Raw genomic sequence first — 110,249 nt, 5'->3', positions numbered from 1 at the left:
AAGCGGTGGCGGGGCTCGACCGAAGCCGTGCTTCCGCGCTGCCCCATGGCGTCGAACGCCGAGCGGCGGTATCACCCGCCGATGCGGCATGTCGTCCTTATCAGCGCTCCCTGGCGCGACCCGGTCTGGGCTGCGGCCCCGTGGCGCGACGAGCCCTTCGCCGGCGCGATGATCTCGGGCGGCCAGGGCGGGCGCTGGTCCTATCTGCTGCGCGATCCGGACGCCACGCTGGTGCTGGCGGGGGATGATCCGCGCGACCCGTTCACGGCCCTGGCCGAGCTGATCGGTCCGCCCCAGGCGGTGGAGCCCGACGGCCCGCCGTTCCAGGGCGGCGTTGTCGGCCTGGCCAGCTACGAACTGGGCGACCGGGTCGAGCCCCTGGGCTTGAAGCGCACCGGCTGGCCCGACCTGGCCTGCGCCCGCTATCCGGCCCTGCTGGCCTTCGACCACCTGCAGCGGCGGGTGCTGGCGATCGGCCGGGGCGGCTCGCACGGCTTCGCCCGCGCCAAGGCCGAGGCGGCCCTGGGCTGGCTTGAAGCGCCGACGCCGGCTGAGCACGACGGCCCGCTGTGCGAGGCCCTGATCGAGAGCGACGGCGCGGCCTATGAGACGGCGGTGGCCCAGGTGGTCGAGCGCATCCACGGCGGGGAAATCTTCCAGGCCAATATCGCCCGCGTCTGGACCGGGCGGCTGGCGACGGGCGCAAATCCCTATGACCTGTTCACCCAGCTGCGATCAGTCAGCCCCGCGCCGTTCTCGGCCTATCTGCGTTTGCCGGGCCGGGCCATGGTCTCCAACTCGCCGGAGCGTTTCCTGAAGGTGAACGCCAGGGACGGCGGCGGCGATCTGACCATCGAGACTCGGCCGATCAAGGGCACCCGGCCGCGCGGCGCCGACCAGGCCGAGGACGCGCGACTGATCGCCGAGCTGTCGGCCAGCGCCAAGGATCGGGCCGAGAACCTGATGATCGTCGACCTGATGCGCAACGACCTGGCGCGGGTCAGCCCGCCCGGCAGCGTCGCCGTGCCGGAGCTGTTCAAGGTCGAGACCTTCGCCAATGTCCACCACCTGGTCTCGACGGTGACCGGCAAGCTGGCGACCGGATTGACCGCCGCCGACCTGCTGCGCGCGGCCTTTCCGCCGGGTTCGATCACCGGCGCGCCCAAGGTCCAGGCCATGCGCGTTATTTCAGAGCTGGAGGCCCCCCGCGGCCCCTATTGCGGCTCGCTGTTCTGGGCGGGTGTCGATGGCGCCTTCGAGTCCAGCGTGCTGATCCGCACCGTCGGGCTGGAGCAGGACGCCCTTGGAGAAGGAGGTGAGGGCTGGAGCTTCGAGGCGCGCGCCGGGGCCGGCATCGTCGCCGACAGCGATCCCCACGCCGAACGCCTGGAGACCGAGGCCAAGTTCGCCGCCCTGCGTCGCGCCTTGCTGGAGGAGCCCCGTCGATGATCCCGCCTCCTCCTGTGCCTGGCGATGACCGTGGCCTGCTGCTGGGCGACGGTCTGTTCGAGACCCTGCTGTGGCTCGACGGCGAGCTGCGCTGCCTCGACGCCCACCTCGACCGCTTGGCCACCGGTTGCGAGACCCTGGGCTTGCCGCCGCTGGACCGCGACGAGGCCGCGCGCCTGTGCCGGGCCGCGCCGGGGCAAGCGGGCGTCGAGACCGGCCGGGCCGCCGTGCGCCTGACCCTGACCGCCGGTTCCGGCGGTCGCGGCCTGGACCGCCCGGACGCGCCGGAGATCCGCCTGGTCGCCCGCGCCGCCGCGACGCAGCCGGTCTCGACGCCGGCGGCGCTGATCCTGGCCAAGACCCGCCGCAACGAGGGCTCGCCCGCCTCGCGGCTGAAGACCCTGTCCTATCTCGACAACGTGCTGGCCCGGGCCGAGGCGCGGGCGGCGGGGGTCGACGAGGCGGTGATGCTCAACAATCGCGGCGACCTGGCCTGCGCCTCGGCCGCCAACCTGTTCTGGATCACCGGCGGCAAGCTATTCACCCCCGCCCTGAGCTGCGGCGTGCTGAACGGGATCACGCGGGCCCGCGTGCTGAACCAGGCCGCCGCCCTGGGCGTCGAGACGGCGGTGGTCGCCGCCAGCGCCGAGGTCCTGGAAGACGCCGAAGCGGCCTTCCTCACCAACAGCCTGATCGGCGTCCGGCCGGTCAGCCGCTTCGAGGGCCGTCTCTACGCCCCGCACGATCTGGTCACGCGGCTGCGGGCTGGGGTCTAGAGCATTTCCCGACCTGACTGCGTCATGCCGTGGGCTCTAATCTTCTGTTTTGACACGTTTTTCTTCACGCGAACCGGAACCACTTCGCTCGAAAAATGCTCTAGCTCTTGACGCGAACGACGCTCGCCGACAGCCTGGGCCGCAAATAGAAGGTCCGGCGGAAGGTGATGGTGTCGGGCGACACCAGCTTGATGGGCGAGTCGTAGTCGTAGCTGGACTTGCTCATGATGACGCTCTGATTGGCCGGCAGCACGCTGTCGGGAATATCGGTGAGCACCGTGCCCTTGGTCGGGCAGTTTACCGGGGCGTTGTAAGGCTCTGACCAGTCCACGGTGTCCTTGCCCTTGGTGTCGGACAGGACGCTGACCAGGCACATGCGCAGCGAGGTTGACGGAAACGGAGCTATCAGCACGCCGCCGACCTTGAAGACGTCGGTGCGCCGCGCGTCGGTCAGTTGGGTGTCGCGCGCCACGATGTCGCCGATCGACGATGCGACGAGGATGAGGCGACGCTGGGCCAGCATCGCCTCGGTCAGTTCGGCCATGCCGCAATAGAACAGCAGCAGCACGGGCGCGATGAAGGCGAACTCCACCGCCGAGGCGCCGCGACGGTCACGCCAGAAGGCGGTGAGGTTGGGGCGAGCGCGGGGCCGGGACGGGGGCTGGTTCACTACGGGCATTTGACGCTCGCGGCTGGGGTGTCCGAATAGGGCTCGTTGGTGAAGACCGCCGAATAGGTCACCATGCGATCGCCAGGATCGCCGGCTACGGCGTCTTGCAGCAGAGGGGTCATGATCGGCCATTTGTAATAGGCGCGCACCAGCACGATCGAGCCGGGGCCGCCCGGATCCCAGCAGGTCTTGGCCAGGTTGGGCGCCGTGGCGGCGCCCGTGGCGCCGAAGGACGGCAGGGCGCGAACATCCACGTGGAGCGCCGAGGCGCAGCCCGAGCCGAGCCACGACATCTGCTCGCAAACCTGCGCCTTGAAGGTCGCGGCGGTGCCGCCGGTGGACTGAAGTTCCCCGGTCCGGATCGTGCGGTCCATGTTGCTGAGGCCGGCTTCCAGGGTCAGGGACACCATGAAGGTGACGCCCAGTTCCAGGATGGCGAACACCAGCACCAGGAAAGGAATGGACACAAAGGCGAACTCGACCGCTGTCGCGCCGTCATGAGCCCGCGCGAAGCGGCGCAGCAGGCCCTTGGGGGCGCGCGGGGCAGGGCGGCTTTTTCGGTCGTGATCGGCCATGATGGCGTCCGCGTCAGCGCCTTCTCATCAAGAGAGGCGCGACACTCTAGGCTCGGCGTCCCTAATCACTGGTTTAGGGACCTGAAAAGGTTTCAAGCGCGCCCGCGCGTGTATCCTTACGGGTGAGCGGGGGCGGGGGCGGCGGCGGCGGCGCCCAACTTGGAGCAGCGGTCGCCGCAGGCATAGATCGACGCCACCACGCCGCGCTGGACGATGACGGCCTCGCTGGAGGCTTCGGTGACCATCACCTGGCGGTCGGCAAGGGTGTGGCCGCCGGCGTCGAAAGCCAGGAGGGTGGTCGCGCCCGGCTTCTTGCCCATCACCACCAAGGTGCGGTCGTTGACCAAGCTGACATCGGCCACCTGGGGATCGCCGACCACGATGTCGCGCACCGGACCCGACAGGGTGATGCGGACGGCCTCGCCGTCGCCGATCGACAAGGTTCGGGATTGTCCGGCCAGGGGCTGGGCGCTGGCGACGCCCGCCAGCAGGCTGAGACAGACGCAAAAGGCGAGGGGTAGGCGGCGCATGGTCATTCTTTCCAGGATGGTGCGATCTCTAAAATGGTCCGGAATGGTCAATAAAGACCTAAGAACAGTACTTCCGTAATCTTCCCGATATTCCAGAAACCGTTGCCGGATAAGGAGTTTTCGCCCTCGCGGATATCGTATAGTTAAGAGTTGATAATGGTAAACCTAAATAAACCATCAGAAATATCTGGGAAACTATCTGATGTTTACTGACTATTAAGCGGGGTGCGGCAAATTGATCGTGTTTTCAGGGGTTAGCAAGTCGACACGGCTTGGAGAGCCCAGATCCTTACTGACCAGGAGAGCCACCATGTCGAAGTTTGTCACCCGCTTTGTCGCCGATGAATCCGGCGCGACCGCCATCGAATACGGCCTGATCGTTGCTCTGATCGCCGTCGTCATCGCCAGCGTCGTCACCTCGCTCGGCGGCACCCTGAAGGCCACCTTCACCAAGATGAACACCACGGTGACCACGGCTAACGCCGCGAAGTAAGACGCGCCTCTCGAAAAAAGAGGGCCTCGGCGGAAACGCCGGGGCCCTTTTTTCATGTCCGCGACCCAGGTCGGCGGCCACCTCGCCCGACGAAAGCGTGGGGCGGAAACCATTGCTTCACGGGATCGGGGCAGATTGTCGTTTGATCGAGCGTTCCAGAACACCGGATGACACAGGCCGCCGCCATGCAAACCTTCCAGTTCGCCCTGTTGCTGATCTTTCCCGCCCTGGTCGTCGTGGCCGCGCTGAAGGATGCCACCAGCTTCACCATTCCCAACTGGATTTCGCTGGCCCTGATCGTGGCCTTCGCGCCGGCGGCGTTCGCCAGCGGCGCGTCCCTGGCGACTATCGGCCTGTGCGCGGCGGCGGGAGTCGCGGCGCTGGCGGCCGGCATGGGAATGTTCGCGGCCGGCTGGATCGGCGGCGGCGACGCCAAGCTGTTCGCGGCCGCCACCCTGTGGCTGGGCTGGCCTGCAGCGCTGCCCTTCATGCTGATCACCGGCATGGCCGGCGGGGTGCTGACCCTGGGCCTGCTGAGCCTGCGCTCGGGCTGGTTCGAACCGGTGCTGGCCGGCAGCCCGCCCTGGGTGCGCAAGCTGGGCGCGCAGGGCGGCGACATTCCCTATGGCGTGGCCATAGCGGTGGGCGCCCTGGTGACCTTCCCTCAGGGCGCGCTTGCCCAGGCCGTGGGCGCAGGATGATCCGACGGCCAGATCCGCCCCGCGTCAGCCTGTCGCGCCGCCCATCGGGCCTTTCGACCCTCCCCCTTTAGTCGCTGTTAACCATGGCCGCGCGAGCATGGAGCGTGGCCAGAAAGGCCGTTCGACGATTCGTGCGTGATCGCCTGAAGGCGGCTCGCCCCGACCTGTACCCCCGTCGCCAGAGCCGCCTCGCATGAATCCTCTTCGCGTCATGATCGTTCTGATCGCCGCCGTGTCGGCCATCGGCCTGGCTGTGGTCCTGCAGAAGGCGATGGGCGGCAAGAAGGACGTCGCGCCCGTGGCCCAGGCCGCGCCGACGCTGGACCGCGCCATGACCCAGGTGCTGGTGGCCAAGCGCGACCTGGCGATCGGTGACCGCCTGACCGCCGCCGACGTCACCTGGCAGGCCTGGCCGACCGGAGCCATCAACGCCGCCTTCATCACCAACGGCGCGGCCCCGCCGCCCGTGACCAAGGTTTCCGACAAGGCCGCCAAGGCCATGGACACCGTGGCCCAGGGCATGATCGGCGGCGTCACGCCCGAAAAGGCCATCGAGGGCGCGATCGTGCGCGACCCGATCCTGGCCGGCGAACCCATCACCCCCCGCAAGATCGTGCGCGGCGGCGAAGGCGGCTACCTCTCGGTGGTCCTGTCGCCCGGCAAGCGGGCCATGTCGGTGCCGATCACCTCCGAGACCGCGGTCGCCGGCTTTGTCCTGCCGGGCGACCGGGTGGACGTCCTGCAGATCCGCGACGCCCGCAGCACGGGCGAGGGCGGCGCCAGCGGCAAGCAGACGATCGCCGAAACCGTCCTCCAGAACGTCCGCGTGCTCGCCCTCGACCAGAGCACGACGGCCGAGAAGGACGCCAAGACCATCGTGGCCTCCACCGCCACCCTCGAGGTCGGCCCGTTCGACGCCGAGGCCCTGACCAAGGCCAAGGCCGCCGGTCCAGTCACCCTGGTCCTGCGCGCCTATACCGACCTGGGCGGTCCCTCCGGGATCGCCGCCCGCTCCGAAGAGTCGAACGTCGTCCGCATCAATCGCGGCGGCGAGACCTCCAACATCTCGGTCCGCCCATGATCCGCCGGTTCCTCTCCGCCTCCCTCGTCGCCGCCCTGGCCCTGGGGCCGGTGACCGGGGCCCTGGCCGACGGCCCGGTGGGCGGCACCCACACCTACCGGACTACCGCCCGCGCCGCGCCGTCGGCTCCGATCATGACGCCGCCCGCTGACCGGGTGCTGCGCATCGACCTCACCGCCGGACCAGGCAGCCAGAACCTGACCTTGCCCCGGGGCAAGTCGGCGATCGTCGAACTGCCGGTCGATGTGCGCGACATGCTGGTGACCAATCCGCTGGTGGCCGACGCCGTGCTGCGCAGCCCGCGCCGCATCTATGTGCTGGGCATGACCGAGGGCACGACCGACGCGGTATTCTTCGACGCCGCCGGCCGCCGGATCCTGGCGCTGAACATCACCATCAGCCAGGACGCCGGCGCGCTCGAAGCCACCTTGCGCCGCGTGCTGCCCGCCGCCGACATCCGCGTCGAGCCGATCCGCGACAGCGTGATCCTGACCGGCATGGTCGCCAACGCCAGCGAGGCGAGCATGGCCTCGCAGATCGCGACCCAGTTCGTGGCCAAGCCCGAAAACGTGCTGAACATGCTGACCATCGCCGGCAAGGACCAGGTGATGCTCAAGGTCCGCATCGTCGAGGTGCAGCGCAACATCATCAAGCAGCTGGGTTTCAACGCCAACGCCGTGCTGGGTCAGCTGGGCGAGGCGCAATACGGGTTCGGCTTCAGCCCGACCTATGGTGTCAACGGTTCGCTGCTTGGCGGGCTGACCGGCGGCTACAAGCTGGACACCACTAAACAGCCCTTGGCCTCGTCTCCAGCCGGTTGCGACAGCAGCATCGTGCGTGACCGCACCAACGCCGCCAACTGTGTCGGCATTGGTCGAGCCGGTAGCCCGGGCCTGAATTCGGGGACCGGCATGCTGCAGGCCTTCGAGCGTGTCGGCCTGGTGCGCACCCTGGCCGAGCCAAACCTGACCGTGGTGTCGGGCGAGGCCGGCAAGTTCCTGGTTGGCGGCGAGTTTCCGGTGCCGACCGGTCAGGACAGCTCGGGCAAGGTCTCCATCGAATTCAAGCCCTACGGCGTGGGCCTGGGCTACACGCCCATCGTGATGTCGAGCGGCCGCATCTCGCTGAAACTATCCACCGAGGTTTCGGAACTGAGCAGCCTGGGGGCTTTCACCCTGGCCTCTTCCACCGCCGGCGCGGCCCTGGTCGTACCGGGCCTGACCGTGCGCCGGGCCGAGACCACGGTCGAGCTGCCCTCGGGCGGTTCGCTGATGATCGCCGGACTGCTGCAGCAACAGACCAAGCAGAACATCGACGCCCTGCCCGGCATGACCAGCCTGCCGATCCTCGGCTCGTTGTTCCGGTCGCGCGACTATCTCGACGGCGAGACCGAGCTGGTGATCATCATCACCCCCTACATCGTCGACCCGACCAAGCCCCAGAACCTGCAGACCCCGGCCGACGGCCTGCAGACGGCGAGCGACATGAGCACGGTCCTGCTGGGCCGGCTCAACAAGGTGGTCAAGGCGCCGGCCGGCGCCAATGCGGGGCGCGCCTATCAGGGCCCCGTCGGCTATGTGATCGAGTGAGAACGCGGACATGACGCGACCCCATCTTCATCGGCTAACGCCTCCGACGCTCGGCAAGCTCGCCGCGACTGGCCTGGTCCTGGCGCTGCTGAGCGCCTGCGCCGCGCCGGGCGACAAGCCTGACCTGGCGCAGGCCCCGCGCACCGACACCGAGCAGTGGGCCAGCCGCGTGCAGGTCGATTCCCGGCCCGACGAGGTGCTGTTGGTCCCTCACGCCGACGGCCTGTCGCCCAACCAGGCCCTGGCCGTCGATGGACTGTTGGCCCGCTGGCGCGAGGCCGAGGGCCGCGAAATCGTGGTCAGCGCCCCGGTGGGCGGTCCAGACTCTGGCGTCGCCGGCAACATGGCCTTCGCCGCTCGCCAGCGGCTGGTGGCGATGGGCGCCCCCGCGACTGCGGTGCGTATCGTCGGCTACGACGCCGGCGCGACGCCAGGCGCGCCGCTGAAGGTCGGGTTCCTGCGCTATCACGCCTCGGTTCCGCAATGCGGCGAATGGAACAACGTCACCGCCACCAAGGACAACAAGCCCTACGAGAACTTCGGCTGCGCCGTGACAGCCAACATGGCGGCCCAGTTGGCCAATCCCGAGGACCTGCTGCGGCCGCGCGACAGCACGCCGGCCAGCGCCCAGCGCCGGGACGACGTGTTCGGCAAGTATCGCAAGGGCGAGGTCACCTCGTCGGCCAAGGACGACCAGGCCACCGGCGTCGTTTCGAAAGCGGTCAACTGATGACCTCGCGCGACGATCCTTTCGACCTGGGCTTCGAGGCCGACGACGAGTTCGCCGCGCCGGGCGCCGACCCCTGGCGCGTCGCGCCGGCCCCGCGTTCGACCAGCGACGACCCGTTCGCCGACTTCCCGCCAGCCCGCCCTGGCACAAGCGCGAGCGCGAGCGAGCCCGCGGCCTCGCCGTTCCTCGACCTGCCGCCGCCCGCCGCGCCCAACACGCCCGCCGCCCCGGCGGCGTCGCCCGTCGCCCTCGCCGAGCCGATCGCGGAGTCCAGCCCACCGCCGATCGCCCCCCCGGCCATGCCCACGCCCGCGCCGTCCCTGACCGCCCGCGATCTGGCCCACGAGGTCGTCGCCGTGACCGAGGCCGACATGGGCGAGGCGGCCGTGCCGCGCATCACCATCCACGCCTTCTGCGCCCGCCCCGAGACCGCCGCCCTGGTGGAGGCCGCCTCGGCCGACCGCCGCATGGCTCGCGCCTCGACCATCGCCCATCCCGGCGGACTGGAAGCGGCCGTCGACTATTATCAGAACCAGTCCACGCCCTCGCTGGTGCTGGTCGAGAGCCTGGACGCCGCGCCACGCATGCTGGCCCTGCTCGACGGCCTGGCCCAGGTTTGCGACCCGGGCACCAAGGTCGTGGTGATCGGCCAGACCAACGACATCGCTCTGTATCGCGAGCTGATGCGCCGCGGGGTAAGCGAATATCTGACCCAGCCGCAGGGGCCGCTGCAGATCATCCGGGCGGTGTCCAACCTGTATGCCGACCCGTCCGCGCCCTTCGTCGGCCGGCAGATCGCCTTCGTCGGCGCCAAGGGCGGCGTCGGGTCCTCGACCCTGGCCCACAATTTCGCCTGGTCGATGGCCGAGCGCATGCAGGCCGCCACGGTGCTGGTCGATCTGGACCTGCCGTTCGGCACCGCCGGGCTGGACTTCAACCAGGACCCGTTGCAGGGCGTCATCGACGCGCTGGGCCAGCCCGACCGCCTGGACGCCGTGCTGATGGACCGGATGATGGTTCGCTGCGGCGACCGTCTGTCGCTGTTCGCCGCGCCGGCCACCCTGGACCAGGACTACGAGATCAGCGCCGACGTCTTCGAGGAGGTCACCCAGAAGATCCGCAGCGCCGCGCCCTTCGTGGCGCTGGACCTGCCGCACAGCTGGTCGGCCTGGACCCGCCGGGTGCTGATCGCCAGCGACGACCTGGTGGTGGTGGCCACGCCTGACCTAGCCAGCCTGCGCAACGCCAAGAACATCATCGACCTGGTCCGCCAGGCCCGCCCCAATGACGCCCCGCCGCGCCTGGTGCTCAACCAGGTCGGCGTGCCAGGCCGTCCCGAAATCCCGGTCAAGGATTTCGGCGAGGCCCTGGGCCTAACGCCGTCGCTGGTTCTGCCCTTCGACCCCAAGTCGTTCGGCCTGGCCGCCAACAATGGCCAGATGGTGGGCGAGGTGGCCCCGAAGTCCAAGGCCGCCGAGGGCATCGATCATCTGGCGCGCCTCATCAGCCGCCGCGAGCCGCCGGTGGCCCAGAAGGCCTCCGTGCTCTCCGGCCTGTTCAAGAAGAAGTAGGGCATGTTCGGCAAGCGCGACCAGGCCGCCGTTCGGGAAGATCACGCGCCGCCGCCCGTCTCGGCGGACGGACCGGCCATCGCCACGCGCCCCCAGCGCGTCGAGCCGATCGTCATCGAGGAACGCGTCCACGCGCCGACGCCCGCGCCGGCCAAGGCCGCTGGCCCCAAGTCAACAAACGGCCTGGAACAGCTGCGCGCCGCCCAGGGCGCGCCGCCCACCACCCAGGTGGTCCGCGAGCAGAGCGACTATTACCACGCCACGAAGACCACGATCTTCAACGCCCTGCTCAACACCATCGACCTGAGCCAGCTGGCGCAGCTGGACCTGAAGGCGGCGGCCGAAGAGATCCGCGACATCGTCGCCGAGCTCGTGGCGATCAAGAATGTCTCGATGTCGGTCTCCGAGCAGGAGCACCTGGTCCAGGACATCATCAACGACGTCCTCGGCTATGGCCCGCTGGAGCCCCTGCTGGCCCGCGACGACATCGCCGACATCATGGTCAATGGCGCCCACCGGGTGTTCATCGAGGTCGGCGGCAAGGTCCAGCTGACCAATGTGCGCTTCCGCGACAACATGCAGCTGATGAACATCTGCCAGCGGATCGTCAGCCAGGTCGGCCGCCGGGTCGACGAGAGCAGCCCGATCTGCGACGCCCGCCTGCCCGACGGCAGCCGCGTCAACGTCATCGCGCCCCCGCTTGCGCTGGATGGTCCCACCCTGACCATCCGGAAGTTCAAGAAGGACAAGCTGACGATGAAGAACCTGGTCGACTACGCGTCGATCAGCCCGGAAGGGGCGCGGGTTCTGGGCGTCATCGGCGCCTGTCGCTGCAACATCGTCATCTCGGGCGGTACGGGCTCGGGCAAGACGACCCTGCTCAACACCCTGACCGCCTTCATCGACCCGACCGAGCGGGTGGTGACCTGCGAGGACGCCGCCGAGCTGCAGCTGCAGCAGCCGCACGTGGTGCGCCTGGAAACCCGGCCGCCCAACCTGGAAGGCTCGGGCGCGGTGACCATGCGCGATCTGGTCAAGAACTGTCTGCGGATGCGTCCCGAGCGGATCATCGTCGGCGAAGTCCGCGGACCGGAAGCGTTCGACCTGCTGCAGGCCATGAACACCGGCCACGACGGCTCGATGGGCACGCTGCACGCCAACAGCCCGCGCGAGGCGATCAGCCGGATCGAGAGCATGATCACCATGGGCGGCTACGGCCTGCCGTCGAAGACCATCAAGGAGATGATCGTCGGCTCGATCGACGTCATCGTCCAGGCCGCCCGCCTGCGCGACGGCTCGCGCCGCATCACCCACATCACCGAGGTGGTTGGTCTTGAAGGCGACGTGATCGTCACCCAGGACCTGTTCGTCTACGAGATCAGCGGCGAGGACGCCGACGGCAACGTCATCGGCAAGCACCGCTCCACAGGTATCGGCAGGCCCCGCTTCTGGGACCGCGCCCGCTATTACGGCCTGGAGCGCGAGCTGGCCGAAGCCCTCGACGCGGCGGAGTAGGGCCGATGCTGTTCATCCTGGCCGGCGTTCTGGGCTTCATCACCATCGCGGGCCTTGGCTTCGTGTTCGCCGGCGGCGACAACAGCTCAGCCAAGGCCGTCAAGCGCGCCCAGATCATCGCCGGTGGCGAGCGGCAGACGGCCGCAGCCCGCGCCAAGGTCATGGCCAACACGCCCGAGGCGCGCCGCAGGGCGATCCTCAAGACGCTGAAGGAACAGGACCAGCAAAAGAAGAAGGCGTCGCTGAGCATAGCGGCCCGTCTGCGCGCTGCGGGTCTGGGCGACAATCCGCGCAATTTCTACATCATCAGCGGCGTGGTTGGCCTGTTCGCCGGCCTGACCTTGATCCTGCTTCGCCAGATGCCCCTGATCGCCTTGGGCGCCGCCTTCGCCGCCGGCTTTGGCCTGCCGCGCTGGGTGCTCGGCACGATGGGCAAGATGCGGACCAAGAAGTTCACCGGGGCCTTTCCCGACGCCATCGACATCATCGTGCGCGGCATCAAGTCCGGCTTGCCCGTCCATGACTGCCTGAAGGTCATCGGCAAGGAATGCACCGAGCCCCTGGCCGGCGAGTTCCGCGCCCTGACCGAGAATGTCGGCATGGGCATGAGCATGGATCAGGCGCTGGAGCGCATGCACGAGCGCATGCCGACCAACGAGCTGCGGTTCTTCACCATCGTGCTGGCGATCCAGTCCAAGACCGGCGGCAACCTGGCCGAGGCCCTGGGCAATCTGTCGACCGTGCTGCGGGCGCGAAAGCTGATGGGCGAAAAGATCAAGGCCCTGTCGGCCGAAGCCGTGGCCTCGGCCGTGATCATCGGCTGCCTGCCGCCCGGTGTGGTGGCCCTGATCTCGATTACGGCGCCCAGCTACATGGCCCCGATGTTCACTGACCCGCGCGGGCATCTGATGCTGCTGGTGGCGGGCGTGGTGATGGCCATCGGCATCTTGGTGATGCGCAAGATGATCAATTTCAAGTTCTAGGGGAGGCCACCATGATCGAGATGCTGACCAACCCCTCGAATATCCTGAGCGCGTTCATCGCGATCGTGGTGTTCGCCACCGTCGTCACCCTGACTGCGCCGATGCTCAGCAACAACGGCCTCGAGAGCCGACTGAAGTCGGTGGCCAATCGCCGCGAGGAGCTGCGCCGCCGTTCGCGCGAGGCCCTGTCCCAGAAGGGCGGCGGCTCCACCCTGCGTCACACCGACGAGGGCATGTACAAGAACGTCGTCGACCGCCTGCAGCTGTCGCGGCTGCTGGAAGACCCCAAGGTTGTCGACAAGCTGGCCCAGGCCGGCTTTCGCGGCCCAAAGCCGGTCTCGACCTTCTACTTCTTCCGCTTCGTGATGCCGTTCGCCTTCGCGGTGGTGACGGCCTTCTATCTCTATGTGATCAACGATTTCGACCTGCTGCCGGTCCAGAAGATCGCCGCCTGTTTCGCCGCCCTGACGGCGGGTTACTACGCCCCCAACCTCTACATCCAGAACATCGCCCAGAAGCGCCGCGAATCGATCGTGGGGGCCTTTCCGGACGCGCTCGACCTGATGCTGATCTGCGTCGAAAGCGGGATGTCCATCGAGGCGGCCATCGCCAAGGTCGGCTCGGAGGTCGGCGGCGCCTCGATCGAGCTGGCCGAGGAACTGGGCCTGCTGACCGCCGAGCTCAGCTATCTGCCCGAACGGCGCCTGGCCTATGAGGGCCTGGCGCGGCGGACCAATCACCCGGGCATCCGCTCGGTGGTCACGGCGATGATCCAGGCCGAGCGCTACGGCACCCCGCTGGGCACCGCCCTGCGCGTTATGGCCAAGGAAAACCGCGATTTGCGGCTTTCGGCGGCCGAGAAGAAGGCCTCGGCCTTGCCGGCCAAGCTGACCGTGCCGATGATCCTGTTCTTCCTGCCCGTGCTGTTCATCGTGATCATGGGCCCCGCAGCGATGAACATCATGGACGCCATGGCCAAGAGCAAGGCCAGCTAGAGCATTTTTCGAGCGAAGTGGTTCCGGTTCGCGTGAAGAAAAATGTGTCAAAACAGAAGATTAGAGCTCACGGCATGACGCAGTCAGGTCGGGAAATGCTCTAGCCGAGCGGGCGTCCCTTCTCCCCTTGCGGGAGAAGCCGTCGGATGGGCAACGGTGTTCAGCTGACGTCTTGCGGGTCCCAGGTCTAGCCTGTTCGCAGCAAGGCGATGAGGATGCCGAGCATGCGGCGGGCGACGGCGATGATGGCGACCTTGGGGCTTTTTCCGGCGGCGACGGGTCAGCGGGTGATGGTGGTCGGGATCGACGGGTCGGTGCTGACGGTGCGGTGACGATGCGTGGGTTGCGGACCTGGACACTCGGGGCGCTGATGATGACTGGCCTTTGTATGCCGATGCTGACAAGGGCGGATAACAGTCAGTTAGATCCTCGTCTTCGGATCATCTCCGTCCGCGAGATCGATCCTGAAATGGGGTCGTTTATCACCACGCCTGGCGTCGACTGCACCAAGTCGGCGAACGCCAATATTCTAAACTCGCAGACTTCGTTGAACCGGTCGCGAGCGATGGAGCAGATTGCTGCATACCGCAGGCTGAACCGTTCGATGGTGCTACATCATCCCAAGGAATTTCTAGGGATTTGCGTTGCCACCAATGCATTGCAAGACGGCGCCTTGAAGTAGTCGGGCGCGGCTGGGGACACGCACATGTGCGTGTCCCCATTCGGTTTCCGGCCCCTTACGTCTTCAGCCGGTACCCCGTCTTGAACACCCACCACACCGCCGCCAGGCAGACGCCCATGAAGCACAGGGTCGCGCCGAAGCTGACGCCCACGCCGATGTCCGACACGCCGTAGAAGCTCCAGCGGAAGCCGCTGACCAGATAGACCACCGGGTTGAACAGGGTGATCTTCTGCCAGATCGGGGGCAGCATGCTGATCGAATAGAAGCTGCCGCCCAGGAAGGTCAGGGGGGTGACGACCAGGGCCGGAACGATCTGCAGCTTCTGGAAGTCGTCGGCCCAGACCCCGATCACAAAGCCGAACAGGCTGAAGGTGATGGCGGTCAGGATCAGGAATCCCAGCATCCAGAACGGGTGAAGGATCTCGTAGGGCACGAAGATCCGCGCCGTGGCCAGGATCAGCAAACCGAGGCACACCGACTTGGTCGCCGCCGCCCCGACATAGCCGGTGACGGTCTCGATCCACGACACCGGGGCCGACAGCAGCTCATAGATCGTGCCCGCCCATTTTGGCATGTAGATGCCGAACGAGGCGTTGGAGATGCTTTCGCCCAGCAGCGACAGCATGATCAGGCCGGGCACGATGAAGGCCGCGTAGCTGACCCCGTCGATGGCCTGCATCCGCGAGCCGATCGCCGAGCCGAACACCACGAAATACAGCGAGGTCGACAGCACCGGCGAGATCACGCTCTGGGCCAGGGTGCGGAACCAGCGGGCCATCTCGAAGCGGTAGATGGACTTGACGGCGTGAATGTTCATTGGCCGTCCCTCACCAGGCTGACGAAGATGTCTTCCAGCGAGCTCTGGCTGGTGTGCAGGTCCTTGAAGTCGACGCCCTCCTCGGAGAGGCGGCGCAGCAGGCCGGCGATGCCGGTCTCCTCGGCCTGGGCGTCGAAGGTGTAGATCAGCTCGTGGCCGTCGGCCGCCAGCTCCAGGGCGTAGTCCGACAGCTTGGCGGGGAGGGCTTCCAGCGGGCTTTGCAACTGAAGCGTCAGCTGCTTCTTGCCCAGCTTGCGCATCAGCACATTCTTGTCCTCGATTAGGATGATCTCGCCCTTGCTGATCACCCCGATCCGGTCGGCCATCTCCTCGGCCTCCTCGATATAATGAGTGGTCAGGATGATGGTGACGCCGCTCTCGCGCAGCTTTCTCACCATCACCCACATGTCGCGCCGCAGCTCGACATCGACCCCGGCGGTGGGCTCGTCGAGAAACAGGATGGTCGGCTCGTGGCTCAGGGCCTTGGCGATCATCACCCGCCGCTTCATGCCGCCGGACAGCGTCATGATCTTAGCGTCCTTCTTGTCCCACAGAGACAGGTCGCGCAGCACCTTCTCGATATGGGCGTCGTTGGGCGCCTTGCCGAACAGGCCCCGGCTGAACCGGGTGGTGGCCCAGACGGTCTCGAAGGCGTCGGTGTTCAACTCCTGCGGCACCAGGCCGATCTTGGCGCGGGCCGCGCGATAGTCCTTCACCACGTCGTGGCCGTCGGCCAGCACCGTACCGGTGCTGGGATTGACGATGCCGCAGATGATGCTGATCAGTGTGGTCTTGCCGGCCCCGTTGGGTCCGAGCAGGGCGAAGATCTCGCCCTGGCGAATCTCGAGATCGATGGTCTTCAGGGCCTGGTGCCCCGACTTGTAGGTCTTGGTCAGACCGGAAACGGATATGATTGGCATGAGGCCCCTGGGCTGCGGCCGTCCCGCCCTGGAACCTGGACCGCCCGAGCCAGATGGGGCAGGGCGGGCAGCTTGGCTAGGGCTCATGGGGGATATGAGCGGAAGTTTCTTCTCCCCCGCATGGCAAGGCGGTGGCTCTATCGGGCCGGCAAGGGCGGCAGGTCCAGCCTCCGCCGCTCGGCCATCTCGCCGTACAGCGCCACGATCGTCCGATGCCGCGCCAGGTCGCTGGCGTTCTCCACCGCCTCATGCAGGGCGATCAGGCCTCGGCGCAGCGCGGCGTTGGCGCGGTCGAGGGCTTCCAACGAAAGGTCGACGGGGCCGATCGCCGCGACTTCGGCACATTGGACGCCATAGACCTCACCGGCCTCGGCCAGCACCGCCGCGATGGCGTTATTTTCCCAGACCCTGGCCTGGGTTCCCCGCTCGACCTCCTGGGCGGCCAGCAGCGACAGCAAGGCGATCACCCCGACCCGGCCGGTCATGAACTCGCCCTGGGACTCGGGCGGCGCGGGGATCGCCAGGCACATGAAATTGCCGCGCAGGATGTCGGGGAGGGCGGGGGTCATCAGAAGCCCTCCAACGCGGCCAGCCGCTCGGCCAGGATCAGGTCATGGCGCCGGGCGGTGTACCAGCCGGAAATGGCCAGGATCGGATCGACGAAGCCGCCGTCGCTATACTCCTTGGCCGCCGAGGTCCAGATCGCCTGGCCCTTGACGGCGTTGAACAACGACCACCAGGCCAGGGCGGCGGGATCGACCGTCAGCCCGCTTCCCGCTTCCCACAGGGCGATCGCCTCGGCCTGCGAGATCAGCCCGCTGACCCGCGTCTCGTCGAAGTGGTTCCAAAGCGGGTCGAAGGCCCAGCCCAGATCCTCGATCGGGTCGCCTAGATGGGCCATCTCCCAGTCGAGGATCGCCAGGATCTGACCCGCCCCGTCGTGCATGAAGTTGCCGGTCCGGTAATCGCCATGGACGATGGTGATCCGCTGGGCCGGTGGCGGCGGATTGCGGCGCAGGTGGCGGATTGCGGCGCGGACGATTGGCTGCGGATGCTGCTCGTCGGCCTCGATGACGGTGGACCACTGGTCGAGCGCGATGCGCCAACAATCCTCGGACGCCGGCAGTTCGGCCGCCTCGCGGATCGGCGCGTTTTCGTGATCCAGCGCGGCCAGTTTGCCCAGGGTGGTGAAGAACTGCTCGCCCAGCCCCTTGGCGTGAGCGCCATAGGGATCTCCGGCGAAGGGCGAGGCGACGATGCCCCCGTCGATCCGCTCCATCAGGAAGAACGGCCGCTCCAACACGCCGCCATCCTCTTCCAGGACGATCGCCTCGGGAACGGGCACATGGCCGTGGACGGTGCGGTAGGCCAGGAACTCCAGCCGCCGGTCGGTGTCGATCAGGCTGCCGGTCGGATCGCGGCGCAGGATCAGGCCGCGCGTGGCGCCGCCCGTCTCCCCAGCAATTTGGGCGTCCAGCCGGTAGGTCTCGCGGCTGGCCCCGCCGGGGATGCGCGACAGGTTCGTCACCGTGGTCGGGGCGCCCCACAGGTCGGTGAGGTAGGTTTCCAACTGGTCAGCCAGGCTCATGGAGCCATGTCCAGGATGCTCTTGAACCCCGATGGCGCGTGCGGTCCCAGCACCAACTGTTCGAACACGCCGCGCCCGACCCGGGTGGCGCCATCGGCGCTGGTGTAGGTCACTTTCGAAAGGGCCTGGACGTGCAGGTGATAGGGCAGGGCGCGGTCCAGATCGGCCAGCACGAAGTCCTCGCGCTCGATCTTCAGCTTGCCGTGGTTCAGGCCGTGGCCCCAGACGGGATGGCCATAGCCCAGGCCCAGCATGAAGAACTCGGCCAGCGGCTCGATCGTGACTTCGCCGCCGCCCTCGAGTTTCAGCGTGCCACGCGCTGCATGTCGCGAGCCGGATCGCCAGTCGACATCGTAACCCACCGCGTGGAAGTCGAGCGCCTCGCCGCGTCCCGACCCCAGCGGCGCCCAGACCGCCCGGCGGTTCCAGGGGCGGCCGAGCTCGTCGTCATTGGTGTGGAAGAACAGGTCGCCGTCGGGAAAGACGCATGGCGTCCACAGCCAGAAGAACTGCGGTGGGGCGGCCGGGGCCAGCTCCTGCGGATCGCGGGCGCCGATCGGCCGCACGCCCCACGAGCGATCGCGAGTACCGACGAAGCCGTCCAGGTCATGCCGCTGGCCATCCACCTCGATCCAGCCGCTGTAGCGGCCGTTCTGGGTCAGGCGGGTATAGTCCAGCAGGGTGCGCGGCCCGATCCGGCGCGTGAAGCGCGGTTCCTCGATCGGGAACGAGCGACCCTCGAAGGTGAGTTCGGCCCGCACGCCCTGGTCCGGCGCCTCGACGCTGATCCGCAGGCGGCGCAGCGGTTCCAGCACCTGGATGGTGATCGGACCGACGTTGAGGTCCATCCGCTCCATCTCCAGCCAGCGGCTGGCGTGCAGGTTCACCTGCCGGCCGTCCTTCATCCAGCAGAAGGCGGCGTCGGCGATGTTGAGGTGCGGATAGACCCCGAAGGCGGCGGCGAAGAAGCTGTCGCCGTCGCCCCCCTCCCCACTATTGGCCGCCTCATAGCCGTTGAAGAAATACCGGTCGTAGAAATTGCGGTCCGTCCCCGCAAAGGCCACCGGCTCGGCCGTCTGGTGGATCGGGTAGTCGTCGCCCCGGGTCAGCATGACCCTAGGCCCGCCCGCCCGGCGTGAAGGCGACCTCCAGCTTGCTGATGGCGTGGACGAAGTTGTTGGGGGCGATGGTCATCTCGCCGGTGGCGTGGATGTCGGGGAAGCGGGCCAGGATCTGGCGGTAGGCCTCTTCCAGCTGGATCTGCGCCACCCGCTTGCCGATGCAGGTGTGGGGGCCGTAGCCGAAGGCGATGTGCTTGTCGGCGTTGGGCCGGGTGATGTCGAGCCGGTCAGGATCGGGGAACGCCGTCTCGTCGCGGTTGGCCGCGCCGTAGTACATCACCACCTTCTCGCCCTCGCGGATGGTTTGGCCGGCGATCTCGGCGTCCCGCGTCGCCGTGCGGCGCATGTAGATCACCGGGCTGACCATGCGGATAAATTCATTCACCGCCCCACCCATCAGCGACGGGTCGGCGATTAGCCGGGCCTTCTGATCCGGAAACTCGGTCAGCAGCTTCATCGCCCCCGACAGGGTGTTGCGGGTGGTGTCGTTGCCGGCGAAGACGATCAGCAGCCACGAGCCGTCCAGATACTCATCGCTCAGCAACTGGCCATCGACCTGAGCGCGGGCGATGGCGCTCATCAGGTCCTGCTGCGGATCCAGCCGGCGCTTGTGAAGCATGGTGCGGCCGTAGTCGAACATCTCCTCGACATTGATGTTGAAGTCCTGGACGAACTGCATCAGCTCCAAGGTCGGGGTGATCGGGGCGGTGGCCTGTTTCAGCGCCAGGTCTTGGGCCATCTCCAGATAGTGCATCCACTTGAGGAACTTGCCGCGGTCCTCAGCCGGCACACCGAGGATCTCGCACAGGGTGAACAGCGGCAGGTGCGACGAGAAGTTTTCAACCAGGTCGCAGCGACCCAAGGGCGCCATCTTGTCCAGCAGCCGGCCGACCTCGGCCCGCACCGCCTCGGTGACGCCTCGCAGATAGGAGGGGGTGAAATAGGGCATGTGCTCGCGGCGCAGCTGCAGGTGCTCTGGCGCGTCGAGATTGATCATGGTGTCCATCGAGGCGCGATAGAGCAGGGCGTGGCGCTTCTGCGGGTCGCCGTGCGCCATCAGTATGCCGCCCTTGCGCGACGAGAAGGTGGTCGGGTCGCCGTTGACCGCCATGACGTCGGCATGGCGGGTGATCGCCCAGAAACCGGGGCCGCCATAGGGCTCGGCGTGCCACATCACCGGGGCCTGGGCCCGCATCCGGGCGTAGTCGCCGTAAGGCTGGCCCTGGGTGAACTGGGCGATGTCCGACAGATCGACGCCGTCCAGAATGGGGAAGATCGTGGGCGCGCCGGGTCCGGCTATGCCGTCGGTCGCGGTCTCGCTGACAAGCTGCATGGCCTGCGTTCCTTCCCATCTGGACCCGCGAACTGCGCCGCGTGGCTAAGCGCGAAGTAGTTCAGACGACAGGTGTCGTGTCAATCGACTGGCGTTGTGAAGGAGGGCGTGGCACATCTGTTGGAGCAAACAGCGGAGAACCGATTTGGCGCGAACGGCGACGGAGCGGATGGGCGGCGGTCTGCGCGAAGCCCAACGCCTGCTGACTCGCGAGCGGCTAGTCGACGCCGCCGTCGCCCTGTTCGGGCAGCGTGGCTTCCGAGCCGTGACCATTGAGCAGATCGCCGTGGCGGCCGGCGCCAATCGCGCCACCTTCTATCTGCATTTCCGCAGCAAGGAGGACGTCGCCAACGCCATCGGCGAGCGTCTGGCGCCCAACATCCAGGTCACCTTCGCGGCCCTCGACGCCCTGGTCGATCCCAGTGTCTCGCAGGTCCGCGCTTGGCTGGCGGCCGGCATGACCGATCAGACCGAGGAGCGCCGCAACCTGCTGGCCGTCGCCACTGAGGCCAATGTCGCCGATCCCGACCTGGCCGATGACTATCTGCGTTTCATCAACCTGTTCATCGACAGCATGCCGAATTATCTGGCGCGGTTCTCCGACCTCGAACGCCCGGCGGCGCGGATGCGACTGCTGATGCAGATGGTCCAGCTGGAACGGTTGTCCTACGTGATGGTCGTGCAGCGCGCCTCGGCCCCGCTCGACCCGCTGCTCGACGTCATGGCCGAGAGCTGGTGGCGGTTGCTGCGCGGCATTTTTTAGGCGCTTCGCGGCAAGTCGACCACCACCGCCGGATCATAGGCCCGCCGGTAGCCCCAGTCCGTCGCGATCGTCGCCCCGTCCCGGGCGACGGAGTCCAGGATCGCCTTCATCAGCTTCATGTCCTGCAGCCCTTCCTCGCCCGGCGAGACCATGGGCGCCTTGCCGCGCACGACATCGGCCATCCAGTCCATCTCGCGCGCGAATTGGTCGTTCGGCGGCAGGCTCAGCGGCGGCTGGGCCTGGCCGCCCTGTACGACGGTCAGGCGATTGCCGCCGTAGAAGGCGGCCGGATCGGCTACCAGGCGACCGCGTTCGCAGATCACTTCATAGCCCATGGTCGGGGCGTAGTTGAACGAGGTCGAGCCGTTGGCGATCACCCCTGAAGGGAAGCGGAACTGCCAGTCGATCAGGTCCTCGGTCGTCTTGAAGCGCGGATCGGTCCTGTCGGTCTGGGCCCAGGCGCGGACCGACACCGGCTCTTCGTTCAGTAGATAGCGCGCGGCGTTGACGCCATAGATCCCCATGTCGGCCAAGGCCCCGCCGCCGGACATCAGCCCGTCCAGCCGCCACGCGTCGGACGGCTCGGCCAGGTCGGCCTGCCGGCCCATGGTGGTGTTCACCAGCCGGGTCTTGCCCAGCGACCCGTCGCGCAGGCGGCGCATGATGTCCAGGTTCAGCGGCTCATAGTGGCATCGATAGGCGATCATCAGCCGGCGCTTGGCGGCCTTGGCGGCGGCGATCATCGCCTCGGCGTCGCCGACGCTGGTGGCCATCGGCTTTTCGCAGAGCACGTGCTTGCCGGCCTTGAAGGCGCGGATCGTGTGGTCGGCGTGCAGGGCATTGGGCAGAACGATGTAGACGACCTGGATGCGCGGATCCTTGGCCATGCGGTCGTAGTCGTCATAGCCATAGACGGCGTCGGCCGGCAGACCGTTCTCGGCGGCGACGCGCCGGGCCTTGTCGGGATGACCGCTGACCACGGCCGCGAGCTTGGCGCCCTTCGCGACCTTGAGGCCCGGAATGATCTGGCCCAGGGACAGCTTGCCCAGACCGACAACGGCGAAGCCGACCTTGTCGGCGTCAGGCGTCGCGATCGCGGGGGCTTTCGCGGCCGCCAGCGCCGTCGAGGCGCCGACCACGCCGATCAGGCCGCGCCTGGAAATACGGTTCGACATCGGGGTCTCCTCGGGCTTCAAAACGGGGTCGGCTAATATTGCGGATCGGTCGCCGTGAACGGCGAGCAGCAAGGCTTGCCCACAGCGTGGAATTCCATCAACTCGGCGCGCGTGCCGTCCGGGTCGAGCAGGTTCAGCTGCCACTTGGCGTCGCGGCCAATCTTGGGCAGACCGTCCTGGCCCGCCAGCCGATCGCCGTTCCACAACAGGGTGTAGGCCAGGCGCGTGTCCTCCACGCCCAACGAGAAGTGGTCGAGCACGCCCTGGGTGGCCTGGCTCATGCCGGGCGGAGCGCCCCGGCCCTCGGGCGGGCTGACGATCATGTATTCCAGCCAGTCCGTACCATCCGGGACCTGCAGCGAGACCCAGCTCTGCGCATCGTCCGTCATACCGCCGAACCAGTAGGGCCGGAATCCCAGGATCTGGCGGTAGAAGGCGTCCTGGCGCGCGCGGTCGTGGATGATGAAGCCCACATGGATGATCCGGCTGGACAGCGGATTGACCAGTATGGCGGGCGGCGTAGCCGGAGGCTGGGTGAACTGAAGCTTCACGCCTTCGGGGTCGACGATGTCGAACCACCGACCGCCGTCATTGCCTGTTTCGACGCGCGCGGGAACGGCCACGCCGCGTGACGCCAGATAGGTTCGCAAGGCCTCGGCGTCGGGCGTGTTGAAGGCGGCGTGGTCCAACCGGTTGGTCGAGGGCGCGCCCGGTGGCAGGGGCAGCACCTCGATGAATTGCATCGGGCTGAAATAGTAGCGCGCGCCGTTCGGGTTCTCCGGGTTGGGCCCTTTCACGCCGCCAAGGTCGTGGACGTAGAACGCCTCGCTCTTGGCCGGGTCGGCCGCGTAGACCGCCAGGTGCGACACCGAGACGATCGGCGGGCGCGCGGGGGCTGCGGCGTGGGCGTGGCCGCAGCCGGCCAGCATCATCAAGGCGAAAGCCATTGCCCGTTTCATCGCGTCGCTCCCTACCCCGCTCTCGATCGGCGAGTTGTAGGGTGGCAGGATAGCGAGGACTGTTAGCGTTACCAGAACAATGTTCGTCGCGCGGGCAGAGTCCCGGAACGCGAACAGCGCCCGCGCCTGGGGGAGAGGCGCGGACGCTGCTTTACTGGACGCTGGGGCCGGCGGGGGGGGGGGCCGGGTTGTCCGCGTCGGAATATAAATTGGGGGGCGAACGGGGCTTTGCAACGGCGTGACCAAGGTCATTTCGCGGCGAGATCGTTACAGACGTGCGACCGTGTGTCCCGCGACGGTGGTGTTATCCGGCGAACCGCGCACGATAGGCCTGGGGCGTGGTCGCCAAGGACTTGCGAAAGTGGTGGCGCAAGGCCGCCGCGCCGAAGCCCACGGACTGGGCGATCTGTTCGACGCCGGCCGGGCTGGTCTCAAGCAGGTCGCGCGCCCGAGCCAGGCGCTCGGCCAGCAACCAGCGGGCTGGGGTCGTGCCGGTGGCGGCCTCGAAGCGACGCAGAAAGGTGCGAGGGCTCATGCCGGCCGCGTCGTACAGGGCCTTGACCGTGTGCTCGCCAGCCAGGTCGGCGCGCATCCGCTCCAGGGCGGGACCCAGGCGCGCGCCCTCGTGGACGATCGGCACCGGTCGCTGGATGAACTGTGCCTGGCCGCCATCACGGTGGGGCGGCACGACCAGCCGCCGCGCCACGGTGTTGGCCGCCTCGGGACCATGGTCTCGGCGGATCAGGTGCAGGCCGAGATCCAGGCCGGCGGCGCTGCCAGCCGAGGTCAACACGTCGCCAGCGTCGACATAGAGCACGTCGGGCTGCACATCGATGTCGGGATAGAGGGTCCGCAGCCGATCCACATAGCGCCAGTGGGTAGTGGCCCGCTTGCCGGCCAGCAATCCCGCCGCCGCCAGCACGAAGACACCCGAGCAGATCGACATCACCCGCGCGCCTCGCCGATGGGCGACCTGCAGCGCATCGATAAGATCCTGTGGGACCGGTGCGTCAGCCCCGCGCCAGCCAGGGGCGATGATCGTGCCGGCCTGCTCGACCAACTCCAGTCCGCCATCGGCGACCACCTGCACCCCACCCAGACCTCGCAGGGGACCGCCCTCGATGGCGGCGGTCGCGAACTGGTACCAGTCCGGCCCCATCTCCGGCCGGGGCAGGCCAAACAGCTCGACCGTCACCCCGAACTCGAAGGTGCACAGGCCGTCATAGGCCAAGGCGACGACCCGACGATTGGCGGGTCCGAGTCTCTGCAACGATTTTGGCATGATTTTTACGGACTATGGCAATCATGACATCTAACGCCCCGCGCCCTGGAGAGGCAAGTCTCCTGTCGCCAACAGAGGAGGCCGCCATGAGCTTTGTGTCCGACATCCCCGCCGCGCCGTCGCAAGAGGCCGTGACCCACTTTGCCCGCCGCCTGGCCCTGGAAACCGACTGCGCCGATGTCGACGCTTCGATGAAGGCTAGAGAGGTGGACTTCGTCCTGCTGCACGTGGTCGGAACGCCGCAGGCCTATGCCCTTCGTCATGTGCCCGGCGCCCTGCATCTGCGCCACGGCGAGATCAGCGCCGAGCGAATTGCGGCCTGGCCAGCCGACACCCTGTTCGTGGTCTATTGCGCCGGCCCCCATTGCAACGGCGCTGACCGCGCGGCGCTGAAGCTGGCCGCCCTGGGCCGTCCGGTGAAGCTGATGATCGGCGGGGTGACCGGTTGGGAGGATGAAGGCTTGGCTTTCGCGACAGGCCCTGAGCCGGGCGCGTTCGTCCCGGCCTGATGGCTTTGGGCCGTCCGGCCAGGCGCCGGTCTGGGAGTCGGGAGGCTGGTCAGCGCCACGGCGACCATCAAGGTCGGCAGGGCCAGCAGCTTGGCGGTGATGGAAGTTGGGTCGTGAAGCGTTATGGCCTAACGGACGCTTTGCTCGCCCAGGGTCTTCAGCATTCCGAGACGCGCCAGCACGTCAGCGCGCTCGTTGTGGACGTGGCCGGCATGGCCCTTGACCCAACGCCAGTCAACGTCGTGACGGGCCCGGGCGGCGTCGAGGCGTTGCCACAGATCGACGTTCTTGACCGGGCTCTTGTCGGCGGTCTTCCAGCCCTTGGCCTTCCAGCCGTGGATCCACTGGGTGACGCCCTTCATCACATACTGGCTATCGGTATGCAGCTCGGCCTTGGTGGGCTTGTTGAGCGCCTCCAGGGCCTGGATCGCGCCCATCAGCTCCATGCGGTTGTTGGTGGTCGCCAGGTCGCCGCCGCACAGCTCTTTTTTCTTGTCGCCGTACATGAGCAAGGCACCCCAGCCGCCCGGGCCGGGATTCCCGCGACAGGCGCCGTCGGTATAGATGATCAGCTTGGGCGTCATGCGCCGGCTCCGAACAGGCTGAGTCCCTCGCGGTGAACCGCCAGCTTGCGCTCGTATTCCAGCGGGTCCTTCGGCTTGACCAGCGCCCCGGCCGGGGTCGCGCCCCAGTCGGCCAAGCGGGTCAGGAAGAAACGCATGGCCGCGCCGCGCGCCAGGATCGGGATCGCCTCGCGCTCGGCCGGGCTCAGCGGACGCCGGCGCTCATAGCCGGCGATCAGGGCGCGGGCGGCGGTGATGTTGAAGCTGCCGTCGGCCTCGAAACACCAGGCGTTGAGCGTCACCGCCACGTCATAGGCGAAAGCGTCGTCGCAGGCGAAATAGAAGTCGATGGCGGCGGCGAACTTGCCGTCGGGTTTGAAGAACACGTTGTCGGGGAAATAGTCGGCATGGATCACCCCTGACGGCAGGCCGTGAGGCCAGGCCAAGGCCAGCTGAGCCAAATCCTGGTCGATGGTCTTGGCCAGGCCCGGCTTCAGGCCCTCGGCGTCCTGGCGGTGTTTGGCGAACAATGGCCCCCAGTGGGGCTGGCCCAGGTCATTGGCGCGGCGGGCCGGATAGCCCTCGCCGGCCAGATGCAGCCAGGCCAGGCCCTCGCCGGCCTCGCGGCAGTGGGCGATGGTCGGGCGGCGGGCCGACAGGCCCGGCAGGAACTCGACCAGGGCGGCGGGCTTGCCGCGGATGGACTTCAGGGTCGCGCCCGCGCGGTCGGCGATCGGCTTGGCGCTGGGATAGCCATGCTCGGCCAGCCAGGTCAGCAGGTCGAGGAAGTAGGGCAGGTCCTCAGGCTTGGCCCGCCGCTCATAGACCGTGAGAATGAACCGGCCGGTCGTGGTCTCAAGCAGGAAGTTGGAATTTTCCACCCCCTCGGCGATGCCCTTGAACGCCACGGCCTGCCCCAGGTCGTAGTCGCCCAGGAAGACGGCGAGTTCGTCGTCGGTAATGTCGGTGTAGACGGCCATGGCGCGGGGATGGGGGAGCGGGCGCTGGCGGTCAAGAGGGGCATGGGAATTGTGCTAGGATGGCGGTGGAAGGAGACGATCGATGACTGGTGAACCAGACGGCGATGAGCCGGTGGTCTCGAAGGATCAAGATCAGTTCGGGCGGACGCCCGGGGCGCTTGCCGATGAACGGTTCGCGCGCGGAGAAGCCTCTATAAGCCGCTACCAGACGACTTTCGAAGCGCCTGCGAAGCAGGACGGCGCAGCCGATTTGGAAATCACCCGCCAGATCGAGTTGGGCGGCGAGATCATGGATGAGTACGATGAAACGTTCAGCGCTCTGGCTAAGCCATCTTGGCCAGCCTGATGTTGGGCGGCTAACCATGGAACACGTGGATCAGGCCTTAGCTTTACCAGTCCCAGGGTCCTCCTGCGGGCGATGGCGGCCAGAAGATGTTGATCACTACCCAACCCGCTGCAAACAGCCCGGAGGTCATAGCCAATAGATAGAGCTTTCTAGAACCCCGACGTAAAGCCAGCAGGGCAAGAAGCCAGACTGGGAATGAAATAGTCGCCACCCACATAGCGATGGCAAAGGGTCGCTCGGCCCGAAACAGGAGCGAGGCGAACGTCAGGCCTCCTACCACCCGCCACAGGCGATCAAAACCGCTGGCGCCAACAAGACCATCAGGGATTTGCGAGTGAGGGACTCATGGTTCATGGGTCATTCTTTCGCGCAGATCGAACGTCGCCAGCGGCCTAGCTCGTCAGCAGCCTCGGCAGCTTGAAGATCACCGTCTCGCGGGCCTCGATCAGTTCCTCGATCGTCACGTCATAGCGCGTGGCGATGGCGTCGAGAACGCCTTGCACCAGGTCTTCCGGAGCCGAGGCGCCAGCGGTGACGCCGACCCGCTCCACGCCCTCGAACCAGCTCCAGTCGATGCCGCGCGCGTCATCGAGCAGCCGGGCGTCGCGGGCGCCGGCCCGCTTGCCGACCTCCATCAGCCGCACCGAGTTGGAAGAGTTCTTTGAGCCGACGACCAGGATCAGCTCGGAGACCTCGGCCAGCATCTTCACCGCCTCCTGGCGGTTGGTGGTGGCGTAGCAGATGTCTTCCTTGTGCGGCGCGGCGATGCCGGGGAAGCGTTCTTTCAGCAGATTGACCATCTCGGCGGTGTCATCGACCGACAGGGTGGTCTGGGTCAGGAAGGCCACGTTGCCGGCGTTCTTTGGGATCCAACTGCGGGCGCCGTCGATATCCTCGATCAGGGTGACCGTACCCTCCGGAAGTTGGCCCATGGTGCCAACGACCTCGGGGTGACCTGCGTGGCCAATCAGCACGATCTCGCGCCCAGCGTCGAAATGCTTCTGGGCCTCGACATGGACCTTGGAGACCAGCGGGCAGGTGGCGTCCAGATAGACCATCTCGCGCGCCTTGGCCGCGGCCGGCACGGTCTTGGGCACGCCGTGGGCCGAGAACACCACCGGGCGGTCCTCGGGAACCTCGTCCAGCTCCTCGACGAACACCGCGCCCAGGGCTTTCAGTCGGTCGACGACGTGACGGTTGTGGACGATCTCGTGGCGCACATAGACCGGCGCGCCGAACTTCTCGATCGTCCGCTCGACGATCTGGATCGCCCGATCAACCCCCGCGCAGAAGCCGCGCGGACTGGCCAGAACAACGCTGAGCGAGCGGCGGCCGAGGGGCGGAATGGGCGAATGGGCGTTCATGGCCGCGAACCTAAGGGTTCCACGTCGCGCGCGCCAGCGTCGCCGGCGCATTGCGACGTCACGCATATGCCTTTATCAGGCTCCATGACGCCGACGGGGAATTCCCGAACAGGCTCTTCATCTCGAACCGGACGTTTCATGCGCCCCACGCTCTCCGTCGCCCTCAGCGCCTTGATGGCCCTCTCGATCGCCGCCACCGCGACGAGCGTCCACGCGCAGCAACGTGGCGGCGGTCGCAACGCCGACGGCGGGTCCGGTGACGAAGAACAGGCCGGCAAGAAGAAGAAGCGTGACGACGAGTGGAACCAGCCCAAGGCGCCGCTCGCCCAGCTGCGTAACGCCGGCCCGTGCCCCTATGTGAAGGTGCTGTACGACGCCAGCCGCTATGTCGAGTTCAAGGACGCCAAGGAATCGGCGGCCCAAAGCTCCTATACGGGCGAGATCCAGGGCCTGTCCTCGGGCTGCGCCTACAAGAGCAATGACCCCATCAAGATGCAGGTCGAAATCCTGTTCGAGCTGGGGCGCGGCCCGCAGGCGACGGACACCCACAAGACCTATCGCTATTGGGTGGCGGTGACCGAGCGCAACAAGGACGTCCTGGCCAAGGAATATTTCGACCTGCCGGTAACCTTCCCGCAGGGCCAGGATCGCGTCTATGCCAGCGAGACCCTGAAGACCATCACCATTCCGCGCGCCGACGAAAAGGTCAGCGGCGGCAATTTTGAAGTGCTGATCGGCTTCGACGTGACCCCCGAAATGGCCGCCTTCAACCGTGACGGCAAGCGCTTCCGCGTCAATGCCGGCCAGACCCAGCAAGCCCTGACCCAGCCCGGAAACGTCGCCAAGCCATGAGTGATTTGAAGCGGTCCCTGAGCGAGGCGGCCGCGGCCGCCTTCCAGGCCGCCGGGCTGTCCCCCGACTTCGGTCGCGTCACCGCGTCCGATCGCCCCGACCTGGCCGATTTCCAGTGCAATGGCGCTCTCGCGGCGGCGAAAAGCGCTAAGCGCAATCCCCGCGAGATCGCCGTCCAGGTGGTCGATATCCTCAAGGCCGACCCGCGGCTGGCCTCCGTCGAGATCGCGGGCGTCGGCTTCATCAACATGCGGGTCAGCGCCGCCGCCCTGGCGACCCGCGCCAACGAGATCGCCGCCGATCCGCGCGCCGGGGCCGAGCCCGTGGCCAGCCCGCGCCGCGTGCTGATCGACTATGCCGGCCCCAATGTCGCCAAGCCGATGCATGTGGGCCACCTGCGCGCCTCGATCATCGGCGAGTCGGTCAAGCGCCTGTACCGCTTCCGCGGCGACGACGTGGTGGGCGACGCCCACTTCGGCGACTGGGGCTTCCAGATGGGCCTGCTGATCAGCGCCCTGAGGGAAGAGGACGCCTTCATCGGCGCCCTGCTCGAACGTCTGGTCGAGGCGCCGCGCGGCTTCTCGCCGGCCGACGAAGCCAAGCTGATGGCCGAGTTCGCCTCGCGCGTTTCGCTGGCCGATCTGGACCGAATTTATCCGGTAGCCGCCAACCGCGCCAAGGCCGAGAAGGACGGCAAGCCAAATCCCGCCTTCGACGCAGACTTCCTCGCCCGGGCCCGCAAGGCCACCGCCGAGCTGCAGGTTGGCCGTTTCGGCTATCGTCTGCTGTGGCAGCATTTCGTCCGCGTCAGCCGCGTGGCCTTGGAGCGCGAGTTCCATGCCCTGGGCGTCGACTTCGACCTTTGGAAGGGCGAGAGCGACGTTCAGGACCTGATCGCCCCGATGGTCAGCCAGCTGGAGGCCAAGGGCCTGCTGGTCGATGACCAAGGAGCCCGCATCATCCGAGTGGCCCAAGAGGGCGACAAACGCGAGCTGCCGCCGCTGCTGGTGGTGTCGTCCGAAGGCTCGGCCATGTACGGCACGACCGACCTGGCCACCATCCTGGACCGCCGCAAATCGTTCGACCCACACCTGATCCTCTACTGCGTCGACCAGCGCCAGGCCGACCACTTCGAGCAGGTGTTTCGCGCCTCGTACCTGGCCGGCTACGCCGAGCCGGGCGGGCTGGAGCACATCGGCTTTGGCACCATGAACGGGGCCGATGGCAAGCCGTTCAAGACCCGGGCAGGCGGCGTTCTGAAGCTGCACGACCTGATCGAGATGGCCCGCGAGAAGGCCCGCGAGCGCCTGCGGGAGGCCGGCCTCGGCGCCGAGCTGTCGGAAGAGGCCTTCGAGGAAACCGCCCACAAGGTGGGAATCGCGGCCCTGAAGTTCGCCGACCTGCAGAACTTCCGCGGCACCTCCTACGTCTTCGACCTCGACCGCTTCACCAGCTTCGAGGGCAAGACGGGGCCGTACCTGCTGTACCAGTCGGTGCGGATCAAGAGCATTTTGCGCAAGGCGGCCGAGCAGAACGTCGCGTCTGGTCCGATCACCGTGGCCGAGCCGGCCGAGCGTGACCTGACCCTGCTGCTGGACGGCTTCGAGGGCGCGCTGGGCGAAGCCTACGACAAGAAGGCTCCCAACTTCGTGGCCGAGCACGCCTACAAGCTGGCCCAGACCTTCTCGAAGTTCTACGCCGCCTGCCCGATCCTCGGCGCCGACGAGCCGGCGATCCGGGCCTCGCGCCTGGCCTTGGCCGAGACCACGCTGAAGCAACTGGAGCTGGCGCTGGACCTGCTGGGCATCGAAGCACCGGAGCGGATGTAGGCGCTAGGGACGCTCAAGATCCTTGAGCGTCCCTAGCAGGCCTTCTACCCCGCCGGTCTCTAGGTATTGCTGGGCGACCAGCACCAACCGAAGCTGCTTGGCCAGCAGGGCCAGCTGACGATGCTGGTTCTCGGTGCGCTTCTGGGCGGTCTCCAAGTTTGAAGACAAGATGGCAAAAATGCAATCTATGAGAGCTTTCTTGCCGGCTCTTTTCTTCGCCCGTTGACTCCGCTCGCCCCCTCGCTCAAACACGGTGCGACCCTCGCGGGAGACGTCGGGATTCTGGTCCCGAGGCCGAAGGCGCAACCGCCCCGGAAACGCTCAGGCAAACGGACCGCGCGGGTTTAGGAACGCTGGAAAGAGGCGGCGCGAAAGCGTTGCCCGCCGAAGGAGCAAGGGTCCCCCTTCCCAACTTGAGGGCTGGATCCGGAATCTCTCAGGTCAAAGGGACAGCGGGGGCGCTTATCGTCTGGTGAAAGCCGGGCTTGCAGCGCTGTCCCCGTTTGGAGCCCCCGCGTGTCCGACCCAGATCTCAAGAAGACCCCGCTCTACGATGCGCACGTCGCCGCCGGCGCCCGCATGGTTCCGTTCGCCGGCTACCACATGCCTGTGCAGTACAAAGACGGGGTGCTGAAGGAGCATCTTTGGACCCGCGAGCACGCAGGATTGTTCGACGTCTCGCACATGGGCCAGGCCCGGCTGCGCGGCGACAACCCGGCCAAGAGCTTCGAAAAGCTGGTTTCGGCCGACTACCAGGGCCTCAAGCCCGGCAAGCAGCGCTATGCCGTACTGCTCAATGCCGAGGGCGGGGTGATCGACGATCTGATGACGGCGCGGCCCGACGACGACGGCCTGTTCATCGTCGTCAACGGCGCCTGCAAGGACAATGACTACGCCATCATCGCCAAGGCGCTGGAAGGCGAGGCGACCGTCGAGCGCCTGGAAGACCGCGCCTTGTTGGCCTTGCAAGGCCCAAAGGCCGCCGCGGTGCTGGCCGCCCACGTGCCGCAAGCCGCCGGCATGGTGTTCATGGACACCGCCGCCCTGACCGCCTTCGGGATCGACGCGATCATCTCCCGCTCGGGTTATACCGGCGAGGACGGCTACGAAATCTCGGTCCCCGCGATCGAAGCCGCGCGCATCTGGAACACGCTGTTGGAAGACGAACGCGTCAAGGCCATCGGCCTGGGCGCCCGCGACAGCCTGCGCCTGGAGGCCGGCCTGCCGCTCTATGGCCATGACATGGACGAGACGATCTCGCCGATCGAGGCGGGCATGCCGTTTGCCGTGGGCAAGAGCCGCCGCGAGGCCGGCGACTATCTGGGCGCAGAGCGCATCGCCAAGGAACTGGCGGGTGACCTCAAGCGCGTCCGGGTCAATCTGAAAGTGCTGGAAGGCGCGCCGGCCCGTGAAGGCGCGCAGATCGCCGACGAGACCGGCGCCGTGGTCGGCGTGGTCACCAGCGGCGGCTTTGGTCCCAGCTACGGCGGCGCCATCGCCATTGGCTTCGCGCCCCCCGCCCTGTCAGCGATCGGGACCAAGCTGAAAGTCATCGTTCGCGGCAAGCCGCAGGCGGTCGAGGTTGTGGCCTCGCCGTTCGTCCCGACCCGCTACGTGCGCAAGATTTAGAAAAGGTCCCAGACCATGAAGTTCACCAAGGATCACGAGTGGGTTGAAGTCGAGGGCGACGTCGCCACCGTCGGCATCTCCGGCTACGCCGCTGAGCAACTGGGCGACGTGGTGTTCGTCGAGACGCCCGAAGTCGGCAAAGTCGTCAAACAGGGCGAAGGCCTGGCGGTGGTCGAAAGCGTCAAGGCCGCCTCCGACGTCTACGCCCCGGTGTCGGGCGAGGTGGTCGAGGCCAACGGCCAGCTGTCGGACGCCCCCGAGACCGTCAACGCCGTGCCCGAAGCCGGCGGCTGGTTCGCCAAGATCAAGCTAAGCAATCCGTCTGAGGTCGACGCCCTGATGGACCGCGTGGCCTACGAAGCGTTCCTCTCGACCCTCTAAGATCGGTGGGGGTGACCCCGCCGCCGCAAGCACCCCCATCCCCGACCCTTCCTCCTTCAAGGGGGAAGGGAGAAGGAACTCTCAATGCGCTACCTCCCCCTGACCCCTCAAGATCGCGCCGACATGCTCGGCGTCATCGGCGCGGAGACCATCGACGAGCTGTTCGTCGATGTGCCCGCCGTCGCCTATCGCAAGACGCCGGTGGACCTGCCATTCCACGCCGGCGAGCTGGAGGTCGAGCGCGAGATGCTGGCCCTGTCGCGCCGCAATCGCTCGGCCTCCGAGGGGCCGTTCTTCGTGGGGGCGGGGGCTTATCGCCACCATGTGCCGGCCACGGTGGACCACATCATCCAACGGTCGGAGTTCCTCACCAGCTACACGCCCTACCAGCCCGAGATCGCTCAGGGCACGCTGCAGGTGCTGTTCGAGTTCCAGACCCAGGTCGCCGCCCTGACGGGCATGGAAGTGGCCAACGCCTCGCTCTATGACGGCTCCACCGCCGCCGCCGAGGCGGTGATGATGGCCACCCGTGTCACCCGCCGGGGCAAGGCCGTGCTGTCGGGCGGCCTGCACCCGCACTATGTCGGCACGGTCGAGACCCTGGCCCACGCCGCCGGCGTCGCCACCGACCGCCTGGCCGCCGCGATCGACGCCGAGGACGCGGTGGTGGCGGCTATCGACGCCGACACCGCCTGCGTCGTCGTCCAGACCCCCAATGTGTTCGGCACCGCCACCGACGTGACCAAGATCGCCGCCGCCGCCCAGGCGGCCGGGGCCCTGCTGATCGTGGTGACCACGGAGGCCGTGTCCTTTGGCCTGCTGAAGTCGCCCGGCGAGATGGGCGCCGACATCGTGGTCGCCGAGGGCCAGTCGATCGGCAACGGCCTGAACTTCGGCGGCCCCTATGTCGGCCTGTTCGCCTGCAAGGAAAAATACGTCCGCCAGGCCCCCGGCCGGCTGTGCGGCGAGACCGTCGACGCCGACGGCCGTCGCGGCTTCGTCCTCACCCTGTCGACCCGCGAGCAGCACATCCGCCGCGACAAGGCCACCTCCAACATCTGCACCAACAGCGGCCTCTGCGCCCTGGCCTTCAGCATCCATATGAGCTTGCTGGGCGAGACGGGCCTGCGCCGGCTGGCCCTGATCAACCACCAGAAGGCCGTGGCTCTGCGCGACGCCCTGGCGGCCGTGCCGGGCGTCGAGATCCTGACCCCCCGGTTCTTCAACGAGTTCGCGGTGAAGCTGTCCCGCAACGCCGCCGAAGTGGTCGAGACCCTGGCCGCCAACGGCGTCATCGCCGGCGTGCCCTTCTCGCGCCTCGACCCGGCCGCCGGCCTCGACGACGTCCTGCTGGTCGCCATCACCGAGACAACGCCCGATAGCGATATCCTTCTCTTCTCCAAGGCCCTGACCAAGGTGCTGGCCCAATGAGCATGAACAACGTTGGACGGCCGACCCGTCCCGAAGCCTCGCCTGACGCCGTGAACGATTATCTTCACCCCACCCTGACCGGCGCTCGCGGGCTCCTTCAGGACGAGGCCCTGATCTTCGAACTGAACGCTTGGGACAAGACCGGCGTCGATCTGCCGGATGCTCCCCCGGCCGACGACCTTGGCGACCTGCTCCGCACCGCGCCGATCGGCCTGCCGGGCCTGTCCGAGCCCGAGGCCGTCCGCCACTATGTGCGCCTGTCCCAGAAGAACCACGCCATCGACCTGGCGCTGTATCCGCTGGGCTCGTGCACGATGAAGCACAATCCTCGCCTCAACGAGAAGATGGCCCGCCTGCCGGGCTTCTCCGACATCCATCCGTTGCAGCCGCAGTCGACGGTGCAGGGCGCGCTGGAACTGATGGACCGCCTGGCCCACTGGCTGAAGACGCTGACGGGGATGCCGGCGGTGGCGCTGAGCCCCAAGGCCGGCGCCCATGGCGAGATGTGCGGCATGCTGGCCATCCGCGCGGCCCACGAGGCCAATGGCCAGGGCCACCGCAAGACCGTGCTAGCCCCGACCAGCGCCCACGGCACCAACCCGGCCACGGCGGCTTTTGTTGGCTACACCGTGGTCGAGATCGCCCAGACCGACGACGGACGAGTCGATCTGGCCGACCTGGAGTCCAAGCTCGGCGATCACGTGGCCGCCATCATGGTCACCAACCCCAACACCTGCGGCCTGTTCGAGCGCGACGTGGTCGAGATCGCTCGGCTGACCCATGCGGCCGGGGCCTATTTCTACTGTGACGGGGCCAATTTCAACGCCATCGTCGGCCGGGTCCGCCCGGGCGACCTGGGCGTCGACGCCATGCACATCAACCTGCACAAGACCTTCTCCACTCCGCACGGTGGCGGCGGTCCGGGCGCGGGTCCGGTGGTGCTGAGCGCCGCCCTGGCGCCGTTCGCCCCCACCCCGTGGATCGTCAATCACGAACACCGCTTCACGCTTGTCGAGGAGGCGAGGGGCCCCGCCGCCCAGGCCTTTGGGCGGATGAGCGCCTTCCATGGCCAGATGGGCATGTTCGTGCGGGCCTATGCCTACATGCTCAGCCACGGGGCCGACGGCCTACGGCAGGTGGCCGAGGACGCGGTGCTGAACGCCAACTACATCAAGGCCCGCCTCAGCGACCTGATGAGCCCGGCCTTCCCGAATGGCCCCTGCATGCATGAGGCCCTGTTCGACGACACCTGGCTGGACGGCACCGGCGTCACCACCCTCGACTTCGCCAAGGCGATGATCGACGAGGGCTTCCACCCGATGACCATGTACTTCCCGCTGGTAGTTCACGGCGCCATGCTGATCGAGCCGACCGAGACCGAGAGCAAACAGGAGCTCGACCGCTTCATCTACGCCCTCCGCGCGCTCGCGGGGGCTGCGAAGGGGGGCGACGTGGAGCGCTTCAAGGGCGCGCCCTATCACGCGCCGCTCAAGCGCCTGGACGAGACTCTAGCGGCCCGAAAGCCACGCTTGAGGTGGAAACCTGTGGCCGCCGCGCCACTGGCTGCGGAATAGAGGCCACAGTCGGGTTAAGCGACAACGGGACGCCTTTACGGAGAGGCGCCCCAATCTCATATCGGGTCATGTGAGCCGAGAGGCCGGCCTGTCGCCGGGATCAAGCGGACCACGGAACCCGTTTCTTCCCGTCATGAACCTCGTCCTCGCCATGCCTTCCGTGCGTTTCTCCGCCGCCGACGAACTCGCCCGCGAGCTTCTCGGGCGGATTTCGCGCGTGGTCTTGGTGACGCTGGGCTTGATCCTGGTGGTGGCGGGCTTTCTGATCGCGCCTCTGCCCGGTCCGCTGGGCGTGCCGTTGACGGTCGGCGGGCTGATGCTGGTGCTGCGCAACTCGTTCCGGGCGCGCAAGCAGTTCGTGCGCTTCCAGCATGCCCATCCCAAGCTGCTGTTCCCGCTGCGCCGTCTGCTGCGCCGCGAGCCCGAGGTGCTGCCGGTGGCGTGGCAGCAGGTGCTGCGTATGGAGCGCCTGATCGTGCCGCATCGCTGGCGCGTGGCCAAGCGCTGGCGCCGGTCGCTCAAGCGCCGGTCTTCCGCGCACCTCGCGCACAAGCGGCGGCCGTGAGCGGCGCCGCCGAAACGCTCGCCAGGTTGCCTTCGAGGCTCTATCGCCGCCGTCGCCGTCTGGCCCTTGTCCTGCGTGAAACCGCGGGGCGCGTCGCCCGCTGGGCGGCGCTGGCCTTTGGCGTGCTCGTGCTGTTGGCCGGGGTGATCCTGACGCCACTACCGGGCCACCTGGGCCTGCCACTGCTGGTCGTCGGCCTGATGATCGTGCTGCGTAACTCGTTCCAGGCCAAGCGCCGCTTCCTGCGCTGGCAACGCCGGCACCCGAAGCTGATCTTCCCGATCCGCCGGCTGATGCGCCGTGAGCCGGAGATCATGCTGGTCGCCTGGCAGCAGTTGTTGCGGTCCGAGAAGCTGTTCCTGCGCAAGGCGTCCTGGCGGGTGCTGAAGCGTGGGCGCAAGCACATCAAGCGCCGGTGGCTGAAGAAGCAGCCGGTCTAGCGTCGGGACCCGAACTCCTCCCCCTGTGGGGGAGGTGTCGGCGACGCCGACGGAGGGGGAGTGATCGGGCAGCCAATCACAGCCCTGATCGACGACCCAAAAACTCCCCCCACCGATCGCTGCGCGATCGCCTCGTCCATAGGGGGAGGACAATACAAAAAGGGCGCGCCCCTTGCGGAGCGCGCCCTCGATGATTTCGCGAACCTGAAGCCGCTATTGCAGCTTCGTGCCGATCTGGCCGATGGCCGCGTCGACCAGGTTATCCGAGGTTCCCGCCGCCAGGCGGGCGACCAGGACCTGTTCGGCGATCTGGGCGGCGAGGTCGACGGCGGCGGCCTTGACCTCGGACTGGGCCTGGGTCTCGGCCTGGGCGATCTTGCGTTCGGCCATTTCGGCTCGGCGCTTGATCTGTTCCTCGAGCTTGGCCTTGGCTTCGATGGCCATCTGCTCGACGTCGGCCTTGGCGGCCGTCAGCATGGCGACGGCCTGGCGCTCGGACTCTTCGCGTTCGGCGCGGATGGTCGCCAGCATCGCTTCGGCTTCGGTGCGGATGCGAGCGGCCTCGTCGAGGTCGGATTGAATCTTGTTGGCGGTTTCGTCCAGCTTGCCGGCGATCATGCCCGGAGCCTTGGCCCAGATGACGATCGCCAGGAACAGGATCAGGCCGACCCCCACCCAGAATTCGGGATTGGCGATCTGCCAGAATTCGCCTTCGAAAAACGCGGGCATCAGGCGGCTCCTCCGCGCGCGGCCGAGGCGGCCTTCAGGTCGGCGTCCGAGGCGGACTTGCCGGTCAGCTTCTGGATGATGGCCATGGCCGTGTCGTTGGCCACGGCGCCGATCTGGGCCATGGCCGAGTCGCGCATGCCGGCGATCCGGGTTTCGGCTTCAGCCAGTTGCGCGGCCAGCTTTGCTTCTTCGATAGCCGAGCGTTCGGCGGCCTCGGCGGCGGCCTTGGCCCGGGCGTCGAAGGCCAGGGCTTGCGAGCGGGCGCGAGCTTCGGCCAGATCGGCGGCTGCGGCTCTGGATTGCTCCAGGGCCTCGGCCTGAACCTGACGCGCGGCCTCGAGCGCTCCGGCGATCGTGCTGGCCCGCTCGTCGATCACGCGCCGCATGCGGGGCGTGAAGACGCGGGCGATCAGCACATAGAGAATGGCGAACAGCACCAGCAAGTAGGCGATCTGCCCGCCCCAATGCTGGAACTCGAATTGCGGCAGACCGCCCGAGCCGTGCTCGGCGCCCGCCGCTTCATGGGTTGCGCCCGGCGCGGGGGAGGCCCCGGCGCCGTGGGTCGAGACCGCCGGAGCGGACTGTGTGGGATCAGCCATTACCTAAAATCGTCCGGTAGAGGGGTCGCGGGGGCGCCGGGAGCGGCGCCGCCGTCAATCAGGTCCGGCGTTAGGCCGAGTAGATCAGGATGCCCAGCACGAAGGCCAGGATGCCCAGGGCTTCGGCCAAGGCGGCGCCCACGAACAGGTTGCCGATCTGGCTGGCGGCGGCCGACGGATTGCGCAGGGCGCCCGTCAGGAAGCTGCCGAAGATGTTGCCCACGCCGATGCCGGCGCCGATCATTCCGAGGGTGGCGAGGCCGGCACCGATGAGCTTGGCGGCTGCTGCGTCCATTGTTGTCTTGTCCTAGTTGGTAAGAGGTTGGGTGGTGATGAAGAGCTTGGTCCGACCCTTAGTGGCCATGACCCAGATTGACCACATCATTGAGATAGATGCAGGTCAGAACGGCGAAGACGAAGGCCTGGAGGAAGGCCACCAGGAATTCCAGAGCGGTCAGGGCCGTGACCATGCCGATCGAGAGGGGGCCGACGAGAAGGCCGAGCAGGCCGATCTTGCCGATCACGGCCGCCGCCACGAAGCCAGCGAACACCTTGAGCGCCACGTGGCCGCCCATCATGTTGCCAAACAGACGCAGGGTGAGGGTGACGGGACGCAGCAGGAACGAGGCGAACTCGATCAGGATGATCACCGGTAGCAGCACCCACGGCACGCCCGACGGCACGAACAGCTTAAAGAAGCCCAGGCCGTGCTTGGCGAAACCGATGATCAGCACCAGGCCGATGGTCAGCACGCCAAAGGTCGCGGTGACCGCGATCTGCGAGGTGGCGGTGAAGGCCAGCATCAGACCCAGGAAGTTCATGCCCAGGATCAAAGTGAAGACCGTGAACACGAACGGGAACAGCTTGCGGCCCTCGTGGCCGATGATCGAGTCCGTCAGGTTGTCGATCAGGCCGAACACGCCCTCGCCGACCGTCTGAAGACGGCCCGGCACGACTTGCGCGTTGGAGGTCACTGCGGTCAGGAACAGGACGATCGCCGCGAAGGCGACGGTCATGGCGACGTGCGAGTTGGTGATCGCGAGATCGACCTGGCCCACCACCGGCAAGGTGATGTCCGGAAGATCGACGATCTTCTCGATCTTGAACTGATGCAACGGATCGGCCATTGGGCCTTTCGCTCCTAGTCTACTCTGGGCTTGGAGGCTTGCGATCGCGCAGCCTCTTCCGCCCTAGCCAGCGCCATCAGCCGATTGGCCGTGCGACGCGCCATGAACAACGACAAGGCAAAGCCCAGAAGGACTCCGCCGATCAAACCCCAGGGTCCGGTCTTGGCGAACCGATCGACGATCGCTCCCAGGGCCAGCCCGATGAGCACACCGCCCAGCAATTCAGCCAGGATCTTATAGGCCTGACTCGAGGCGGCCATCTCGCCGCTGTGCGATTCAGGTCGGACCGCGCTGGCCTTAAGCGCTTCTGCCCGCTCGTCGAGGCGGCGTAGCGCCTCTTCGCGCGGATCGTCAACCTTGGACATTGGGGTTGTAGGGTCCTGCGATGGCCGAGAGAGCCGTCCCCCAGACCCAGCTTGATCGCGGCGGAACCTATAGATCGCACCGCAGTGCGTCAAGTTGGAGAGAATATCCTTCAAGTGGCAGTTTTATAACGGCTTTTGGCGATATCCGCACCGACTGCGGCAAGTCGGTCCTCGAAGTCCGGATCGGCGCCGCAACGTCAACCGCGATTTCCCCGGATTTCAATGCTGGCGCTGGAATTGGCCCTGCCCTAACGCGGCGGAGCGGTCGATTGCAAGGCCTCAGGGCGTGTTTTGGGGCTTGAATTCATTTCCCTTAAGGGCGCGAAACTTGGGAGGCCGGAAGGCGGAAAATGACGGCGCTTCGAAAGTTTCGCTCGCAACGTTCGTCATACCATTCCAGTTGTTACCGCAACCATGATCGGCATGCGAAGCGCCGGCGCGAGTCCATTGAGGGAAGAACACGCCATGATCCGCCTTACCCGCACTCTGCTCGGCGCCGTGGCGCTGTGCGCGCTTGGCGCGCCCGTCCAGGCCCAGACGGTCAAGCCGCAGCCGCTGCCCGCCTACAAGAACTTCCACGCCGCGATCTACATCGCCGTCAACGACGCCAAGTCGCTGTCAGACCGAGCAACCTTCGACCGCGAGTTCGAGCGGGCCAGCCGCCAGCTGCACTTCGACAAGGTCTATCTGGAGGTCTACCGCAGCAACAACTTCTCCACAGACGAACAGATCGAGCGGGTCAAGGGCTGGTTCGAGGAACGTGGGATCAAGGTCGCCGGCGGGATCACCCTGGCGGCCGGCGGCGAGGGCGGGCAGTTCGGCACCTTCGACTACGAGAAGCCCGCCGACCGCGCCGAGTGCGAAAAGGCCGTGCGCCTGGCGGCCAAGCATTTCGACGAGGTGATCCTCGACGACTTCTTTTTCTACACTTCGAAAAGCCCCGCCGACATCGCCGCCAAGGGCGACCGGTCCTGGACCCAGTACCGGCTGGAGACCATGCGCAAGGTCAGCCAGGACCTGGTGCTCGGCCCCGCCAAGGCGGTCAATCCCAAGGTGCGGATGATCATCAAATACCCCAACTGGTACGAACACTTCCAGGGCACGGGCTACGACCTGGAAAAGCAGTCGCAGATGTTCGACGGCATCTATACCGGCACCGAGACCCGCGATCCGGTGGTCACTGATCAGTTGCTGCAACAGTACGAGAGCTATTCGATCATCCGCTATTTCGACAACATCCGCCCCGCCGGCTCTAACGGTGGCAAGGGCAATGGCGGCGGCTGGGTCGATACGTTCTCCACCCTCTATGTCGACCGCTGAGCCGAGCAGCTGTGGGACACCCTGCTGGCCAAGGCCCCTGAGATCACCCTGTTCAACTGGCGGCCGATGAACGAGGCCGAGGCCGTCGCGCCCGGCGCGCGTCCGTGGAAGGATAAGGCCACCAGCTTCGACTGGAAGGCCATGACGGCCAGCTACAAGAGCTCGGGCCAGGCCAATGATCCAGGTCCTGGCTGGGGCCGCGCGGCCGGCTATTCGCTGGAGAAGATCGACAAGGACCTGGGCCTGCTGGGCAAGCCGATTGGCATAGCAAGCTACAAGCCCTACCAATCGTCGGGCGAGGATTTCCTCCACAACTATCTGGGCAATGTCGGCATCCCGATTGAGCTGTCGCCCAACTTCCCGACCAATGCCGATGTCGCCCTGCTGACTCAGGCGGCGGCCAAGGACCCGAAGATCGTCGACAAGATCAAGGGTAACCTGCTGGCCGGCAAGACGGTGTTCATCACCTCGGGCCTGCTGGGCGCCCTGCAGGGCAAGGGGATCGAGGACATTCTCGAGGTGCGCGACACCGGCCGGAAGGTGGCCCTGCACGACTTCCTCAACGGCTATGGCGCGGGCAATGGCGAGAGCCTGAATGATCCCAAGCGCGAGACGCCGCCGGTGCTGTTTCCAGAGCTGGCCTTCTACACCAATGACAGCTGGGGGATCATTCGCGGGGTCGCCAACGCCAAGGGATTCCCGATCCTGCTGATGAACCGCTACGGCGGCGGGGTGCTCTATGTGCTGACCATGCCGGAGAACCCGGGCGACTTCTACAACCTGCCCCAGGGGGTGACGACCGAGATCAAGCGCTACCTTCAGCGTGACTTCCCGGTGCGGCTGGACGCCGCCGACCGTGTCAGCCTGTTCGCCTACGACAACGGGGCCTTCGTGGTGCAGTCGTTCCGCGACGACGATACGGCCGTGAACCTGTCGCTGCTGGGCGAGGGCGTGAAGCTGCGCGACATGACGACCGGCAAGCTGATCGAGGCCAAGCCCGCTGACGGCAGGGCCGACGCTTGGCGTCGTCAGGGCGTTCCGGTTCGCACCGAATTCGCTGCGGCCGTGGCCCCGCACAGCTACAGGGTCTACAAAATCGAGAAGTAGAGCTTCGAATGATCCCGGCGCGTCCATTTGCGCCGGGATCGTCATTGCTTTTCGCGGCGTTTTGGGGTCTTAGAAGCGCACTTTCCACCAACCAGAAGATTCATGTCGCAACTGAAAAACACCGGCTTCGCCGATCGCATCACCGCCGCCGCTGACGCCAAGAAGGCGATGCTGGCTAAGATGAAGCCGAAGCCCACCGTCACCGACCCCAACTTCGAGCAGCGTCACGTCGAGCGTGAAGCCGAGCTGGAAGCGGTCCGCGCCGCCCGCGCCGCCGTCAAGGAAGCCGCCCGCCAGGACGTTCTGGCGCGCGAGGAAGCCGCCTTGGCCGAGAAGCGCGCCGACCGTAAGGAGCGCAAGGCGCTGTCGGCCTCCGAGCAGAAGATCGCTCGCGACGCCAAGTACGCCGCCCGCAAGGCGCGCCAGAAATAATTGACTGAACGGGCCTGGTCGCGTGGTCCTGGCCCCGTCGCGGGCGGACCTCGCGGGGGCCTTAGCCATGCATGTCGATCTGGGTCTGCTGGCGACGATGTTCGCCGTGGCGGCGATCGCCGGCGCTTTCGACGCTATCGCCGGCGGCGGCGGCCTTCTGACCGTCCCGGCCTTGCTGCTGACCGGCATGAGCCCAGTCATGGCGCTGGGCACCAACAAGCTGCAGGGCGCCGTCAGCGCCATTTCCTCGACCAGCGCCTTCGCCCGGCGGGGCCTGATCGACTGGAAGACAGCCCTGCCGGTCGCCGCCTGCGCCGCTGTCGCCGGCCTGGCCGGGGCCCTGTGCGTCAGCCTGCTGTCGCCGCGCGCGTTGGCGGCTTTGGTCCCGATCCTGCTGATCGTTATCGCCCTCTATTTCGGCCTGTCGCGTGGCCTGAAGGGCGAGGACGCCCACCCGCGCCTCACCGTGCCGGTCTTCGCCTTCTGCGTGGCGCCGCTGATCGGCTTCTATGACGGGATTTTCGGACCTGGAGCGGGGGCCTTCTACATGGTGGCTATCGTCACCCTGCTGGGCTACGGCGCGCTGAAGGCCGCGGCCCACACCAAGCTGGCCAATGCAGCCTCGAACCTGGGCAGCCTGAGCCTGTTCATCTGGAAGGGCGCGGTGGTGTGGCCCATCGGCCTGACCATGGCGGTCGGGGCGTTCATCGGGGCGCAGATCGGCTCGCGGCTCGCCATGAGGTTCGGCGCCAAGCTTATCCGGCCGCTGCTGGTGGTGATGTCGTGCGCCATGGCGGTGAAGCTGCTGAGCGATCCGGGGAACCCGCTGCGGCATGCGGTGCTGGGGCTGCTTCACTAATATAAGGTCCTCCTCCTGTGGGGGAGGAATTGCCCCTACTGCGCCGCCACCAACTGCTCGGCCGTGCTCAAGTCCACGCTCACCAGCTGGCTCACCCCCCGCTCGGCCATGGTTACCCCGAACAGCCGGTCCATGCGGCTCATCGTCACCGGATTGTGCGTAATCGCGATGAACCGGGTCTTCGTCCGCCGCCGCATCTCGTCGAGCATGTTGCAATAGCGGTCGACATTGGCGTCATCCAGCGGCGCGTCGACCTCGTCGAGCACGCAGATCGGCGCCGGGTTGGCCAGGAAGACGCCGAAGATCAGGGCGCTGGCGGTCAGGGCCTGCTCGCCGCCGCTCATCAGGCTCATGCTGGCCATGCGCTTGCCGGGCGGGCAGGCGAAGATTTCCAGGCCGGCCTCCAGCGGATCGTCGTTCTCGACCAGCCGCAGCTCGGCCTGACCACCGCCGAACAGGGCCTGGAAGAGGGTCTGGAAGTGGCCGTTGATCACCTCGAAGGCGGCCAGCAGCCGCTCGCGGCCCTCGGCGTTCAGCTCTTCGATGCCGGCCCGCAGCTTGCTCACCGCGCCTGACAGGTCGGCGCGCTCGGTGCGCATGGTCTCTAGGCGGGCGGCATATTCGTTGGCTTCCTCCTCAGCCCGCAGATTGACGGGCCCGATGGCGTCGCGCTCGCGTTCAAGGGCGAAGAGATGGGCCTCGACCCCGGCGGCGTCCTTGGGCACAGCGATGGCCTCGCTCGACAGTTGACGGCCTAGCTCCTCGGGCTCCATGCGGGCCTGGTCGCGGATGTGGCCAGCGACCTCGGCGAAGCGCTCGCGGGCCCCGTCCAGGCGGGCGACCAGGGCGGCGCGCTTCTCGCGCGCGTCGCTGGCGGCCTGCTCAGCGGCGCGGGCCGCGCGGTCGGCGGTCAGTCGGTCGGTCTCGGCGGTCTCCAAGGCGTCGGAAGCCCTTGCCCGGCGATCTTCGGCGGCGGCGAACTGCTCGACGATCACCACCAGCTTCTCGGCGAGCACGGTCGGCGCCTCGCGGGCGGCCTCCAGCGCGACGGCGGCCTTCAGGCGGTCGGCGTCCAGGCTTTGCTCGCGCCGGCTCGAGGCCTCGCGGCGCTTGGTCCAGTCGCCGTGGTCGCGTTCCAGGGTCTCCAGGCGGCGCTGGCGGCCGGCGGTCTCGCGGGTCTCCTGGTCGCGGGCCGAGCGAGCGGCGGCGGCGGCCTCGCGGGCGGCGCTCGCGGCGTGGCGGGCGGCGGCGAGTTGCGGGGCCAGGTCGGCGACGCCCTCGGCGGCGGCGCTTTCGGCGCGGACGGCGGCCAGCGCGGTGTCGGCCTCGACGCGCTCGGCCTCGAAGCGGACGATGATGTCGTCCAGCGACAGGGCCCGGGCTTCGCGCTGGGCGGCCTCGCGTTCGTATCGGGTCACGATCTCGCGAGCGCCCGTCAACAGGCGCTCGGCGTCGGGCGGACCGCGGCGTTTATCGCGTAAAGCCTCTTCCACCGTGCGCAGGGCGTCGGCTGCGGTCTTCAAGACAGCGGTCGTGGCCTCGGCGCGCGGGGCGACCTGGTCGATCTCGGCCTCGACCTCGGCCAGGCGGGTGCGCTGCTCCAGGCGGACGGCGGCGGGCTTGGGCGCGTTGGCGCGGGCCACGAAACCGTCCCAGCGCCACAGGTCGCCGTCCTTGGACACCAGCCGCGCCCCGACCGGCAGGCCCTTGGCCAGGCGGTCGCCATCGGTCCGCGCCACCACCGCCACATATGACAGACGGGCGGCCAGTTCGGGCGGGGCCTTGATCAGTGGGGCCAGGGGCGTGGCGCGTTCGGGCCAGGCGACGGCGGAAGCTTCGCCGCCAGCCCAGAATGACGGCGCGCGGGAATCGAGGGCGGCTTCCAGGTCGTCGCCAAGCGCGGCCGCTAGGGCGGCGCCATAGCCCTTGTCGGGCGTCACGGCGTCCAAGGCTGGCGAGAAGCCGCTCTTGGCGCGGGGCGCGGTCAGTTGGGCCAGGCCTCGGGCCTCGGTGCGCAAGCGGCCCAGTTGGTCCTCGACCTTGCGCGCCAGATCGCGGGCCTGGGCCTCGGCGGCGGCGGTCTTTCCGCGGGCAGTCTCTGCCTCCTCCAGCGCAGCGCGGGCGGCGGCGAGACCCGCCTCTGCGTTGGCGAAGCGCTGACGGGCCTCGGCGGCGGCGGGATCGACCTCGGGACCGACAGCGGCGCGCTCGGCCTTGGCCTGGTCGAGGGCGCGAACCGTGCGGGCCAGCCGGCTCTCGGCCTCGGCCAGGCGCTGGGCGGCGGCGCGCGCGCGGGCGTCTTCGGCGGCGGCGCGGGCCGCTAGCTGCTCGACCTCGGCGTCAGCCTTGGCGCGAGCCTCTTCGGCGGCCTGGGCGGCGGCGGCCAGTTCGGGGCCTCGGGCGGGCGCGGCGGCGATCTCCTCCCGTAGTTGGGTCAGGTCAGCGTCGAGGCGCGCCAACGCCTGGACGGCGTCCTGCAGGCCCTGCGCCTCACGGGTCCGGTCGTCGTCGATGCGCGCCAGGTCGGCCGACAACCGCTCGAATTCGGCGGCGGCGGCCTGCGCCTCGCGCTCGGCCCGGTCCTTCTGGATCGCCAGTTGGCCGAGGATCGCCTGGGCGATCGAGGCTTCCTCGCGCAGCGGCGGCATGGCCGTCTCGGCGTTCAGGATCGCGGTCTGGGCCGTGGCGGCCGCGCGGGCGGTGTCTTCGACGCTGCGCGCGGCGTCGGTGGCGTCGCTCTGGGTGCGGTTGAGGTTGTCGCGCGCCTCGGTCCAGCGGGCATAGAGCACGGCGCCCTGCACGGCGCGAATCTCTGACGACAGGCGCTTGTACTTCTCGGCCTGCCTCGCTTCCCGACGAAGCCGGTTCAGGGCGACCTCCAACTCTCGCGCCACGTCATCGAGGCGCGTCAGATTGGTCTCGGCGGCGCGCAGCCGCAACTCCGCCTCATGCCGGCGGGTGTGCAGGCCCGAAACCCCGGCCGCCTCTTCCAGAATGCGGCGACGGTTCTGCGGCTTGGCGCCGATCAGTTCGCTGATCTGGCCCTGGCGGACCAAGGCCGGCGAATTGGCCCCGGTCGAGGCGTCGGCGAACAGCAGCTGGACGTCCCGCGCCCGCACCTCGCGGCCATTGATGCGGTAGGTCGAGCCCTCGCCGCGGTCGATGCGGCGCACCACTTCCAGGGTCGGATCATCATTGAACTGGGCCGGCGCGGTGCGGTCGCTGTTGTCGATGGTCAGGGTGACGTCGGCGTGGCTGCGGGCCGGGCGACCGCCGCTGCCGGCGAAAATCACGTCGTCCATGCCGCCCGCGCGCATGGCCTTGGCCGAATTGGCCCCCATCACCCAGCGCAGGGCTTCCAACAGGTTGGACTTGCCGCAGCCATTGGGTCCGACAACGCCCGTCAGACCCGGTTCGATCCGGAATTCGGTCGGTTCGACGAAGGACTTGAATCCCGAAAGGCGCAGGCGCTGGAACTGCACGGCCCGCGCCCTCCCCTCAGGCCTTGGCTGTCTTGCCGGCCGCCTTGTCGATGGCGGTCGCCAGGTCCTCGATCGATTGGCCGCCTTCGAAGCGCTGGCCATTGACGAAGAAGGTCGGGGTTACCTGCACCTGGTCGCGCTCGGCGGCTTTCTCGACCCGACCATTGATGGCGGCCAGCGCGGCCTTGTCCTGCAAGGCGGCGGTGAACTGGGCCTCGGTGAGGCCAAAGCTCTTGCCGATCTTCAGCAGTCCGCCCCACAGGTCTTCGCTCTTGTAGATGGCGTCCTGCTGGTGGAACACCGCGTCGAGAACCTGGAAATACCGGGCCGGACCCACGCGCCGGGCCAGCAGATAGCCGGCGGCGGCGAACTGGAAGGGCTCGGTCAGGAATTCCCGGAACACATAGCGCACCTTGCCCGTGTCGATGAACCGCGCCTTGAGGACCGGGAACACCTCGTTGTTCCAATGGGCGCAGTGGGTGCAGGACAGCGAGGCATATTCCACCACCTGCACCTTGGCCTTGGCGTCCCCGAGGGCCATGTCGCCGTCGGCCGGCGGCAAGGGCGCGGCGCGCGCGATCGTCGGAATGGCGATCACCGCCACGCCCGAGGCCGACCAGCCCAAGGCAGGCAGGCCCGTACCGATCAGCGCGCGCCGGTCGAGGATCATTTCGCGGCGGCCTCGGCGATGGCCGCGTCCAGTTCGACCAGCGAAGCCTCGCCGCCGTCGTCGCCATGGATCTTCTTGCCATTGACCACGAAGGTCGGGGTGCCGGTGATGTTGGCGTCCTTGCCGTATTTCTCGACGCGGGCGTTCAGGGCCTTCAGCGCCTTCTCGTCGTTGACGCAGGCGTTGAACTGCGCCTCGTTCATGCCCGACGACTGGGCGATGCGCAGCAGGCTGCCGCGATAGTCGCCCGTGGTGAACATCTCTTCCTGCGAGCGGTAGATCGAGTCCAGCACCTGGAAATACTTGTCCTTGCCGGCGCAGCGGGCCAGCAGGAAGCCGGCGGCGGCCAGTTGCGGCGGGTTGGTCAGGAACTCGCGATAGACATAGTTGATCTTGCCGGTGTCGATATATTTCGACTTGAAGGCCGGGAACACCTCGTTGTTCCAGCGACCGCAGTGGATGCACGAGGCCGAGGCATATTCCACGACCGTCACCTTGGCCTTCGGATTGCCCAGGGTCATGTCGTCGGCGTTGCTCGTCTCGGCCTTGTTGCCACAGCCCGAAAGCGCGACGGCCACGGAGGCGGAGAGGGCGACGACGGTCAGGAGCCGGCGGGTCAGCGGACGCATGGTCGATCTTCCTTGAACAGGCTGCAACAGCAGAGTTAAGCGCGATTCTTTAGGCGCGCGAAAAGGGCGCGGATAAGGCCTTGGCAGAAGCGCAATCAGGGCCGGGTTGTCAATCTCGGGATCGGTTCAGGCCTACTCACCAGGCGCCCATCGGCGTTCCGCGCGCCCGCCAAGCCTCGAGTTCATTGTCGGGCAGGGCAGTCACTGCCTTGATCCCATCATCGGTGTCGCTGAGGAGATAGACATGCTCCCAAGCCATGATCGTCTGGCCTTCCGCGTCCAGGATCTGGTCGGCGGTGCGGACACATGCCGTGCTCGGGGTTAGGGGCGTGAAGTCCAGCACGCGCTTGGTCGCCTTGGCCATCCCCTGATATTTGTAGAAGGCGCACAGGCCCGCGGTGTTGAGTCGGAACTGCTCGGCGTCGAGGGCCGCGCGCTTGCCGCGCCCGACGATGTGGGCCGGATAGGCCCAGAGGTCATTCACGGCATCAACGTCGAAGCGACTGAACGCGGCTGCATAGTCCTGAAAAAAGGTATTCACCTGAGCCGCCGTCATCCGAATTCCCCCTGCCTTGGTATCTGCGGGACAGGAGACATCCAGGTCACGGAAAAGGCAAACGACCCAGCTTAAGACGGCTCGTTGCGCAGCACGCCACGCCCCAGCTTCAGCAGGGCGTCCTTCAGCCCGCCTTCGGGCTGGCCGGCCAGGCTGTCGGCCAGGTCGCGCTCCTGGGCGGCGTCGAGCGGCGGCTTGCGGCGCGGACGTTGCGGGGCGGCGCTGGCCTGGACCTTCACCGGCCCCTGGACGATGCGCAGCCTGGTCACCGCGCCCTTGCCCAGCAGCAGGTCCAGCCTCTGGGTGATCTGCGGGGCCTGGTGCTGGATCAACGAGGCCACGGGGCCGTCGACCCGCAACTCCAGCGTGCCGCCTTCTCCCGGCGTGCGGCTCTTGATCACCCGCACGGGCTCGGTGCGCCGGGCCAGGGTCTCGCCGACGATCTCGCGCCAGCGGGTTTGCAGCAGGGCCGGCCCCTGGCCGAACTTGGCGTCGAGTTCCTTGATCAGTGGGGCCAGCGACTTGCCGGCCGGCGGGGGGCTGCGAAACTGCGGCCGCGTGCGGCGGCGCTTGAGGATCGCCAGGGCTTCTTCCGCAGTGGGCAGGGGACGGCGCATGGGGGAAGATAGCAGGCCCTCCCATTCCACCCAAGGATTTGCCATAGGAAACCATGCTCGACATCCCCGCCCTCCGCGCCGCCCTGCTGGCCTGGTACGACGCCCAGGCGCGGGACCTGCCTTGGCGCACAGGGCCGGCCGCCGGCAAGGCTGGACAGCGGTCCGACCCCTATCGCGTCTGGCTGTCGGAGGTGATGCTGCAGCAGACCACCGTGCCGCACGCCACGCCCTATTTCCTCGGCTTCATCCAGCGTTGGCCCACCGTGTCGGACTTGGCGGCGGTGGATGACGGCGACCTGATGGCCGCCTGGGCCGGGCTGGGTTACTACGCCCGGGCCCGCAACCTGCTGGCTTGCGCCCGCGCGGTCGCCAACGACCACGGCGGGGTGTTTCCTGATACCGAGGAGGCCCTGCGGGCCCTGCCAGGCGTCGGCGCCTATACCGCCGCAGCGGTGGCGGCGATCGCCTTCGATCGCGAGGCCAATGTGGTCGACGGCAATGTCGAGCGGGTGATGGCGCGGCTGTTGGCGGTCGAGACGCCCGTGCCCGACGCCAAGCCCGAACTCAAGCGCCTGGCCGGCGATCTGGTCACGGGCGAGCGCCCCGGCGACTGGGCCCAGGCCCTGATGGACCTGGGCGCGACGGTCTGCCGGCCCAAGAGCCCGCTCTGCGCGCTTTGCCCGGTATCGGCTTGGTGCGAGGGCTTGAAGACCGGCTTGCCGGAGACCTTCCCCCGCAAGCTGAAAAAGCCCGCGCGGCCGCATCGGCACGGCGTGGCCTATGTGCTGACGCGCGGCGACCAGACGGCCTTGGTCCGCCGGCCGCCCAAGGGCCTGCTCGGCGGTATGCTCGGCCTGCCGACCAGCGACTGGCGCTCGGAGCCCTGGCTGGACGAAGAAGCCGCCGCCGCCGCACCGGCCGCCGGCGCCTGGCGCGAGTTCGGCACGGTGGATCACGTCTTCACCCACTTCTCCCTGACCCTGCGGGTGCTGCGCGCCGAGACCAACGCCGACGGTGATTTCGTCTGGACCGAGCCGGCGGGGCTGAGCGGCTTGCCGAGCGTGTTCCTCAAAGCGGTGAAAGCGGGGCGCGAGCGGCTGGTCTGATTTCCTTCTCCCGCAGGGGGAGAAGGAAAAACTCAGTTCATCCCCGCCCGGACCTGCGAACGCAGCACGTCGATCGGCGCCAGGCCAGCGTCGGTCTTGAAGTGCCAGTAGGTCCAGCCGTTGCAGGCCGGGGCCGATTGCACCAGGGCGCCGACCTTGTGGATCGAGCCCGACAGGTCGCCCACGGTGATCGAGCCGTCGGCGCGGACCTTGGCGGCGTGCGAGCCCTTGGCGCAGTAGAGGGTGTCGCCCGGATTGAGCAGGCCAGCCTCGACGATATTGCCGAACGGCACGCGGGGCTCGGAGCGCTTGCTGCCCATGACGTCCAGGTCGCCGGGGGCGATCGGCACGACCTTGGCGATGCGGGTCCTGGCGTGTTCGATATAGTCGGTCTCGCGCTCGATGCCGATGAAGCGACGACCCAGGCGCTTGGCGGCCGCGCCGGTGGTGCCCATGCCGAAGAACGGATCCAGGATCACGTCGCCCGGCTTGGTGGTCGACAGGATCACCCGGTAGAGCAGGGCCTCGGGCTTCTGGGTCGGATGCGCTTTATGACCATCAGCCCCCTTGATCCGCTCCTCGCCGGTGCACAGCGGAAGGGTCCAGTCCGAGCGCATCTGCACCTCGTCATTGGCCATCTTCAGGGCGTCGTAATTGAAGGTGTAGCGCTTGGCGCCCTGGCTCTTGGAGGCCCAGATCAGGGTCTCGTGGGCGTTGGCGAAGCGGGTGCCCTTGAAGTTGGGCATCGGGTTGGACTTGCGCCAGATCACGTCGTTGAGGATCCAGAAGCCCAGGTCCTGCACGGCCACGCCGACCCGGAAGATGTTGTGATAACTGCCGATCACCCAGATCGCGCCGTCGTCCTTCAGCACCCGGCGGGCAGCCGTCAGCCAGTCGCGGGTGAACTTGTCATAGGCGGCGAAGCTTTCGAACTGGTCCCAGTGGTCGTCGACCGCGTCGACCTTGGAATTGTCGGGCCGCAGCAGGTCGCCTCCCAGCTGCAGATTATAGGGTGGATCGGCGAAGATCAGGTCCACGGACTTCTCGGGCAGGGCGTTCATCGCCTCGATGCAGTCGCCCTGGATGATGGTTTCGGGTCCGAAGGACATGGCCGCTTTCCGTCAAAAACACTGAGCGGAATCATGAGTCTTGATGGTTACGCGTCGATGAACGGGCATGGTTACCCGCCTGTTAACCCCGACTGAAACCTGTGAACGAGTCCAATTAGACTCAAAATCCATGGGTTCGACGGGCGAGCGCTTGATGTTCTTGTATTGTTCTGAAATGATTTCGGGGCACAGCGAGGATGCGATGGCGCTCATTCGAGGATATGTCGCCGCCAGCCTGGACGGCTTCGTGGCGGACGCGGCGGGCGATGTCGACTGGCTGGCGCCCTACGCGGCGGCGGACGGCGGTCATCGTGATTTCCTGGGACAGGTCGGCACGGTGGTGATGGGTCGGCGCACCCATGACCAGCTTTCGAGCCTCGGCGTCGGCTGGCCCTATCCCGACAAGCGCGGTCTTGTGGTGACGTCCGGGCGCGGGGCCAGCGTCCATCATGGCGTGCGGTTCTGGACCGCAGGGCTGCCAGCCTTGATCGCCTATCTACGGGCCCTCGACGACGGCGACGCCTGGGTGGTGGGCGGCGCCACGCTGTTGGCGGCGATGATCGAGGCGCGGGCTTTGGACCGGTTGGAACTGCTGGTCGCGCCGCTGTTGCTGGGTGAGGGTCTGCGGCTGTTCCCGGCGAAGGCGCCTGGGCTGAAGAACATGACACTGAACCGCGTCGAGGCCTTGGGCCGCGGCATGGTGCGACTGGACTATGGGTTGAACTACAAGCCGGTCCGGAAGCCCTTCGCTCGACCCCAACGTCCGCCCATCCCGGCTTTCGCGGAGAGCAGCGGAGTTCTGGGCTAAGTTTCCAGCCCGTCGTCGAAAGCCTCGTTGAACGGGACACCGCCGAAATCCAGTTCTCGCGCCAGGGCCAACTTGACCGGCGCCCAGGCCATGCGGTGGATCGGCGAGGGGCCCAGCCTGCGCAGGCCCTCGACATGGCAGGCGGCGTGATAGCCCTTGTGGCCGGCGAAGCCGTAGCCGGGGTGCAAGGCGTCCATCTCGATCATGATCTTGTCTCGAGCTTGTTTGGCCAGGATCGAGGCGGCGGCGATCGAGCAGGACAGGCTGTCGCCCTTGACCACGGTCTTGATCGGGCAGGGCAGCTTGAAACGGTAATTGCCGTCGACCAGGGCGATGTCGGGCTTGACCGCCATGCCCTCGATGGCCCGGCACATGGCCAGGCCGGCGGCGTGCAGGATGTTGAGCTCGGCGATCTCCTCGATGCTGGCCAGGCCCACGCACCAGGCGATGGCGACCTGCTTGATCTCGATCTCCAGCGTGGCGCGTTGCTTGGCGCTCAGCTTCTTGGAGTCGTTGAGGCCCTTGGGCACCCGCTTGGGATCGAGGATCACCGCCGCCGCGCTGACCGGACCGGCCCACGGACCACGCCCGGCCTCGTCCACACCGCACACCAGGCCGGGGCCGCAGGCGGCCTCCAGCATCATGTCGGGGCCTGTCAGGGCCTTGGCGGCGGACTTGGGCGGCTTGATCACGACGGCGGTCTTAGGGGGTTTCGCCGCGCGAGGGAATCCCGGAGCGACGAGTCTGAGCCCTATTGAACGGCCAGCAGCAAGATTGGCAAGACCGTGCCCAGCACCGCGAGCACCGCAGAAACCTTGCGCAGTCGGCCCTGGGTCAGGCCGATCCACAGTCCCAGCAGCGCCGCGAGCGTTAGCCCCAGCGCCGTGCCCAGGAAGAAGATCTGGACGGCCAGGGTCGAGGGCTCCTTCGCCTCCGCCTTCGGGGCGGCGCTGCTGGCCGCCGCCGCCGGGCCCGCCCCCTCGGGCGGCTTGGCCGCCGGCTCCGCGTTGGGACGGCCCGGCTTGAGCGCGTAGTGCTGATGGATGTGGACCTCGGAGAGTTTCGCGATCACCGACGGCGGCCGGTAGTCGGCGCCGTGCGCCTCGTGCAGGCCAAACAGCTGCAGCGCGCCGGTCAGGGCGAAGAACAGGATCGACGGCGCGAAGAACACCGCCAGATAGAGGTGCAGGTCGCGCAGGGTCCGGGGCGTTGGCCAAGGGCGCGCGGTCGCGCGGTCCGCTGGGGTCTTTGAGTCGCTCAAGGGAGTCTCCACCGCATGAAAGGTCGCGCCATGGCTAACGCGCCAACTTCCGACAGGCCTCGTGCCGGAAACACTTCGTCAGGTGGTCGTTGACCAGCCCCGTGGCCTGCAGGAAGGCGTAGACGATCACCGGGCCGCAGTATTTGTAACCCTTGGCTTTGAGCATCTTGGCCATGTCGACGGCCAGGGGCGTCTGTGTGGGAACGCCGGTGGCGGCGGTCCACTGGCCTTGGATCGGGGCGCCGCCGACCATGTCCCAGAGCAGGGTCCCCAGGTCCTCGCCGCGATCGCGCATGTCGCAATAGATCTTGGCGCCGGAGATCGCCGCGTCGATCTTGCCGTTCGAGCGGATGATGGCGGCGTCGCTCATCAGCCGAGCGCGGTCGGCGTCGCCGAAACGCGCCACCGTATCGGGGTCGAAGTTGGCGAAGGCGGCGCGGAAGGCCTCGCGCTTGCGCAGGATGGTGATCCACGACAGCCCAGCCTGGAAGCCGTCCAGCACCAGCTTCTCCCACAGGGCGCGGGAATCGTACTCCGGCACGCCCCATTCATCGTCGTGATAGGCCTCGTAGAACGGGTCGCCGTTCATGCCGCGCCAAGTGCAGCGTTGGATCTCGCTCATGGGCCGTAGCTTGGCCGAACTCACAGGCGATTTCCAGAACTTTTCAGGAACAGCCCCGCGAGCCGCGCGATCCAAACTGGACCTCATCCTGAACCTGTCGAAGAACGGGGCTTCGCGTTCCGTGCTGAAGTCTTTTAGAGGGCCGGCGTCGATCCCGGAACCCAATCTGGCCGATCCACCGCCACCGCTCGTCCCTCAACCGTCAGCGCGGCGCCCTCGATGCGGTCCAGGCGCAGCAGGGCCATGGCGCGGCCGTCGCGGCCCGACAGCACCTCGCCGGCCCGCAGGGTCCCGGACAGAACCTCAGTCCCGAAGGCGGGCGGCGGGCCGTCGAAGGTTATCGGCAGCATCCGGGTCTTGATCACCCCCCGCCGCTTCATGCGGCTGGTCGTCTCCTGGCCGACGAAACAGCCCTTCTTGAAGTCGATGCCGTTCAGCAGGTCGAAATCGGCCTCGATCGGGTAGGTCTTGTCGGTCGCCCAGTCGGCCGGGCCAGGGACGCCGAGGGCCAGGCGGTGGGCGTCGTAATCGTCCTCGGCGGCGGTGTGTGGAAGGTTGTTCGCATAAGACCTGGCGCCAAGCGACGGCAGGCGCGGGTCCTGGAACCAGCCCCCTGCCGCTCCTCCCGGCGAATGCCGGGACCCAGATTCATCCTTGGTCTCTTGCACCTCATGATCTGGACCCCGGCGTTCACCGGGCTGAGCGGAGAACTGTGCAAAGACCGAAAGCTCGCTCGCCGCCAGATCCACCTTGGCCCGCAGCCTGTACATCGTCAGCCGCGTCAAGATGGCGTCGCGATGCTCGGCGGCGACGTCCAGCAGCACCCCGTCCGCCGTCCCGGCCACGAACAGGTCGTACAGCAGGCGGCCCTGCGGCGTCAGCAGGCCAGTGAAGCGCAGTTCGCCCACGCCCAGGGTCTCGATCTCCTGGCTCAGCAGGCCGTTCAGGAAGCTTTTGGCGTCGATGCCCGAAACGGCGATCACGGCGCGGCTGGGGAGGGGGGCGATGACGGTCTGGCTCATGGCCCACATGTGGCCCGCCGGACGCGGTCGCGCCAGTCCCTGTCGGCGCGGAAAGCTGAGCCGTTATCGAGGGATGCGCCGACTCGCCTGTGGCCCTATACATGCACCGATGACACAGCGGGCCTTCCCGATTCTCTTCATCACCGCCACGCGGATCGGCGACGCCGTGCTTTCGTCTGGCCTGATCCGGATGCTGGCCGACCAGGTTCCCAACGCCCGCTTCACCATCGTCGCCGGGCCGCTCGCCGCCCCCCTGTTCGCCCATGTTCCCGGTCTGGACCGGGTGATCGTCATGGAAAAGAGCAAGGGCAAGGGCCACTGGTTCAAGCTGTGGAACCAGGTGCGCCACAAGAAGTGGGGCCTGATCGTCGACCTGCGCGGGTCCGGCACGGCGCTCTTCCTGCGCCGCGACAAGCGGGCGATCTGGAAGAAGTCGCTGGGCGAGCCGGTGCACAAGGTGATTGACGCCGCCCGGGTGCTGAAGCTGGAAGGCGATCCGCCGCCGCCGCACCTCTACATCACCCCCGAGGTCCAGGCCCTGGCCGATCAGATGCTCAGCCCGCGCGCCGGCGACCCGACGGGCCCGCTCCTGGCGGTCGGCCCGGCCGCCAATTGGGTGGGCAAGATCTGGCCGATCGAACGCTTCGCCCAGACCGCCCAGCAACTTCTGGGTCCGCAGGGGCCGCTGGCCGGCGGCCGGCTGCTGATCATGGGCGGCCCCGGCGACAGCCGCATGGTCGAGGAACTGCGCATGGCCTCGGCGCGCGGTCGCTATGTGGACCTGACGGGGAAGGTCGATTTGCTGACCGCCTATGCCGCCCTCAAGCGCGCCGACCTGTTCATCGGCAATGACAGCGGCCTGATGCACATCGCCGCCGCCGCCGGCATCCCCACCATCGGCCTGTTCGGCCCCTCCGACGAGCGCCGCTACGCCCCCTGGGGCGTCAACACCCGGGCGGTGCGCGGACCGCGCTCGCTGGACCAGTTCCTGGCGGTCGACCCAGACCTGTCCCAAGCCATCCGCCACATGAGCGACCTGCCGGTGGCCACGGTGGTGCGGGCCGCCAAGGCGCTGATGGCCCAGGTGAAGGCCGGGGCGCTGGCCGAGGCGCAAGCGGCGCTTGTTGAAGGCGACGCCGAGGAGTTGGCCGTAGAGGACGCGGCGGTGACGCCAGAGCTTTACCCGGTGGTCGAGGATGTCGCGCCGGAACTCGACACGGTTCTCGACGAGGCTTCCGCTCTCTCCGCTCATTCCGACGAAAGTCGGGACCCAAGCTGAGTTTCACGGTGGGCACCGCGCCCGCAACCGCCGACGCCGCTTGGGTCCCGGCTTTCGTCGGAATCAGCGGAATGAATATTGGTCTTGCGAGCCTGGGCCCCCGGACCTAGACCGCCTCAAACCCCCGCAGTAGCGCGCGCCATGACCCAGACCTTCGACCTGATCGTGCGCGGCGGCGAGGTGGTCAATCACGCGGGGCGGGGGTTCACCGATATCGGCGTCCGCAATGGCAAGATCGTCGCCATCGGCGATCTTGGCCAGGCCTCGGCGGGAGAGATCTTCGACGCGACCGGCCTGACGGTGCTGCCGGGCGTCATCGACAGCCAGGTCGACTTCCGCGAACCGGACCTGGAGTGGAAGGAAGACCTCGAGAGCGGTTCCGCGGCGCGGCCCTAGGCGGCGTGGTCGCGGTGTTCGAAATGCCCAACACCGAGCCGACCACCACCGACCCCGACGCCCTGGCCGACAAGCTGGCCCGCGCCAAGGGCCGCATGCACACCGACCACGCCTTCTATGTGGGGGCGACCACGAGAACGCGACCTTCCTAGGCGAGTTGGAGCGCCTGCCCGGCTGCTGCGGGATCAAGGTATTTATGGGCGCCTCGACCGGCTCGCTGCTGGTCCAGGACGACGAGGGCGTCGAGAACGTGCTGCGACACGTCAACCGCCGCGCCGCCTTCCACTGCGTGGACGAGTAGCGCCTGGCCGACCGCCGCCATCTGGCCCGGCCCGGCGACTGGACCAGCCACCCAGAGGTCCGCGACGCCCAGTCGGCCATGCAATCGACGGAGCGCCTGGTGCGGATCGCCAAGCGCCTGGGCAAGCGCATCCACGTGCTGCACGTGACGACGCACCAGGAGATCGACTGGCCAAGAACAAGCACGTCGCCAGCGTCGCGGTCACGCCCCAGCACCTGACCCTGGTCGCCCCGGAGGCCTGTGGGTGGCTGAAGGGTTTCGCCCAGATGAACCCGCCGATCCGCTCGGCCGAGCACGTGGCCGGCGTTTGGCGCGGCATCGAGACCGGTATCGCCGACGTCCTGGGCAGCGACCACGCGCTCCACACCCGCGAGGAGAAGGCCCGGCCCTATCCGGCCTCGCCCTCCGGCATGCCGGGCGTGCAGACGCTCGTTCCCATCGTGCTGACCCATGTTGTCAATGGCCGGTTGAGCCTGGAGCGCTTCGTCGATCTGACCAGCCATGGCGTCAACCGCATCTTCGGCCTGGCCGACAAGGGCCGCATCGCCGAGGGCTTCGATGCTGACTTCACCATCGTCGACATGAAGGCCCGGCGCACGATCACCCACGACTGGATGGCCACCCGCGCGGGCTGGACGCCGTTTGACGGTTTCGAAGCCAAGGCCTGGCCGGTGGCGACCATCGTGCGCGGCACGGTAGTGATGCGGGACGACGAGATCGTCGCCGAGGGGACTGGGGCGCCGGTTCGGTTCCTGGAGACTCTGGCGGGGTAAAGGTCCTCCCCGTGTGGGCCCCCTGTGGCGGAGGAACGGTTGCGCCGGCCTAGACTTGCGCTAACCTCCCTCCATGGATGGGACATCAGAAACCCAGGCGCGGTTCCGCGACGCCCGCTATGCGCCTCGGGCGCTGGAGGTGGAGCAGCGCGGCGACGTGCTGATCCTGCGCAATCCGACGCCCTATTCCTCGACAATCCAGACCGTGATCGCGCCGCTCGCCCGCTGGGCGGGGCAGGCGCCGCATCGCGTCTGGCTGGCCGAGCGAGACGGCGAAGGCTGGCGGACCGTGACCTATGGCGAGGCGGCGCGGCAAGTCGCCGCCTTGGCCGGCGGACTTTCGATCCTGGGCCTCAAGCGCGGCGACTGCCTGCTGATCCTGGCCCGTAATGGCGTCGACCACGCCCTGATCGGCTACGCAGCCATGAGCCTGGGCGCGGCGATCGCGCCGGTCTCTCCGCAATACGGCCTGAAGGGCGCGGACCTGACCCGTCTGGCCTTCGCCGTTGAACGCCTGAGGCCGGCCATGGTCTATGCCGACGACGCCGAGGCCTTCTCCAACGCCCTGGCGGCGCCGTTCCTGGCGGACTTGCCGGTGATCGCCAGCCGCAACGCCCGGCCTGGCGATGTCGGGTTCGAGACCCTCTTGAACGCCCAACCCGCCGCGCCGGCTTGCCGCCCCGACGGCGCCGCCAAGCTACTGCTGACCTCCGGCTCGACCGGCCAGCCCAAGGCGGTGATCTGCACCCACGCCAACATCGCCCTGAACGCCGCCCAGATCGCCGCCTGCTACGACGATCCCGAGCCGCCGGTGCTGGTCAATTCCGCGCCCTGGAGCCACAGCCTGGGCGCCAACGCCATCCTGCACATGGTGCTGCACCGGGGTGGGACTCTCTATATCGACGCGGGCCAGCCGGTGGCGGGCAGGTTCGACGAGACCGTCCGCAACCTGCGCGAGGTCGCCACCACCTATCACAACATGGTGCCGGCCGGCTGGGGCCTGCTGGTCGGCGAACTGGAGCGCGATGCGGCCTTGGCGGCCAGGTTCTTCGAGAAGGTCCGGGTGCTGCAATATGGCGGCGCGTCGATGGCCCAGAGCATTCTGGACCGCGTCCAGGCCGTGGCCGTGCGCACCATCGGCGAGCGGGTGACCTTCGCGGCCGGCTATGGCGCCACCGAGACGGGCCCGACGGCCTGCAACATCCATTGGCTCAACGCCCGCTCCGGCATGGTCGGCCTGCCCACGCCGGGCACGGCGGTGAAGCTGGTCCCAGCTCCCGGCGGGCCGGCCGACAAGTTCGAGATCCGGGTCAAGGGCCCGCAGGTCTCGCCCGGTTATCTGGACCAGCCGGAGGCCTCGCGCGACGCCTTTGACGAAGAGGGCTTCTACCGGCTGGGTGACGCCGCGCGGCTGGCTGATCCCTATGACCCTTCGGCCGGCCTGGTGTTCGATGGCCGGCTGGTCGAGAACTTCAAGCTGGCTAGTGGGACCTTCGTGGCGGCCGGAGCGCTGCGAGTGGCGGCTGTGTCAGCGATCGGCGGGGTGGTCTCTGACGCGGTGGTCTGCGGCGAGGGACAGGACGGCGTCGGACTGATGCTGTTCCTGGATCCCAGGGCCTGCGAGCGGCTGGGCGATGCGGCGGCGATGCGCGACGCGGTCCGCATCGGCCTGGAGGGCCTCAACGCCACGGCCAAGGGCGGCGGCAGGGTCGCCCGCGCCCTGATCCTCGACGGCGGGCCGGACGCGGGCTCGGGAGAGCTGACCGACAAGGGCTATATCAACCAGGCCCTCGCGCGCGACCGACGGCCGGCGGAGCTGGCCCGGCTGTTCGCGAGCGAACCGGACGACGGGGTTTTCGTATTCTCTTGAATTGTCATCCCGGACAAGGCCCGAAAGGGCCGCCGATCCGGACCGCCGGAAGCGCGGCGCTCACGCGTCGGTCTCGGAGCTGCGCGCTGGGCGCTTATCCGGGATCACAGAACTCATGAAGTGAGAACCAAGGCATGAACGGCGCGGACGCCCTGATCACCACCCTGGCCGACAACGGCGTCACCGCCTGTTTCGCCAATCCCGGCACCAGCGAGATGCAGTTCGTCGCGGCCCTGGACCGCGAGCCCCGCATGCGCTCTATCCTGTGCCTGTTCGAGGGGGTGGCGACCGGGGCGGCGGACGGCTATGGGCGGATGACCGGGACGCCGGCCTGCACCCTGCTGCACCTGGGACCGGGCTATGCCAACGGCGCGGCCAATCTGCATAATGCGCGACGGGCGTTCACCCCAATCGTCAATATCATCGGCGACCACGCGACCGGCCATCGCCAGTACGACGCGCCGCTCAATTCCGACATCGCCGCCCTGGCCGCGCCCAACTCGCTGTGGGTCAAGTCGGCCGACAGCGCCGACGCCGTGGGGCCGCTGGCCGCCGAGGCGGTGGCCGCCAGCTTCGGAGCCCCAGGCGGGAACGCCTGCCTGATCCTGCCTGCTGACAGCGCCTGGAACGAGACCAAGGTGGCCGGCCCGGTAACCGAACATCCGAGGCCCAAGACGCCAGACCTGGCGCAGGTAGAACGGGTCGCCGAGGCGCTGAAGGCCGCCGCCAAGCCCGTGCTGCTACTGGGGAGCGTGGCCTGCGGCGAGGGGGGCGTGGCCGCCGCCGGACGGATCGCCGCCACCGGCGTGCGCGTGCTGACCGACACCTTCACCGCCCGCCAGGCGCGCGGCGAAGGACGCTTCCGCCCCGACAAGCTGCCCTATTTCGGCGAGGCGGCGCTGAAGGACCTCGACGGCGTCGATCTGATGATCCTGGTCGGGACCCTCGAGCCGGTAGCCTTTTTCGCCTATCCCGACCGGCCCAGCGTGCTGGTTCCGCAGGGCTGCGCCACCCTGACCCTAAGCGACCGGGGAACCGACGCTGCGGCCGCGCTCGAGGCCCTGGCCGACGCCTTGAACGCCCCGGCCAGGGGGGCGGTCGAGCCCTACGCGCCGCCGACCCCAACGGCCGGAAAGTTCGACGCCTGGGCCATGGGCGCCTCGATCGCCCGCCACATGCCGACCGGCGCGATCATCTCCGACGACGCGGTGACCGCTGGCCTGCCGATCTTCACCCAGACCCGGAACGCGCGCGCTCACGACTGGCTGTCCCTGACCGGCGGCGCGATCGGCCAGGGCGTTCCGCTGGCGATCGGCGCGGCCGTGGCCTGTCCCGACCGCAAGGTCCTGGCGTTGAGCGGCGACGGGGCGGGGATGTACACGGTGCAGGGCTTGTGGACGATCGCCCGCGAGAAGCTGGACGTGACCGTGGTGGTGTTCGCCAATCACGCCTATCGCATCCTCGGCATCGAGATGGGCCGCACGGGCGGCGGGGAGCCTGGTCCGGCCGCGTCACGATTGTTGGACCTTTCCAACCCGCGCATCGACTGGGTGGCCTTGGCCAGCAGTCTGGGCCTGCCGGCTGAGCGGGTGGAGACGGCCGAGGCTTTTGACGAGGCCATGGCCAGGGCCATGCGCGAGCCGGGGCCGCGATTCATCGAGGCGGCGATGCGGTAGGCAAGCGCCGCAGGACGCCCCCTCCGTCGGCTTCGCCGCCACCTCGCCCGTTTCACGGGTGAGGAGAAAGAACCCGCCTCCTCCTCACCCGCATCGCGACGGAGGGGGCGTCTTGGCGCCGCCCTAAGGCAACCGCAACACCGCCCGCAGTCCCCCCATCGGGGAGCGCTCGAGCGTCAGATCCCCGCCCAGTCCCCGCGCCATGTCGCGGGCGATGGCCAGGCCCAGGCCGACGCCCTTTTCGTTCTGGTTGCGCGACTCGTCGAGGCGGTTGAACGGTCGGAAGGCCTCCTCGTGCAGATCGTCGGGAATACCAGGGCCGTCGTCATCGACGAAGACCCACACCCCGCCGCTGGGCCGGGCGGTGGATGACACCCGCACGGTGTCGCCATGGGCGGCGGCGTTGTCGATCAGGTTGGCCAGGGCGCGCTTGAAGGCGTTGGGCCGCAGGATGGCCGACAGGTCGTCGCCCATCTGGGTCTCGATACGGGTTCCGGCCCGGGCCGCGCCGTCGCAGACGCCCTCGATCAGCGGCTTGAGCAGCACCTCCCGCGTCGCCTCGCCGCCCTCGCCGCGGGCGAACGACAGGTACTCGTCGATCATGTGCTCCATCTCGGACAGATCGCCCTGCATGGCCTGGATCTGGCCGCTGGGCTCGGCCAAGGCCAGTTCCAGCTTCAGCCGGGTCAGGGGCGTGCGCAGGTCGTGGCTGACCGAGGCCAGCAGGGCCGTGCGCTGCTCGATATGGCGTTGGATGCGGGCCTTCATGGCCAGGAAGGCCTGGGCCGCCATCCTCACCTCGCGCGCCCCATGCGGCTTGAAGGCCTCCTGGTCGATGCCGCGCCCGAAGGCGTCGGCGGCGTGGGCCAGGCGCTCGATGGCGCGCACCTGGTTGCGGATGAACAGGATCGCCACCGCAGTCAGCAACAGGGTCGCCACCACCATCCACAGGATGAAGATATGGCCCTGGGTGGCGAAGGCGCGATCGCGCGGAGCGATGATCCGCAGCACCCCCTCATGCACCTGTACCCGGATGTCGACATGGCCAGGATAGCGCGTGGTGTCGAACCAGAACGGGTCGTCCAGCCGGTCGTCGAGGGCGGTGCGCAGCGAGCGGTCCAGCGAGGCGAAGATCGACGGGCGCTGGCTGGTCGGCAGCTTGCGGCCCTTTTGCAGGGCGATCGACAGCGACATCGAGTCCTCGGCCCGCGCGGCCATCCTGTCGAGGGCGGCGGGCGAGGGGTCGTCCTTGTAGGTCTCCACCGCCCACGCTACGTCGCCGGCCAGGCCCTCGGACAGGCGGCTGGTCACGGTCTCCCAGTGAGCGTCGAAGAACGCCCAGGTGACGGCGATCTGCATCACCGCCACGGGCAGAACGATGATCAGCAACGACCGCCCGAACAGCGAGGTCGGCAGCCAGCGTTTGATCTGGCGCGGGATGAAGAGCTTGGTGCGCAGACGGGTCATTAAATCCTCCCCCTGTGGGGGAGGTGGCGCGAAGCGCCGGTGGGGGGAGGGTTGGGGTCGTCGATCCTGGATGAGGTGATCCTCCGATCACTCCCCCCTCCGTCGCCTTCGGCGACACCTCCCCCACAGGGGTAGGATTTCTGAATTGCGGTCGCCATCATCAATCCGGCGTCAACCGATACCCAATGCCCCGCACCGTCTGCAGGTACCGCGGGTTCTTTGGATCCGGTTCGATCTTGCGGCGCAGGCGGGTGACCTGGACGTCCACCGCGCGGCCGGTGGCGTCGACGGTGTCGGCGGCCAGTTCCAGGCGATCGACGGGCTCGTGCGCCACCCGAGCCAGGCGGCGCAGCAGGGCGACCTCGGCCTCGGTCAGGCGGATCGGCTCGCCGTCGCGCGTCAGCTCGCCGCGCTCGGGCTCGAAGGCGCAGCGGCCCAGGGAAAGCTCGCGCGGGCCCGACGGCTTGGGGGTGGAGCGGCGCAGTATGGCCTCGATGCGCAGCAGCAGCTCACGCGGCTCGAAGGGCTTGGCCAGGTAGTCGTCGGCGCCGTGGGTAAGGCCCTCGATGCGGTCGCCGGTCTGGTCGCGGGCGGTCAGCATCAGGATCGGCGTCTTGCCGACCTCACCGCCCTTGGCCCGCAGGCGCTTGGTGAAGGAAAAGCCGTCCTCGCCGGGCATCATCACGTCCAGCACCAGCAGGTCGAAGTCCATCGATCCGGTCAGCCGGTCGGCATGGGCGGCGTCGGCGGCGGCGCTGACCCGGAAGCCGGCGCGGGTCAGGAATTCCTTCAGCAGGACGCGGATGCGGTCGTCGTCATCGACCACCAGCAGGTGGCGCTCGGCGCGCTCTTCGGGGCTCAAAGGACGTCCCTCCGGTTCAACCCGACACCTTGGCGCGGACCAGCCAAGGCCGCCAGGATGCGGCGGGTTCCGGCCACCCCGTCCAGGCCGCCGGTGCGGTAGGCCCGCCCCAGCAAGCCGCGTAACCGCTCCGACACCCGTGTTTCGAAGGCCGCGCCCTCGGGGGTCAGCAGGGTAGGCCTGCGCCGGGCGTCCAGGTCCCCGGCCGCCTTCTGGACCAGGCCCAGGCGCTGCAGGTCGGTCAGGGTCTTGCTGGCCGCCTGCTTCGACAGGCTGGTCAGTTTCGACAGGTCCTGTACCCCGATGCCAGGCCGCCGGCGCAGCAGGAAGGCGGCGCGCCAGTGCGAACGGCCCAGGCCGGGACCCTCGGCTTCCAACGCCGCGTCGACTGCCGCCCACAGGGCTGCCTCGGCCAGCAGCAGCAGTTCCAGCCCGCTGTCCAGCTGCTCTTCGCCGAGGATCAGGCGCGGGTCGGTGGACCCCGCCGAGAGGCCCGAGGAGAGGCCCGAGGAGAGGGGCGTGACCACTAGCTTGCGTCCATTTTATTTGACCTGCCGCCCCCCGGGGCGTCTAAGAACCGGATTCCAAATAAGGAGGTCTTGGACCGATGTCTCTCGTTCCCTTCGACGATCGCGATGGTTGGATCTGGCTGGATGGCCAGTTCGTTGCCTGGCGCGAGGCGAAGGTGCACGTATTGACCCATGGCCTCCACTACGCCTCCTCGGTGTTCGAGGGCGAGCGGATGTATGGCGGCGAGATCTTCAAGCTGACCGAGCATACCGAGCGCCTGTTCAAATCGGCCGAAATCCTCGATTTCAAGATCCCCTACACGGTGGAGCAGATCGATGAGGCGTGCAAGGCGACCGCCGCCAAGAACGGCCTGACCGACTGCTATGTCCGCCCGATCGCCTGGCGCGGCAGCGAGATGATCGGTGTTTCGGCCCAGCAGACCAAGATCCACGTGGCCATCGCCGTTTGGGAATGGCCCAGCTATTTCGACCCGGCGACCAAGGCCAAGGGCATCCGCCTGACCTGGGCCAAGTACGACCGTCCCGCGCCCAACACCGCGCCGACCGCCGCCAAGGCCGCCGGCCTCTACATGATCTGCACCGTCTCCAAGCACGCCGCCGAGAAGGAAGGCTATGCCGACGCGATGATGCTCGACTACCGCGGCTATGTGGCCGAAGCGACGGGCGCCAACGTGTTCTTCATCAAGGATGGCGTGATCCACACCCCCACGCCCGACTGTTTCCTCGACGGCATCACCCGCCGCACGGTGATCGACATCGCCAAGCAGCGCGGGATTGAGGTGGTCGAGCGCCATATCGAGAAGCAGGAACTGGCCAGCTTCACCGAGTGCTTCATCGTCGGCACCGCCGCCGAGGTGACGCCCGTGTCGCAGATCGGCGAGTTCACTTTCAAGCCGGCCGCGATCTCGCTGTCGCTGATGGACGAGTACGCCCGGCTGGTGCGGCGCGAGCTGGTGGACGCCTAGGCCTGTAATTCCTCCACCACAGGGGGAGGACTATCTTACCCCGCCACCTTCGCTTCCAGCTCCGCCAACCGCGCCCGGGTCGACGCCAGGTCAGCCCCAAACCGCGCCGGATCGGCCGCCGCCAGCCGCGCGGCGACATCGTAGCTTTCGCGGTAGAGATCCAAGGCCCGCATCCGGTGACCGCGGTCCTCGCGCAGGTCGGCCAGGCGTTCCAGCGACACCGACAAGGCCCGCCGCGCGCCCGGATCGGCCGCCTCGCGGCCGCCGTGCGAGCGGCGCAGGGCCAGGGCTTCCTCGAAGGCCGACAGGGCCTCGTTGAGGCGGCCTTCCATCTCGGCCACGTCGCCGACCCCCGACAGGGCGCCGGCCAGCAGGTCGTCGGCGGTGAAGTCGTCTGGCCGAGCGGCGCGGGCTGAGCGGGCGAAGCTGACGGCTTCCTCATAGGCCTCGGCGGCCTCGTCCAGGCGGCCCTGACCGCGAGCGAAGTCGCCGAGATCGCAGTTGGCCTGGGCCTTTTCACGGTCGTTGCTCGCCACCCGGAGCATGCGGCTGAGCACCCTTGCCGCCTCCGGCCAGGTCTCGGTGCGGCTCAGGGCGATCAGCTTGGCGCGCAGTTCGGCGAAGGTCTCGACGGGGGCGACCTTGGTCGGTGCGTCGGCGGCCGTCATGACCACGGCCGTGACCGTGGGCGCGGGGGCAGTCTCGGATTTTGACAGGGTCAGCTTGGGCTGGCCGGGCGGATCGATCGCGATGATGGACGGCGGTTCGACCCGTTCAACCGGCTCCGGGGTGACCTCGGCCGGGGCATCGACGGCGGCAATCGGCTCGACGGCCAAGATCGGCGCGAGAACAGGCTCTCGGCCGCCCAGATCGACCGGCGCGACCCTGGGCCGCGATTTCGGTTTCGGTCGCGGGGTCAGGGCGGCGACGAGCAGCAAAGCCCCCGTGATCGCCGCCGCCCAGCCCACGAACGGCCGGTGTGGCTCGAACGGCCCGAGATCGAGGTGTTGCGCCCAGTCCCCCAGGACGCCCCAACCGCCGATAACATACCCCGATGTCGCCAGGATCACCCCGAGGATGATCCCTACGAGCCGAGCCATCATGTCGCCCCCTCAATGACCGCGTTCGTAAGGAGCGGCACGTCACAGCAGCCGAGGGGCGCCGTCGAGCGGTCACAACCGCCAGGGGAAGCCCCCGGCGCAAGCGCTGCCTTATCGGGCGCCATGCGGGCGAGGCGCCTTCAAATCAGCCAGGTGCGGGGGCGGGGATAGGCTTCGCCCTTCAGGAGATAGACCAGGCCCATGATGGTCCTGACCACGAACCAGACGCTGATGGCCCCCATGATCGTGCCGCCCACGATCATGATCGGGATGCCGATCAGCAGCACCAGCAGCGCCAACCCCACGAAGATCAAGGCCAGGCCGATCAGGAACCACCAGATCGACAGCCAGAAGGTGCGGATGGCGAAGATGTAGTGGCTGGCGTTGATCGGCCCGGCTGTGTCGCGATTGAGATAGGCGACGATCAGCCCGACCAGGAAGGTCAGGCCGTTGGTGAAACCCAGCAGATACAAGGCGTAGACGACGATCGGCAGGACCTTGTCCTTCTCGACGCGGTCGGGAGCGGGGGCGATGTCGGTCATGGTCAGATCATCCAGTTGCGAGGCGTGGGATAGGCCTGACCCTTCAACAGCCAGGACAGACCAAGGATGCACCGCATGGCGGCCCAGATGCCGACGGCCGCCAGGATGACCAGGCCGATCCCGGCGATCACCAGCACGCCGCCGATGCACGAGAACAGCAGCCACAGCCAAAAGGTGCGGATCTGGAAGATGTAATGGCTCTGCATCCATTCGGGCGCGGCGGCCTTGCTGACATAGGCCAGGATCGCGCCAATCACCGCCGTAAAGCCGTTGAACGGTCCCAGCGCCAGCAGAATATAGATGATCACCGGCAGGGTCTTGTCGTCCTGCAGGGCGGGCGGCACGGCGGGGTCTTTGATCGGGCTCATGGGACGATGCTCGTCGAAGACGCGGCGGAAGGCAAATGAAGGTCGTGTAAGGCGGCGTCTAGCTTCCTTCTCCCGCAAGTGGAGAGGGATTCCGTCAGACGCTCGGCAGCAGGTCTTCCGGCAGCGCCTGCGGATCGAGCCCCTCGCCGCGGCCCAGCCAGGGTAGCGCCGCCGCCAACAGGATCAGCACGAAGGCCATGCGGGCGGCGATCTCCAGCGCCAGGCCGGTCATGCCGGGGCTGAAGGCCATCAGCAGCATGGCGACCGTGCCGACCGCCAGCAGGCCCATCACCCAGGTCAGCCCCTCGCGCGGGGCCAGCACGCTGGCCATTTCAAAGCGGGCGCGCGGCGCCAGATCGGCGGCCACCCCGGCGACGGCGCGGACCAGCAGCGCGAAGCTGGCCAACCGATCCTCGAACCGGCCGGGGCCGACATAGCTGTGAGCCGCCAGCACAGTCTTGCGACGGCCAAACACCAGGGTCAGCACCCGCCGGCGGCCGCCCTCGCGCGGCCGGGCCAGGCGAAAGATGGTCAGGGTCGATAGGGGAAAGCGCTGCTCGCGCGGGCCGCGACGCTCGACCAGCTCCGCGCCTTCCAGTGTCCAGACCGTTTCCGGCTGGAAGGGGGCGAGGCGGACGCTGTGCGAAAGCGGGCTCACCCCCGGACGGCGGTGATTTCCACCCCGGCCGCGGCGGCGTGGGGGGCCAGGGCCAGGGGCTTTTCGACCCGCACGCGGGCGCGGGTCACGCGGCTGTCGGCGAAACAGGCCTGGGCCAGGCGCTCGGCGAAGGTCTCGACCAGATCGATATGGCCCTCGGCGGCGATGGACAGGGCGGCCTGCAGGATGGTCTCGTAATTGACGGTGTCGCCCAGCTGCTCGCAGTGGCTGGCGGCGACGTCGAGCTCGACATCGATGACCAGGGGCTGTTGGCGGTCGTGCTCATGGTCATAGACGCCGATCCAGGCCCCGACCTTCAGCCCGCGCACGAACACCTTGGTGACGATGATCCGCGCCGGGCTGGGCTGGGTCGCGTCGTTCGGAGCGGTGGGCAGGGGTTGGGCGGCCACGGCGAGACTCTCAGGAACCGATGATGTCCGGCGTGCGCCAGCCCAGATGCTGACCCGCGTCGACCGCGATCATCTGGCCCGTGACCGCCCTTGCGTCAATGAGGTAGCGCAGGGCGGCGGCGATCTCGCCTGGGTTGGCGTGGCGTTGCAACAGGGTTCCGGCCGCCTCGGCCTCGAACTCGCCGGGGGCCTGATGCACCGACGGCAGCACGGGACCGGGGCCTATGGCGTTGACCCGGATGCGCGGCGCCAGGTCCTGGGCCAGGGTCTGGGTCACCCACCACAGTCCGGCCTTCGAGAGGGAATAACTGAAAAACTGCGGATTGGGACGCAGCACGCGTTGATCGACGATGTTGACGATCTGGCCCTCCAACCCATTGGCGGCGTCGGCGGGCAAGGCGGGCAAGGCGGGCAAGGCGGCCGCGAAGGCCTGGGCCAGCACGACGGGGGCGCGCAGGTTGGCGTCCAGATGGGCGTCCCAGCTGGCGCGGGTGGCGCTGACCAGGCGGTCGTCCTCAAAGGTCGAGGCGCTGTTGATCAGCAGGGTGACGGGGCCGAGCGCGGCCTGGGCGCGGGCGATCAGGCCGGCGGTCTGGTCCTCGTCGGCCAGTTCGGCGTCGAGAATGACGGCGCGCTGGCCCAGGGCCGCGATCTCGTCGGCGACGGCCTGGGCTTCGTCGCGGGCCGTGCGGTAGTGGACGGCGACGTCGAAGCCGGCCCGCGCGGCCTCCAGGGCCAGGGCGCGACCGATCCGGCGGCCGGCGCCGGTGACCAGGGCCGCGCCGCGCGAGGTCATCGGTTTAGTCGAAACGACCGAATTCATACATGTTGAGGCCGAGGAGGACGGCCAGGAAGATGACGATGACGCCGATGGCGAGCATGGTGCGGGTCCGTTGTTCAGACTGAAGGTGATGCGGCTTTAGCGGTGCGCGTGGCCGGCCGCAAGCATGGGGCGGGCTTCAAGTCGATGTTTCCCTTCGGAGCTCCAAATCTCCGTCTACCCGGCGAAGGCCGGGGCCCAGGTGAAACCCACGAGCGGCCCGGGATGAATCTGGGTCCCGGCCTTCGCCGGGAAGCCGGAGGTGGGAGGAGATCGGTGTGGACTGACCTGTGCGAGAAGAAAGGCTAAGCTGCCCCCCATGCTCTGGCGCCGCCACGTCGAACCCTTCACCCGCCCAATGGTCTTCGCGTGGTTTCGCCTCAGGCGCGGCCTGACGCTCGGCGTGCGCGGGGTGGTCACCGATGACGAGGGCCGGGTGCTGATGGTGCAGCACACCTATGTCCATGGCTGGCACCTGCCCGGCGGCGGGGTGGAGCGCGGCGAGACGGCCGAGACGGCGGTGATCCGGGAACTGCAGGAGGAGGCCGGCGTCCGGGTGATCGGGCCGGTGACCCTGGTCTCGGTGCATAGCAATGAGCGCCACCATCTCGGCGACCACGTGCTGGTCTATCGCGTCCAGGCCTGGGAGCCCTGCCCTTCCAGCGCCCAGGGCGAGATCAGCGAGGTCGGCTGGTTCGCGCCCGACGCCCTGCCAGGCGACGTCACGCCGGGCAATCGCAAGCGCATCGCCGAGGGCTTCCACGGGGCGGAACCCGACCCAATGTGGTGAGATCGAAAGATCAGCCCTTCCCCAGTGATCAACGATCATTAAAATGAGTGTTTGAACGAGGTCCGCCGTCTCCCCAGATGAGAGCGGCCCCAGCCCGGAGGAGCACAGCATGCGCGACTATCTGAAGTTCTATATCGATGGCCAGTGGGTGCAGCCCAAGGGCTCCCAGACGGTGGACGTGATCAATCCCGCCACCGAGGCCGTCGCTGGCCGGGTGACCCTGGGCACGGCCGAGGACGTCGACTTGGCGGTCCGCGCCGCCCGCAAGGCCTTCGCCACCTTCTCGGTCACTAGCCGCGAAGAGCGCGTCGACCTGCTTGAGCGGATCATCGCCGAATACCAGAAGCGCTTCGAGGACATGGCGAAAGCCATCACCGAGGAGATGGGCGCCCCGTCGTGGTTGGCCCAGCGCGCCCAGGCCGCCATGGGCATCGCCCACGTCCAGACGGCGCTGCAGGTGCTGAAGGACTACAAGTTCGAGGAAGACCGCGGCACGACCCATCTGGTCAAGGAGCCGATCGGCGTCTGCGCCTTCATCACCCCGTGGAATTGGCCGGTCAACCAGATCGCCTGCAAGGTGGCGCCCGCCCTGGCCGTCGGCTGCACCATGGTGCTCAAGCCCTCGGAAGTGGCGCCGTTCTCGGCCCAGATCTGGACCGAGATCCTGGCCGCCGCCGGCGTGCCGGCCGGGGTGTTCAACCTGGTCAATGGCGACGGCCCGGTGGTCGGCGCGGCGCTCAGCTCGCACCCGGAAGTCGACATGGTGTCGTTCACCGGCTCGACCCGCGCGGGCATCGAGGTGGCCAAGAACGCCGCCCCGACCGTCAAGCGCGTGCACCAGGAGTTGGGCGGCAAGAGCCCCAACATCATCCTCGACAATGCCGACTATGAGCGCGCGGTCGGCGGCGGCGTGGCCTCGGTGATGATGAACTCGGGCCAGTCGTGCAACGCGCCGACCCGGATGCTGGTCCCGCAAAAGCGTATGGACGAGGTGATCGCCATCGCCAAGGCCGCCGCCGACGCTCACACGGTGGGTGACCCGAACGGCAATTCCAAGATGGGCCCGGTGGTCTCTGAGGTGCAGTGGAACAAGATCCAGGGCCTGATCCAGAAGGGCGTCGACGAGGGCGCCACCCTGGTCTCGGGCGGCCCTGGCAAGCCGGAAGGGCTGGAGGTCGGCTACTATGTCAAGCCAACCGTCTTCGCCAATGTCACCCCCGACATGACCATCGCCAAGGAAGAGATCTTCGGCCCGGTGCTGGCCATCCTCGGCTATGATGGGGTCGACCAGGCCGTGGCGATCGGCAACGACACCGAATACGGCCTGGCCGCCTACATCTCCGGCAACGACCCGGCCGAGGTGCGGGCCGTGGCCTCCAAGCTGCGGGCCGGCCAGGTGATCCTCAACGGCGCGGGGACCGACCTGATGGCTCCGTTCGGCGGTTACAAGATGAGCGGCAACGGCCGCGAATGGGGTGACCACGCCTTCGGCGAGTTCCTCGAAACCAAGGCCGTGCTGGGTTACTCGTCGAACGTGGCGGCAGAGTAACGAGATTGGGGACAGGCGCATGCGCCCGTCCCCTTTCAGACTCCGCTCATCCCGGCCTTCGCCGGGATGAGCGGATTGATACAGCAGGTCTTGTTGACGCTTGGGCAGCCTTTACCCTCACGTCAGGCGGCGTTAGCTCCCGCCCAACAACGATAATCGACCGGGAGAGAAACGATGGACGGCGGCGATAGCCTCGCGAGCGCGCGCGACCCCAGCACCGCGCCGTTCAAGCCGCTGGCGATGAAGGGCCCGGAGATCACCGTCGATCGGCGGGCTGACGGCAGCATCGTCATCACCTCCAACCATCCGCCCGGCGACAGCCCACGCACCATCAGCCACCTGCTGGCTGAAAAGGCCGCGCTGCATCCCGACCGGCCCTATCTGAGACAGCGCGAGCCTGGCCACGGCCCGTGGCGGCAAATGACCTACGGCCAGGCCCAGCGGGCGGCGGAGGGGGTCGCCCAGTGGCTGCTGGACCAGGGCGTCACCGCCGACGACAGCGTGATGATCCTGTCGGGCAATTCCATCGAGCATGCCCTGATGACGCTCGGGGCCTATGGGGCCGGGGTCCCCGCCGCCCCGATCAGCCCGGCCTACAGCCTGATGTCGGCCGACCACGGCAAGCTCAAGCACTGCTTCGACAAGGTCGCCCCGCGCGTGGTCTTCGCCCAGTCCGGCACGATGTTCGACAAGGCCATCGCCGCCTTGCGAGCGATCAATCCCGACCTGCTGCTGGTCACCGCCGACGGGACCGGAGAAGGCGCCGTCGCCTTCGACACGGTCGCCGCCACGCAGCCCCGGGATGTGGCCGCCCAACGCGAGACGCTCACCCCCGCCACCGTCGCCAAGTACCTGTTCACCTCTGGCTCGACCGGCATGCCCAAGGGCGTGCCCCAGACCCACGCCATGATGGCGGGCGTCATCGCCGGCCAGGAAGGCCTGCGCACCGACGAGCGCACCGACGAGCTCGCTGACAGCCTGGAATGGATGCCCTGGAGCCATATCTCGGCCGGCAATATCGGCTTCAACGCCGTGATCTGGAACGGCGGCACCTTGTGGATCGACGAGGGCAAGCCGCTGCCGGGGATGTTCGAGACCACGATCAAGAACCTCTACGAGGTCTCGCCCATCGTCTTCGGCTCTGCCCCGATCGCCTTCTCGATGCTGGCCGGGGCCATGGAAGCCGATCCGGTGCTACGCGCCGCGTTCTTCAAGAACCTGCGCTACATGGCCTATGGCGGGGCGACGCTGTCGGACGACGTCTACACGCGGATGCAGGCCCTGGCCGTGGCCGAGACCGGTCATCGCGTGCCGCTGGCCACGATGTATGGGGCGACGGAGACGCAAGGCATCACCCTGACCCACTGGATCACCGAGCGGGTCGGGCTGGTCGGCCTGCCGCTGCCGGGCATCGCCCTGAAGCTAGCGCCATCGGGTTCGAAATACGAGGTGCGGGTCAAGGGGCCGACGGTGGCCAGCGGCTATCACAAGGACCCGGAGAAGACGGCGGCGGCCTTCGACGAGGAAGGCTTCTACAAACTTGGGGATGCGGCGCGGTTCGTCGATCCGGACGACCCGTCCAAGGGCCTGGTGTTTGACGGCCGAGTGACCGAGGACTTCAAGCTCGACAGCGGCACCTGGGTCAGCGTCGGCGTGCTGCGCCCCGACCTGGTGGCCGCCTGCAGCCCCTATGTTCATGACGCGGTGATCGTCGGCCAGGACAGGCCGTTCGTCGGGGCAATGGTCTGGCCGTCACCCGCCGGCCTGGCGGCGCTGGTCGCCGATCCGGGGCCGGGCACGCCACTGGACAAGCTGACGGTGATCCTGCGCGCGCGGATCGGGGCGTTCAACGCGGCGGCCGGCGGCTCGTCGCGGCGGGTGAGCCGGGTGGTGATCCTCACCGAACCGCCGTCCATCGACGCCGGCGAGATCACCGACAAGGGCTATGTGAACCAGCGCGCGACCCTGGAGCGCCGGGCGGGGCTGGCGGCGGCGTTGTATGCGAGCGCGCCGGTGGAAGGGGTGATCGTCGTCTGAGGTTCAGGGACGTGCTGGGGGCACGCGCAAGTGCATGTCCCCAGTCCGTTCACCGCCTCTATCGTTCGCCATCTCCCTCCACGGACGCCTCCCAACTCAGCGCCCCGCGATCCAGCACGATCGTCTTGTCGGAATAGCCCGTCGCCATCAGACCCGCCGGCTTGGCGGGGATGGCCGAGGCGCCACGCGGCCAGCCGTCGTGGATCTCGACGACCGCCACCTCGACCTTGCCGGCAGCCTTGGCGGTGAAGCTGAGGGTGACGCCGTTGGGGTCAGGGGCGTGGTAGGACAGGCTGCTCCATTCACCCGCCGTGGTGGGCAGGATCAAGGGGCGGCCGTTCAGGCGCGGCTCGCTCAAGGCCAGGCTGGGGCGCAGACGCAGGGTCAGCACCTCGGCGCCCGGGCTGGGCAACGCGCGGATCAGCAACCGGTCGCCGGAGCGGTTGATGGTCAACACCGGTCGCTCGACCGGCAGCACGGCGGTCGGCGCCATCCACACCGGCTCGCGATAGAGCGGCGGATAGGCCTTGAGCACCGGCGCCGCGCCGCCGTCGGACAGCACCACTTTCGACCACGGGTCCAGCCGCGGCTGAGGCGAGACGCGCCAGGCCGTGCCCATCGACAGGTCGGCCAGGTGGCTGGCCTCGGCCAGGCGCGGGCGGGTGGGTCCGCTGTCGCCGATTCCGGCATGGATCAGCAAGCCGGCGCCCGCCACGGCCGCGACGCCGGCGAAGATCGGCGACCAGCGATAGGCGGCGAAATCGAAGGCCAGCGGGATCAGGGCTGGGGCGGCCAGGATCGCGAATACCGCCAGCACAGCGGGCTCCATCAGGCCCACACCGGCGAAGGTCCAAGCCCCCCACGAGCCCAGCTGGGCCACGACAGCGGTGGCCACCAGGCAGACGACCAGGGTCATCAGCCAGGCCACCCGTCGATCGCGCGTGCCGCCGACGGCGGTGACCAAGGCCGCCACCAGGCTGGCGGCCAGCAACGGCCAGGCCAGCATCACCGAGCCTCCGGGCAGCAGGGCCTGGGTCGTGATCGTCAGGGCCAACAGCACCAGCAGCGCGCCCAGCCAGGCGCCCCAGACCCCGACCGCCCGGCCCAGGCTCAGCCACGCCAGGACGATCACCGCGCCGGCCATGCCCAGGCCGACGGGATCGAACCCGCCGACCAGGCTGCAGGCCCCGCCGACAAGGGCGGCGATGACGGTGATCCACATCCGGCCCGTGCCGCGCGCCTGCAGGATCAGCACGCTCAGGCACACCCCGATCAGCAGGATCCCCGCTCCAGGGAGCAGGACGTTGAACTGGCCGAGCACGGCGTAATAGCGCTGCTGGTCGGCGATGCCGATCAGGCGTCCAGCCAGGTGGAGGGCCAGGACGGCGCTGGTGGCCAGCAGTAGAAAGCCGGCGATGCCCCGCAGGATCTCCAGCGGCTTGACCCCGAAGGTGGTCAGGGCGCGAAAGCCGGTGAAGGCGATCAGCGCCCCCGCCAGGCCCAGGATCACCCAGCCGCCCCAGACGGGATAGGCCACGAGCCCCAGGGCCAGGACGTCGGAATAGATCAGGTCCGGCGCCTTGGCCGGCAAGGCGGCGCCATTGGCTAGGGCGCGGACCACCGGCAGGGCTTGGTCGCCCAGGTTCTGCAGGCTGCCCTGGTTGAGGTGGTCGGGGGTGGCCAGCGGCGTGTGATAGGCCAACTGGTCGTCGATGAAGGCGAAGTTCAGGCCCGGCAGACCGGCGCGCAGGGCGTGGGTGAAGTCGGTGTCGTTGGGCATGCGCTGATAGACGGCGGCGGCCAGGGAGTTGGCGGTCGGCTGGTGTGCGGTCCCGGCATAGAGACGCAGCAGGTCGCCGCTGTCGGTTCCGGTCTGGAACATGGCCGCGCGGCCGGCGTCGCCCCGGGCCTCCATATTGATCACCACGCCCACATGCTCGCGCAGCGGATCGCGGGCGAAGAAGGCCTCGGCGCCCAGCAGGCCGGGCTCCTCGCCGTCGGTGAACAGGAAGATCACGTCGCGGGCCGGCGGCGGGCCGGCCTTCAGGGCGCGAGCGATCTCCAGGGCGGCGGCGACCCCGGCCGAGTCGTCGGCCGCGCCGGGCGAGTTATGGACGGTGTCATAGTGGCTCATCACCAGCACGGCGGGCGCTTGCGGGTCTGTTCCGGCCAGGGTGGCGACGATGTTCTGCACCGCGCCGACGGCGGTGGCGCGGGGCGACCACTTGGCGGCGTCGCGCACGCCTTCGCCGGCCCGCACGAAAACGTCCAGCCCGAGGCCGCTGGCTCGGCCCATCAGGTGGTCGCGCACCCGGACGATCTCGGCCGAGCCGATGGGGTGAGGTTTGGCGCCAATGGCGCGGACATCGACCATGGCGCGGCCGGCCGAGAACTGGTCGGCGGGGGCGTTGGCGGGGAGGGGAGCGGGCGTGCGCAGCGCCAGGTTGGCGATCGCCAGGCCCAGCAGCAGGCAGATCCAGACGCCAAGCAGCCTGATGGTCTTCATGCGAGCGCCTCCGCAGCGAATACCCCAGGGGCAAGGTGGGACTGTTCGGGATTCGATAAAAGCCGCGCGCAACGAAAAGGGCGACCCGGTTTCCCGGATCGCCCTTCGTTTGTCATGCTGGAAGCGGACGACGGTGAGCCGTCGACCCTTTTCCGGGTCGTCCTAGAACTTCGACCGCAGAGTCACGCCGTAGGTGCGGGGCGCGCCGAGGAAGGCGTCATAGGTGATGGTGTCAACGGCCGGACGGTAGGTGGGATTGGCCGCGTTGACGCCCGACGAGCCTTGCAGGAAGCCGTTGAAGGCCACTTGCTTGTACTCTTCGTCGAACAGGTTCTGACCCCACAGCTCGACGGTCCAATGATCGTCAGCTGCGCCCAGGGCGACGCGAGCGTTCACCAGGGTGTAGGCCTCCTGCATCTTCGGTGGGAACAGGTCGGAGCCGGTGTTGTAGTCTGACGAGTACTTGGCGCCGACGTTGAAGCGGGCCTTCATGTTGTCGCCGACCGGATGCTCATAGCTGAGCGAGCCCGACAGCGAATATTTGGGGGCCAGCGACAGCCGGCTGCCCGGCAGTAGGGACAGCGCGCCGCCCGGATCGTTGGGGACCTTCTGGTCGCCATATTCGGTCTTGGCATAGGTGAAGCCGCTTTGAACAGAGAGGCCGCGCACCGGTGTGAACCACAGGAAGTCGGCGTCGACGCCCCTGGAAGTCACTTCGGGAACCGGCCGCACCACGAACGAGGTGCCCAGGAAGGTGTTCAGCTGGAAGTCGCTGAACTTTTGATAGAAGCCGGTGACGTTCAGCAAGACCGTGCGGTTGAAGAGGGTGTTCTTCATGCCGATTTCGTAGCTATCGACGAATTCGGCCGGGAACGAGGTGTTGCTGATCGGCTTGATCGGCAGGCCGGGCGTCAGGCCAGCGACGGTGCCGTCGCTCGACTGCGAGCGGTCGAGATTGAAGCCGCCACCCTTGTAGCCGCGGGCGTACGAGGCATAGGTGAACACTTCCGGCGAGATGCGGTACGCGGCCTTGAGCGTGCCGCTCCACTCCTTGTCCGAACGCTTCTGGGTATAGCCGCGGTTGTTGAACGCGGGGTTGGCCCAAGGCAGGCAGAGATTGGCCAGCACGGGGCCGACATTGGCCGCGCCGACGATCCCGGCGATGGCTCCGGCGCGGCTGAGGGCCGTTCCGCAACCCACACCGCCGTCACTCAAGGTCTGGTAGGTGTCGACGGTCTTTTCGTCGATGCTGTAGCGCAGGCCGGCCGTGAGTTCGAAGGCGTCGGTGACATGCCAGGTGTCGTTGGTGAACAGCGCGATGGTCGTGGCGCGTTGCTTGTAGCTGTCATAGAGGCCTTGGCCCGGCGTGAAGCTGGTATTGGGCGCTCGTCCCGTCAGCAGCGCCACGAAGTTGGGCACGCCGCCCGGCGTCACGGCCGCCGACAGCAGGCGACCCAGATACTGTTCGTAGTCGCGGCCGTAGAGGAAGTTGGCCTTGTTTTCCAACCGCTCGTCGGCCAGGAATGCGCCAACCAGCCAGTCGAACTTGGCGGTCTTGCCGGCCAGTCGCAGTTCCTGGGTGTAGGTCGTGAACTCGGCGTAGTTGGTGCCGTCCTTGTTGCGATAGGCCAGGTCGGCGTCGGTGAAGTCGGAATCCTGACCGTTGTCGGTGCGCCAGTTGCGGATCGCCGAGATCGAGGTCAGATCGCCGAACGGGGTCTCGATATTGCCTTCCAGCGAGACGCCCTTGTCTTCGACCGACGAGGGCGCGCCGCGGTTCTGGTATTCGACGCGGGCATAGGGGTCGGCTGGGTTGGCCAAGGCTGGCCCGCCGTTGACGATAGCCAGGACGCCCGCGGTCGGGCCGGTGCGGATCTGCACGGCGCCGCAGCAGTTCTCGTCGCGCTTGGTATAGTCACCGATCAGCTTGAACGTGGCGTTGTCGTCCGGCACGAACAGCAGCTGGCCGCGGACGGTGTAGAAGCCTTGGTCGCCGTCCTGCTTGCGGTCGCTCGGGCCCTTGCCGTTGACGACTTCGTTGTAGCCATTGCGCTCGCGGGCCGCGACATAGAGCCGGCCGGCCAGGGTCTCTGTGCCAAACAGCGGACCGGTGACCGAGGCCGAGACGCCATGGGCGTTATAATTGCCGGCGGTCAGTTCGGCGCTGGCGCCAAAGCCGAACTCGGGCTCCTTGGTGATGATGTTGATGACGCCGGCCGAGGTGCTCTTGCCAAACAGCGTGCCTTGCGGGCCCTTCAGGACCTCGATGCGTTCCATCTCGCCCAGGTCGCCGAACGACACGCCGTTACGCGGGCGATAGACGCCGTCGATCACGACGCCGACCGAGCTTTCCAGGCCGGGATTGTCGCCGACGGTGCCGACGCCGCGGATGCGGGCGGTGGTCGAGGCTTCCGAGGTGGTCGAGGTGACGGTCAGGCCGGGGGTCAGGATCGTCAGATCCTTGATGTCCTTGATGCCAGTGTCTTGCAGAAGCTTGGCGCCAATGGCGGTGACCACGACCGGCACGTCCTGCAGGTTCTGTTCACGCTTCTGGGCGGTGACGACAATGCTGTCGACGGTGGGAGTGTCTGTCGTGGACTGGGCCTGAGCCGCCAGCGGGGTCAGGCCGGCGAGCACGACGGCTGACGCCGTGCCGCAAAGCACCTTCGTAAAGCGCATTTCCTACCTCGGTTTTGTTTTATGACGTGAGCGCTTGCATCGCCCCCGCCTTTTGATTTGGTCCAGCCCGAACGATTGTTCGAATTGACACGAAACGGTTACGGCCGCGCTGGACGCCGGGCAAGGAGAAACCCTGTGGATTAAAGGTTTCCGGCCTGCTGTTGCGCGGATGCGACAGCGCATGGCGACCATCCTAGACTTTCCGTTGGCCGGAAACGGCGGCTTGCCAGCTTGCGTCGGCGGGCGGGGCGGCTCATCTCCTGGGCATGCCGATCTCCCCCGCCTATCGCCCTGATCCAGTGTTCATGCGTTTGGGACCAGACTTCGCCGATCCAGTCGGACCCGCCGACTTCCCCCAAACCATGCTACGCTTCCGCAACGACCGCGCGGCCGCGAGCGTGGGACTCGACGTGCTGACCGATTCCGAGTGGCTGGACCATTTCGCGCGGTTCAGTCCCTTGCCCGGCAACCAGCCGGGGCCGCTGGCCATGCGCTATCACGGCCACCAATTTCGCAGTTACAACCCCGACCTGGGCGACGGGCGCGGCTTCCTGTTCGCCCAACAGCGCGAGATCGGCGGCGACCGGTTGCTCGACCTGGCCACCAAGGGCTCGGGCCAGACGCCGTGGTCGCGTTCGGGCGATGGGCGGCTGACCCTGAAGGGCGGGGTGCGCGAGATCTTGGCCGCGACGATGCTGGAGGCCTTGGGCGCGCCGACCTCGCGGGCCTTCTCACTGGTCGAGACCGGCGAGGACCTGGTGCGCGGCGACGAGCCCAGCCCGACCCGCTCGGCGGTGCTGACGCGGCTGTCGCACAGCCATGTCCGGTTCGGCAGCTTTCAGCGCCACGCCTTCGCCGAGCGGCCGGACCTGGTCACCGTGCTGGTCGATCACGCGGTCGAGACCTACTACCCGCACGTCGCCGACCAGCCCGACCGGCCCAAGGTGTTGCTGGAACAGGTGGTCGTGGCCAGCGCCAAACTGCTGGCCCGGTGGATGGCGGCCGGTTTTGTGCACGGGGTGCTCAACACCGATAACATGGTGGTCACGGGCGAAAGCTTCGACTACGGCCCCTGGCGGTTCCTGCCGAAGAACGATCCGAATTTTACGGCGGCCTATTTCGACCATCAGGGCCTGTACAGTTTCGGCCGCCAGCCCGAGGCGGTGTTCTGGAACCTGCAACAGCTGGCCGGCTGCCTGGCCCAGGTCACCGACCAGGCGGGGCTCGTCGCCGCGCTCAACAGGTTTTCCGATCTCTATCGCGACGCGCTCCGCGCGGCGATGCTCGACCGCATGAGCGTAAAGAGCCGCTCGACCCAGGACGATATCGATCTGGTGCAGGCGGCGTTTGGAGCCTTGGCCGCAGGCGGCGACGCGCTGCGCTGGGAGCCGTTCTTCTTCGACTGGTTCGGGGGAGAGGCGTCGCAAGCCCGCGCCTTGGCCGGGCCGCGCGGCGACCTCTACGGCCAGGAGGCGTTCGTGGATTTGCGTCGCCGGCTGTCGAGCTTCGAGGCCGACCGCCCCGAGCGGCTGGACAGCCCCGTCTTCGCGCGCGCCGAGCCGGAGGAAATGCTGATCGACGAGGTCGAGGCCCTCTGGGCGCCGATCGCCGAGGCCGACGACTGGTCGCCTCTGTACGCCAAGCTGGCCAGGCTGGAGGAGAGCCGTGTCGCCTATGCGTTAGGAGACTGACATACGGGTGAGACAAATCTGCCGCATGCTGACTTTTCCGGCATAAGGCAGGAACAAACGTCAAGCTTCAGCCTTACACTGACTGGAGCACGCCCGACGGGTGATTGGCTGGTGGAGAATTTCGCATGCGTTTCTTCCAACCCGTAATGCTGGTCTGCGCGGTGGCCATGTCGTTCATCGGCGCCCTGGGCCTTCCCGGCTGCGCCCGCGCCATCGGCGAGTGTCTGCAAGACAAGCACAAGCTGGCTTAGCAGCCTTCCTGCTCCCCTTGCGGGAGAAGATGGCGGCCGAAGGCCGACGGATGAGCGGTCTCGCTGGCCCATTGCCGTTCGCGGTTGACCGCGCCATCGACCCCTCATCCGACCGGCTTCGCAGGCCACCTTCTCCCGCAAGGGCAGAAGGAATTCCAATCACCCCAACCACGGCGCCGATCCCATGGCCTTGGCCAGGAACGCGATCAGCACCTCCACCCGCGCCGGGCGGATCGTGCTGGGCGGGGTGACCAGGTGCAGGGCGATGGGCGGCGGCGCCCAGTCGGCCAGGACTTCTTCCAGCAAGCCGTCCCGCACATCGCGCCACACCAGGAAGTCAGGCTGCATGGCCAGGCCCAGGCCCGCCAACAGCGACGGCCGCAGGATATCGGCGTTGTTGACCCGCAAGGGGCTGTGCAGGCTGACGGCATATTGTCCGTGTTCCGCATGCTCGAACCGCCAGACGTCCTTGGACTTGCTGTTGGTGTAGAACATGCCGCTCATCGTGCTCAGGTCCTTGGGATGGCCGGGCCGGCCGTGCTGGTTGAAATAGGCCGGCGCGCCGACCAGCATCACCCGAACCGGGCACAGACGACGCGCCAGCAGGCTGGAATCCTCCAGGGCCGAGATGCGCAGCGCCAGATCAAAGCCGTCCTCGACGATGTCGACCAGTTGGTCCGATAGGGACAGTTCGATCGACACCTCGGGATACAGGGCGAAGAACGCCGGCAAGGCCGGTCCCAGATGGGCGATGCCGAACGACATCGGCGCGGCCACCCGCACCAGGCCGCGTGGCGTGGCCGACTGGGCCGAGGCCTCGGCCTCCAGCGCCTCGCCCTCATGCAGCATGTGGGTCGCCCGATGCAGCGAAGCCCGCCCGGCCTCGGTCAGCGACAGCCGGCGCGAGGTGCGGTGAAACAGGGTGGCGCCCAGCCGCTGCTCCAGCCGGCCGACGGCCTTTGAGACCGTGGCCTTCGACAGGTTCAATTGCTCGGAAGCGCCGACGAAGGAGCCGGTCTCGGCCACCTTGGCGAACACGGCCCAGGCCTCGAAGTCAGGAAGTTTCATCTCGATCTCCGTTTTCCCGGCGAGGCCGGGACCCAGATGGCAAGGCTTAGATGGGCTCCAGCAGACTCAGAGTTTTTCCAATCATCCCCACCGCTTGGATCTGAGTCCCGGCCTTCGCCGAGAAGGTGGATGGAAGCAAAAATAGAAACGGTTTGTTTCGATCATTTCCATTTCGGATCGCGATGCAAGAGATCATCTTCTCCGCACCGGAGAGGGCCACACGGTCTCCTCCCCCAACAACCTTCTGAGGAGATTTCGAAATGATCGATGTCAGAACATTCGATAGCCTCGGCGGCGCCAACCACGGCTGGCTCGACGCCAAGCATCACTTCTCGTTCGCCGGCTATCACGACCCCTCGCGCGCCCATCACGGCGCCCTGCGGGTTTGGAACGACGACACCATCGCTGCGGGCACGGGGTTCCCGCCCCATCCGCACGCCGACATGGAAATCATCACCTATGTTCGGGAGGGCGCGATCACCCACCAGGACAACATGGGCAATTCGGGCCGCACCGAGGCCGGCGACGTTCAGGTGATGAGCGCCGGCACCGGTATCCGGCACTCGGAATATAATCTGGAAGGCGACACGACCAAGATCTTCCAGATCTGGATCATCCCGAACAAGCGCGGCGAAGGTCCCGCCTGGGGCGCCAAGCCTTTCCCCAAGGGCGACCGCTCCGGCAAGTTCGTGGCCCTGGCCAGCGGGTTCGAAGCCGATAATGACGCGCTGCCGATCCGGGCCGACGCCCGGGTGCTCGGCGCGACGCTGAAGGCCGGCGAGACCACCGAGTACGCGCTCGGCGCGGACCGCAAGGGGTATCTGGTGCCTTCGACCGGCAAGGTCGAGGTCAATGGCGTAACCCTCAACACCCGCGACGGCGCGGCCATCCAAGACGTGGCGGTTCTGATCATCAAGGCTGTCGAGGACGCTGAACTCGTGCTCGTCGACGCCGCCTAGATGTTCGCCCGCCTCTTCTAACCGAAATCCAAACGCCAACCCGACGTTTCCAAGGAGGCTTTCATGCCCAAGGTTCTCGTTCTCTACTATTCCGCTTACGGCCACATCGAGACCATGGCCAACGCCGTCGCCGAGGGCGCCCGCGCCGCCGGCGCCACCGTCGACATCAAGCGCGTGCCGGAACTGGTGCCCGAAGAGGTCGCGATCAAGTCCTATTACAAGATGGATCAGACCGCCCCGATCGCCACGATCGCCGACCTGGAAAACTACGACGCGATCATCGTCGGCACGGGCACCCGCTTTGGCCGCATGGCCTCGCAGATGGCCAGCTTCCTCGATCAGGCCGGCGGCCTCTGGGCGCGCGGCGCGCTGAACGGCAAGGTCGGCGCGGCCTTCACCTCGTCGGCCACCCAGCACGGCGGTAACGAGACCACGCTGTTCTCGATCATCACCAACCTGCTGCACTTCGGGATGACCATCGTCGGCTTGCCCTATAGCCACCAAGGCCAGATGACCCTGGAGGAAATCGCCGGCGGCGCGCCCTACGGCGCCACCACCATCGCCGGCGCCGACGGCTCGCGTCAGCCCAGCCAGATCGAGCTGGACGGCGCCCGCCACCAGGGCGAGCTGGTCGCCAAGACCGCAGCGAAACTGTTCGGCTAAGCCAAGCCAAGCGCGGATCGTTCAAGAAAGGCGATCCGCGCCAGGGTCTGGAGCATTTTTCGAGCGAAGTGGTTGCGGTTCGCGTGAAGAAAAATGCGTTAAAACAGAAGATTAGAGCTCACGGCCTGGCGCAGTCAGGTCGGGAAATGCTTTAGCCCTCCCCCGGAACCGATCGCCAAGACCGGCTGGCTCTCCCCCAGGAGCCAACCGGTTTTTCCTTCACCGCCCATCTCCATCCCTCAACCCAAAGGGGTAGACCCATGCGTCGTCGCCAAGACAGCCTGCTGGCAAACCTCTGGAAGCTGGCGATATTGCTGTTCACCGTCCGTCTGCTGGCCCGCCGCTACCGCCGCGCCTGAGGCGCGCCCCGAACCCGCCCTAGACTTCGAAGGTGACGCCCTGCGCCAGCGGCAGGGTGGTCCCATAGCTCGCGGTGTTGGTGGCGAGGCGCATGTAGGCCTTCCAACTGTCGGAGCCAGCCTCGCGGTCGCCGCCGGTCTCCTTTTCGCCGCCGAACGCCCCGCCGACCCGTCCACCCAGGTCCGAAAACCGCCAGAAAAAAAGCGGCCGCCAGAGCGACAGAAAACGGCCAATGAGCAGACCTCATGTCCTCCGGGACATTTTCAGCCTCGCGCTAGAGTAACGACGGTGTACGGCTCGGGTCGCATCGAGAGCGACGCAACGGAAGTCTATCTCGGGCGGTGAATATTCGTCCATTTGTGGAAGCTCGGGACTGTCGCGTTTTTTCGTTAGAATCAAAGAATTAACCACTCCATCTGTCGCATAGGCTCCCTGAATTCAGGGTGCGGCGCCGGCCGCGCTTGCGACTCCGTGACAGATGCGTCATAAGGCGGCTCACAAGTAGGATTTCGGCCACCATCGTGAACCGGCCGAGCCTCCGCTTTTAGAGCCGCCCGACAGTAATTTTCCGGGTTTCTAGGGGCGTTTTTGTCGGGGGGCGGTTCGCCCTCGCCGCGCAGGACACGAGTTTTGTTTACCAAGTCGCAGACGTGCGCGGATACGCGCGCGCTGGTCGGCGCCGTATTGGTCGGATCCGCCACGGGTCTGGCGCTCGGCGGCGTTTACCTCGCGGGGGGCATGGCCCAAGCCGCGAGCCAGCACGCTCAAGTCTCTCGCCTGGCCGACGGCGCCGAGGGGAATTTCTCCGACACGGCGCTGTACCAGGCTGCGTCTCGGATGGATGCCGGCGCGCTCGCCATCGCCCGCCGTCACGATCCCTACACCGTTTCCGGCGGCGCCCAGCGCGACCGCCAGTCGGCCCTGCTGGTCGAGCGCCTGGAGCAGCGCCGAGCCAGTGACGACGATCGTCAGCCCCTGTTGCTGCGCGCCAGCTTCGGCGGCCCGTTCAACCCGGCCGTCGCGCCGTTTCGCCTGACCAACGCCTTGGAAAGCTCGCGTGAACTCGAGTGCCTTTCCGAGGCGGTCTATTACGAGGCCCGCGGCGAGACTCCCAGTGGCCAGGCGGCCGTGGCCCAGGTGGTGCTCAACCGCGTGCGCCACCCCTCGTTCCCCAAGTCGATCTGCGGCGTGGTGTTCCAGGGCGCCTACACCCACACCGGCTGCCAGTTCAGCTTCGCCTGCGACGGCTCGATGCGCCGGGGCCGCGAAGTCGGCGCCTGGAACCGCGCCCAGAAGATCGCCGCGCGGGCCTTGTCGGGCGCCGTGATGAGCGAAGTCGGCGCGGCCACCCACTTCCACACCACCGGCGTCGCGCCGGGCTGGGGTCCGCGCCTGCTGCGCGTCGCCCAGGTGGGCATGCACGTGTTCTACCGCTTCGGCGGTCGGGCCGGCGCGCCGGACGCCTTCAGCCGCACGCCGCGTCCGTCGACGGCCGACGATCTGCCGAGCGTCACCCTGGCCAGTCTGGCCACCACAACGACCGCTGACGGCAAGTCGTCGGCGCCGGCCATCCAGGTGGCCAGCGCCCTCGTGCTGCCCTCGGTCCAAGCTCCGGCCACCGCGCCGGGCGGCATGGGCGGACCCCTGGGTCCGGTGTCCGAGCCCGCCTCGGCCCCCGCCATGCACCCGACCAAGACCTCGTCGGCGACGGCGGGCGACGCAGTCAAGGTGTCATCGGCGGCCGCGACCGGAGCTGCTTCCTAAGCGCGCCGGGCATGTGGCTGCTGGCGAAGCGCATCTGCTTGGCCCGCTTGCCGACGAAATAATGCAGGTCCCTGCCGTGAACGGCGCGCCAGATCACCTCGGCGGCGTCCTCCACGGGATAGACCGGCAGGCCGCCGGCCTTCAGCACGTCCGACATGTTGGCGTTGCTGCCAGGCTGGCTGGCGTTGAGGATCGGTGTCTCGACGAACCACGGCATGACGCAGGCCACGCCAACGCCGTGGGCCTTCCATTCGATGTCCAACGCCTCCGACAGGCCTCGAACCGCGAACTTGGTGGCCGAATAGACCGCCAGGCTGGGCGAGCCGTACAGGCCCGCGCAGGACGAGATGTTGATCAGACGCGAGCCCGGCGTGGCTTTCAGGAACGGCAGGGCGGCGCGGGCGCCGTTGACCACGCCCTTGATGTTGATGTCCAACTGCAGGTCGATATCGGCGTCGTCGTGACTCTCGAATGGGCCAAAGCGCGCGACGCCGGCATTGTTGAGCAGAACATCTACCCGGTTTTCGGTCAGGGCGGCGAAGTTCGTGAGGGCGGTGGTCCAGGCGGCGCGGTCGCGGACGTCCAGCTTGAAAATCGCGCCATGGGCCGGGCCGATTGCGACCAGGGCGGCTTTCAACCCGACCGCGTCGATATCCGACAGCCCGACGAACCAGCCCTCGGCGACGAAGCGCTTGGCGCAGGCCAGGCCGATGCCGCTGGCGGCGCCGGTGATAAAGACGGCCTTGCGGCCTTCCGCTTTGGCGCTCACGTGTTCCCCTCCCTTTTCTTTGTTATCACTGATCAGACGCCCGGGAGGGCAGTGTGGTCAAGTCGGGGATGGCAGTGGGGACATGCACGTGTGCGTGTCCCCAAACGTCAGCCCGCCAAGGTCTCGTCCACCACCTCGGCTGTAGGGCCGTTCTTGAGAATGGACTCGATCGCGTTCTTGGCCGAGGCCTTAGAGGCGTAGCCCTCGGTCGAGAACATCGTCTCGCCGTTGGAAGCGACGAAATTCACGCGGAACTCGTCCTTCTTGTCCTTCTTGATCACGAACTTGTAAGCCATGGGGGGCGCTCCACTGGTACCGTGCCTTGTCGATGAACCGACGCGGCAACCTCGCCTTGGTGGCGAGAGGCGTCAATCTCCGGCGCTTGCGTCCGGCGGCGCGAGGCGCAACTTTTACAAATCCTCACCCCGCGAGCGCCCATGACCCCCAACGACCGCCTCGACCAGCTGTCCCGCGACCTGCTGGCCACGCCCTATGTCGATCTGAAGGACGTCCAGAAAAGCGTTATCGACCTGATCGCGGCCGAGGCGCCGACGGGGCTGAACCAGGCCCTGCTGGCCGACGACCGCAGCTTCTGGGACCGTCTGGCCGACAAGGTCGCAGCGGTCGGCGGCTCCTGGGCCTTCATCGGCGGCTTCTGCGCCGCTTTGCTGCTGTGGATCGGGCTGAACGTGGGGCTCAGGCCCTTGCACCTGTCATTCGACCCTTATCCCTTCATCTTCCTCAACCTGATCCTGTCGACCGTGGCGGCGATCCAGGCGCCGGTGATCATGATGAGCCAAAACCGCCAGGCCACGAAGGACAGGCTGAACGCCGAGCACGACTATGTGGTCAATCTGCGCGCCGAGCTGGAGATCATGCGTCTGCACGGCAAGCTGGACGCCCTGCGCGAACAGGAGATGGTCGAGATCCTGCGCGGCAACACCGAGGCGCTGGATATCCTAAAGGCCCAGGTGGCCAAGATGACGGAAGACCGTGGCTGATCGGATTGGGGACATGCACATGTGCATGTCCCCACCTTCATCAGGCGCTCTTCGCCGTCCGCCGCAACGCCTGAGGCGGCTGGCGGAAGGCGCGCACGAAGGCGCGCCTTCCCGCCCTAGAAGCCGAAGCGGACGCCGACCAGGGCGCTGGGACCCGACATGTCGATCGACGACTTGGTCTTGGTCGCGCCGGCGGTGACCTCGACCTTCATCGAGCCGACGCGTTCGTAACGGCCTTCGGCGAACAGCGACATGGCCGGCGTGATCGCGACGCTGGCGCCGGCCATGGCGCGCAGGGCCAGGCCGGAGCCCCTGTCATCCAGCAGGCCGTCGTCGAACTTGACCGACGCCGCGCCGAACCCGACGCCCACATAGGGCTTCACCGGACCTTTGACCGGCAAGTCGTAATAGGCGTTCATGTCTAGGGTCACGGTCTTGACCGAGCCGGTCGATTTCACGTTGATGTTCGGCACGACCACGGCCTCGACGTCCTGGCTGTGATAGCCGAGCGCCAATTCAACGCGCCAGTTGCCCTCAAGCTGGGTTCCCCAGGCCAAGACGCCCTGGGCGGCAGTGTCGGCATCGGCCTTGAGCTTGTAGCCCGGCAGCAGGGTGTAGTCGTAGTCGCTCTTGCCGACAAAGCCGCCGGCCACCGAGATGTACTGACCCTTCGCGGCCGAAGCCTTGGCGGGCTTGGCGTCCTGCGCCGAGGCTGCGCCGGCGATCGCCAGGGCGGCGACGGTGGTGGTGATGAACAAACGCATGGAAAAAATTATCCCCCGATATTGACGCGTCCGATAGCGGACGGGACGCCGGTAAGCGGTCTCGGCAAGCGAGTAAATCTCCGGTTGCTCAAGCTTGACCTTTTGTTGCGAACTATGGCGTCGCTGCAACATTCGGTTGCGTCGCGCGCGCCAGCCGCCTCATCGCCTGAGGCGGCTGGCCGAACGCCCTGACGAAGGCTCGGCGCATGCGTTCGGAGTCGCCAAAGCCGGTTTCGAGGGCCACGTCCTCGATCTGTAGCGGCTGGCTGTCGAGCAGGGCGCGAGCCGCCTCGACGCGCAGGCGTTCGACCGCCTTGGCGGGCGTGGCGCCGGTCTCGCTGGTGAACAGCCGCGCGAAGTTGCGGGGGCTCATGGAGGCTTGGCCGGCCAGCTGATCGACGGTCAGCGGCTGGGCCAGGTTCTCGCGGGCCCAGGCCAACAAGCCGTCGAACCGGCCGCCCTGCATCTCCAGCAGGGCCGAGAACTGCGACTGGCCGCCGGGGCGCCGGTGATAGACCACCAACTGCTGGGCGGTCTTTCGCGCGATGTCCTCGCCGAGATCGGCGCCGATCATCGCCAGGGCCATGTCGATGCCGGCGGTGATGCCGGCCGAGCTCCACAGCGAACCGTCCTGGACGAAGATCCGGTCCGGCTCCAACCGCACGGCGGGATAGCGGCGCTGGAAGTCCTGCGATCTTTGCCAGTGGGTGGTGGCGCGTCGACCGTCCAGCAGGCCGGCGGCGGCCAGGACGTAGGTTCCCGAGCAGACGCTGGCGGTGCGGCGGGCCTTGGCGGCCACGTCGCGCACGAAGGCCAGGGTGGTCTCGCAGATGGCCGGCGTGCGCGTGCCCTCACCGCCGGAGACGATCAGGGTGTCCAGGGCGGGCGCGTCCGCGAAGGCGGATGCGGTCATCGCCAACCCCGAAGAGCTGGCCACCGGGCCAGCGTCTCGGGCCAACAGCGCCAGACGGTAGGCGCCCGGCGCGAGACGTCCGGCGATCTCGAACGCCGCGATCGGCCCAGCAGCGTCCAGCAGTTGGAAGTCTTTGAAGATCAAGAAGCCAATTGTGCGGAGCATGGCTGTTTCCGAGGGAATTATGTCATTTAAGCCAGACGCTAGGCCTGCGATGTTGCGGCGTCAATCGGAGGTCTCACCCATGCCCCAGAACGCGCCAAAGAAGCCCGCGCCGTTTCACATCGTCTTCGCCCTGTTTCCGGACGTCACCCACCTGGACTTCACCGGGCCGCACCAGATCCTCAGCCGCCTGCCCGGCGCACAGGTCGTGATCGCCAGCGAGGCGGGCGGCGACGTCGAGGCGGAGGGTCTGGTGTTCGCCCGCGTGGCCAGGCTGGCCGACATCGAGCACTGCGACCTGCTTTGCGTGCCCGGCGGGTTCGGCACGACCCAGGCCATGGCCGACGCGGCTTTCCTGACCCAGCTGCGCCGGCTGGCGGCCGGGGCGCGCTACGTGACCTCGGTCTGCACCGGGTCGCTGTTGCTGGGCGCGGCTGGTCTTCTGGTGGGCAGGCGCGCGGCCTGCCACTGGGCCTGGCGCGACCAGCTGACCCTGTTCGGCGCGATCCCCGACCCGGCTCGGGTGGTGCGCGACGGCAATGTGTTCACCGGCGGCGGGGTGACGGCCGGCATCGACTTCGCCCTGACTATCGCCGCCGAGATCGCCGGCGACGACGTGGCTCAGGCGATCCAGCTGGCCGTCGAATACGCCCCCGCCCCACCGTTCAACGCCGGCCGCCCCGAGACCGCCCCTCCGGCGGTTCTGGAGCGCATCCAGGCGGTCTACGGCAAGGGCATGGACGAGCGGTGGGCGGCGGCGCGGCTGGCGGGCGCGAAGCTGGCGCGGATGGCTTAGGGCGGCAAGAGGCGGCGGAGGTTAGGCGGCGTTGGCCTGCCCTAGCTCCGAGCCACCGGCTGCGGCGCATCGCCCCGCTCGATCTCCTGCATCAGGGCACGGATCATTCGGGCGTGGCCCTCGGCCAGGTCGTCGGCGAACACCGCGCGGGGGGCGTCCGGCGAGATGCCCACGGCCTCATACCGCGCGCCTTGCGGGTCGCGGTAGATTTCGGCTGGCAGGGTCAGCATCCAGCCGTTCGGCAGGGGCTTGTTGAGCTGGTCCGACAGGCCGCCACGGGTGCGCTCGCCCACTTGGACCACGTTGGCCAGGGCGCGCATGGCCAGGGTGAAGGTTTCGCCGGCGCTGACCGTGACATCGCTGGTCACCAGATAGACCGGCCCCAGATAGCGACGCGCCCGCGACGGCTGGACGTGAAAAGCCTGGGGCGTCACATCGCGCGCGCCGACGGCAAACTTGCTCCAGGCCAGGCGCGAGTGGTCGGCGAAGCGTCCGGCGATCCGCAGGCCGATGGCGTCATAGCCGCCGCGATTGTTGCTGACATCGACGATCACCGCCTTGGCGCCGTCAAAGGCTTGCAGCGCGTCGTCCAGCGCGGCGTCGAGCGCGGCGGGGTCGCCCGGCGCGGCCTCCTTGTCGAAGCCGCCCATGGTGACGATGTTGAGATAGCCGACCTCGCCAACCCGGCCCCAGATCACCCGGTTATTGGCGGCCTGGTGGCCACGCCCTTTCAGAACGTCGTCCAGGACGCCGCGCTTGTAGGTCTGGAGCCAAGCCTTCTCGGAGGCGGCGGGATCGGCCTGCCGGGAGTTCGAGCGCACGCGGATCAGGGTGGCGGCCTCGCCGCTCTCGAAGTCGCGGGCCTCGTCGCCCAGGGTGGCCTGCAAGCCGACATGCGGATCGTCAAGACCGACCATCAAGCCGTTCAGCGCGTCGAATAGCGCAGCGCCATTGGTGGCCTTGGCGGCGGCCTTGTCGGCGATGCGGGCCCTCGCGGTCCAATCGACATGGCGCTGGCTGGTCGAGGGATAGAAGGCCGCGAAGGTGTCGGCCGCCAGGGCGGTGATCTTGCGCGGCGTCCAGGCTGTCTTGGCCAGGCAGGCCGCGGGCAGGGCCGGCAAGCGGTCGAACAGATAGCTGGTGTCGGCAGGGCCGGATGACGTCGCCAGGACGTTTGGGCCGGCCAGGTGGCGCACCGCCAGCACACCATCGGGATCGGCCTCAGGGCGCGGATCGGCGTAGCAGGCCGCGCCGACGGCGTGGAACAGCTTGGTCTCGCTGGCGTCGATCCGCACGATGTAGCCATAGCCGCGCGAACGCCAGACGCCCTGGGTCGGGTCAACGGCCTGGGCGTTGGCGGCCGCGCCGGTGAGGGCGACCAGGATGGCGAGGACGGCGCTGCGGCGCTTCATGGACAATCCCCTGCGTTGCACGGGCGGACCTTCGACGGTGTCGGGCGGCCATGGCAAGCGGGAGTATGGGTTTTGACGGTGGCCGACGCCCCCGCCGTCACGATGCGTATTCGCATCGCGCCTCCTCCCCCGCTTCGCGGGTGAAGAGGAGACGGCGAAGCCGACGGAGGGGGCGGTCGGCGCCTTCACCCCACACGAACACTCGTCATCGAGATCGCCGCGAACAGGTCATCGGTGAAGAACGACACCTCATCCCCGGCCTGCTGGGCGCCCAGCACATAAAGCAGGGGCAGGTAGTGCTCGGCGCTGTTGATCGAGGCCTCGGCGTCGGGGCCCAGGGCGCGCCAGTCGATCAGCGGGTCGTGATCGCCGGCCGCGATCAACGCCTTGGCGGTGTCGTTAAAGCGCGGCGCCCAGTCGGGGATCTCGCCGGTGCGAAAGTTCACGGCGCGCAGGTTGTGGACGATGTCGCCGCTGCCGATGATCAGCACACCCTCGTCGCGCAGGGCGGCCAAGCGTCGGCCGGCCTCATAGTGCCAGCGGTCGGAGCGGCCGCGATCCAGGCTCAGCTGCACCACCGGCACATCGGCGTGCGGATACATCGGACGCAGCACGCCCCAGGCGCCGTGGTCCAGGCCTCGGGTCGGGTGCTGCACGACGGGATAGGGCGAAAGTAGCTCCGCTACCCGCGACGCCAGGGCCGGATCGCCCGGCGCGTCGTAGCGCACGTCAAACAGCGCCTGGGGGAAGCCGCCAAAGTCGTGGATGGTCTCGGGGCGCTCGGACGCACCGACCGCGCTGGCCCCCATCGTCTCCCAGTGCGCGCTGATCATCAGCACCGCCTTGGGGCGGGGCAGGGCGGCGCCCAGGGCGGCCCAGGCCTGGCTCCAGGCGTTGTCGGCGATGGCGTTCATCGGCGAGCCGTGGCCGAGGAACAGGACGGGCAGGCGGGCGGTCATGGGCGCGAGGTCCGATCAGCTACTCTATGAGTTACAGATAGGTCGCCGCCGGCGTCTTTCAATACGCACCCGGGAAGGCGCGAGGGCGACCATTTGGCCACATCGTGGCCGTCGCGGGGCCGCTTTTGCGACGCGTGCTTTCCCGGCGCGCCCGGCTTTGTTAAGGCGGAGGCGTTGTGAACGTACCCGTCCTTCCCCCCACGGCTTCCGGCGATGCGACGCCGCCTTCGGACCCGCCGGCCACCCCGGTCGCCGCGCGCCCACTGCGGGCCTCAACCCGGGGCGGCGCGCTGGACCTGCTGCGGCTCGTGGCCTCGTTGCTGATCGTGCTCTATCACTACGGGGCCGAGGGGCCGATGCGCATCGAGCGCTTCTCCCAAATGTTCTCGCGCGGCTTCCTGGCCACCGATTTCTTCCTGATGCTGTCGGGCTATGTGCTGGGCCGGGCCTATGGAGCCTCGACCCTGACGGGGCGCATCAGCCATGGCCGGTTCTGGGTGCGCCGGGTGGGCAGGGTCTGGCCGGGGCACCTGATCGTGCTGGCGACGATGGCGGTCTTGGTGCTGGTGCTCAACAGCCTGGGCACCGACGCCCACAAGCCCTCGCGCTTTGCCTGGGACCAACTGCCGGTCCAGGCCCTGCTGGTCCATGCCTGGGGGTTCAACAGCGACGGCTGGAACCTGCCCAGTTGGTCGCTGTCGGCGCTGGTAGTCTGTTATGCGGTGTTTCCCTGGCTGTGGCGGGCCGCCGACAAGGTGCGCCATCCGTGGCTGCTGCCTTTGGCCGGGGCCCTGGCCTTCGCGCTGTGCGAGGTCGTCGCCCGTCAGGCCTTTCACCACGCCCTGTCGGACCTGCAGTTCCGCTATGGCGTACTACGGGCCTTGCCGTTGTTCATCCTGGGCGTCTGCCTGGCGCGGGCGGTCGAGATGGACTGGCCGTCGGAAAAGGCCGCCAAGGCCCTGCTGGTCGGCGGTTGCGGGCTGCTGGCGGCGATGCAGCCGCTGGACCGCTACGCCCTCCCCGACGAGCTGATTTTCGACATCCCCTGCCTGATCGCCATCGCCGCGATTGTGCTGGGGGCGGGTCGCCTGCCGGTGCGCCATCCCAAGGCCTGGATTGAGGAAGGCGCCAAGCTGTCCTTCGCCCTGTTCATCACCCACATTCTCGTGGGGGTGATCTATTGGAGCGCGGTGCACGAGTTGATTGAGACCGTGCCGATCGGCATCGCCTGGCAGTGGCTGATGTGGCTGGCCTCGTTCCCGATCGCCCTTGGCGCGGCCTTCCTGTTCCACACCTATCTCGATCAGCCGCTGCAAGATCGCATGGCGCCATGGCTACGGGGGCGGCGGTAAGCCCCCTTAAGCCGCGGAGTTCTTCTCGGCGGTTTCGCCGCGCTGCTTTTCCAGCACGCTGGCCAGGCCCTGCAGGATGATGTCTTGCATGGCGGAATTGGCGTCGGCGCGGTGCAGCAGCTTGATCGAGGCGACGTGCACCTTGACGCCGGCCTGCACCGTGGGCGTCAGCGCGCCGGCCTCGTCCAGCAGGTCGCACAGCGAGCGGGCGGCGATCTCGACAGCCTCGTTGCGCTCAGCTCCGCACAAGCTGACGATGTCGGCGGCGCGGGCATAGAGCCCCTCGATCCGCGCGGGCCCGTCGGGGGGGGGGGGGCCCCGGGGCCCCCCCCCCCCGCGGGCGGCCCCGGGGGCGGGTGGGCCCCTCCTGCCCCCCCGCGCCGCGATGTGGTGGCCGATGCCGACCAAAGACGGCTCGCGCAGGGTTTCCAAGGTGGCGTCGGCGCGTTTCAGCGCTTCGCCAACGTATATGCCGCCCTTTTGCGCCATCAGCTGGCCGAGACGCGGCCGCATGCGGCTCTTTTTGACTTCGCTCATGCCAAGGATCTTTGTGGTTTGATGAGCAGGTCCAACTCGTCCTGGCTCATGTTCTGGCCTGAGCCGTCGCTCAATTCAGTGGACTGATCGTCGCGGCGCCGGCCGTCGGGGAATTCGACCGGCGGGCCAGCGTTGCGCCAGCGGCGGTCGGGGCCGATGTAGGTGTCGCACTCTATGAACATGCGATCGCCTTTGGCGACCCAGAGGATTCGCTCCAGCATCACGGTCGGTGAAATCGGCTTGGTGACGATGAAGTTGGCGCCGCAGTCGCGGGCCTTCTCGACGTGGGCGCGACGGGTGTGGGCGGTGACGATGATGGCGGGGGTCATGCGGTTGGCTTCGTCGGACTCGCGGCGCAGCCAGCGGATCAGGTCGTAGCCGTCCATCTCCGGCAGCAGGGCGTTGGTCAGGATCAGATCGACCTGATGATATTTCAGCTCGTTCTGGGCTTCCTGGGCGGTGGTTTTGCGCACGACATTGCGCAGGCCAAAGCTCATCAGCACCCCGACCAGGATGTCGAGCGACTGCGGATTGTCATCAACAATCAGCGCCCGAGCCTTGTCCAGATTGATGTGCTGACTTGGTTGCAACCCAGAGCGCCCCGGTCATCCCGACGAACTGCTGGGACCGTTACTCAATGCGCCCATACGGTTAAGAAACCGCTGTCGCCACGCGGATGGGGCGGATTGTCGCGGAGCAGCTTCACCAGGCTCGCCATGCCCTCGTTCCGCTCCTCCAGGCATTCGCCGGGATGAGCGGATAGAGGAGTGGGTCTCACACGGCGTCCAGGCCAATATCCATCACCAGGGCCGAGTGGGTCAGGGCGCCGACGCTGATCACGTCCACGCCGGCCTCGGCGATGGCCCGGACGGTGGTCAGGTTGACGCCGCCGGAGGCTTCCAGCACTGCACGGCCCTTGGCCAGGGCGACGGCGGTCTTCAGGTCTTCGAGGCTGAAATTGTCGAGCATGACCACGTCGGGGCGGTGCTTCAGCGCGTCTTCCAACTGGTCAAGTCCATCCACCTCGACCTCGACCTTGACCAGGTGGCCGGCGAAGGCGCGGGCCCGGCGGACGGCCTCGCCCACGCCGCCGCAGGCCGCGACGTGGTTGTCCTTGATCAGGATCGCGTCATCCAGGCCAAAGCGGTGGTTGACGCCGCCGCCGCAGCGCACGGCGTATTTCTCCAGGGCCCGCAGGCCGGGCGTGGTCTTGCGGGTGTCGACGATGACGGCGCCCGTGCCCTCGACCAGGCGCACATAGGCCCGCGTCAGGGTGGCGATGCCCGACAGCTTGCCCAGCAAATTCAGCCCTGTGCGCTCGGCGGCCAGCACCGCGCGGGCGTTGCCCTCGGCCCGGGCCAGGACGGCGCCGGGCGCGGCGTCGGCGCCGTCCTGCGTCAAGACCTCGAACGACGCGGTCGAATCCAGGGCGGCCAGCGACAGGCGTGCGCAGGACAGGCCGGCGATCCGGCCCTCCTGCCGCGCGGCCCACACCACCGAAAGCCGAACGTCGGCGTCGATACAGGCCTGGGCGGTGATGTCGCCGGCTCGGCCAAGGTCCTCGGCCAGGGCCAGGTCGATGAGGGGGCGGATCAGCAGGTCGGGGAGGGGGGACGGAACGCTCAAAACAACTCCGACAGCGCGATGCTGATCTGCGGGGCGAACAGGGGCGAGACGGCGGCGTCGTCGCCTTCGAGGACGGTGGTCGAAGCCCAGGTCCCATCAGCTTGCGGTTCGCGGAAAACATTCAGCCTGCGGGCTTCCGGCTCAACCACCCAATATTCCGGCACACTGGCCTTGGCATAGAGTCGGCTCTTCACCGTCAGGTCGTTCTCGCGCGTTGAGATCGATACCTCGGCTACCAGCACGGCCTGTTCGGCCCGAGCGTATTTTTCGCTTTCGCCGCGCCTTATGACGAGCACGTCCGGTTCGGGCGCGCTGCAGGTACCAATCTTCAGCGTGGCGTGGACGATGAAGCGGTGCAGCTTGTCGACGCCAGCCGCCATGGCGGCGGACTTCAGGGCATAGAAAACGCCCCCGGAAACCTCGCCATGATCGCCAGAAGCGGGCGCCATCTGGATGATCTTCCCTTCGATCAGTTCGACGCGCCCTTGGACGCCGGAGAACACGCCCGCCTGGTCCATCAGTTCAAACTGATCGAAGTCGAACAGGAACTCGCTGTCGCCGCGCTCTTCGAAACCCGCATCCGTCGCCGTCATGGCAGAGCCTCCGTTCCTGAAACGTACTCCTATTCCGCCGCGTATCGCAAGCCGGCGGCGGCGCTGTCCAGGGTGATGAAAGTGCGCTCGGCCAAGGTTGCGGCGGGGAAATCGCGGCGGAAATGGCCGCCTCGGCTTTCCTCGCGGGCCAGGGCGGCGCGAGCGATCAGGCCGGCGGCGACCAGGGTTGGGGCCAGGCCGTGCGCCGTTTGCGAGGCGTCGATCACGGTCACGAGGCGGGAAAGGCCCTCGGCGTCGCGGATCACGCCGGCGTCGCGGCTCATCGCCCGGCGCAGGATCTGGAGAGCGGCGTCGGGCAGGTCGGGCGTGGGCTCGGCCGGCAGAGGTTCGCCGCCCATCGCCAGGTCGCGCGCCACGCGCCCGGCCCGGGCGCCGAACACGGCCGCCTCCAGCAGGCTGTTGGAGGCCAGGCGGTTGGCGCCGTGCACGCCCGTGCTGGCGCACTCGCCGGCCGCCAGCAGGCCCGGCAGGCTGGCGCGGCCGTCGAGGTCCGTCGCCACGCCGCCCATGTGATAGTGCACCGCCGGAGTCACCGGGATCGGCTGGACGCGCGGGTCGATCCCCGCGCTCATGCAGGCGGCGAACACGGCCGGGAACTCCTGCGGGAAGTGGGCGCCGACCGCCGTGGTGGCGTCCAGGAGAGCGCCGCGTCCGGCCGAGCGCTCGGCGTTGATGGCGCGGGCCACCACGTCGCGCGGCGCCAGCTCGCGAGCCGTGTGATAGTCGGCCATGAAGGCGCGGCCATCCGTATTGCGCAGGATCGCCCCTTCGCCGCGCAGGGCCTCGGTGGCCAGGGGCGCGGGGTCGCGGCCGATGTCGATGGCCGTGGGGTGGAACTGCACGAACTCCGGATCGGCGATTTCTGCCCCGGCCAGGGCGGCCAGGCCCAGGCCCTCGCCGCGCACTTCGGCCGGGGTGGTTGTGACCGCGTAGAGGCCGCCGACCCCGCCGGTCGCCAGGATGACGCTGGCGGCGTGGATCTCGACAAGCTTGCCGCCGACTTCGGCCAACACGCCGACCACGCGACCGGTCGCGTCCTGGAGCAACCGGCGGGCGCGAGCGTTCTCACGGACCTCGATGGAGGGCGCGGCGCGGACAGTGGCGATGACGGCCGCCATGATCGCCGCGCCGGCCCCGTCGCCGCCGACCCGGGCAACCCGGGCCTTGGCGTGAGCGGCTTCCAGGCTGAGCACGAAGTCGCCATTGGCTTGCCGGTCGAACGGGGCTCCGAGGGCGGCGAGGGCGCGAACCGCGTCCGGGCCTTCGGTGGTCAATAGCGCGACGGCCGCCGGATCGCATAGACCCGCGCCGGCCGCCATGGTGTCTGCGGCATGCAGGGCGGGAGCGTCCTCGTTCGACAGGGCCGCAGCCATGCCGCCCTGCGCCCAGGCGCTGGAGCAGCCGGTCGCCAGCGGCGTCGGCGACAGCACGAGCGCCCGGCGCGGCGCGGCGGCAAGGGCGGCTGTGAGACCCGCCAGGCCCGCCCCGAGGATCACGGGGCCATCGAAGGTAATGCGGTGCTCAATCATCTCAAGCTCACTCCGAAGCCCCTCCCCCTTGCGGGGAGGGATTGGGGTGGGGGTGTCGGCGCTGATTTGGACGTCTGCGCCGACACCCCCCATCCGACCGCTTCGCGGCCACCTTTCCCCGCAAGGGGCGAAGGGAAGGGTTTTCTAGATCATCTCCACATCCACATGATGCTTGGCCTTCACCAGGTCATACCGCGCCGGAACCAGCGGCGGCGGCAGGTCGATCATCCGCTGCACGGCCAGGCGGGCGCGGACGGCGATGGCCGAATCGACGGTCACTTCGTAGCGGTCGTGGACCAGCGCGTCGTGGATGTTCTGGAGGCTAATCCGCTTCATGTGCGGACACAGGTTGCAGGGGCCGATGAACTGGGTGCCGGGCGACTCCGCCTGGACGTTGGAGGCCATCGAGCACTCGGTGATCAGCACCACCTGCCTGGGCTTGCGCACAGCGACATAGTCGTTCATCGCCGCCGTCGAGCCGGCGAAATCGACGGCTTCCAGGATCTCGGTCGGGCATTCGGGGTGAGCCAGGATCTCGGCCCCCGGATAAGCTGCGCGCATGTCGGCGATGTCCTGGGCGTTGAAGCGCTCGTGCACCTCGCAGCGGCCGGCCCAGGCGATGATCTTCACCGAGGTCTGGCGCGCCACGTTGCGGGCCAGGAACTCGTCGGGGATCAGGATCACCTTGTCGACGCCCCATTCGCGGGCCGCCCACTCCACCACCTGCACGGCGTTGGCGCTGGTGCAGCAGATGTCGGTCTCGGCCTTCACGTCGGCGGTGGTGTTGACATAGGTGACGACTGGGACGCCCGGATGACGCGCCTTGATCAGCCGAACATCGGCGCCCGTGATCGAGGAGGCCAGAGAGCAGCCGGCCCGCAGGTCGGGGATCAGCACGCGCTTGTCGGGCGCCAGCACCTTGCTGGTCTCGGCCATGAAGTGGACGCCGGCCTGGACGATGACGGCCGCGTCGCACTGGGCGGCCTCGCGGGCCAGGGCCAGGCTGTCGCCGACGAAGTCGCCCACGCCGTGGAAGATCTCTGGCGTCATGTAGTTGTGGGCCAGGATGACGGCGTTTTTCTCGCGCTTCAACCGGTTGATCTCGCTGATCAAGGGCGCGTGAATCTGCCATTCCAGCGGCGTGACATGGTGCTTGACCTTGTTCCATGCGGCGGCGGTTTCGGCTTCGACATCGGCATTGAAAGCGAGGGGCGCAAAACCGTCGGCCATCTGATCCTCTCTTATGCTCAAACTGAGCATTTCCAGGGTCTCAAAAAACGCCGGAGGACGGAGAGCCCATCGGCGTCACGGCTTTTGCTGAAATTGAGCAAAACCCACGGATCAGATATAGACCTTCCGTCGCCGATTGCAAATCGTCCTGTACGATTCGCCCGACCGCCCTGCCGGTGATGCGTTGTGACCGTCTCTGACTTTCAGGCGGTTTCGAGCCGAGCAACACCAGGCGACAGTCGTTCGACCGAGGATCCTAGGGCGGCGTCTACAGCGGCCCAATGGGCGGTTCACGGGTAGGCGCGGCGCGCGGCGGTGGCCGACGCCAGCTAAGCTGCGGCGAACCCGTTGGAGCCGTGTCGAGGGCATCGCGGGCGCTCGACCGCCCTTTCGAACCCCCAAGGCCCGCGACGGGGTGGCCTGGACGGGCTGGCCAGGATAACACCCGTACATGGCACGAACCAAGCAAAGCGCTGACCTTGAGATCGAAGTTGGCGGACAGCCTTTTGTCTGGCGACTTCACCGCCTGCCCGGATGGTCCAGCGACACCGCGTCACGGCATGGCATGGCGATCGCCGCGCGTCACAAGGAAGGGCAGCGCGAAGCCGTGATGGAGTTTCCGCCTGGCCCTGAGCCTCGGTACGGGGCGCCCGTTCTCAAGGCCTCGCAAATCGCTCCGGACCTCGTTGCGAAGGCCATCGCATCCGCCATCGAGGCGGGGTGGGACCCGCTTTCTCGAGGCAAGACGGTGGCTATCGTCGTGGACGCCACCGGCGCCTGACGCGCGCCGGGTAAGCCGGCGAACGGCTGACCTGGGCTGACCCTCACCCCACCGCCTGGTTCGGTGGGCGCCTGTCCCAGGCGTCGGCCATGGCCCTGGCGAGGGCGTCGAGGGCATAGGGCTTGCGTAGCAGGGGCCAGGAAGTCTCGTGGGCGCGGACCAATTCCTGGCCGGCATAGCCCGAACTGAGCAGGATCGGCAGATCCGGACGCTCGTGCGACAGGGTGATGGCCAGATCGACCCCGCTCTTGCCCCCAGGCATCATCACGTCGGTGATCACCAGGGCCAGGGTGGGATCGGCGCGCGTGATGGCCAGGGCCTGATCGGCGCTGGCCGCCCGGCTGACCATGTGGCCCAGCTCGTCGAGCATGGCCTCGATCAGGTCGCCGACCTCGACGTCGTCCTCGACCAGCAGCACATGGGCGGTGGCGCGGGTGGCCGGCGGCGCCACGCTCAGGACCTCAACGCTCGAGAAGGCCTCGCGCACCGGCAGCGTCATGGCCACGGTCGTACCTTCGCCGACAGTGGAGTCGATCGTCACCTCGCCACCGCTCTGCCGGGCGAAGCCATAGACCTGCGACAGGCCCAGCCCCGTGCCCTTGCCGACCGGCTTGGTAGTGTAGAACGGCTCGAAGGCCCGCTCCATGGTTTTGGCGTCCATGCCGGCTCCGGTGTCGCGCACGGCGACGCGCAGATAGCGGCCGGCCGGCAGCTCACCCCGGGGCTCGGCCAGGTCCACCGCTGCGGAAAGGATGGCGATGGCGCCGCCAGGCGGCGTGGCGTCGCGGGCGTTGACCACCATGTTCAGCAGGGCGGCCTCGAACTGGCCGGAATCGGTCAGGGTCGTGCGCTCGCCCGCCTGAAGGTCGAGGCTGAGCGTCAGGCCCTCGCCGATGGCGCGGCGCAGCAGGCTCTCGCTATCGACGATCATCGCGTCGATGCGGCAGATTTCGGGATGTAACGGCTGGCGGCGAGCGAAGGCGAGCAGATGCTGGGTCAGCTTTTCGCCGCGCCGCGCTGCGGCCTGGGCGGCGCTCACCATCCGCTCACGCCGCGTTTCATCTTGCGGATTGCGCTGCAGCACGTCCAGCGCGCCGATGATCACCGTCAGCAGGTTGTTGAAGTCATGAGCCACCCCGCCGGTCAGCTGGCCGATGGCCTCCAGCTTCTGGGATTGGGTCAGGGCGGCCTGGGCGACATCGCGCTCGGACAGGGCTTCCTGCACGCGGTCGGCCAGCAGCTCATTGAGGTTGGTCAGCTTGGCCTCGGCCTCCTTGGTGTCCGTGAAGTCGAAGGCGATGCCGATGAAGCCGTTGAACACCTGGCCTGGCCCGTGGCGCGGCTGGGAGAACGATTTCAGCCAGCGCATCTCGCCGTCGAACCGCCGGTAGCGACCCTCCAGGCTGAAGGGCTTGCGCGACGCCTCGCCGGAAATCTGGGCCTTGAGAATGACCTGCAGGTCGTCGGCGTGCAGCCGCGAGCGCCAGTCCAGGATCAAGGCGTCTTCAAAGGTCACTCCGGCGAAGTCCACATAGGCGGCGTTGACAAAGATCCGCACGCCATCCTCGCCGCTGATCCACATCAAGGCCGGGGCGCTGTCGGCCAGGGAGCGGAAACGCGCTTCGCTCTCGCGCAGGCTCTCCTCGGCCTGGCGGCGCGTGGTGACGTCGAAATTGACGCCGAGAACCTTAGTGGCGCGGCCTTCCGCGTCGCGATACACCTCGCCGCGTCCGTGGATCCAGCGCTCGCCGCCGGGCGCGCCGATCAGCCGATATTCGACCTCATAGAGCGGCCCGGTCTTCACGGCTTCGCGGATACGGGCCGCCATCATGACGCGATCGTCGGGATGGACCAAATCCAGCAGGCCGGCCAGGTCGAGCGGACTCGCCGTGGTGACGCCCAGGTTCTTGCGCGCGGCGGGCGACAGCTGCAGCTCGTTGTTCAGCAAGTCCCATTCCCAGGGACCGACGCCGGCTGCGGTCTGTGTCATCTCTAGGCGAAGCTCGGCCTTGATCTGGAGGCGGCGGGCCAGGGCGAGGCTGACGAGGGCGATGCGCAGCCCCTCGGCCACGACGATGGTGATCGCCCCCGAAACCACGAACAGCACCAGGGTGGCGATCTCGCTCTCGTCAAGGCCCTCGCCTTGCCCTCCGCCCCACAGCCACCAGGCAAAAACCGCCCCGGCGACCAGTGGCGCGACGCCCCAACGCCAGCCGGTATAGAGCGTGACCAGAATCATCGCCGGGAAAAAGGCCTGGGTGACGCCGATACTGCCGCTCAGGCCCAGCAAGGCGATGCGCAGCCCCATCGCGACGGCGATGGCGGCCACCGTGGCCAGGGTCGCCCGCCAAAGGGGCGGCGGCGCCTTGGGCACCAACCACGCGCTCAGCACATCAGGCGAAAAGCGCCCTTGCTGCGTTGCGAGTGGTTCTTGTGACTTCATGGGGCCCTGGCGCACGTACGTCTTGCCAAGAGCATGGACACGCTTACCTAAGACACGCAACACGCAACACGCAACACGCAACACGCAACACGCAACACGCAACACGCAACACGCAACACGGGAGATGACGATGGCTGCGAACCTGAACACCGGCTTCACGACGAAACAACGCAGCGACATTGTCGCCGGCCTGAACAAGGTCCTGGCTGACAGCTATGCTTTGTATCTCAAGACCCACGGCTATCACTGGAACGTGCGCGGCCCCAATTTCCAGGCGCTGCACGTGCTGCTCGAAGGCCAATACACCGAGGAATGGACGGCGCTTGACGCGATCGCCGAGCGCATTCGCGCGCTGGGCGAACTGGCCCCCATGGGCTACGGCGCGTTCGGAAACCTCTCGAGCATCAAGGATGGCGACGCCGAGAAGGAGTGGGAAGGCATGTTCAAGGAACTCCAGGCCGACAACGAGACCGTGATCGCCACCCTGCGCGACGCTTTCGGAGCGGCCGAGGAAGCTGGCGACGAGGCCACCGCCGATCTCTATACCCAGCGCCTGGCCGCCCACGAAAAGCATGCCTGGATGATCCGCTCCACGCTGGGCGGGAAATAGTCTGCCAAGCTCTAGTCAAACCCATGCCGTCAAGGCCGCCGCGGCGCTCGTCGCCTCCGGCGGCCTTTCCGCGTGCGCGACAACCTATTATCTCCCGGCCGGATCCGGCCGGCCCAAGGCCATCGTCACCATCGCCGGCTCTCTGTCCGACGCCGGCCTGGCCCGCTACACCGCCAATATGGATCTGGCGATGCTGGCCTTGGCCCGGCGGCACGACCCGCGGCCGCACAAGGACTATTGGGGCCGCGTCGCGGGCTGGGAGAAGCTGGATCTCCACCTGATCCCCCGCCTGGGCGACCGCGATGCGGATTTCGAGGAAGCCCGGCTGATCAACAGCTTCAAGCAGGCGTCGCCCCTAACGATGGAGGCGGCCAGGCCCTTCAAGATCAGCGGGCCGCCGCTGGAGCGGGACAAGGCCCTGCGCTGCCTGACCCAGGCGGTCTATTTCGAGGCCGGGTTCGAGCCGGTGGACGGTCAGCAGGCCGTGGCCCAGACCGTGCTCAACCGGATGCGCCATCCGGGCTATCCCAAGTCGGTCTGCGGCGTGGTCTACGAGGGCGCGGCGCGGGGCACGGGCTGCCAGTTCAGCTTCACCTGCGACGGCTCGCTGGAGCGGGCGATCAGCCCGACCGTGTGGGACAACGCCCAGATCATCGCCAAGCGGGCCCTGGCGGGCTTCGTGATGAAGGGCGTCGGCACCGCCACCCACTACCACGCCAACTACGTCTATCCGTATTGGGCGCCGACCCTGGTCAAGCTGCGCACCGTGGGCGCTCATATCTTCTACCGCTGGACCGGACCGTCGGGCCAGGTGACGGCGTTCCGCAGCAAGTATTCGGCTCACGAGGACGTTTCGGCCGAGATCATGATGGGCGCCGATCCGCGCACCCTGGAGGCCGCGCCGCCTGAGATTCTGGCGCAGGAACAGGCCGAAACCCGGGCGGCGACGTTCGCCGCCGCCCAGGCCTCCGGCGCCGCGCCAATGCCGTCCGGCGACCCGGCCACGATCGTTGGTCATGATGGCGTGGTCGAAACCCTCGCGCCCCTGGCGGGCGATCCGGCCATGGCCATGCGCGGCGGTCGCCGCGTGCCGACCGCCGAAGAGGTGGCCAAGATCAACAAGTCACTCGAAGGCCTGTCGGAGTCCGCCGCAGAACCCGCCAAGCCGGCCGAACCTCCGCCGCCTCCGCCGCCCAAGAAGAAGCCCAGCTATTTTGGCTCGGACAAACCCAGGCCGGACCTGCCGATGTAGTCCCTGTTCCCGTCGTCGCCCGCAGGGGGTGTCAGCGAGAGCCAAGGAAAGAATATGACCTCGACGCTAAGCAAGGATCAATCCCAGCTGCCCTGACCTACCCGTCACGCCTGGCCGGCGGATGGTGAAACAAGTTGGCGGGCAGTTCGCTCAGCGACTTGAGGCCGGCGATCGGCATGAATCGGCGCCAAGGGCGGCGACGGGACGCAGGGTCCAGGCGTCTTGCAGGGGGAGCGAGGCGGGCATGGCGGGCCAGCCTAGGCGCGAGGTGTGGACGGGCCATCGGGCAAAACCCACCGCGCGCGCGGGGTTGTCACCGGGTGAGGCGAAGGTTCAAGCTCGACAAGCTCGACAAGCTCGACAAGCTCGACAAGCTCGACAAGCTCGACAAGCTCGACAAGCTCGACAAGCTCGACAAGCTCGCAGCCGTTCAGCAAGGTTTAACCTCAGGGCGTGCAGTGGAGAGCGGCTGGGTCCCGCCTCGCCCTTAAGTCGCCGCCTTCCACCCTCCGCCCAAGGCCTGGATCAGGGTCACCGCCGTGGTCTGGCGCTGGACTGCAGCGGTCAGCAGCGCGCGGCGGGCCGAGAGGGCCGAAGCTTTGGCCTGGACGACGTCGGTGTAGGCGACCTGGCCGGCCTTGTACTGGTTGAGGATCATCTGCTCGGTCTGGTCGGCGGCGCTGGAGCTGGTCTGCAGCAGAGTGTATCGGCGCGCGGGTACGCGGGTGGCGGTGAGCTGGTTCTCGACATCCTCGAAGGCGGTCAGCACGGTCTGGCGATAGTCGGCGACCGAGGCGTCGTAAGCGACGCGAGCCTGCTCAACCCGAGCCTTGCGGGCCCCGGCGTCGAACAGCGTCTGGGCGGCGGAGAGGCCCAGCGACCAGGTGTTGGCCGAGGCGCTGAACAGGTTGCCCAGGCTTGAGCTGCTGGAATTGCCCGAGCCCGAAAGGTTCAGGGTTGGGAAGAAGGCGGCGCGGGCCACGCCGATGTCGGCGTTGGCGGCGGCCACCCTGGGCTCGGCGCCGGCGATGTCGGGGCGACGTTCCAGTAGCTCGGAGGGCACGCCGGTTGGGACGTCGGTCAGATGCGTGGTCCAGGCGGGATCGGCGGCCAGCTTGAAGGCGCTGGCCGGTTCGCCGACCAGGGTGGCGATGGCGTTTTCGTAGGTGGCGCGGTTCTGAGTCAGGCTTTCCAGATCAGCCTGGGCGTTGGCCAACTGGGTCTGGGCCTGCAGCACGTCGGACTTGGGCGCGATGCCGGCGGCGTAGCGGTTCTGGGTGATGGTCAGGCCGCGCTGGGAGCCCTCGACCGTGCGATGCACCAAGGCGATCTCGGCGTCGGCCTGGCGCAGGCCCAGATAGTTCACCGCCAGCTCGCCCTGCATCGACAGCCGCGCGCCGGCCAGGTCGGCGGCGCTGGCCTGCTCGCGGGCACGGGCGCCGGTGACGCCGTTGCGGATGCGACCCCAGAGGTCGGGCTCCCAGCCCGCGCCGAGGCCGACCTGGTAGCGCGTACCGCTGGACGAACCATTCGTCGCCGAGCCCAAGCCGCCCCCGTCGCTCCGCCCGACAGGTCGATGGTCGGGAACAGGCTGGCGCGCTGCTCGCGGACGATGGCGCGGGCCTGGCGGTAGCTGGGCTCGGCGGCGGCGATCGTCTGGTTCGAGACATTGACCCGGGCGATCAGCATGTCGAGTTGCGGATCGCCCAGCAGGGTCCACCAGTCGCCGCGATCGGCCAGGTCGCCCGGCGTGGCGACCTTCCAGCCATCCAGCGCCTTGAAACCCCCGGGCAGAGGCGTGGCGGTGGCCAGGCCCGGCGTTTGATAGGCCGGGCCGACCGTGCAGGCCGACAGCAGCGCCAGGGCGGAAACGGCCAGGAGGGTGCGGGGAAACATCAGGCGGGCTCCGGATCGGACGGCCTGTGGGCCAGATGGCGCTCGTCGCGCTTCCGGGACCTACGTCGATCGGGGACATGACCAAGGGCATGTCCCCGCGCCTAAGCCGCCTCGATGTCCGGCAGGGCCGGCCGAACCGCTCTAGACCAGTTTCCCGCCCATGATCACCAGCCGCCCTGGATTGAAGAACGGCAGGCTCAGGGTCACGGCGATCATCACCTCGAAGGCCAGGCTGCCGAAATTGACGCGGGTGCGGGCCCGGTCGACCAGGGCCGAGACGGCCCGGCCGAGCGCGGCGCCGAACCAGGCCATGGCCAGGGCGAAGGCCATGGCCGCGCCGACGCTGGGCTGGTAGCCGAGGAAGAGCGCCGTCGTGGCGTGCGACAGGATCAGCAGGCCGCCGAACGCCCGGCCCTGGGTCAGGGCGTCGACCGACGGAGCCGCGCCCTCAGCCAGGTCGAGACTGGCCCATCCCGCCAAGCCTCGCGCGGCGCCAGGGCGGGTCAGGGTCAGCCCTCCCAGCACGCCGCCGATCACGCAGGCGATCACCGCCAGGACCAGCGAAAGACCGTAACTCGACATCATGACTCCAAGTCCGTCACGCGGGCGCCCGGCAGGCTGCCTCGCGGTTTGAACGCCGTCGAGCGCGCGAAGTCGCTGATCTCTAAGGCGATGTGATCGATCATCAGCGCACCTTGATGTGGAACACGACCTTGCGGTCGCTCGGGCTGTCTGGCCGCCACGGCTGCTTGAGGGTGAAGGCCAGGTCGGCCTTGCCCATGCCCACCGCCTGGTAGCGGTAGATCGTCTGGACCGGCGCGCCGGGCATCTTGGCGTCGGTGATCTGGCTGGAGCCGCCGCCGAGGATCAGGATCGGCGCCTCCTCATCCAGCCGCCAGGCGTAGCCCGTGCCGGAATTCAGCGGCAGGGCGATCTCCAGCCCCTGGCCGCGCGCCAGGGTGATCGCGCCCGCATCGGCGTCGGTGACCGTGCGTACGGGCGGCGGCGGGGCGCTGGCGCAACCGGCGACGAGGAGGGCGGTGGCCAGGGCCAGGGCGGGAAGCGTCTTCATGGCGTCTTTTTCTGTCCCTATGATCTTTCATCGAACCGGCTTTGGCGCGCTTTGCCCACAGCTAATCGGCGGCCCTCGTCCTTGACTTGCGCCACCCCCAGCCTTAACTCCTGCCCGGCGTTGGCACTCGGTGGGAGTGACTGCTAACAGCACCGCTCCCCGCCTGCCTTCGAACCGTAATTCTAACCGTCCCGACGGAGAAGACCCTATGAAGTTTCGTCCTCTTGGCGACCGCGTCCTCGTGAAGCGAGTCGAAGAAGAAACCAAAACCAAGGGCGGGATCATCATCCCCGACACCGCCAAGGAAAAGCCGCAAGAAGGCGAAGTCGTCGCTGTCGGCCCCGGCGCCCGCAATGACAAGGGCGACGTCGTCGCTCTCGACCTGAAGGCCGGCGACAAGATCCTGTTCGGCAAGTGGTCGGGCAGCGAAGTGAAGGTCGACGGTGAAGACCTGCTGATCATGAAGGAAAGCGACGTCCTGGGCGTGATCGAGGCCTAACGGCTTCTCTCGTTCGAACCGCTCTCCACTCCAGTTTCTCATTTAGAAGGGCTCATACACATGGCCGCTAAAGACGTTTATTTCTCCTCGGACGCTCGCGACAAGATGCTGCGCGGCGTCAACATCCTCGCCAATGCGGTGAAGGTGACCCTCGGCCCCAAGGGCCGCAATGTCGTGATCGAAAAGTCCTTCGGCGCCCCGCGCTCGACCAAGGACGGCGTCTCGGTCGCCAAGGAAATCGAACTGGCTGACCGCTTCGAGAACCTCGGCGCGCAGATGATCCGCGAAGTCGCTTCGAAGACCAATGACAAGGCCGGCGACGGCACCACCACCGCGACCGTCCTGGCCCAGGCCATCGTGCAGGAAGGCCTCAAGTCGGTCGCCGCCGGCATGAACCCGATGGACCTGAAGCGCGGCATCGACAAGGCCGTCGCCATCGTCGTCGCCGACATCAAGGCGTCGTCGAAGAAGGTCACGACCAACACCGAAATCGCTCAGGTCGGCACCATCTCGGCCAATGGCGACAAGGACGTCGGCGAGATGATCGCCAAGGCCATGGACAAGGTCGGCAACGAAGGCGTCATCACCGTCGAGGAAGCCAAGACCGCCGAGACCGAACTCGACGTCGTCGAGGGCATGCAGTTCGACCGCGGCTATCTGTCGCCCTACTTCATCACCAACGCCGACAAGATGGAAGTTCAGCTCGAAGAGCCGCTCATCCTGCTGTTCGAAAAGAAGCTCTCGTCGCTGCAGCCGCTGCTGCCGGTGCTGGAAGCCGTCGTCCAGTCGGGCCGTCCCTTGGTGATCATCGCCGAAGACGTCGAGGGCGAAGCCCTGGCCACCCTGGTGGTCAACAAGCTGCGGGGCGGCCTGCGCGTCGCCGCCGTCAAGGCCCCGGGCTTTGGTGATCGTCGCAAGGCGATGCTGGAAGACCTGGCCATCCTGACCGGCGCTCAAGTCGTGTCGGAAGACCTGGGCATCAAGCTCGAGAACGTGTCGCTCGACATGCTCGGCAAGGCCAAGAAGGTCACCATCACCAAGGACGACACCACCATCGTGGACGGCGTCGGCGAGAAGACCGCGATCGAAGCGCGCATCACCCAGATCAAGCGCCAGATCGAAGACACCACGTCGGACTACGACAAGGAAAAGCTGCAAGAACGTCTGGCCAAGCTGGCCGGCGGCGTTGCCGTGATCCGCGTCGGCGGCTCGACCGAAGTCGAGGTGAAGGAAAAGAAGGACCGCGTCGACGACGCCCTCAACGCCACCCGCGCGGCCGTTGAAGAAGGCATCGTCCCCGGCGGCGGCGTCGCCCTGCTGAAGGCCTCCAAGGCCCTGGCCGGCCTGACCGGCGAAAACGCCGACCAGACCGCCGGCATCGCGATCATCCGTCGCGCCCTGCAGGCCCCGATCCGCCAGATCGCCGAAAACGCCGGCGTCGAAGGCTCGATCGTGGTCGGCAAGGTTCTGGAAAGCGACTCGCCGACCTTCGGCTTCAACGCCCAGACCGAAATGTATGTCGACCTGATCGTGGACGGCGTCATCGACCCGGCCAAGGTTGTCCGCACCGCTCTGCAGGACGCCGCCTCGGTGGCCGGCCTGCTGATCACCACGGAAGCCGCGATCGTCGAGTCACCCAAGAAGGGCGGCGCCGGCGGCGCTCCCGGCGGCGGCATGGGCGGCATGGGCGACATGGACTTCTAGTCCACGCGCTCAGCTGCTTGCTGAATGTTAAGGAATGGGGCGGGGCCGAAAGGTCCCGCCCTTTTTCTTTTTGGGGTGATGGAGGGGTGCTGGTCGCGGATAGGCCGCGTGTCCTTCGGGTAATCCGACCCTCGCTTCGCTCTAGCTTCTGACTCATTGCGGCCGCTAGGAACGGATCCACTTATCTTGGGAGAAGCGTACCCTTACGGACCTGTTTCTCACAGTCCCAAGCAAGCATTCCGTTGTCGGTAGACCATTGCGCACTGAGCACTTGGCCATTGGCAACGACCGCCGACACCCAAACATCTCGCCGCTCAACCTTTTTGTTAAGCGTATCGACCAAACCACAAGTGTAATAGCCGTCACGCCCAGCAACCAGTTGATATGGCCATTTGAACGTCACAGAGTTCGGGTCTTTCATTTTGCTCGCGAGCGCCGCGTCGGCCATCGCGCTAAATTCCTCCAAATTCGGCTGAGGGCCAATGCTGCCCGACGCGGGTGAAGTAGCGACCAATAAAATAATCGCTGCGGACGCAATCATCGACACGGTTCCTCCTTTTTGTCGGGTTGTAAATATCAGACTCGGACACAGCTTAAGCTGCATCGCGCGTGGCGTAACTAGCATCTACGACCGCAAACCACGCTTCTCCGTGGTTCCGAACGTCCGCTCCCCGGCGAACGCCCGCATCCGCCCCGGATGCGGCCACGCCTTAAAGCCTTGGTGGATCGGAGCTCTGGCGTCTGGCCGAGTCAAGGACGACGCTCTCGCGTCGCCGCGCCGCGGCGGCCCTTCGGGCCGTCCTTGACTCGGCC

Annotated in this window: 109 protein-coding genes, 3 pseudogenes and 1 riboswitch; of the genes and pseudogenes, 51 read left to right on the top strand and 61 right to left on the bottom strand. The window is 67.7% G+C overall.

All coding sequences use genetic code 11. The features are described from left to right. Window positions 1–81: 81 nt before the first annotated feature. Window positions 82–1,449: an aminodeoxychorismate synthase, component I gene (gene pabB, locus ACP7AG_RS08450; RefSeq protein ID WP_426030543.1), complete on the top strand. Its 1,368-nt coding sequence runs from the start codon at window positions 82–84 to the stop codon at window positions 1,447–1,449. Continuing rightward, window positions 1,446–2,225 carry an aminotransferase class IV gene (locus ACP7AG_RS08445; protein WP_426030508.1) on the top strand — a complete coding sequence of 260 codons (780 nt, stop codon included), beginning with the start codon at window positions 1,446–1,448 and terminating at the stop codon, window positions 2,223–2,225. The genes pabB and ACP7AG_RS08445 overlap by 4 nt, the downstream gene beginning before the upstream one ends. A 100-nt stretch (window positions 2,226–2,325) precedes the next feature. Here ACP7AG_RS08445 and ACP7AG_RS08440 read toward each other — a convergent pair whose 3' ends face one another. The 3 genes from ACP7AG_RS08440 to ACP7AG_RS08430 all read right to left on the bottom strand — a co-directional run bounded on the left by ACP7AG_RS08440 (window position 2,326) and on the right by ACP7AG_RS08430 (window position 4,000). After that, window positions 2,326–2,904 (bottom strand): TadE/TadG family type IV pilus assembly protein, encoded by a 579-nt coding sequence (locus ACP7AG_RS08440; RefSeq protein WP_426009833.1) that lies wholly within the window; start codon window positions 2,902–2,904, stop codon window positions 2,326–2,328. Then, a complete protein-coding gene (locus ACP7AG_RS08435; protein ID WP_426009832.1) occupies window positions 2,895–3,470 on the bottom strand; it encodes a TadE/TadG family type IV pilus assembly protein in 576 nt (191 codons plus the stop codon). Before ACP7AG_RS08435 ends, ACP7AG_RS08440 begins: the two co-directional genes overlap by 10 nt. A gap of 116 nt (window positions 3,471–3,586) precedes the next feature. Then, on the bottom strand, window positions 3,587–4,000 hold the full coding sequence (locus ACP7AG_RS08430; RefSeq protein ID WP_426030506.1) for a pilus assembly protein N-terminal domain-containing protein: 414 nt from the start codon (window positions 3,998–4,000) through the stop codon (window positions 3,587–3,589). Between the two features lie 310 nt (window positions 4,001–4,310). Between ACP7AG_RS08430 and ACP7AG_RS08425 the strand changes: the two genes are divergently transcribed. From ACP7AG_RS08425 to ACP7AG_RS08380, 10 genes are all read left to right on the top strand, one after another. Beyond that, window positions 4,311–4,493, top strand: coding sequence for a Flp family type IVb pilin (locus tag ACP7AG_RS08425; RefSeq protein WP_426030504.1), 183 nt, complete (start codon window positions 4,311–4,313; stop codon window positions 4,491–4,493). Window positions 4,494–4,678: 185 nt separating this feature from the next. Beyond that, window positions 4,679–5,194, top strand: coding sequence for an A24 family peptidase (locus tag ACP7AG_RS08420; RefSeq protein WP_426011261.1), 516 nt, complete (start codon window positions 4,679–4,681; stop codon window positions 5,192–5,194). A 193-nt stretch (window positions 5,195–5,387) separates the two neighbouring features. Continuing rightward, entirely contained in the window at window positions 5,388–6,275 is an 888-nt protein-coding gene (gene cpaB, locus ACP7AG_RS08415) for a Flp pilus assembly protein CpaB (RefSeq protein WP_426009827.1), read from the top strand. After that, window positions 6,272–7,864 carry a type II and III secretion system protein family protein gene (locus tag ACP7AG_RS08410; protein ID WP_426030503.1) on the top strand — a complete coding sequence of 531 codons (1,593 nt, stop codon included), beginning with the start codon at window positions 6,272–6,274 and terminating at the stop codon, window positions 7,862–7,864. Before cpaB ends, ACP7AG_RS08410 begins: the two co-directional genes overlap by 4 nt. A gap of 10 nt (window positions 7,865–7,874) precedes the next feature. After that, a complete protein-coding gene (locus ACP7AG_RS08405; RefSeq protein WP_426030501.1) occupies window positions 7,875–8,594 on the top strand; it encodes a CpaD family pilus assembly protein in 720 nt (239 codons plus the stop codon). Further along, entirely contained in the window at window positions 8,594–10,165 is a 1,572-nt protein-coding gene (locus ACP7AG_RS08400) for an AAA family ATPase (protein WP_426009822.1), read from the top strand. Before ACP7AG_RS08405 ends, ACP7AG_RS08400 begins: the two co-directional genes overlap by 1 nt. A gap of 3 nt (window positions 10,166–10,168) precedes the next feature. Further along, window positions 10,169–11,680 carry a CpaF family protein gene (locus tag ACP7AG_RS08395; RefSeq protein WP_426030500.1) on the top strand — a complete coding sequence of 504 codons (1,512 nt, stop codon included), beginning with the start codon at window positions 10,169–10,171 and terminating at the stop codon, window positions 11,678–11,680. Window positions 11,681–11,685: 5 nt separating this feature from the next. Further along, window positions 11,686–12,663, top strand: a complete 978-nt coding sequence (locus ACP7AG_RS08390; RefSeq protein WP_426009819.1) for a type II secretion system F family protein — start codon at window positions 11,686–11,688, stop codon at window positions 12,661–12,663. 11 nt (window positions 12,664–12,674) lie between these two features. Next, entirely contained in the window at window positions 12,675–13,658 is a 984-nt protein-coding gene (locus tag ACP7AG_RS08385; RefSeq protein WP_426030499.1) for a type II secretion system F family protein, read from the top strand. Window positions 13,659–14,028: 370 nt separating this feature from the next. After that, a complete protein-coding gene (locus ACP7AG_RS08380; protein ID WP_426030497.1) occupies window positions 14,029–14,340 on the top strand; it encodes a hypothetical protein in 312 nt (103 codons plus the stop codon). Between the two features lie 55 nt (window positions 14,341–14,395). On the opposite strand, the gene ACP7AG_RS08375 is transcribed toward ACP7AG_RS08380, so the two are convergent. The 6 genes from ACP7AG_RS08375 to ACP7AG_RS08350 form a co-directional block, all read right to left on the bottom strand. Further along, window positions 14,396–15,157, bottom strand: coding sequence for an ABC transporter permease (locus ACP7AG_RS08375; RefSeq protein WP_426009814.1), 762 nt, complete (start codon window positions 15,155–15,157; stop codon window positions 14,396–14,398). After that, window positions 15,154–16,077, bottom strand: a complete 924-nt coding sequence (locus ACP7AG_RS08370) for an ABC transporter ATP-binding protein (RefSeq protein WP_426030496.1) — start codon at window positions 16,075–16,077, stop codon at window positions 15,154–15,156. The genes ACP7AG_RS08375 and ACP7AG_RS08370 overlap by 4 nt, the downstream gene beginning before the upstream one ends. A 137-nt stretch (window positions 16,078–16,214) precedes the next feature. Continuing rightward, complete coding sequence (locus ACP7AG_RS08365) at window positions 16,215–16,646, bottom strand: hypothetical protein (protein ID WP_426030495.1); 432 nt, start codon at window positions 16,644–16,646, stop codon at window positions 16,215–16,217. Beyond that, entirely contained in the window at window positions 16,646–17,665 is a 1,020-nt protein-coding gene (locus tag ACP7AG_RS08360; RefSeq protein WP_426030494.1) for a phosphotransferase family protein, read from the bottom strand. The genes ACP7AG_RS08365 and ACP7AG_RS08360 overlap by 1 nt, the downstream gene beginning before the upstream one ends. Beyond that, window positions 17,662–18,777, bottom strand: coding sequence for a hypothetical protein (locus tag ACP7AG_RS08355; protein WP_426030493.1), 1,116 nt, complete (start codon window positions 18,775–18,777; stop codon window positions 17,662–17,664). Before ACP7AG_RS08355 ends, ACP7AG_RS08360 begins: the two co-directional genes overlap by 4 nt. 4 nt (window positions 18,778–18,781) lie before the next feature. Further along, window positions 18,782–20,119, bottom strand: coding sequence for a cytochrome P450 (locus ACP7AG_RS08350; RefSeq protein WP_426030492.1), 1,338 nt, complete (start codon window positions 20,117–20,119; stop codon window positions 18,782–18,784). 145 nt (window positions 20,120–20,264) lie between these two features. Here ACP7AG_RS08350 and ACP7AG_RS08345 point away from each other — a divergent pair, with 145 nt between their 5' ends. Then, window positions 20,265–20,882, top strand: a complete 618-nt coding sequence (locus ACP7AG_RS08345; RefSeq protein ID WP_426009806.1) for a TetR/AcrR family transcriptional regulator — start codon at window positions 20,265–20,267, stop codon at window positions 20,880–20,882. Here the strand turns inward: ACP7AG_RS08345 and ACP7AG_RS08340 are convergent. From ACP7AG_RS08340 to ftrA, 3 genes are all read right to left on the bottom strand, one after another. Further along, window positions 20,879–22,057, bottom strand: coding sequence for a Gfo/Idh/MocA family protein (locus ACP7AG_RS08340; protein ID WP_426030491.1), 1,179 nt, complete (start codon window positions 22,055–22,057; stop codon window positions 20,879–20,881). The two genes, ACP7AG_RS08345 and ACP7AG_RS08340, sit on opposite strands and share 4 nt — an antisense overlap. 32 nt (window positions 22,058–22,089) lie before the next feature. Continuing rightward, complete coding sequence (locus tag ACP7AG_RS08335; RefSeq protein ID WP_426030490.1) at window positions 22,090–23,016, bottom strand: VOC family protein; 927 nt, start codon at window positions 23,014–23,016, stop codon at window positions 22,090–22,092. Between the two features lie 304 nt (window positions 23,017–23,320). Continuing rightward, window positions 23,321–24,298 carry a transcriptional regulator FtrA gene (gene ftrA, locus ACP7AG_RS08330; RefSeq protein WP_426030489.1) on the bottom strand — a complete coding sequence of 326 codons (978 nt, stop codon included), beginning with the start codon at window positions 24,296–24,298 and terminating at the stop codon, window positions 23,321–23,323. Between the two features lie 86 nt (window positions 24,299–24,384). Here ftrA and ACP7AG_RS08325 point away from each other — a divergent pair, with 86 nt between their 5' ends. Next, on the top strand, window positions 24,385–24,807 hold the full coding sequence (locus ACP7AG_RS08325; RefSeq protein ID WP_426030488.1) for a rhodanese-like domain-containing protein: 423 nt from the start codon (window positions 24,385–24,387) through the stop codon (window positions 24,805–24,807). 128 nt (window positions 24,808–24,935) lie between these two features. On the opposite strand, the gene rnhA is transcribed toward ACP7AG_RS08325, so the two are convergent. Then, entirely contained in the window at window positions 24,936–25,391 is a 456-nt protein-coding gene (gene rnhA / locus ACP7AG_RS08320; RefSeq protein ID WP_426009797.1) for a ribonuclease HI, read from the bottom strand. After that, the gene (gene thrB, locus ACP7AG_RS08315) at window positions 25,388–26,350 is read right to left on the bottom strand and encodes a homoserine kinase (protein ID WP_426030487.1); all 963 of its coding nucleotides are present in this window, start codon (window positions 26,348–26,350) and stop codon (window positions 25,388–25,390) included. Before thrB ends, rnhA begins: the two co-directional genes overlap by 4 nt. A gap of 82 nt (window positions 26,351–26,432) precedes the next feature. On the opposite strand from thrB, the gene ACP7AG_RS08310 reads away from it, so the two are divergent. Continuing rightward, on the top strand, window positions 26,433–26,696 hold the full coding sequence (locus ACP7AG_RS08310) for a hypothetical protein (RefSeq protein ID WP_426009795.1): 264 nt from the start codon (window positions 26,433–26,435) through the stop codon (window positions 26,694–26,696). Window positions 26,697–27,088: 392 nt separating this feature from the next. Here the strand turns inward: ACP7AG_RS08310 and ispH are convergent, their stop codons facing one another. Continuing rightward, the gene (ispH, locus tag ACP7AG_RS08305) at window positions 27,089–28,060 is read right to left on the bottom strand and encodes a 4-hydroxy-3-methylbut-2-enyl diphosphate reductase (RefSeq protein ID WP_426009793.1); all 972 of its coding nucleotides are present in this window, start codon (window positions 28,058–28,060) and stop codon (window positions 27,089–27,091) included. 138 nt (window positions 28,061–28,198) lie between these two features. Between ispH and ACP7AG_RS08300 the strand changes: the two genes are divergently transcribed. Beyond that, on the top strand, window positions 28,199–28,912 hold the full coding sequence (locus ACP7AG_RS08300; RefSeq protein ID WP_426030486.1) for a Tat pathway signal sequence domain protein: 714 nt from the start codon (window positions 28,199–28,201) through the stop codon (window positions 28,910–28,912). Next, on the top strand, window positions 28,909–30,741 hold the full coding sequence (locus tag ACP7AG_RS08295) for an arginine--tRNA ligase (protein WP_426030485.1): 1,833 nt from the start codon (window positions 28,909–28,911) through the stop codon (window positions 30,739–30,741). Before ACP7AG_RS08300 ends, ACP7AG_RS08295 begins: the two co-directional genes overlap by 4 nt. Before the next feature lie 3 nt (window positions 30,742–30,744). Here ACP7AG_RS08295 and ACP7AG_RS08290 read toward each other — a convergent pair. Continuing rightward, window positions 30,745–30,894, bottom strand: a pseudogene (locus tag ACP7AG_RS08290) (ORF6N domain-containing protein); the annotation flags it as partial. Window positions 30,895–30,996: 102 nt separating this feature from the next. Beyond that, window positions 30,997–31,088: riboswitch (glycine riboswitch) on the top strand. 169 nt (window positions 31,089–31,257) lie between these two features. Here ACP7AG_RS08290 and gcvT point away from each other — a divergent pair. The 6 genes from gcvT (at window position 31,258) to ACP7AG_RS08260 (ending at window position 36,761) form a co-directional block, all read left to right on the top strand. Continuing rightward, window positions 31,258–32,370, top strand: coding sequence for a glycine cleavage system aminomethyltransferase GcvT (gene gcvT / locus ACP7AG_RS08285; RefSeq protein ID WP_426030484.1), 1,113 nt, complete (start codon window positions 31,258–31,260; stop codon window positions 32,368–32,370). A gap of 15 nt (window positions 32,371–32,385) precedes the next feature. Next, window positions 32,386–32,751 (top strand): glycine cleavage system protein GcvH, encoded by a 366-nt coding sequence (gene gcvH / locus ACP7AG_RS08280; protein ID WP_426009788.1) that lies wholly within the window; start codon window positions 32,386–32,388, stop codon window positions 32,749–32,751. 84 nt (window positions 32,752–32,835) lie between these two features. Continuing rightward, window positions 32,836–34,182, top strand: a complete 1,347-nt coding sequence (gene gcvPA, locus ACP7AG_RS08275; RefSeq protein WP_426009786.1) for an aminomethyl-transferring glycine dehydrogenase subunit GcvPA — start codon at window positions 32,836–32,838, stop codon at window positions 34,180–34,182. Continuing rightward, the gene (gene gcvPB, locus ACP7AG_RS08270; protein ID WP_426009784.1) at window positions 34,179–35,756 is read left to right on the top strand and encodes an aminomethyl-transferring glycine dehydrogenase subunit GcvPB; all 1,578 of its coding nucleotides are present in this window, start codon (window positions 34,179–34,181) and stop codon (window positions 35,754–35,756) included. Before gcvPA ends, gcvPB begins: the two co-directional genes overlap by 4 nt. A gap of 133 nt (window positions 35,757–35,889) precedes the next feature. Continuing rightward, window positions 35,890–36,321 (top strand): hypothetical protein, encoded by a 432-nt coding sequence (locus ACP7AG_RS08265; RefSeq protein ID WP_426030483.1) that lies wholly within the window; start codon window positions 35,890–35,892, stop codon window positions 36,319–36,321. Then, the gene (locus tag ACP7AG_RS08260) at window positions 36,318–36,761 is read left to right on the top strand and encodes a hypothetical protein (protein ID WP_426009782.1); all 444 of its coding nucleotides are present in this window, start codon (window positions 36,318–36,320) and stop codon (window positions 36,759–36,761) included. Before ACP7AG_RS08265 ends, ACP7AG_RS08260 begins: the two co-directional genes overlap by 4 nt. Before the next feature lie 213 nt (window positions 36,762–36,974). On the opposite strand, the gene ACP7AG_RS08255 is transcribed toward ACP7AG_RS08260, so the two are convergent. The 5 genes from ACP7AG_RS08255 to ACP7AG_RS08235 form a co-directional block, all read right to left on the bottom strand. Beyond that, on the bottom strand, window positions 36,975–37,490 hold the full coding sequence (locus ACP7AG_RS08255; RefSeq protein ID WP_426030481.1) for a F0F1 ATP synthase subunit B: 516 nt from the start codon (window positions 37,488–37,490) through the stop codon (window positions 36,975–36,977). Then, complete coding sequence (locus tag ACP7AG_RS08250; RefSeq protein ID WP_426030480.1) at window positions 37,490–38,089, bottom strand: hypothetical protein; 600 nt, start codon at window positions 38,087–38,089, stop codon at window positions 37,490–37,492. The genes ACP7AG_RS08255 and ACP7AG_RS08250 overlap by 1 nt, the downstream gene beginning before the upstream one ends. 70 nt (window positions 38,090–38,159) lie before the next feature. After that, on the bottom strand, window positions 38,160–38,384 hold the full coding sequence (locus ACP7AG_RS08245) for a F0F1 ATP synthase subunit C (RefSeq protein ID WP_012288375.1): 225 nt from the start codon (window positions 38,382–38,384) through the stop codon (window positions 38,160–38,162). A gap of 58 nt (window positions 38,385–38,442) precedes the next feature. Continuing rightward, on the bottom strand, window positions 38,443–39,216 hold the full coding sequence (locus ACP7AG_RS08240) for a F0F1 ATP synthase subunit A (protein ID WP_426009776.1): 774 nt from the start codon (window positions 39,214–39,216) through the stop codon (window positions 38,443–38,445). A gap of 14 nt (window positions 39,217–39,230) precedes the next feature. Next, window positions 39,231–39,581 carry an AtpZ/AtpI family protein gene (locus ACP7AG_RS08235; RefSeq protein ID WP_426030479.1) on the bottom strand — a complete coding sequence of 117 codons (351 nt, stop codon included), beginning with the start codon at window positions 39,579–39,581 and terminating at the stop codon, window positions 39,231–39,233. Window positions 39,582–40,046: 465 nt separating this feature from the next. Here ACP7AG_RS08235 and ACP7AG_RS08230 point away from each other — a divergent pair, with 465 nt between their 5' ends. The 4 genes from ACP7AG_RS08230 (at window position 40,047) to ACP7AG_RS08215 (ending at window position 43,299) form a co-directional block, all read left to right on the top strand. Continuing rightward, window positions 40,047–40,901 carry a hypothetical protein gene (locus tag ACP7AG_RS08230; RefSeq protein WP_426030478.1) on the top strand — a complete coding sequence of 285 codons (855 nt, stop codon included), beginning with the start codon at window positions 40,047–40,049 and terminating at the stop codon, window positions 40,899–40,901. 66 nt (window positions 40,902–40,967) lie between these two features. Next, a complete protein-coding gene (locus ACP7AG_RS08225) occupies window positions 40,968–42,008 on the top strand; it encodes a hypothetical protein (protein WP_426030477.1) in 1,041 nt (346 codons plus the stop codon). 102 nt (window positions 42,009–42,110) lie between these two features. Further along, window positions 42,111–42,440, top strand: coding sequence for a DUF6481 family protein (locus ACP7AG_RS08220; protein ID WP_426009770.1), 330 nt, complete (start codon window positions 42,111–42,113; stop codon window positions 42,438–42,440). A gap of 67 nt (window positions 42,441–42,507) precedes the next feature. Beyond that, on the top strand, window positions 42,508–43,299 hold the full coding sequence (locus ACP7AG_RS08215; protein WP_426030476.1) for a TSUP family transporter: 792 nt from the start codon (window positions 42,508–42,510) through the stop codon (window positions 43,297–43,299). A 35-nt stretch (window positions 43,300–43,334) separates the two neighbouring features. Here the strand turns inward: ACP7AG_RS08215 and smc are convergent, their stop codons facing one another. The 5 genes from smc to ACP7AG_RS08190 all read right to left on the bottom strand — a co-directional run bounded on the left by smc (window position 43,335) and on the right by ACP7AG_RS08190 (window position 49,253). Beyond that, a complete protein-coding gene (gene smc / locus ACP7AG_RS08210) occupies window positions 43,335–46,781 on the bottom strand; it encodes a chromosome segregation protein SMC (RefSeq protein ID WP_426030475.1) in 3,447 nt (1,148 codons plus the stop codon). Window positions 46,782–46,797: 16 nt separating this feature from the next. Continuing rightward, a complete protein-coding gene (locus ACP7AG_RS08205) occupies window positions 46,798–47,451 on the bottom strand; it encodes a DsbA family protein (RefSeq protein ID WP_426030474.1) in 654 nt (217 codons plus the stop codon). Next, the gene (locus ACP7AG_RS08200) at window positions 47,448–48,080 is read right to left on the bottom strand and encodes a DsbA family protein (protein ID WP_426009765.1); all 633 of its coding nucleotides are present in this window, start codon (window positions 48,078–48,080) and stop codon (window positions 47,448–47,450) included. Before ACP7AG_RS08200 ends, ACP7AG_RS08205 begins: the two co-directional genes overlap by 4 nt. Window positions 48,081–48,216: 136 nt before the next feature. Beyond that, on the bottom strand, window positions 48,217–48,621 hold the full coding sequence (locus tag ACP7AG_RS08195) for a hypothetical protein (RefSeq protein ID WP_426030473.1): 405 nt from the start codon (window positions 48,619–48,621) through the stop codon (window positions 48,217–48,219). 86 nt (window positions 48,622–48,707) lie between these two features. Further along, window positions 48,708–49,253: a DUF721 domain-containing protein gene (locus ACP7AG_RS08190; protein WP_426009761.1), complete on the bottom strand. Its 546-nt coding sequence runs from the start codon at window positions 49,251–49,253 to the stop codon at window positions 48,708–48,710. Window positions 49,254–49,306: 53 nt separating this feature from the next. On the opposite strand from ACP7AG_RS08190, the gene mutY reads away from it, so the two are divergent. Continuing rightward, on the top strand, window positions 49,307–50,359 hold the full coding sequence (gene mutY / locus ACP7AG_RS08185) for an A/G-specific adenine glycosylase (RefSeq protein ID WP_426030472.1): 1,053 nt from the start codon (window positions 49,307–49,309) through the stop codon (window positions 50,357–50,359). A 32-nt stretch (window positions 50,360–50,391) separates the two neighbouring features. On the opposite strand, the gene ACP7AG_RS08180 is transcribed toward mutY, so the two are convergent. Next, a complete protein-coding gene (locus ACP7AG_RS08180) occupies window positions 50,392–51,468 on the bottom strand; it encodes a site-specific DNA-methyltransferase (protein WP_426009758.1) in 1,077 nt (358 codons plus the stop codon). A gap of 202 nt (window positions 51,469–51,670) precedes the next feature. Between ACP7AG_RS08180 and ACP7AG_RS08175 the strand changes: the two genes are divergently transcribed. Continuing rightward, window positions 51,671–52,276, top strand: a complete 606-nt coding sequence (locus tag ACP7AG_RS08175) for a dihydrofolate reductase family protein (RefSeq protein ID WP_426030471.1) — start codon at window positions 51,671–51,673, stop codon at window positions 52,274–52,276. On the opposite strand, the gene ACP7AG_RS08170 is transcribed toward ACP7AG_RS08175, so the two are convergent. The 4 genes from ACP7AG_RS08170 to ACP7AG_RS08155 all read right to left on the bottom strand — a co-directional run bounded on the left by ACP7AG_RS08170 (window position 52,273) and on the right by ACP7AG_RS08155 (window position 55,181). Further along, window positions 52,273–52,920 carry a ribonuclease HII gene (locus tag ACP7AG_RS08170; RefSeq protein WP_426011260.1) on the bottom strand — a complete coding sequence of 216 codons (648 nt, stop codon included), beginning with the start codon at window positions 52,918–52,920 and terminating at the stop codon, window positions 52,273–52,275. The two genes, ACP7AG_RS08175 and ACP7AG_RS08170, sit on opposite strands and share 4 nt — an antisense overlap. A 107-nt stretch (window positions 52,921–53,027) precedes the next feature. Next, window positions 53,028–53,537: a hypothetical protein gene (locus ACP7AG_RS08165; RefSeq protein WP_426030470.1), complete on the bottom strand. Its 510-nt coding sequence runs from the start codon at window positions 53,535–53,537 to the stop codon at window positions 53,028–53,030. A 34-nt stretch (window positions 53,538–53,571) separates the two neighbouring features. Beyond that, on the bottom strand, window positions 53,572–54,159 hold the full coding sequence (locus ACP7AG_RS08160; RefSeq protein WP_426030469.1) for a DNA-3-methyladenine glycosylase I: 588 nt from the start codon (window positions 54,157–54,159) through the stop codon (window positions 53,572–53,574). A 134-nt stretch (window positions 54,160–54,293) separates the two neighbouring features. Next, window positions 54,294–55,181: a YgfZ/GcvT domain-containing protein gene (locus tag ACP7AG_RS08155; RefSeq protein ID WP_426030468.1), complete on the bottom strand. Its 888-nt coding sequence runs from the start codon at window positions 55,179–55,181 to the stop codon at window positions 54,294–54,296. 109 nt (window positions 55,182–55,290) lie between these two features. Between ACP7AG_RS08155 and ACP7AG_RS08150 the strand changes: the two genes are divergently transcribed. The 4 genes and pseudogenes from ACP7AG_RS08150 to ACP7AG_RS08135 all read left to right on the top strand — a co-directional run bounded on the left by ACP7AG_RS08150 (window position 55,291) and on the right by ACP7AG_RS08135 (window position 61,476). Then, window positions 55,291–56,460, top strand: a complete 1,170-nt coding sequence (locus ACP7AG_RS08150) for a glycosyltransferase family 9 protein (protein WP_426030467.1) — start codon at window positions 55,291–55,293, stop codon at window positions 56,458–56,460. 141 nt (window positions 56,461–56,601) lie between these two features. Beyond that, window positions 56,602–57,930 (top strand): annotated as a pseudogene (locus ACP7AG_RS08145) (dihydroorotase). A gap of 73 nt (window positions 57,931–58,003) precedes the next feature. Next, window positions 58,004–59,800 (top strand): feruloyl-CoA synthase, encoded by a 1,797-nt coding sequence (locus ACP7AG_RS08140; RefSeq protein ID WP_426030466.1) that lies wholly within the window; start codon window positions 58,004–58,006, stop codon window positions 59,798–59,800. A gap of 134 nt (window positions 59,801–59,934) precedes the next feature. Next, on the top strand, window positions 59,935–61,476 hold the full coding sequence (locus ACP7AG_RS08135; protein ID WP_426030464.1) for an acetolactate synthase large subunit: 1,542 nt from the start codon (window positions 59,935–59,937) through the stop codon (window positions 61,474–61,476). 123 nt (window positions 61,477–61,599) lie between these two features. Here ACP7AG_RS08135 and ACP7AG_RS08130 read toward each other — a convergent pair whose 3' ends face one another. The 3 genes from ACP7AG_RS08130 to ACP7AG_RS08120 form a co-directional block, all read right to left on the bottom strand. Further along, window positions 61,600–62,943 carry an ATP-binding protein gene (locus ACP7AG_RS08130; protein ID WP_426009744.1) on the bottom strand — a complete coding sequence of 448 codons (1,344 nt, stop codon included), beginning with the start codon at window positions 62,941–62,943 and terminating at the stop codon, window positions 61,600–61,602. A gap of 160 nt (window positions 62,944–63,103) precedes the next feature. Continuing rightward, the gene (locus ACP7AG_RS08125; RefSeq protein ID WP_426030462.1) at window positions 63,104–63,805 is read right to left on the bottom strand and encodes a response regulator; all 702 of its coding nucleotides are present in this window, start codon (window positions 63,803–63,805) and stop codon (window positions 63,104–63,106) included. Next, window positions 63,802–64,332 (bottom strand): MarR family winged helix-turn-helix transcriptional regulator, encoded by a 531-nt coding sequence (locus ACP7AG_RS08120; protein ID WP_426009740.1) that lies wholly within the window; start codon window positions 64,330–64,332, stop codon window positions 63,802–63,804. Before ACP7AG_RS08120 ends, ACP7AG_RS08125 begins: the two co-directional genes overlap by 4 nt. 80 nt (window positions 64,333–64,412) lie before the next feature. On the opposite strand from ACP7AG_RS08120, the gene ACP7AG_RS08115 reads away from it, so the two are divergent. Then, a complete protein-coding gene (locus ACP7AG_RS08115; RefSeq protein WP_426009738.1) occupies window positions 64,413–65,300 on the top strand; it encodes a branched-chain amino acid aminotransferase in 888 nt (295 codons plus the stop codon). Window positions 65,301–65,335: 35 nt separating this feature from the next. Here the strand turns inward: ACP7AG_RS08115 and ACP7AG_RS08110 are convergent, their stop codons facing one another. The 6 genes from ACP7AG_RS08110 to ACP7AG_RS08085 form a co-directional block, all read right to left on the bottom strand. Continuing rightward, window positions 65,336–66,403, bottom strand: a complete 1,068-nt coding sequence (locus tag ACP7AG_RS08110) for a tetratricopeptide repeat protein (protein ID WP_426009736.1) — start codon at window positions 66,401–66,403, stop codon at window positions 65,336–65,338. Window positions 66,404–66,540: 137 nt separating this feature from the next. After that, window positions 66,541–66,942 carry a DUF4870 family protein gene (locus ACP7AG_RS08105; RefSeq protein ID WP_426030461.1) on the bottom strand — a complete coding sequence of 134 codons (402 nt, stop codon included), beginning with the start codon at window positions 66,940–66,942 and terminating at the stop codon, window positions 66,541–66,543. Between the two features lie 2 nt (window positions 66,943–66,944). Continuing rightward, window positions 66,945–67,310, bottom strand: a complete 366-nt coding sequence (locus ACP7AG_RS08100; RefSeq protein ID WP_426030459.1) for a DUF4870 family protein — start codon at window positions 67,308–67,310, stop codon at window positions 66,945–66,947. A gap of 94 nt (window positions 67,311–67,404) precedes the next feature. After that, the gene (locus ACP7AG_RS08095; protein WP_426009728.1) at window positions 67,405–67,968 is read right to left on the bottom strand and encodes a hypothetical protein; all 564 of its coding nucleotides are present in this window, start codon (window positions 67,966–67,968) and stop codon (window positions 67,405–67,407) included. Next, window positions 67,965–68,363, bottom strand: a complete 399-nt coding sequence (gene folB / locus ACP7AG_RS08090) for a dihydroneopterin aldolase (protein WP_426030542.1) — start codon at window positions 68,361–68,363, stop codon at window positions 67,965–67,967. The genes ACP7AG_RS08095 and folB overlap by 4 nt, the downstream gene beginning before the upstream one ends. Window positions 68,364–68,388: 25 nt before the next feature. Further along, entirely contained in the window at window positions 68,389–69,174 is a 786-nt protein-coding gene (locus ACP7AG_RS08085; protein ID WP_426030457.1) for an SDR family oxidoreductase, read from the bottom strand. 343 nt (window positions 69,175–69,517) lie between these two features. On the opposite strand from ACP7AG_RS08085, the gene ACP7AG_RS08080 reads away from it, so the two are divergent. The 3 genes from ACP7AG_RS08080 to ACP7AG_RS08070 all read left to right on the top strand — a co-directional run bounded on the left by ACP7AG_RS08080 (window position 69,518) and on the right by ACP7AG_RS08070 (window position 73,574). Further along, window positions 69,518–69,988 (top strand): NUDIX domain-containing protein, encoded by a 471-nt coding sequence (locus ACP7AG_RS08080; RefSeq protein ID WP_426030455.1) that lies wholly within the window; start codon window positions 69,518–69,520, stop codon window positions 69,986–69,988. A gap of 109 nt (window positions 69,989–70,097) precedes the next feature. Continuing rightward, window positions 70,098–71,537 carry an aldehyde dehydrogenase family protein gene (locus ACP7AG_RS08075; RefSeq protein ID WP_426030453.1) on the top strand — a complete coding sequence of 480 codons (1,440 nt, stop codon included), beginning with the start codon at window positions 70,098–70,100 and terminating at the stop codon, window positions 71,535–71,537. 174 nt (window positions 71,538–71,711) lie between these two features. Beyond that, window positions 71,712–73,574: an AMP-binding protein gene (locus tag ACP7AG_RS08070; protein WP_426030452.1), complete on the top strand. Its 1,863-nt coding sequence runs from the start codon at window positions 71,712–71,714 to the stop codon at window positions 73,572–73,574. Window positions 73,575–73,632: 58 nt separating this feature from the next. Here the strand turns inward: ACP7AG_RS08070 and ACP7AG_RS08065 are convergent, their stop codons facing one another. Next, window positions 73,633–76,080 carry a M20/M25/M40 family metallo-hydrolase gene (locus ACP7AG_RS08065; RefSeq protein WP_426030450.1) on the bottom strand — a complete coding sequence of 816 codons (2,448 nt, stop codon included), beginning with the start codon at window positions 76,078–76,080 and terminating at the stop codon, window positions 73,633–73,635. 162 nt (window positions 76,081–76,242) lie between these two features. Further along, a complete protein-coding gene (locus ACP7AG_RS08060) occupies window positions 76,243–78,759 on the bottom strand; it encodes a TonB-dependent receptor (RefSeq protein WP_426030449.1) in 2,517 nt (838 codons plus the stop codon). A gap of 266 nt (window positions 78,760–79,025) precedes the next feature. Here ACP7AG_RS08060 and ACP7AG_RS08055 point away from each other — a divergent pair, with 266 nt between their 5' ends. Together ACP7AG_RS08055 and ACP7AG_RS08050 are read left to right on the top strand one after the other, a co-directional pair. After that, on the top strand, window positions 79,026–80,450 hold the full coding sequence (locus tag ACP7AG_RS08055) for a protein adenylyltransferase SelO (protein WP_426030448.1): 1,425 nt from the start codon (window positions 79,026–79,028) through the stop codon (window positions 80,448–80,450). Between the two features lie 125 nt (window positions 80,451–80,575). Then, on the top strand, window positions 80,576–80,701 hold the full coding sequence (locus tag ACP7AG_RS08050; protein ID WP_426009709.1) for a hypothetical protein: 126 nt from the start codon (window positions 80,576–80,578) through the stop codon (window positions 80,699–80,701). A gap of 159 nt (window positions 80,702–80,860) precedes the next feature. On the opposite strand, the gene ACP7AG_RS08045 is transcribed toward ACP7AG_RS08050, so the two are convergent. Then, window positions 80,861–81,769: a LysR family transcriptional regulator gene (locus ACP7AG_RS08045; RefSeq protein WP_426030447.1), complete on the bottom strand. Its 909-nt coding sequence runs from the start codon at window positions 81,767–81,769 to the stop codon at window positions 80,861–80,863. Between the two features lie 260 nt (window positions 81,770–82,029). Here ACP7AG_RS08045 and ACP7AG_RS08040 point away from each other — a divergent pair, with 260 nt between their 5' ends. Then, window positions 82,030–82,728 (top strand): pirin family protein, encoded by a 699-nt coding sequence (locus ACP7AG_RS08040; protein ID WP_426030446.1) that lies wholly within the window; start codon window positions 82,030–82,032, stop codon window positions 82,726–82,728. A gap of 63 nt (window positions 82,729–82,791) precedes the next feature. Further along, window positions 82,792–83,391 (top strand): NAD(P)H:quinone oxidoreductase, encoded by a 600-nt coding sequence (gene wrbA, locus ACP7AG_RS08035; RefSeq protein ID WP_426030444.1) that lies wholly within the window; start codon window positions 82,792–82,794, stop codon window positions 83,389–83,391. Window positions 83,392–83,769: 378 nt separating this feature from the next. On the opposite strand, the pseudogene ACP7AG_RS08030 reads toward wrbA, so the two are convergent. Beyond that, window positions 83,770–83,928: pseudogene (locus tag ACP7AG_RS08030) on the bottom strand (aldehyde dehydrogenase family protein); the annotation flags it as partial. Between the two features lie 453 nt (window positions 83,929–84,381). Here ACP7AG_RS08030 and ACP7AG_RS08025 point away from each other — a divergent pair. Continuing rightward, window positions 84,382–85,515, top strand: coding sequence for a cell wall hydrolase (locus ACP7AG_RS08025; protein WP_426030442.1), 1,134 nt, complete (start codon window positions 84,382–84,384; stop codon window positions 85,513–85,515). Here ACP7AG_RS08025 and ACP7AG_RS08020 read toward each other — a convergent pair. After that, entirely contained in the window at window positions 85,475–86,284 is an 810-nt protein-coding gene (locus ACP7AG_RS08020) for an SDR family oxidoreductase (protein ID WP_426030440.1), read from the bottom strand. The two genes, ACP7AG_RS08025 and ACP7AG_RS08020, sit on opposite strands and share 41 nt — an antisense overlap. Before the next feature lie 107 nt (window positions 86,285–86,391). Beyond that, window positions 86,392–86,580, bottom strand: coding sequence for a YegP family protein (locus ACP7AG_RS08015; protein ID WP_426009693.1), 189 nt, complete (start codon window positions 86,578–86,580; stop codon window positions 86,392–86,394). A gap of 141 nt (window positions 86,581–86,721) precedes the next feature. On the opposite strand from ACP7AG_RS08015, the gene ACP7AG_RS08010 reads away from it, so the two are divergent. Next, window positions 86,722–87,285, top strand: a complete 564-nt coding sequence (locus ACP7AG_RS08010) for a DUF1003 domain-containing protein (RefSeq protein WP_426030438.1) — start codon at window positions 86,722–86,724, stop codon at window positions 87,283–87,285. A gap of 116 nt (window positions 87,286–87,401) precedes the next feature. Here ACP7AG_RS08010 and ACP7AG_RS08005 read toward each other — a convergent pair whose 3' ends face one another. Together ACP7AG_RS08005 and ACP7AG_RS08000 are read right to left on the bottom strand one after the other, a co-directional pair. Continuing rightward, complete coding sequence (locus ACP7AG_RS08005; protein ID WP_426030436.1) at window positions 87,402–88,049, bottom strand: outer membrane protein; 648 nt, start codon at window positions 88,047–88,049, stop codon at window positions 87,402–87,404. A gap of 112 nt (window positions 88,050–88,161) precedes the next feature. Next, entirely contained in the window at window positions 88,162–89,127 is a 966-nt protein-coding gene (locus tag ACP7AG_RS08000; protein WP_426030434.1) for a GlxA family transcriptional regulator, read from the bottom strand. 79 nt (window positions 89,128–89,206) lie between these two features. Between ACP7AG_RS08000 and ACP7AG_RS07995 the strand changes: the two genes are divergently transcribed. Further along, window positions 89,207–89,920 carry a DJ-1/PfpI family protein gene (locus tag ACP7AG_RS07995; protein WP_426030432.1) on the top strand — a complete coding sequence of 238 codons (714 nt, stop codon included), beginning with the start codon at window positions 89,207–89,209 and terminating at the stop codon, window positions 89,918–89,920. Window positions 89,921–89,961: 41 nt separating this feature from the next. On the opposite strand, the gene ACP7AG_RS07990 is transcribed toward ACP7AG_RS07995, so the two are convergent. Together ACP7AG_RS07990 and ygiD are read right to left on the bottom strand one after the other, a co-directional pair. Then, window positions 89,962–91,332 carry a S41 family peptidase gene (locus ACP7AG_RS07990; RefSeq protein ID WP_426030430.1) on the bottom strand — a complete coding sequence of 457 codons (1,371 nt, stop codon included), beginning with the start codon at window positions 91,330–91,332 and terminating at the stop codon, window positions 89,962–89,964. 185 nt (window positions 91,333–91,517) lie between these two features. Continuing rightward, on the bottom strand, window positions 91,518–92,291 hold the full coding sequence (ygiD, locus tag ACP7AG_RS07985; protein WP_426030428.1) for a 4,5-DOPA dioxygenase extradiol: 774 nt from the start codon (window positions 92,289–92,291) through the stop codon (window positions 91,518–91,520). Between the two features lie 176 nt (window positions 92,292–92,467). Here ygiD and ACP7AG_RS07980 point away from each other — a divergent pair, with 176 nt between their 5' ends. Then, entirely contained in the window at window positions 92,468–93,643 is a 1,176-nt protein-coding gene (locus ACP7AG_RS07980; protein ID WP_426030426.1) for an acyltransferase family protein, read from the top strand. 6 nt (window positions 93,644–93,649) lie between these two features. Here the strand turns inward: ACP7AG_RS07980 and ACP7AG_RS07975 are convergent, their stop codons facing one another. The 6 genes from ACP7AG_RS07975 to nadA form a co-directional block, all read right to left on the bottom strand. Further along, window positions 93,650–94,180, bottom strand: a complete 531-nt coding sequence (locus tag ACP7AG_RS07975) for a hypothetical protein (RefSeq protein WP_426030425.1) — start codon at window positions 94,178–94,180, stop codon at window positions 93,650–93,652. Next, window positions 94,177–94,770 (bottom strand): response regulator, encoded by a 594-nt coding sequence (locus ACP7AG_RS07970; protein WP_426009667.1) that lies wholly within the window; start codon window positions 94,768–94,770, stop codon window positions 94,177–94,179. Before ACP7AG_RS07970 ends, ACP7AG_RS07975 begins: the two co-directional genes overlap by 4 nt. 184 nt (window positions 94,771–94,954) lie before the next feature. Next, the gene (gene nadC, locus ACP7AG_RS07965) at window positions 94,955–95,806 is read right to left on the bottom strand and encodes a carboxylating nicotinate-nucleotide diphosphorylase (RefSeq protein ID WP_426030424.1); all 852 of its coding nucleotides are present in this window, start codon (window positions 95,804–95,806) and stop codon (window positions 94,955–94,957) included. After that, the gene (locus tag ACP7AG_RS07960) at window positions 95,803–96,399 is read right to left on the bottom strand and encodes a Uma2 family endonuclease (protein ID WP_426030422.1); all 597 of its coding nucleotides are present in this window, start codon (window positions 96,397–96,399) and stop codon (window positions 95,803–95,805) included. The genes nadC and ACP7AG_RS07960 overlap by 4 nt, the downstream gene beginning before the upstream one ends. 29 nt (window positions 96,400–96,428) lie before the next feature. Beyond that, the gene (locus tag ACP7AG_RS07955; RefSeq protein WP_426030421.1) at window positions 96,429–97,949 is read right to left on the bottom strand and encodes an L-aspartate oxidase; all 1,521 of its coding nucleotides are present in this window, start codon (window positions 97,947–97,949) and stop codon (window positions 96,429–96,431) included. Between the two features lie 144 nt (window positions 97,950–98,093). After that, a complete protein-coding gene (nadA, locus tag ACP7AG_RS07950) occupies window positions 98,094–99,179 on the bottom strand; it encodes a quinolinate synthase NadA (RefSeq protein ID WP_426030420.1) in 1,086 nt (361 codons plus the stop codon). 565 nt (window positions 99,180–99,744) lie between these two features. Here nadA and ACP7AG_RS07945 point away from each other — a divergent pair. After that, window positions 99,745–99,960, top strand: a complete 216-nt coding sequence (locus tag ACP7AG_RS07945; RefSeq protein ID WP_426009653.1) for a hypothetical protein — start codon at window positions 99,745–99,747, stop codon at window positions 99,958–99,960. 43 nt (window positions 99,961–100,003) lie between these two features. On the opposite strand, the gene ACP7AG_RS07940 is transcribed toward ACP7AG_RS07945, so the two are convergent. Beyond that, on the bottom strand, window positions 100,004–102,334 hold the full coding sequence (locus ACP7AG_RS07940; RefSeq protein ID WP_426030419.1) for a PAS domain-containing protein: 2,331 nt from the start codon (window positions 102,332–102,334) through the stop codon (window positions 100,004–100,006). 199 nt (window positions 102,335–102,533) lie between these two features. Between ACP7AG_RS07940 and ACP7AG_RS07935 the strand changes: the two genes are divergently transcribed. From ACP7AG_RS07935 to ACP7AG_RS07925, 3 genes are all read left to right on the top strand, one after another. Continuing rightward, complete coding sequence (locus tag ACP7AG_RS07935) at window positions 102,534–103,013, top strand: Dps family protein (protein ID WP_426009647.1); 480 nt, start codon at window positions 102,534–102,536, stop codon at window positions 103,011–103,013. Between the two features lie 190 nt (window positions 103,014–103,203). Further along, window positions 103,204–104,265 (top strand): cell wall hydrolase, encoded by a 1,062-nt coding sequence (locus ACP7AG_RS07930; protein WP_426030418.1) that lies wholly within the window; start codon window positions 103,204–103,206, stop codon window positions 104,263–104,265. Window positions 104,266–104,585: 320 nt separating this feature from the next. Continuing rightward, window positions 104,586–104,756 carry a hypothetical protein gene (locus ACP7AG_RS07925; RefSeq protein WP_426030417.1) on the top strand — a complete coding sequence of 57 codons (171 nt, stop codon included), beginning with the start codon at window positions 104,586–104,588 and terminating at the stop codon, window positions 104,754–104,756. On the opposite strand, the gene ACP7AG_RS07920 is transcribed toward ACP7AG_RS07925, so the two are convergent. The 3 genes from ACP7AG_RS07920 to ACP7AG_RS07910 form a co-directional block, all read right to left on the bottom strand. Beyond that, entirely contained in the window at window positions 104,753–105,811 is a 1,059-nt protein-coding gene (locus ACP7AG_RS07920; protein ID WP_426030416.1) for an efflux transporter outer membrane subunit, read from the bottom strand. The two genes, ACP7AG_RS07925 and ACP7AG_RS07920, sit on opposite strands and share 4 nt — an antisense overlap. Window positions 105,812–106,302: 491 nt before the next feature. Continuing rightward, window positions 106,303–106,743 (bottom strand): DUF4345 family protein, encoded by a 441-nt coding sequence (locus ACP7AG_RS07915; RefSeq protein WP_426011258.1) that lies wholly within the window; start codon window positions 106,741–106,743, stop codon window positions 106,303–106,305. A gap of 103 nt (window positions 106,744–106,846) precedes the next feature. After that, window positions 106,847–107,233, bottom strand: a complete 387-nt coding sequence (locus tag ACP7AG_RS07910) for a protease inhibitor I42 family protein (protein WP_426009638.1) — start codon at window positions 107,231–107,233, stop codon at window positions 106,847–106,849. Window positions 107,234–107,441: 208 nt separating this feature from the next. Between ACP7AG_RS07910 and groES the strand changes: the two genes are divergently transcribed. Together groES and groL are read left to right on the top strand one after the other, a co-directional pair. Next, entirely contained in the window at window positions 107,442–107,732 is a 291-nt protein-coding gene (groES, locus tag ACP7AG_RS07905) for a co-chaperone GroES (protein ID WP_007665932.1), read from the top strand. A gap of 60 nt (window positions 107,733–107,792) precedes the next feature. After that, window positions 107,793–109,436, top strand: a complete 1,644-nt coding sequence (gene groL, locus ACP7AG_RS07900) for a chaperonin GroEL (RefSeq protein WP_426009635.1) — start codon at window positions 107,793–107,795, stop codon at window positions 109,434–109,436. A gap of 181 nt (window positions 109,437–109,617) precedes the next feature. On the opposite strand, the gene ACP7AG_RS07895 is transcribed toward groL, so the two are convergent. Continuing rightward, a complete protein-coding gene (locus ACP7AG_RS07895; RefSeq protein ID WP_426009632.1) occupies window positions 109,618–109,983 on the bottom strand; it encodes a hypothetical protein in 366 nt (121 codons plus the stop codon). Window positions 109,984–110,249 lie beyond the last annotated feature (266 nt).

Source organism: Caulobacter sp. DWP3-1-3b2 (assembly GCF_049896325.1).
In the GTDB taxonomy this organism is placed as follows: Bacteria; Pseudomonadota; Alphaproteobacteria; order Caulobacterales; family Caulobacteraceae; genus Caulobacter.
This window is presented reverse-complemented; position numbering and strand designations above follow the sequence as displayed.

Coding starts and splice junctions, on each gene's coding strand:
- pabB (WP_426030543.1), top strand. CDS start 82: ATGCGGCATGTCGTCCTTATCAGCGCTCCCTGGCGCGACCCGGTCTGG.
- ACP7AG_RS08445 (WP_426030508.1), top strand. CDS start 1,446: ATGATCCCGCCTCCTCCTGTGCCTGGCGATGACCGTGGCCTGCTGCTG.
- ACP7AG_RS08440 (WP_426009833.1), bottom strand. CDS start 2,904: ATGCCCGTAGTGAACCAGCCCCCGTCCCGGCCCCGCGCTCGCCCCAAC.
- ACP7AG_RS08435 (WP_426009832.1), bottom strand. CDS start 3,470: ATGGCCGATCACGACCGAAAAAGCCGCCCTGCCCCGCGCGCCCCCAAG.
- ACP7AG_RS08430 (WP_426030506.1), bottom strand. CDS start 4,000: ATGCGCCGCCTACCCCTCGCCTTTTGCGTCTGTCTCAGCCTGCTGGCG.
- ACP7AG_RS08425 (WP_426030504.1), top strand. CDS start 4,311: ATGTCGAAGTTTGTCACCCGCTTTGTCGCCGATGAATCCGGCGCGACC.
- ACP7AG_RS08420 (WP_426011261.1), top strand. CDS start 4,679: ATGCAAACCTTCCAGTTCGCCCTGTTGCTGATCTTTCCCGCCCTGGTC.
- cpaB (WP_426009827.1), top strand. CDS start 5,388: ATGAATCCTCTTCGCGTCATGATCGTTCTGATCGCCGCCGTGTCGGCC.
- ACP7AG_RS08410 (WP_426030503.1), top strand. CDS start 6,272: ATGATCCGCCGGTTCCTCTCCGCCTCCCTCGTCGCCGCCCTGGCCCTG.
- ACP7AG_RS08405 (WP_426030501.1), top strand. CDS start 7,875: ATGACGCGACCCCATCTTCATCGGCTAACGCCTCCGACGCTCGGCAAG.
- ACP7AG_RS08400 (WP_426009822.1), top strand. CDS start 8,594: ATGACCTCGCGCGACGATCCTTTCGACCTGGGCTTCGAGGCCGACGAC.
- ACP7AG_RS08395 (WP_426030500.1), top strand. CDS start 10,169: ATGTTCGGCAAGCGCGACCAGGCCGCCGTTCGGGAAGATCACGCGCCG.
- ACP7AG_RS08390 (WP_426009819.1), top strand. CDS start 11,686: ATGCTGTTCATCCTGGCCGGCGTTCTGGGCTTCATCACCATCGCGGGC.
- ACP7AG_RS08385 (WP_426030499.1), top strand. CDS start 12,675: ATGATCGAGATGCTGACCAACCCCTCGAATATCCTGAGCGCGTTCATC.
- ACP7AG_RS08380 (WP_426030497.1), top strand. CDS start 14,029: ATGATGACTGGCCTTTGTATGCCGATGCTGACAAGGGCGGATAACAGT.
- ACP7AG_RS08375 (WP_426009814.1), bottom strand. CDS start 15,157: ATGAACATTCACGCCGTCAAGTCCATCTACCGCTTCGAGATGGCCCGC.
- ACP7AG_RS08370 (WP_426030496.1), bottom strand. CDS start 16,077: ATGCCAATCATATCCGTTTCCGGTCTGACCAAGACCTACAAGTCGGGG.
- ACP7AG_RS08365 (WP_426030495.1), bottom strand. CDS start 16,646: ATGACCCCCGCCCTCCCCGACATCCTGCGCGGCAATTTCATGTGCCTG.
- ACP7AG_RS08360 (WP_426030494.1), bottom strand. CDS start 17,665: ATGAGCCTGGCTGACCAGTTGGAAACCTACCTCACCGACCTGTGGGGC.
- ACP7AG_RS08355 (WP_426030493.1), bottom strand. CDS start 18,777: ATGCTGACCCGGGGCGACGACTACCCGATCCACCAGACGGCCGAGCCG.
- ACP7AG_RS08350 (WP_426030492.1), bottom strand. CDS start 20,119: ATGCAGCTTGTCAGCGAGACCGCGACCGACGGCATAGCCGGACCCGGC.
- ACP7AG_RS08340 (WP_426030491.1), bottom strand. CDS start 22,057: ATGTCGAACCGTATTTCCAGGCGCGGCCTGATCGGCGTGGTCGGCGCC.
- ACP7AG_RS08335 (WP_426030490.1), bottom strand. CDS start 23,016: ATGAAACGGGCAATGGCTTTCGCCTTGATGATGCTGGCCGGCTGCGGC.
- ftrA (WP_426030489.1), bottom strand. CDS start 24,298: ATGCCAAAATCGTTGCAGAGACTCGGACCCGCCAATCGTCGGGTCGTC.
- ACP7AG_RS08325 (WP_426030488.1), top strand. CDS start 24,385: ATGAGCTTTGTGTCCGACATCCCCGCCGCGCCGTCGCAAGAGGCCGTG.
- rnhA (WP_426009797.1), bottom strand. CDS start 25,391: ATGACGCCCAAGCTGATCATCTATACCGACGGCGCCTGTCGCGGGAAT.
- thrB (WP_426030487.1), bottom strand. CDS start 26,350: ATGGCCGTCTACACCGACATTACCGACGACGAACTCGCCGTCTTCCTG.
- ACP7AG_RS08310 (WP_426009795.1), top strand. CDS start 26,433: ATGACTGGTGAACCAGACGGCGATGAGCCGGTGGTCTCGAAGGATCAA.
- ispH (WP_426009793.1), bottom strand. CDS start 28,060: ATGAACGCCCATTCGCCCATTCCGCCCCTCGGCCGCCGCTCGCTCAGC.
- ACP7AG_RS08300 (WP_426030486.1), top strand. CDS start 28,199: ATGCGCCCCACGCTCTCCGTCGCCCTCAGCGCCTTGATGGCCCTCTCG.
- ACP7AG_RS08295 (WP_426030485.1), top strand. CDS start 28,909: ATGAGTGATTTGAAGCGGTCCCTGAGCGAGGCGGCCGCGGCCGCCTTC.
- gcvH (WP_426009788.1), top strand. CDS start 32,386: ATGAAGTTCACCAAGGATCACGAGTGGGTTGAAGTCGAGGGCGACGTC.
- gcvPA (WP_426009786.1), top strand. CDS start 32,836: ATGCGCTACCTCCCCCTGACCCCTCAAGATCGCGCCGACATGCTCGGC.
- gcvPB (WP_426009784.1), top strand. CDS start 34,179: ATGAGCATGAACAACGTTGGACGGCCGACCCGTCCCGAAGCCTCGCCT.
- ACP7AG_RS08265 (WP_426030483.1), top strand. CDS start 35,890: ATGAACCTCGTCCTCGCCATGCCTTCCGTGCGTTTCTCCGCCGCCGAC.
- ACP7AG_RS08255 (WP_426030481.1), bottom strand. CDS start 37,490: ATGCCCGCGTTTTTCGAAGGCGAATTCTGGCAGATCGCCAATCCCGAA.
- ACP7AG_RS08250 (WP_426030480.1), bottom strand. CDS start 38,089: ATGGCTGATCCCACACAGTCCGCTCCGGCGGTCTCGACCCACGGCGCC.
- ACP7AG_RS08245 (WP_012288375.1), bottom strand. CDS start 38,384: ATGGACGCAGCAGCCGCCAAGCTCATCGGTGCCGGCCTCGCCACCCTC.
- ACP7AG_RS08240 (WP_426009776.1), bottom strand. CDS start 39,216: ATGGCCGATCCGTTGCATCAGTTCAAGATCGAGAAGATCGTCGATCTT.
- ACP7AG_RS08235 (WP_426030479.1), bottom strand. CDS start 39,581: ATGTCCAAGGTTGACGATCCGCGCGAAGAGGCGCTACGCCGCCTCGAC.
- ACP7AG_RS08230 (WP_426030478.1), top strand. CDS start 40,047: ATGATCCGCCTTACCCGCACTCTGCTCGGCGCCGTGGCGCTGTGCGCG.
- ACP7AG_RS08225 (WP_426030477.1), top strand. CDS start 40,968: ATGAACGAGGCCGAGGCCGTCGCGCCCGGCGCGCGTCCGTGGAAGGAT.
- ACP7AG_RS08220 (WP_426009770.1), top strand. CDS start 42,111: ATGTCGCAACTGAAAAACACCGGCTTCGCCGATCGCATCACCGCCGCC.
- ACP7AG_RS08215 (WP_426030476.1), top strand. CDS start 42,508: ATGCATGTCGATCTGGGTCTGCTGGCGACGATGTTCGCCGTGGCGGCG.
- ACP7AG_RS08205 (WP_426030474.1), bottom strand. CDS start 47,451: ATGATCCTCGACCGGCGCGCGCTGATCGGTACGGGCCTGCCTGCCTTG.
- ACP7AG_RS08200 (WP_426009765.1), bottom strand. CDS start 48,080: ATGCGTCCGCTGACCCGCCGGCTCCTGACCGTCGTCGCCCTCTCCGCC.
- ACP7AG_RS08190 (WP_426009761.1), bottom strand. CDS start 49,253: ATGCGCCGTCCCCTGCCCACTGCGGAAGAAGCCCTGGCGATCCTCAAG.
- mutY (WP_426030472.1), top strand. CDS start 49,307: ATGCTCGACATCCCCGCCCTCCGCGCCGCCCTGCTGGCCTGGTACGAC.
- ACP7AG_RS08180 (WP_426009758.1), bottom strand. CDS start 51,468: ATGTCCTTCGGACCCGAAACCATCATCCAGGGCGACTGCATCGAGGCG.
- ACP7AG_RS08175 (WP_426030471.1), top strand. CDS start 51,671: ATGGCGCTCATTCGAGGATATGTCGCCGCCAGCCTGGACGGCTTCGTG.
- ACP7AG_RS08170 (WP_426011260.1), bottom strand. CDS start 52,920: ATGATGCTGGAGGCCGCCTGCGGCCCCGGCCTGGTGTGCGGTGTGGAC.
- ACP7AG_RS08160 (WP_426030469.1), bottom strand. CDS start 54,159: ATGAGCGAGATCCAACGCTGCACTTGGCGCGGCATGAACGGCGACCCG.
- ACP7AG_RS08155 (WP_426030468.1), bottom strand. CDS start 55,181: ATGAGCCAGACCGTCATCGCCCCCCTCCCCAGCCGCGCCGTGATCGCC.
- ACP7AG_RS08150 (WP_426030467.1), top strand. CDS start 55,291: ATGACACAGCGGGCCTTCCCGATTCTCTTCATCACCGCCACGCGGATC.
- ACP7AG_RS08140 (WP_426030466.1), top strand. CDS start 58,004: ATGGATGGGACATCAGAAACCCAGGCGCGGTTCCGCGACGCCCGCTAT.
- ACP7AG_RS08135 (WP_426030464.1), top strand. CDS start 59,935: ATGAACGGCGCGGACGCCCTGATCACCACCCTGGCCGACAACGGCGTC.
- ACP7AG_RS08130 (WP_426009744.1), bottom strand. CDS start 62,943: ATGACCCGTCTGCGCACCAAGCTCTTCATCCCGCGCCAGATCAAACGC.
- ACP7AG_RS08115 (WP_426009738.1), top strand. CDS start 64,413: ATGTCTCTCGTTCCCTTCGACGATCGCGATGGTTGGATCTGGCTGGAT.
- ACP7AG_RS08110 (WP_426009736.1), bottom strand. CDS start 66,403: ATGATGGCTCGGCTCGTAGGGATCATCCTCGGGGTGATCCTGGCGACA.
- ACP7AG_RS08105 (WP_426030461.1), bottom strand. CDS start 66,942: ATGACCGACATCGCCCCCGCTCCCGACCGCGTCGAGAAGGACAAGGTC.
- ACP7AG_RS08100 (WP_426030459.1), bottom strand. CDS start 67,310: ATGAGCCCGATCAAAGACCCCGCCGTGCCGCCCGCCCTGCAGGACGAC.
- ACP7AG_RS08085 (WP_426030457.1), bottom strand. CDS start 69,174: ATGACCTCGCGCGGCGCGGCCCTGGTCACCGGCGCCGGCCGCCGGATC.
- ACP7AG_RS08080 (WP_426030455.1), top strand. CDS start 69,518: ATGCTCTGGCGCCGCCACGTCGAACCCTTCACCCGCCCAATGGTCTTC.
- ACP7AG_RS08075 (WP_426030453.1), top strand. CDS start 70,098: ATGCGCGACTATCTGAAGTTCTATATCGATGGCCAGTGGGTGCAGCCC.
- ACP7AG_RS08070 (WP_426030452.1), top strand. CDS start 71,712: ATGGACGGCGGCGATAGCCTCGCGAGCGCGCGCGACCCCAGCACCGCG.
- ACP7AG_RS08065 (WP_426030450.1), bottom strand. CDS start 76,080: ATGAAGACCATCAGGCTGCTTGGCGTCTGGATCTGCCTGCTGCTGGGC.
- ACP7AG_RS08060 (WP_426030449.1), bottom strand. CDS start 78,759: ATGCGCTTTACGAAGGTGCTTTGCGGCACGGCGTCAGCCGTCGTGCTC.
- ACP7AG_RS08055 (WP_426030448.1), top strand. CDS start 79,026: ATGCCGATCTCCCCCGCCTATCGCCCTGATCCAGTGTTCATGCGTTTG.
- ACP7AG_RS08050 (WP_426009709.1), top strand. CDS start 80,576: ATGCGTTTCTTCCAACCCGTAATGCTGGTCTGCGCGGTGGCCATGTCG.
- ACP7AG_RS08045 (WP_426030447.1), bottom strand. CDS start 81,769: ATGAAACTTCCTGACTTCGAGGCCTGGGCCGTGTTCGCCAAGGTGGCC.
- ACP7AG_RS08040 (WP_426030446.1), top strand. CDS start 82,030: ATGATCGATGTCAGAACATTCGATAGCCTCGGCGGCGCCAACCACGGC.
- wrbA (WP_426030444.1), top strand. CDS start 82,792: ATGCCCAAGGTTCTCGTTCTCTACTATTCCGCTTACGGCCACATCGAG.
- ACP7AG_RS08015 (WP_426009693.1), bottom strand. CDS start 86,580: ATGGCTTACAAGTTCGTGATCAAGAAGGACAAGAAGGACGAGTTCCGC.
- ACP7AG_RS08010 (WP_426030438.1), top strand. CDS start 86,722: ATGACCCCCAACGACCGCCTCGACCAGCTGTCCCGCGACCTGCTGGCC.
- ACP7AG_RS08005 (WP_426030436.1), bottom strand. CDS start 88,049: ATGCGTTTGTTCATCACCACCACCGTCGCCGCCCTGGCGATCGCCGGC.
- ACP7AG_RS08000 (WP_426030434.1), bottom strand. CDS start 89,127: ATGCTCCGCACAATTGGCTTCTTGATCTTCAAAGACTTCCAACTGCTG.
- ACP7AG_RS07995 (WP_426030432.1), top strand. CDS start 89,207: ATGCCCCAGAACGCGCCAAAGAAGCCCGCGCCGTTTCACATCGTCTTC.
- ACP7AG_RS07990 (WP_426030430.1), bottom strand. CDS start 91,332: ATGAAGCGCCGCAGCGCCGTCCTCGCCATCCTGGTCGCCCTCACCGGC.
- ygiD (WP_426030428.1), bottom strand. CDS start 92,291: ATGACCGCCCGCCTGCCCGTCCTGTTCCTCGGCCACGGCTCGCCGATG.
- ACP7AG_RS07975 (WP_426030425.1), bottom strand. CDS start 94,180: ATGAGCGAAGTCAAAAAGAGCCGCATGCGGCCGCGTCTCGGCCAGCTG.
- ACP7AG_RS07960 (WP_426030422.1), bottom strand. CDS start 96,399: ATGACGGCGACGGATGCGGGTTTCGAAGAGCGCGGCGACAGCGAGTTC.
- ACP7AG_RS07955 (WP_426030421.1), bottom strand. CDS start 97,949: ATGATTGAGCACCGCATTACCTTCGATGGCCCCGTGATCCTCGGGGCG.
- nadA (WP_426030420.1), bottom strand. CDS start 99,179: ATGGCCGACGGTTTTGCGCCCCTCGCTTTCAATGCCGATGTCGAAGCC.
- ACP7AG_RS07945 (WP_426009653.1), top strand. CDS start 99,745: ATGGCGATCGCCGCGCGTCACAAGGAAGGGCAGCGCGAAGCCGTGATG.
- ACP7AG_RS07935 (WP_426009647.1), top strand. CDS start 102,534: ATGGCTGCGAACCTGAACACCGGCTTCACGACGAAACAACGCAGCGAC.
- ACP7AG_RS07930 (WP_426030418.1), top strand. CDS start 103,204: ATGCTGGCCTTGGCCCGGCGGCACGACCCGCGGCCGCACAAGGACTAT.
- ACP7AG_RS07915 (WP_426011258.1), bottom strand. CDS start 106,743: ATGTCGAGTTACGGTCTTTCGCTGGTCCTGGCGGTGATCGCCTGCGTG.
- ACP7AG_RS07910 (WP_426009638.1), bottom strand. CDS start 107,233: ATGAAGACGCTTCCCGCCCTGGCCCTGGCCACCGCCCTCCTCGTCGCC.
- groES (WP_007665932.1), top strand. CDS start 107,442: ATGAAGTTTCGTCCTCTTGGCGACCGCGTCCTCGTGAAGCGAGTCGAA.
- groL (WP_426009635.1), top strand. CDS start 107,793: ATGGCCGCTAAAGACGTTTATTTCTCCTCGGACGCTCGCGACAAGATG.